We start from the raw sequence: 113559 nt of genomic DNA, 5'->3' as shown, positions 1-113559 counted from the left end.
TCAACTGACGGGCTCAGCGAGTCGCGATATAGACGCCGTAAAGGCTGGTGATGGTCAGGATCGTGCCGACCATCACCAGCAAAGCCCGCGCCGGCACGCGCTTTGCCAGCATCGCGCCGAACGGGGCGGCGCACACGCCGCCGATCAGCAGGCCGACGGTGGCGAGCGTGAAGGCCGCGAGGCCAAGCTGGCTGATGAACGTCGCCGATATGGTGAGCGTCAGGAAGAACTCGGCGGTGTTGACGGTGCCGATCGTCTCGCGCGGCGAGGCGCCCTGGACGAGCAGGTTGGAGGTCACGACCGGCCCCCATCCGCCGCCGCCCGCGGCATCCAGAAACCCGCCGACAAAGCCCAGCGGCTCGACGATCTTCGGCTCGCGCGGGTGCGGCGGGTAGCGGATCGCGCGCCACAGCAGGTATAGCCCGATGAGGGCGAGGTAGCCGAGGATGAACGGCTTCGCGATGCCGGCATCGATGTTCGACAGGACATAGGCGCCAAGCGCGCCGCCGATGACGCCCGGAATCATCAGGCGAAAGAACATCTTCCACCGGACATTGCGGTGAAGCGCGTGACTGATCCCAGATACCGCGGTCGTGAAGGTTTCGACCGTGTGGACCCCTGCGGACGCTGCGGCGGGTGGCACCCCCAGGCTCAGCAGCAGCGTGTTCGATATGACGCCGAACGCCATGCCCAGCGCGCCGTCCACGACCTGCGCTGCGAAGCCGACCGCGATGAACGGCAGGATCATCTCCAGATCGACCAGGCTCCAATCGAGCATCAAACCTCCTGCAAACCGGTGTGGGATGCCGCAGCAAGACAATGCCTACAAGATAGATAGACTTTATTGCCGATGGCAAATATGCGCGCCGGCTCTGGCAAAGCCGGGTTCGCCGACCTATTTTCACCGCGTTGGAAAAGGGGCGTGGCCGATGCCGCGATTATTTGCCTATCTCGATTCGATTCGTGCCCGCGATCCGGCGCCGCATAGCCGTGCCGAAATCCTGACCTATCCCGGTGTGTGGGCACTCGGCTGGCACCGCGTCGCGCACGCGCTCTACAAGCGGCGGCTGTATTTCCTGGCGCGCGCCATCAACCATTTTTCGCGCGCGACGACCGCGATCGATATCCACCCCGGCGCGAAGATCGGACGCAACTTCTTCATCGACCACGGCTTCGTGGTGATCGGCGAAACCGCCGAGATCGGCAACGACGTCACCATCTACCAGTGCGTCACGCTCGGCGGGACGAGCCCCGACAACGGTGTCGCGGGCAAACGGCATCCGACGATTCTGGACGGTGCGATCATCGGGTCCGGCGCGCAGGTGCTGGGGCCGATCACGGTCGGCACGCGGTCGCGGATCGGTGCGAATGCGGTGGTGACGAAGGATGTCGCGGAGGGCGCGGTGATGGTCGGCATCCCGGCGCGCGCGACCATGATCGAGGGCGGGCAGGCGCCCGAGCCGCGCTTCGTTCCTTATGGCACGCCGTGCTGCGAGACGTTCGATCCGGCGACACAGAAGGTCGAGCTTCTGCGCTGCGAGATCGAGGCGCTGCGCAAGCGGCTCGATGCGCTGGTGGCGGAACAGGAAGCGCCTGATCGTGAGGCGACCCGCGCCTGATGGGGGTCGTTACGCCGTTTCCTGCCGCAATCGGCAAGGCCAGCCAGATCGGGTTCGAACGCCTGGAGCTTACCCGCATCCTCGACCTGTACGGCCGGATGGTCGCAGCCGGGCACTGGCGGGACTATGCCATCGAATTCAACCGTGACGCGGCGGTCTTCGCGGCATTCCGGCGCAGCGCCGAGAGGCCCGAGGTGCGGATCGAGAAGCGTCCGGCACTCCGCAACCGGCAGGGCATGTGGGCGCTGGTCGGCGAGCATGGCTCCGTGCTGAAGCGCGGCAGCGAGCTTGGCCCCGTGCTGGCGCCGGTCGAGCGCCGGCTGCTGAAGCTCGTCGAGGAATAGCCCCTCCCGGCGAACCGGGAGGGGTCGGTCGCTCAGGCCATCGCCAGCGTCTGGACCGGGGGCAGTCGCTTGCCCATGTCGCCGAGCGTCCCGACGACCATGCGGCGCATCGGATGCCAGAAGGCGGAGAGCGTCAGCAGCGCGGAGCCGATGATCAGGCCCGTGAACGCTGCGGAGAGCTCCACAGTCCCTGCCGATCGCAGGACCGAGAACATCGCGTAGAGCACATAGGCGAGCCCCGAGACGAGAAGCGCGCGCCGATCGATCGCGAGCGCGACGAAGGCGAAGACGAGGTAGAGCGCGAGCACGATCAGCGCGACGCCAAGACCGATCTCGTTGCCGAATACGCCGAGCATCTGGAAGATCGGGTGCGCGATCATCGGTGCGGCAGCCAGATGGAGCCAGAAGGCGACGTCGGCGCGGCGGGTCGTCCGCTCCCGGTCCGACAGATCCCAGCGCATGGCGAGCGCGAACACCGCGACCCCGCAGACGAGCAGTACCGGCCAGATCGCCTCCTTCACCCCGGGCACTGCCGCGATCGCGAGCGCGACGACGACCGCAACCACCGCCACGGCGAGCGCCGCGATCGTGATCGGCACCATGAAGCGGCGCCAATGGACCCACGCCGCACCGGCCGCAGCCAGTGCCACGCCAGACGCGGCGATCGCGCCGGCGCGATCGGAGATATGCGGCGCGATCATTTCGATCGTCGCGCCGAGTGCGGCAACGACGCCGCCTACGAAGCCCAACAGCAACAGGATGCTCGGCAGCGCCATGCGCCGGCGCGTGGTGAAATATTCGGCCAGTCCCCACGAAGCCGCGGCCACCAGCACGCCGCCGATCGGGTTTGCGATCGTCGTCCCGATCTGCATCAGCGCGACGAGCAGCAGCCCGATCGCGATGGCGACGAAGATATCGTTGAACCCGGTCAGCAGCCGGAAATGCTCCTCATCCACCGCCGGCGTGTTGCGCCCCCCGGCGACGTGATTGCGGAACGCGGTCGCGGTGGCGGCAGGCATCACCCCCGCCGCCACCGCGCCGTCGATATCGCTTTCGCTATACATGCGGTCCTCTCCCTGTTGAGCGTGAAACGTAACACGAGTGTATTAAGTGGGCAATACAGACGAGCCTTGTTCTTCGACCGCGCCAAACCACCGCATCGCGGCATCCTCGGCGGTCTCGTCGTTCGGATCGGTCGGGCTGACCCATGCAACGATGCCATCGGGACGCGCCATCATGGCCCGAACGCCAAGCCGATCCCTGGCGTCGACCGCAACATAGGCCAACTGCCACTGCCGATGGCCGGTTAGGTCTTGCAACGCCGGACACCCTTCGAAATCGAGCAACACACCGCGGCCGGAGCGAAAATGCGCGTTCAGCCTCGTGCCGTCGACCAGATCGAAGTCGGGTGCGCTGCGGCCGATCAGCGGATGGTTGCCTCCGATATCATATCGCAGGCCAATCCCACTGGACCGCTCGGCAAAATAGCGTGCGCCATCCCGCGTATCGATCAGGGCGCGCATGATGCCTTCCAGCGCGCGAGTGCTCCGCGTCGGTCGCATCAGCGCGACCTGAGCGCGGGACCAGTCGAGCACCTGTGCGCCGATCGGACGCCGCTCGCTGGTATAGCTATCCAGCAGATCGGGCGGCGCATCGCCACGAATGGTCGCCGCCAGTTTCCAGCCGAGGTTCATGGCATCGCCGAGCCCGAGGTTCAGACCCTGTCCGCCCAGCGGCGAATGGATGTGCGCAGCATCGCCGGCCAGCAATATGCGACCCCGGCGATATTCGACTGCCTGACAGGCGCGATCGGTCCAGGTGGTCGCCAGTTTCAGGGATCGGACGACAACATCGATGCCGGAGATTTTGCGTAGCACGCCCTCGACATGTTCGCGCGTGATCGGGACGGTCCGATGGCACGCGCCGCCATCGAAATCGACCATCGCGATCGTATCAGGCGCTGCGTAGGTATACATGCCCGTCGCCGTGTAATGTCGGCCGACGTTGAGCGATTCCGGGCCACCGAGTTCAACCTGAACGGAATAGCCGGTGAATTCCGAGTCGGTCCCGACAAATGCGATTCCGCTCGCCTTGCGCACCCTGCTGCGCCCGCCGTCGCAACCGACGAGCCAGCGGCCACGGATCGTGCCGTCAGTTGTCTGAACGGTCACGCCATCGGGCGACTGCGCGCAACCCTCGACGCTGCAACCGCGCCGGATCAACACGCCTAGTGCGTCGGCGCGTGCTGCAAGCACGGTTTCGATGCTCGCCATATCAGCCGCGATGGCGGTGATCGGGCCGGGCAGACGATAGGGCCATGTCGCATTGTCGATCTGATCGTGGAAGAACGGGATGCCCGCGAAATGACCGGCCGGACGGCGCTGGATGTGTGTCCGATCCGGCGTCACGGGCGGCTGACTCCCGGCCGCGCGATCTCCAAGCGCGCCCAGCAGACCGCGACGATCGAAATGCTCCATCGTCGGCACGGTGAGGCCACGCAGCCCGAACGGCAGGTCTTTCAGCGGTGAGCCGGGATGCGGTGCCTTTTCGAGGATGACGACCGAGCAGCCCGCGGACTGCAACTCGCACGCGAGGAACAAGCCCACTGGACCGGCACCGGCGATCACCACGTCATAGGTTTCGAATGCGGAATCGGATCGGGACACAAATACGCTCCTTGTCGATGTTCGACCGGAGCGTTTCCCGAACTGGCGACCCGCACGGACGAACATTGGGACGCCTGCACAGCGCCAATGCTCGTCGTGGGGGTCTCAAGCGCGAGGCCAAAGACCAGAGCTTTCGTTACCGAAAGGCCTCGGGCTTACCAAACCGAGACTGCCTTTTCCGACAGCCCCCGATAGCGGTATTCGCTAAGGTGTGCAACGGATGCAAAACCGACCCGCTGCTTACCCTTGCAGTTTCTTCCCGATCAGCATCGACTGTTCGGCGCCAGAATTGGGGACGATCTCGCCCGCACGGTCGGCGATCTCGGCCCAGTGCGCCGCGACCCCTTCCGGTGAGAGGTCGTCGCCGGTCAGAAGCGCGCCCTGGGTCAAGGTGACGTAGGAGGCCTGGAATACGCCGGCACCTGCGCCGACGATCGCGTTGGAAGGGGCGTCCTCCGACACGAGGTATAGCGCGGCTGGGACGACCTTTTCGGGTGCGAAGGCCTTGAACGCCTCGGCCGGGAACAGGTCTTCGGTCATCCGCGTGCCCGCGACGGGGGCGATCGTGTTGACCTTGATGTTGTTCTTCGCGCCTTCGAGATACAGCGTCTTGGTCAGGCCGGCGAGGCCGAGCTTCGCGGCGCCGTAGTTCGCCTGGCCGAAATTGCCGAACAGCCCGGTCGACGATGCCGTCATCAGGATGCGGCCGTAATTCTGCTCGCGCATGGTTTCCCAGCACGCCTTTGTCGCCATCGCCGAGCCGATGAGGTGGACCTTCACCACGAACTCGAAATCGGCGGACTCCATCTTGGCAAAGGTCTTGTCGCGCAGGACGCCGGCATTGTTGATGAGGATATGGACACCGCCCCACTTTTCCCGGGCCTTCGCGACCATCTCGACCATCTGGTCATATTCGGCGACGCTGCCGCCGTTCGACATCGCCTCGCCGCCGGCTGCCTCGATTTCCTCGACAACCTTCAGCGCCGCGTCGGAATGGCCGGTGCCGTCACGCGCACCGCCGAGATCGTTGACGACGACCTTCGCGCCGCGCCGCGCGAGTTCCAGCGCATAGGCGCGACCGAGACCGCCGCCAGCGCCGGTGACGATCGCGACCTTGTTGTCGAAGCGGATAGGCATGAGAAAGGGCGCTCCTTCGTGAAGAATGAGCGCCCTTCCTTAATCAGCCGTCAGTCGGGCGCAATGCCCGATTGACGTGTGCGTCAAGCCTTAACGGCCACCGCGCTGCATGCAGTGGTCGGTCTGACCCTTCTTGCACATCGGATACTTGTCCATCGGCGCGGGCGGCGGGAAAGCCGTCGCGGGATCGGGCGCCGGCTGGAAGCGCACGGTTGCGCCCGGTGCCGGGGTGCCGGTCGTTGCCGGGCCGGCCGGCTGATATCCGCCGGCAGACTCGCCGCCGGTGCCGCCCGTAGTGGGGGCAGGCATCGTTGCCGGCATGCTGCTGTCCGCCGGGGCGGCAGGGGCCGTCTGGGCCGACGGATCGGCCGGCGGCGTCTGCGCCGGGTCAGCCGCGGGCGGCGTCTGCATGGCCGGGTCCGTGGCCGGAGCGGTCTGCATCGCAGGGTCTGCCGGCGGGGTTGTCTGGGTCTGTGCCATCAATGGCGTGGCGATGACGGCAGCAGCCGCCAGCAAAAGAAACTTCATGCCTGACTCTCCTCGTAAAGAGCACGAATTGCGTCGTATGCGCTGGCTCCCAACGCACTAGTTCGCACTTGGCTCCTTCGTTTCGCTGGCGATTCAAAGATTCAGGAGATTCGCCTTTCCTCAGGCACCCGAATCGAGCGCATAACCCGCCGAACGGACCGTCCGGATGATGTCGGGCCTGCCGTCGCCGTTGATCGCCTTGCGCAGGCGGCGGATGTGGACGTCGACGGTCCGGCTCTCGATATCGCTGTCGTGGCCCCATACGCTGTCGAGCAGGCGCTCGCGCGAGAAGACATGGCCGGGATGCTCGAGGAAATGCTTGAGCAGGCGAAACTCGGTCGGCCCGAGCGGCACGAAGTCGCCGCCGCGGCGGACCTTGTGACCGACGGTGTCCATCTCGAGATCGCCGTAAATCAGCGCCTCGCCAGCAAGCGCGGGGCGAACGCGGCGGAGCACGGCGCCGACGCGGGCGACCAGTTCGCGGGGGCTGAACGGCTTGGTCACGTAATCGTCGGCGCCGGTTTCGAGGCCGCGGACGCGGTCCTCTTCCTCGCCACGCGCGGTCAGCATGATGATCGGCACGTTCTGCGTCTCGGCCGCGCGGCGCAGGCGGCGGCAGACCTCGATGCCGGACAGGCCCTCGACCATCCAGTCGAGCAGGACGATGTCGGGCGTATGCTCCTTGGCGAGCAGCAGCGCCTCCTCGCCGTCGATCGTGTGCGCGACATCGAACTCCTCGCGCTTGAAGTGCCAGATCAGCAGTTCGGCAAGCGCGGCGTCGTCCTCGACGAGCAGCATGCGGGCGCGGGCCATAAGAGTCTCCTCAGGCGGTACGGGTCGAGCGGTCGCGCTCGGCCATTTGGGTGCCGGTGGCGGCGAAATAGACCATTTCGGCGACGTTGGTCGCGTGATCGCCGATGCGTTCCAGGTTCTTGGCGACGAACAGGAGATGCGCGACCTGGCCGATCGTCTTGGGATTCTCGACCATGTGGGTGACGAGGGTGCGGAAGATGCTGTCGTAGAAATCGTCGAGCGCGTTGTCCGCTTCCTGCACACGCACCGCCGCCTCGGCGTCACGCGCGGCGAACGCGTCGAGCGCCTCGCGGACCATCCGCGAGGCCATTTCCGCCATCGCGGGAAGGATCGAGATCGGCTCGATCCGGTGTTCGCTCTCGATCTGCGGCACGCGCTTGGCGATGTTCTTGGCATAGTCGCCGATCCGTTCGACGACCGCGGCGATCTTCAGCGCGGCGACCACCTCGCGCAGGTCGTTCGCCATCGGTGCGCGCAGCGCGATGATCCGCACGCAGGTCCGCTCGACCTCGCTTTCGATCACGTCGATCTGCTTGTCGGCGGCGCGAACGCGCTGGGCAAGCGCCAGATCGTTGCGCTGGAGCGACAGCATCGCGCTCGCGATCGCTTCCTCGGCAAGCCCGCCCATCTGCGAGATCAGCCCGCGAAGCTGGCCGATATCTGTGTCGAAGGCCTTGACCGTATGTTCCTGGCCGGTTGCCATGTGCCTGCTCCTCAGCCGTCGCTACTCAACCATAGCGTCCGGTGATGTAATCCTTTGTGCGCTCCTCGCGCGGATTGGTGAAGATGTCCGACGTGTCGCCATATTCGACGAGGTTGCCGAGGTGGAAAAAGGCGGTGCGCTGCGACACGCGGGCCGCCTGCTGCATGTTGTGGGTGACGATGACGATCGCGTAGCGGCCACGCAGCTCGTGGATCAGTTCCTCGATCTTGGCGGTCGCGATCGGATCGAGCGCGGAACACGGCTCGTCCATCAGGATGACCTCGGGATCGACCGCGATCGCACGCGCGATGCACAGCCGCTGCTGCTGCCCGCCCGACAGCGCGGTGCCGCTGTCGCTGAGGCGGTCCTTCACCTCCTCCCACAGGCCGGCACGCTTCAGCGAGCGTTCGACGACATGGTCGAGATCGGCCTTCGAAGCGGCGAGTCCATGGATGCGCGGGCCGTAGGCGACGTTCTCGAAGATCGACTTGGGGAAGGGATTGGGCTTCTGGAAGACCATGCCGACGCGGGCGCGAAGCTGCACGACGTCCATGTCGGGGGAGTATATGTCCTCCCCATCCAGGCTGATTTCGCCCTCGACCCGCGCGCTCGCGACGGTGTCGTTCATGCGGTTCAGGGTGCGCAGGAAGGTCGACTTGCCGCAGCCCGAGGGACCGATGAACGCGGTCACCTGGTCCTGATAGACGTCGATCGACACGTCCCGGATCGCCTGTTTGGGGCCGTAGAACACGTTGACGCCGTGGGCGGTCATCTTGGGCGGGGCGTTGGTGATCACCAGCGTGTCTCGAACTTGTTGCGGAGGTAGATGGCGATCCCGTTCATCGCGAGCAGGAAGACGAGCAGGACGATGATCGCCGCCGACGTCTTTTCCACAAAGCCGCGATTGACCTCGTCGGACCACAGAAAAATCTGCACCGGCAGCGCGGTCGCGGGATCGCGCAGGCCCTCGGGCGGGGAGGCGATGAAGGCGCGCATGCCGATCATCAGGAGCGGCGCGGTTTCGCCCAGCGCACGCGCCATGCCGATGATCGTCCCGGTCAGGATGCCGGGCAGCGCGAGCGGCAGGACGTGGTGGAACACGACCTGCACCGGCGACGCGCCGACGCCGAGTGCGGCATCGCGGATCGACGGCGGCACGCCCTTGATCGCGTTGCGGCCGGCGATGACGATGACGGGCATCGTCATCAGCGCGAGCGTCAGGCCACCGACGATCGGGGCGGAGCGTGGCAGCCCGAACGTGCCGAGGAACACTGCAAGGCCGAGCAGGCCGAAGATGATCGATGGCACCGCGGCGAGGTTGTTGATCGAGACCTCGATCAGGTCGGTCCAGCAGTTCCGCGGCGCATATTCCTCGAGATAAAGCGCGGAGAGCACGCCCACGGGAAAGGCGATCGCGAGCGTGACGAGCATCGTCAGCAGCGATCCCTTGAACGCGCCCCAGATGCCGACGCGGGTCGGGTCGGTCGAATCGGACGCGCCGAAGAAACCGGTGTTGAGCCCGCGCGACAGGACGCCGCGGGCCTGCAACTGGCGGACCTGCGTCTCCGCTTCGGGCGCGCCGTCGCCCTTGTTGGCGATGTCGATCTCGCTGGCGGCGGGCACGTCGATGATCGCGCGGCGCGTGAGGAGCGAGGGGTCACGCTTCACCGCGTCGCGCACGACCGTCCATGCGCCGTCCGACAGGAGCGCCGCGCCGCCATCGTTCGGATAGGCAGCGCTTGCGGCTGCATCGACCGCGCCTTCCAGCCCCGCGCCGGTCAGCGCCAGATCGGCGCCCGTTCCGCGCAGCCGCGCCGGATCGAGCGATACGCCAGCCGCGGGCAGATCGATCGGCAGCGCGATGCGCGTTTCGGTGAAGCCGGGCAGACCTTGCGCGAACATCGTGACGAGCAGAAAGGCGAGGAAGGCCGCCGAACCGACGACCGCGCCGAGTCCGAGCAGGCGGAAGCGCCGTTCCGCCGCATAGCGCTGGCGGATGCGGCGCTGCATCGCCCTGGTCTTCCAGTCTGTGGGCGCGCGACTTACGCCCGGCTGGGCCATGCGGGCGTCAGTCATAGGCTTCACGATACCGCTTCACCACGACGAGCGCGATGATGTTGAGCAGGAGGGTGATGATAAACAGTGTCAGCCCCAAGGCGAACGCGGCGAGCGTTTTCGCGCTGTCGAACTCGGCCTCGCCGGTCAGCAGGTCGACGATCTGCTTGGTGACGGTGGTGGCGCTGGCGAACGGGTTCGCGGTCAGCGTCGCGACGCCCGATGCCGCCATGACGACGATCATCGTTTCGCCGATCGCGCGGCTGATCGCGAGGAGAACGCCGCCGACGACGCCGGGGAGTGCTGCGGGCACGAGCACGCGGCGGATCGTCTCGGACGGGGTTGCGCCCATCGCCAGGCTGCCGTCGCGCATCGATGCGGGCACCGCGGACAGCGAATCGTCCGCCATCGAGGAGACGAACGGGATGATCATCACCCCCATGACGACGCCCGCGGCAAGCGCGCTTTCCGAACTGGCCCAGGTGATGCCGACCGACACCGCGAAGTCGCGCACCGCGGGCGCCACCGTCAGCGCGGCGAAATAGCCGTAGACGACGGTCGGCACGCCGGCGAGGATCTCGAGCAGCGGCTTCATCCACTTGCGCGTGGTGTTGCGCGCATATTGGGTGAGATAGATCGCGCTCATCAGCCCGAACGGGATCGCGACCGCCATCGCGATGATCGCGCCGATGAAGAACGTGCCCCAGAATAGCGGCACCGCGCCCAGGTTGGCGCCCGGATCGCGCGCATCGATAACCTGCGGGCTCCAGTGCGTGCCGAACAGGAAATCGCCGATCGGCACGATATGGAAGAAGCGGATGCTTTCGTAGAGCAGCGACACGACGATGCCGACCGTCGTCAGGATCGCGATGAGCGAGGCGGAGAGCAGCAGCCCCATGATGACCCGTTCCACCCGCGTCCGCGCGCCGAAGCCGGGGCGGACCATCAGGAAGGCGAGGGCGCCGCCTGCAAAGGCGAAGAGGATCGACAGCGCGGTCGCGATCCAGTCGTAGCGCGCCTGTGCCGCGGCATAGGCCGGCGAGAGCAGCTCGGCGAGCGGGTGGAAGGCGCCGTAGGTCGCGCCATTCGCAAGCGCGCGGGCTTCGGAGAGGATCGCGGCGCGCTCGAACCCCGGCGCCGGCAGCTGCGCGGCGGACGGCGCCTGAAGCACCGCGTTGGTCACCATCGCGGGCGAGGTGAAGGCCCAGATGCCGAGAAAGACGAGCGGCGGCAGCACCGTCCACAGCGCGACGAACCAGCCGTGATGGCCGGGGAGCGAGCTGAACCGTTTCGATCCGCTGACCCGGCGCCCCTGCACCGCGCGCGCGCGCCCGGCGAGCCAGGCGATGAGGCCGAGGCCGAGGATCAGGAACAGGAGGACGGGGCCGCTCACGCGCCGAGGTCCTGCGCGGTCAGCGTTTGCTCGGTCCGGACGATCTCCGCTGAGCGGGCGCGGATCGCGGGCGGGGCGGCGATGAGCCCGCGCTTCACCAGCGGGCCGTCCGGTCCCCATAATGTCGTGTAGGCAACGACGAAGCGGCGCAGGCCCGGGATCGCGCCGAGATGCGCCTTCTTCACATAGATGTAGAGCGGCCGCGATCCGGGATAGGCGCCCGATGCGATGCTGTCATAAGTGGGCTTCACCCCGCTGATCGGCACGCCGTTCACCGCGTTCGCATTCTCTTCGAGGTAGCTGTAGCCGAAGACGCCGATCGCATTGGGGTTCGATTGCAGCTTCTGGACGATCAGGTTGTCGTTCTCGCCGGCATCGACATAAGCGCCGTCCTCACGGACTCGCGTGCAGCGCGCGGCCAAGGCGTCGTCCTTTAGCGACTTGGCGGACGGATCGGTATCCTCGCAACCGCGCTTCAGGATCAGCTCCGCCAGCGCATCGCGCGTGCCGCTGGTCGAGGGCGGGCCGTAAACCTGGATCGGAACGGCCGGGAGCGCTGGGTTCACGTCACGCCACGTCCGCGCGGTGTTTGGGTGCCCGAGCGGGGCGGCGGCGAGCGCCCGGTAGAGATCGGCCGGGGTCAGCTGCATCGCCGGGCCGTTCTTCGCCTCGGCAAAGGCGATGCCGTCGATCCCGACCTGGATTTCCAGCACCTCGCCGGCACCGTTCTTCGCGCAGGTCTGCAGCTCGGCCGGCTTCATCCGGCGCGATGCGTCGGCGATATCCGGATGCGCCGCGCCGATGCCGGCGCAGAACAGCTTCATCCCTGCGCCAGTGCCGGTCGATTCGATCACCGGCGCGCGCGCATCGGGGGCGCTGGCGAGCCACTGTTCTGCGACGATCGTCGTGAAGGGGTAGACGGTGGAGGAGCCTACCGCGCGGATTTGCGCCCGCGACCCGACGCCGCCGCCATTCGCCTGATCGCGCAGCGACCCGCCGACCAACGCCGGCACGAATGCGGCAAGCGCGGCCACACCCAGGCAGGCGGGAAGGGCGAAGGAACGGAGCATAGGCGCGATGGTTCGATCCGTGGACGGCTCCGCTCAATCGAAGCCCATGAGTCGGGGCAGTTACCCGCCGGGTCCGGCTGCTGTGTGACATTCCCGTTACGGATTGATGACAGCGTTTGGGGTCGTGACCCGATGCCCGCCGCCGATCAGGCGGTGACCGGCAGCAGGATCGATACGCGCGTGCCGACGCCGGGCGTGCTCGCGATTTCCAGCCGTCCGCGATGCCGCTCGACGATGTGCTTGACGATCGCAAGGCCGAGTCCGGTCCCGCCAAGCGCGCGGCTGCGCCCTGCATCGACGCGGTAGAAGCGTTCGGTCAGCCGCGGGAGGTGCTCGGCCGCGATGCCTTCGCCTTCGTCGGCGACGGTCAGCCGCACCATCCCGCCCGCGGGGGACGAGAGGGTGATGCGGATCGGTGTGCCGGGGCGGCCATATTTCATCGCATTGCCGATGATGTTGTGGAGGACCTGCGACACTTGCGTCTCGTCGCCGGTGACGCGCGGCGAGGTGGCGGGCGCCTCGAGGACGATATCCTGTCCGCGCGCGCCGTGATCGTTGGCGAGTTCGTCGCGCACCCCCTCGATCAGCTCGGCGAGATCGATCGCGCGCTCCGGAGGGCGGTGCTTTTCCGATTCGATCCGCGAGAGAGAAATGAGGTCATCGACAAGCCGCTGCATCCGCCGCGCCTCGTCGAACATGATTTTCAGGAAACGGTCGCGGACCTCTGCATCCTCGCCCGCCTCGTCGCGCAACGTCTCGACATAACCGAGGATCGAGGCGAGCGGCGTGCGCAGCTCGTGGCTGGCGTTAGCGACGAAATCGACCCGCATCTGCTCGGCGGCGTGGCGCGCGCTCTGGTCGATCAGGTGGACGACACTAAGTCCTTCCGACGTCGAGGTGACGCGCATTTCCCACCGCTGGTCTGGCGCGCCTAGCCCGGCGAGCAGCACTGGCGTGCTGTCGCCGGCGTCGCTTGCCAGCCGCTCCGCTGCGGCGGGGTGGCGGATTGCGGTGCGCACATCCTCGCCCATTACATGCCCGCCCAGCAGTGCGATCGCGGCGCGATTGGCGGCAGCGACGCGGCGTTCGCTGACGATCAGGACCGGTTCCGCAATGGCATCGAGCACTTCGTCGAGCGGACCGGCGTGGAGGGCCTGATCGACATCGCTGACGGCGGCGCCGGCGTCCTCCTCGTCCCCCATCAGCCCGACGACCAGGATCGCGGCGATCCCGGCGATCAGCGATACGAGCGCGGATTGCAGGCCGTCGGGCAGGAACAGGTTGGCGGCGGCGCCCACGGCGACCAGCGCGATCGCGACGATGAAGCGGCCCGGCACCTGAAGCATGACAGCGCGATTAGCCCGCGCCGGCGCTGCTGGCTACTCCCGGTGAACGTGGCCCGATGCTGTCCCGTGCTGGAACGCGATTGTCGCTGCGCTTGCCCGGCGTGCACGATTGTGAAAGGGCTTGGGCCGCATAAAGGACCGGCATGAGCGACGAACCCGACAGCACCCCACCGGCAGGCCATGCGCACCCGACGCGGCGCCGTGCCCTGATGCTGGGTGCGGTGGGTGCGGCAACAGTCGTGTCGATCCGGCCAGCGCTTGCGCAAACCAACGCATCGATCCTGCAATGCGAGATCCCGGTGCCAGATGCTGGCCGTGCGGGGAGCTACATCGCGGCGGACGGAACGGTGGTTCCCGCGAACACCGCTGGCGCCTTTCCAGCGCCCCCGCGTCCGATCAAGGGCGAGGCGGTGCGCCAGGCGATGGCGACGGGCGGTTCGCTGCCCGGTTACGACAGCCAGCGCAGCCGCGCCTATATGAACTATATTCGCCGCCTCCAGCGCGGGACGAGCGGCTTTACCTGTTTCGCATCGCTGCAGATGCCGCGCGGCTGACACGCATGGGCGCGGTCGTATACCGGGCCGCGCCGCCGGATGCGTTGGTCAGCATCACGCTCGACATTCTCACCGCGATCTTCCACCGCCCGTCGGGCACCACGCACCTCGTCATCGCGCCCGCGCCGGAAATCCTGGCCGCGCTTGCCGAGGCGCCGCTATCGGCTGATGCACTGCTCGCGCGGCTGGCGGCCGATTACGACCTTGGCGAAATCGACGCGCTGTCCGAGCGGCTGGCTGAGCTGATCGACGCCGGTCTGGTGGAAGCGGTGACCCGGTGATGCGGCACGCCTTTTCGGTGCGGATCGGGCCGGTGGGCTTTCGCGTCGGGTCCGACTGGCGCGCGCCGATCGCTGCGATCGAGGCGCTTTATACGGGCTATCCGAAGCCCGACATCGCCGATTTCACCGTTCGGCTGGAAGCGCCGCGGCCGTGGCGGCGCTGGCTTCGGCCCAAGGTCGCGATTTCGGGCGACTTCACGCTCCCCGATGCCGCGCCGTTGCCGCTCGCGCATGGCTTGCTGGCGGCGGAAATGGCGATGAACCTGCAGATGGCGATCGGCCAGCGCCAGTATCTGCTGCTCCACGCCGCCACGGTCGAGCGCGATGGCCGCGCGATCGTGCTGACGGGCGAATCCGGTGCGGGCAAATCGACGCTCGCCGCGCTGCTGATGACGCGCGGCTGGCGGCTGATGGGGGACGAGTTCGCGCTGCTTTCGCCCGAGACCGGGATGATCCACGCCTTTCCGCGCGCGATCAGCCTGAAGAATGCGGCGATCGCCGTCGTGGCGGCTGCCGCGCCGGGGGGGCGATGGGGGCCGATGATGGCCGCGACGCCGAAAGGTGATATCCGGCATCTGCGCCCCGACGACCGCGCGCTTGCGGCAATGGAGGTGCCGGCGCTGCCAGCGCATCTGGTCTTTCCGCGCTTCGGGTTCGAAAGCGCCATGCGCGACGTTGCGCCCAGCGAGGCGTTCGTGCGGCTGACCCAGGCGTCGACCAACTACGTCGCGCTCGGCGAGCGGGGATTTGCAGCGCTGACGCGCTTCGTCACCGATGTGCCGGCAACGGCGATCGATTATCCCGACACGGCGAGCGGGATCGCCGCGGTCGAGGCGCTGGCGTGAGCGACGCGCGCCTCCTCGCTCGTGCGCTGACCCGTCCGGAAACCGTGGCGGGGCTGGATGCCGGGGGCTGGACGGGGCTGCTGACGATGGCGCGCGCCGAACTGCTGCTCGGCACGCTGGCGTTGCGCATCGACGGCCTGCCTGTCCCGGACGCTGTTCGGAAAATTCTCTCGGACGCTAGAGCGGAGGCGGAGCATCAGCGGCGGCAGGCGCTTTGGGAAGCGGAGATGGCGCGGCGCGCGCTCGCGCAGATCGATGCGCCGGTCGTGCTGCTGAAGGGCACTGCCTATGCCGCGGCGGGACTCGGGGCGGGGGCAGGGCGCCATATCGGCGATCTCGACATTCTCGTGCCTCGCACGTCCCTCGATGTTGTGGAGGCGGCGCTGATCGCGGCGGGCTGGGAATGGGTGAAGCCCGATCCCTATGACGACGCCTATTACCGCCGCTGGATGCACGAACTCCCCCCGCTCATCCACCGCGAGCGCGACCGGATGATCGATGTGCACCACACGATCCTGCCGCTGACGGCGCGGCCGACGCCCGATGCCGACGCGCTGATCTCGGATAGCGTGCCGCTGGAAAACGGTCTGCGCATACTGTCGCCGGCAGATATGATCGTCCATGCCGCCGCACATCTCTTCGCAGATGGCGATCTAGCCGGGGGCATGCGCAACCTATGGGATATCGACCGGTTACTGCGCGAGTTCGGCGAGGAAAGCGATTTCTGGTTCAAGCTCCAGGCGCGTGCCTGGCACCATCAGCTTGGCGGCCCCGTCGCGCGGGGGGTTCGACAATGCGCCGCGCTTTACGAAACGCCGATCCCCGACACTTGGCGTCGATGGGACAGCGCCGATCCGCTGTTCGCCCGTCGTATCGTCGCCCGCGATGGCTGGGGCCGGGCGACGCGCCCGGCTACGCGGCTCGGCTTCTATCTACGCTCCCATGCGCTTCGGATGCCGCCGGCGATGCTGGCGCGGCATTTGTGGACGAAGTGGCGCCGCGGCGGCGGCGATAGAGCGCGGTAATCGACAGGACGACCGCGACCGCAAGCGTGTCGGCGATCCAGTCGCGAATGTCGCAATCGCGGTGGATGGCAGGCATCGCCTGAAGCACTTCGATCAGCGCGCCGAGGAACGAAAGTCGTTCGCCGATGCGAAAAAGCGGCGCTTTGGGGTAGCTCCACGCCGCCAGCACCGCCATCGTCGTGAACGCGCCCATATGCTGGAACTTGTCGTGATGCTCGAACGGCGTGTGCGGCGGGTGGGGCAGGAGCGCCATCGTGACCGCGAAAAGGATGGCGGCACAAAGGGCGACGCGGGCAATTACGCGTTTTGGCGGCATCCAAGGCGCTCCAGCGTTGGGATCAGGTCGTCGAAATGATCGATGATCGCGTCCGCGCCAAGCTCCTCGACCGGCTGCATGAGGAATCCGAAGCGGCAGGCGATCGAGGGTACGCCGGCGCCGGCCGCCGCCTTCACATCGAAGATCGAATCGCCGACGAACGCCGCGCTGCCGCCACCGCAATCCGCGATCATTCGCGCGATCGGCGCGGGTGACGGCTTCGATTTGCCACGACCGAGCGTGTCGCCGCCGATGATCGTGGCGAAGCGCGCGGTCAGGCCGAGATCGTCGAGGAGCGCGCGGGCGAACCGCTCGATCTTGTTGGTGACGACTGCGAGCTTCACCCCCTGAGCCGCCAGCGCATCAAGCGACGCTAGGGCGCCCGGATACGGTGCCGAATCAACCGCGATGTTCGCTTCGTAGTAAGCCAGGAGCCTCGGGTGGAGCAGGTCCAGCATCGCCTCATCGCAACCGCCGCTCGACGCCAGCCCTTGCGCCAGCATGTGCCGCGCGCCGCCGCCGATCATCGGCTTCACCTGCGCGACCGAGAGCGGCGGGCGGTCGACGCTCGCCAGCGCATGGTTCACCGCCGCGGTCAGATCGCCGCTGGTATCGACGAGGGTGCCGTCGAGGTCGAATCCGACGATGTCGAATGATGAACTTGGCGGTGAAATTGTCGTCATAACGGCCCTGCCAGACAGCAGTGCTATGGAAATGGCAAGCATGTGGTGCAAAAGCGGGCGCATGACGACGCCGACCCGCCCCGACGCCACGCCGATCGCCGCGATAATCCTTGCCGCGGGCAAGGGAACGCGGATGAAGTCGGACCTGCACAAGGTCCTGCACCCGATTGCCGGGCGCGCGATGCTGCTCCATCTCGTCGATTCCGTGGCGGCGCTGGGTGCGGAACGGACCGTCGTGGTCACCGGTGCGGGCCGCGAGCAGGTCGAGGCGGCGGTCGCGCCGCTCGGCATCGCGACGGCGCTGCAGGCCGACCAGCTCGGCACGGGTCACGCGGTGCAGCAGGCGCAGGCGGCGCTCGACGGGTTCGATGGCGATGTCCTGATCCTCTACGGTGACGTTCCGCTCGTTTCCGCCGCCACCATGAGGCGGATGATCGAGCGGTTGAACGCGAGCGACACCCCCGCGGCGGTCGTGCTCGGCTTCCGGCCCGATGACGCAGGCGCCTATGGACGGGTGATCGCGGATGGCGATGGACGGATCGACCGGATGGTCGAATTCAAGGATGCATCGCCTGAAGAACACGCTGTAACCCTTTGTAATTCCGGGTTGATGGCGGTTCGATCGCGTGACCTTTTCGCGCTGCTCGCGCGCGTGAGTAATGACAATGCCGCGGGGGAATATTACCTCCCCGATATCGTGATGCTGGCGCGCGCGGATGGCCGTCATGCCGCGGTGATTGAAACCGACGCGGCGGAAGTGGCCGGGGTCAACAGCCGCGGTGAACTGGCGGGCGTCGAGGCGGGGTGGCAGCAACGCCGGCGCACCGAGGCGATGGCGGCTGGCGTGACGCTCATCGCACCGGAAACCGTATGTTTCGCGCACGATACCGTGCTTGGCCAAGACGTGACGATCGAGCCCAATGTCGTCTTCGGACCCGGCGTGTCGGTGGCTCACGGGGTGACGATCCACGCATTCAGCCATATCGAAGGCGCGACGATTGGCCGCGATGCCGAGGTCGGCCCCTATGCCCGCCTGCGACCCGGCGCAGTCCTGGGCGAAGGATCGAAGGTCGGCAATTTCGTCGAGATGAAGAAGGCGACGCTCGGCAAGGGGGCGAAAGCCAACCACCTGACTTATCTGGGTGACGCAGAGGTGGGCGCGGGTGCCAACATCGGCGCGGGCACGATTACATGCAATTACGACGGGTTCTTCAAATACCGTACGACCATCGGCGCGGGCGCGTTCATCGGATCGAACTCGGCGCTTGTCGCGCCGGTATCGATCGGTGAGGGCGCGATCGTCGCGGCGGGGTCGGTCGTGACCAGCGACGTGTCGACGGATGCACTGGTGCTCGTGCGACCCCAGCAAACCGAGAAGCCCGGTTGGGCGACGCGCTTCAGACAGGTGATGCGCGCCAAAAAGGACGCCAAATAAATGTGTGGAATCGTTGGAATCGTCGGCACCGAAAGCGTCGCTGGCCGGCTGCTCGACGGGCTGAAGCGGCTGGAATATCGCGGCTATGATTCGGCCGGCATCGCAACAGTGCATGACGGCACGATCGATCGGCGGCGCGCGTCGGGCAAGCTCGTCAACCTCGCGCGCGAACTGGCCGCAAGCCCGCTTGCCGGCACGATCGGCATCGCGCACACCCGATGGGCGACGCATGGCGGCCCGACAACCGACAATGCGCACCCGCACGCGACCGATCACGTCGCCGTCGTCCACAACGGCATCATCGAGAATTTCAAGCCGCTGCGCGACGAGCTCATCGGGCGCGGCCGCGTCTTCACCAGCGAAACCGACACCGAAGTCGTCGCACATCTGGTCAGTGAGAAGGTCGAAGCCGGCGCATCCCCCGAAGATGCGGTGCGCGAGGTTCTGCCGCGCCTCCACGGCGCCTTCGCGCTCGCCATCCTGTTCCGCGACGCCCCCGATCTGCTGATCGGCGCACGGCTCGGCTCGCCGCTCGTCGTCGGCTATGGCGAGGGCGAAACCTATCTCGGATCGGATGCCCTCGCGCTCGCGCCGCTGACCCAGCGCATCGCCTATCTCGACGAGGGAGACTGGGTCGTGTGTCGCGGCGACGGCGCGCAGGTCTATGACGCGGACAACAGTCCCGTCACCCGCGAGATTACGATTTCCGGCGTCACGGGCGCGCTGATCGACAAGGGCAATCACCGGCATTTCATGCAGAAGGAGATTTTCGAGCAGCCGATCGTCGTCGCCCAGACGCTTCGGTCCTATCTCCACCGCATGGACGGTCGCATCGCGCTGCCCATCCCCGATTTCGATCTGTCGGGCATCAGGCGGGTGACGATCGTCGCGTGCGGGACGAGCTTCTACGCGGGCATGGTCGCGAAATACTGGTTCGAGCAGTTCGCGCGCGTGCCCGTCGATCTCGATGTGGCGAGCGAGTTTCGCTACCGCGCCCCGGTGATGGAGCCGGGCGGGTTGATGATCGTCATCAGCCAGTCGGGGGAAACGGCCGATACGCTGGCAGCGCTGCGCCATGCCAAGACCGAAGGCCAGACGATCGCGGCCGTCGTGAACGTGCCGACGAGCAGCATGGCGCGCGAGGCCGACCTTCTGCTGCCGACGCATGCCGGGCCGGAAATCGGCGTTGCATCGACCAAGGCGTTCACCTGCCAGCTTGCGGTGCTTGCGGCGCTCGCGGCGAACCTCGCCAAGGCCAAGGGACGGATGACCGACGAGGAGGAGCGGATGATCGTCCGCCACCTCGCCGAGGCACCGGCGGCGATTAACGGCGCGCTTGCCTATGACGAGGCGATCGAAGCGATGGCAGGCGTGGTCGCGGGCGCGCGGGACGTATTGTATCTCGGCCGCGGTACGGACTATCCGCTGGCGCTTGAGGGCGCGCTGAAACTGAAGGAAATCAGTTACATCCACGCCGAAGGTTATGCGGCGGGCGAGATGAAGCACGGCCCGATCGCGCTGATCGATGAAAACGTGCCCGTGATCGTCATCGCGCCGACGGGGCCGCTGTTCGACAAGACCGTCAGCAACATGCAAGAGGTTCAGGCGCGCGGCGGCAAGGTCGTGCTGATCAGCGACTATGACGGCATCCAGGCGGCGGGCGACGGGTGCGTCGCGACGATCACCATGCCCAAATGCCATCCGCTGATCGCACCGATCGTCTATGCGGTGCCGGTGCAATTGCTTGCCTATCACGTCGCCGTGATGAAAGGCACCGACGTCGATCAGCCGCGCAACCTCGCAAAATCGGTGACGGTGGAGTGAACCTCAGTCGATGAGGCGCCACGCCAGCGTCTCGCCGGCGTGGAAGGGAACGAGGGTGGTGGCACCCGTTGCGAGGTTTGCGGGAACCTGCTGGCTCGTACGCTCCAGCGTGATCGTCGCGTCGTTGACCGGCAGACCGTAGAAGCGTGGGCCGTTGAGGCTTGCGAACGCCTCGAACCGGTCGAGCGCGCCGTCCGCGTCGAAGGCGGCGATGTAGCTTTCCAGCGCATGGGGCGCGTTGAAGATGCCGGCGCATCCGCATGCGGCTTCCTTGCGGTCGATGGCGTGGGGTGCGCTGTCAGTGCCAAGAAAGAATTTGGGTGAACCCGAGGTTGCGGCCTTGCGGACGGCGAGCCTGTGCCGCTCGCGCTTCGCGACGGGCAGGCAATAGGCGTGCGGGCGGATGCCGCCATCGAAGATCGCGTTGCGGTTGATGTGGATATGCTGCGGCGTGATCGTGGCGGCAACCGTTGCGGGCCCAGTTGCCACGAAGTCGGCCGCTTCCGCGGTAGTGATATGTTCCAGCACGATTTTCAGCGCCGGAAAGTCGCGGACGAGCTTGGAGAGCGTTCGGTCGATGAACACCGCCTCGCGGTCGAAGATATCGACCTCCCGATCGGTGACCTCGCCGTGGATCAGCAGCGGCATGCCCGCGCGCTGCATCGCCTCCAGCACCCCGCAAATGTTCGCAATGTCGGTGACGCCGTGCGCGGAGTTCGTCGTCGCATTGGCGGGATAGAGCTTGCAGGCGGTGAAGACCCCTGCTTCGAACCCGCGCACGATCTCCGCCGCATCGGCGTCGTCGGTCAGGTAGCATGTCATCAGCGGGGTGAAGTCGGTGCCTTGCGGCAGCGCCGCGAGGATACGCGCCCGATAGGCCTGCGCGGCGGCGATCGTCGTCACCGGCGGGGAGAGGTTGGGCATCACGATCGCGCGGGCGAACTGGCGTGCGGTGTAATGCGCAACCGCGTCCAGCATCGCCCCGTCGCGCAGGTGGACATGCCAGTCGTCGGGGCGGCGGATCGTCAGGCGCTGTGTCATGCGCGGTTCCTTAGCGGTGCAGGCGCAGGGGTGCCAGCGGGGTTGGGGATCGCCGCCGTCACGCCTATCTAGCCGGCATGGGCACATGGCTTTCCGATCGCGCGGTGGTTCGTCTCTCGGGCGAGGATGTGCGCGCCTTCCTGCAGGGGCTGGTCACGAACGACGCCGAAGGCATGCTACCGGTCTGGACGGCGTTATTGACCCCACAGGGCAAGGCGCTCTTTGACTTCATCCTCTGGGCGGACGGCGACGATGTGCTCCTCGATTGCGAGGCTGAGCAGGCGGACGCGCTCGTGCGGCGGCTGTCGATGTATCGCCTGCGTCGCGCGATCACGATCGCACGTGACGAGCGGATCGGCGTCCACTGGGCGCGCGAGGGCGGTGAGGGGGTGCCCGACCCGCGGCTACTCGCGCTCGGCTACCGCTGGATCGGCGAACCCGGAGAGCCGGTGGACGGCTGGCGCGAGCATCGGCTGTCGCTCGGCGTGCCCGAGGGGATGGCCGAACTCGGCTCGGGCGAAACGCTCTGGCTCGAATGCAACGCGCGCGAGCTGAACGGGGTCAGCTTCGCCAAGGGCTGCTATGTCGGACAGGAGAATACCGCACGCATGCATCACCGCGCAAAGGTCAACCGGCGACTCGTCGTCGCGCCGATCGACGAAGCGGACGAAAAGCGCCGCGCGGTCTATCCCGATCTTGGCGTCATGGTGACGCTGCGCCGGGTCGAGGCGCTGGGAGACGCACTGGTCCCCGACTGGATGACGCAGGCGCTGGAATCCGCCTGAACCCGGCGTCGCTGTCGCGCGTTCGCACGGGCATGAAGCTTTTCCATGTCAGCGATGTGCATTTCGGCGCCGAAGATCCCGTGGCGCTCGACTGGTTTCGCGAGCGCGTCGCCGAGGAGCGTCCCGACGCGGTCGTAATGACCGGCGACTTGACGATGCGCGCGCGGACGCACGAATTCGAGGCGGGCGGCGCGTGGCTGCGCAGTCTCGGCGTGCCGGTGACGGTCGAGGTGGGTAACCACGACATCCCCTATTATTCCGATCCGATCCGCCGGCTGTTCCGGCCGTACCGCCGCTATGCCGCGCTCGAGTCGATGATCGAACGGCCGCTCGACCTGGAGGGTGTCTCGATCGTGCCGCTGAAGACGACCGCGCGCGCGCAATTGCGCTGGAACTGGTCGAAGGGGCGGGTGAGCGACGGGTCACTCTCACGCGCACTCGACGATATCGCGCGGGCGCCGGCGGGCAATGTCATCTTCGTCGCGGCGCACCATCCGCTGGTCGAGACGGGCACGAAGGGAACGGCACGCACGCGCCGCGGCGCCGATGCGCTGGAGGCACTGGCGGCAGCCGGCGCGCATGTCGTGCTTTCGGGGCATGTCCACGATCCGTTCGACGTGCCGGTCGTGCGCGACGGACGGACGATCCGGCTGATCGGGGCGGGCACGCTGTCGAAGCGGGTGCGCAACAGCCCGCCCGCGTTCAACGAAATCCGGATCGACGGTGCGGGGTTCGAAACGCTCGCCCGCTCGCTGTCGGACGCGCCGAAGATTGTTCTCGGTCAGTCGTAACAGCGCACGATCGCGCGGGCGAGGCGCCGGTCCTCCAGCGAATAGTAAAGGTGGATGCGGCCGTCCTGCGCGACGATGGCAGAGGCGGCGAACGCGATGTCGGTCGCAGCGCGGTCGCGCGGGGGCGGGGGCATGATGAGCGGTTCGATCCCGCGCGCCGTCACGCGCTCGAAATCCCGGTCGAAGGCAACCCAGCCGATCCGCCAGCGCGCATCCGCCGTCGCGCCGTTGTAGAACATCACCGGGTCGCGGCCGGGGAGTTGCACGATCGGACCGGTCGACAGATGCCAATTGTCCCAGGAGTCGTCACGCACATCGAAGGGATCATTGACCGAGGTCCACGGTCCGCAATCGGCATGGCTCCCCGCGACGCCGATCCGCGACGCGTTTTCGCGCGCATATTCGTAGAACAGTCGCCATGTGCCGTCCCTGGCCTGCGCCAGCGTTGCTTCCTTGATATTGCCCTCGCCCGGCGGCGCCTGGAGGACGACCGCGCGCTTGGTGAGTGTCGTGAGCGTCGGGCCCTCGGCGACGAGCATGGATCCTTGCGCGCGCGCGGCATCGACTCCGGTGAAATAGACCGCATAGCTGCCGTCGGCGCGCTGAACGACGGTCGGGTCTTCGCATCCTCCTGCGTCGGCTGCATCCGGGCCGGGGGTCAGCGCTGGCCGCGAATCGAGATCGAAGTGGAGGCCATCGCGGCTGGCGCCGGCGTAGACCAGCCCGGTCGGATCGTGCGGGCCGAGCGGGTTGGGGACGACGCGCAGCAGGATGCGAAGCGTGCCCCCGTCCGCCCAGACGAACGGGCTCATCAGGTCCATGCCATCGACCACAGGGACCCCGCCGACGCTCACATCGTCGAGCGCCTCGACCACATAGGCGACCACGCTAGGCCCCTTGCGCCACGGTGAGAGACAGCGCGCCATCGATCGTGACGGTAGTGCCCGTGATATAATCGGCGGCGGGCGACAGCAGATAGACGACGAGATCGGCGACCTCGTCCGGCCGTCCGGCGCGGCCCCACGGGATGTTCGCCTCCAGCTTCGCGCGGTAGGCGGCGTCATCGACGGCGCGTTCGTTCATCGGCGTCAGGATCATGCCCGGCGCGACGCCGTTCACCGCGATGCCCTGTGGCGCGAGTTCGAGCGCGAGGGTTGCGGTCAGCTGCGACAAGCCGCCTTTGGCCGAGTCGTAATCGACGCCGCCCGGGCGCGGTGCGCGCTCGTGGATCGACGAGATGTTGACGATCCGCCCCTTGCCGCCACGCTTCGTCAGGCCTTGCGCAAAGCGCCGGCAGGTGAGGAACGGGCCGTAGAGATCGGAGCGCACGACGCGGTCGAACTGCGCGAGCGGCATGTCGACGATCTTCACCCCGCTCATGTTGAGTCCGGCCGAGTTGACGAGCAGATCAACCGGGCCGAACGCGGATTCGGCAGTCGCGAACAGCGCCTCGATCGCGGCTTCGTCAGTGACGTCGGCCTGTATGGCCAGCGCGCGACCCGCGCCGCCCGCCTCTTCGGCCACCTTGTCGGCGGCGTCCTTGTCGCGGAAATAGGTGAAAGCTACCCGCGCGCCGGCGTTGGCGAGCGCCGCGACGCAGGCCGCGCCGATCCCCGATTCCCCGCCGGTCACGATGGCCACGCGGCCCTTCAACATGTCCGATGTCATGGCCTGGAAAGCGCTGTCCGAGGCGCGGCGTTCCATGACAAATGCGTCACACCGGGGGGCAGGCGCGACGATCGAACATAAAGGCTTTTGCTGGGGAGGAGACACGAGCGGGAAGCGCTTGACCGGTCCTGCTCCAGCCAGCGGCCCGCAAAGAAAAACCGCCGCCCGGCAGGAACCGGACGGCGGTGTTTTCTTGGCTATCTCAAGCGGAGAGGATCACTCCTCGTTGAGATACTCGCCGGCATCGGCGTCGGTGCCGTGGCCCGAGGCAACGACCTCGGCGAGCGGATCGCTGCCGGTGCCGCCGGCGTCGCGCGGGCTGCGCGCCAGTTCGGCTTCATGCTCTTCCGCAGCCGACGCCGGAGCGATCAGCGCTTCGGCAAGCTTGCGCTGCTGGGCACGCAGCGCCGCATCGCGGCTGGTGGCGGCGACCCGCAGACGGTTCATGCCGGCACCCGTGCCCGCCGGGATCAGGCGCCCGACGATCACGTTTTCCTTCAGACCCATCAGCGTGTCCTGCTTGCCCTGGACCGCGGCTTCCGTGAGGACGCGCGTGGTTTCCTGGAACGACGCAGCCGAGATGAACGACCGGGTCTGCAGGCTCGCCTTGGTGATGCCGAGCAGGATGGGCTTGCCCTGTGCACGCGCCTGGTTCTTGTCCAGCTTCGCGTTGGCTTCGTCCATCTCATCGCGATCGACCTGCTCGCCCGCCAGCAGCGTGGTGTCGCCGCCCTCGGTGATCTCGACCTTCTGCAGCATCTGGCGAACGATCACCTCGATGTGCTTGTCGTTGATCTTCACACCCTGGAGGCGGTACACCTCCTGGATCTCGGAGACGAGATATTCCGCCAGCGGCTCGATGCCGAGCACCTCCAGAATGTCGTGCGGATCGGGCGAGCCGCCGATCAGGTTGTCGCCACGCTTGACGTAGTCGCCTTCCTGAACGTCGATCACCTTCGACTTCGGCACCAGATACTCGACGACCTCGCCGCCATCCTCGGGCTGGATGCCGATCTTGCGCTTGGCCTTGTAGTCCTTGCCGAACACGACACGGCCTGAGACCTTCGCGATGATCGCGTTCTCCTTCGGCTTGCGCGCCTCGAAGAGCTCGGCGACGCGCGGTAGACCGCCGGTGATGTCGCGGGTCTTGGCAGACTCGCGCGCGACACGGGCGAGAACGTCTCCCGCCTGCACGACCGCATTGTCCTCGACCGAGAGCACCGCGCCCGATGCCAGCATGTAGCGCGCGGTTTCGCCCGACGCGTCGTCGAGCAGGGTCAGGCGCGGACGCAGATCCTCCTTCGACTTGGTCGTCGCGCGATATTCGATCACCACGCGCTGGGCGATGCCCGTGGCTTCGTCGGTGACTTCGGTGAGCGTCTTGCCCTCGTTGAGGTCCTGATACTTCACCGTGCCGCCGGTTTCGGTGATCACCGGCATGGTGAACGGATCCCATTCGGCCATCCGGTCGCCCTTCGAGACGATATGGCCGTCGTCGAACATGACATATGCGCCGTAGGGGATGCGATCGACCGAGAGCTCGCGACCGTCCATGTCCTTGATGACCATCTCGCCCGAGCGGCTTAGCACGACGCGACGACCGCGCTGGTCCTCGATCACGCGCAGATCGCGGAACTCGACCGTGCCGTCGGCATGCGCCTCAAGGTTGGACTGTTCGTTGAGCTGTGCTGCACCGCCGATGTGGAAGGTCCGCATCGTCAGCTGCGTGCCCGGCTCGCCGATCGACTGGGCGGCGATGACGCCGACCGCCTCGCCGATGTTGACCGGCGTGCCGCGGGCGAGATCGCGCCCGTAGCACTTGCCGCAGACGCCGATCTTCGATTCGCAGACCAGCGGCGAGCGGATCTTCATGCCCTGGACACCCAGCGCTTCGATCTGCGCGACCATCGGCTCGTCGAGCAGCGTGCCCGTCGGGATGATGACCTTGCCCGACTTGCCGTCGACGACGTCCTCGGCCGTGGTGCGACCAAGGATACGCTCGCCAAGCGATGCGATGGTGCTGCCGCCCTGGACGATTGCCTTCATCTCGAGCGCACGGTCGGTGCCGCAATCCTCCTCGATGATGACGCAGTCCTGGCTGACATCGACCAGACGGCGGGTCAGATAGCCCGAGTTCGCCGTCTTGAGCGCGGTGTCGGCCAGACCCTTGCGGGCGCCGTGGGTCGAGTTGAAATATTCAAGGACGGTCAGGCCTTCCTTGAAGTTCGAGATGATCGGCGTCTCGATGATTTCGCCCGACGGCTTGGCCATCAGCCCGCGCATGCCGGCGAGCTGCTTGATCTGCGCCTGCGAACCGCGGGCACCCGAGTGCGCCATCATGTAGATCGAGTTGATTGGCTTCTCGCGGCCCTTCATCGGGCCGTCTTCGAAGTGCCGGACCGCCTTGATCTCGTTCATCATCGAATTCGCGACCTGGTCGCCGCAGCGGCTCCAGGCGTCGATCACCTTGTTGTACTTCTCCTGCTGCGTGATCAGGCCGTCCTGATACTGCTGCTCATAGTCCTTCACCTGATCGCGCGTTTCGTCGACAAGCTTTTCCTTGTCCGGCGCGATGATCATGTCGTCCTTGCCGAACGAGATGCCCGCCTTGAACGCGTTGCGGAAACCCAGCGCCATGATCGCGTCGGCGAACAGCACGGTCTCCTTCTGGCCGGTGTGGCGATAGACCTCGTCGATCACGTCGCCCACGTCCTTCTTGGTCAGCAGGCGGTTGACGATGTCGAACGGCACCTTGTGGCTTTTCGGCAGCGTCTCGCCGAGCAGCATGCGGCCCGGCGTCGTCTCGAACCGCTTGAGGTAGGTGTTGCCGTCCTCGTCAGTCTGCGGAACGCGGCTGGTGATCTTCGTGTGAAGCGTCACTGCGCCTGCGTCGAGCGCCTGGTGGACTTCCTGCATGTCCGACAGCGTCATGCCCTCGCCGGGTTCCCCCTCCTTCATCATCGAGATGTAGTAGAGGCCCAGCACCATGTCCTGCGACGGCACGATGATCGGCTTGCCGTTGGCGGGCGACAGGATGTTGTTGGTCGACATCATCAGCACGCGCGCTTCCAGCTGCGCCTCGAGGCTCAGCGGAACGTGCACGGCCATCTGGTCGCCGTCGAAATCGGCGTTGAAGGCCGAGCAGACGAGCGGATGGAGCTGGATCGCCTTGCCCTCGATCAACACCGGCTCAAACGCCTGGATGCCGAGGCGGTGGAGCGTCGGCGCGCGGTTGAGCATTACCGGATGCTCGCGGATCACCTCGTCCAGGATGTCCCAGACTTCCTTGCGCTCCTTCTCGACCCACTTCTTCGCCTGCTTCAGCGTCATGCTGAGGCCCTTGGCGTCGAGGCGCGCGTAGATGAACGGCTTGAACAGCTCGAGCGCCATCTTCTTCGGCAGACCGCACTGGTGCAGCTTCAGCTCCGGACCCGTCACGATGACCGAACGGCCCGAATAGTCGACGCGCTTGCCGAGCAGGTTCTGGCGGAACCGGCCCTGCTTGCCCTTGAGCATGTCGGACAGCGACTTGAGCGGGCGCTTGTTCGCGCCGGTGATCGTGCGGCCGCGGCGACCGTTGTCGAACAGCGCGTCGACGGCCTCCTGCAGCATGCGCTTCTCGTTGCGAACGATGATGTCCGGCGCGCGCAATTCCATGAGGCGCTTCAACCGGTTGTTGCGGTTGATGACGCGGCGATACAGGTCGTTGAGGTCCGACGTGGCGAATCGGCCACCGTCGAGCGGCACCAGCGGGCGCAGTTCGGGCGGGATGACCGGAATGACTTCGAGGATCATCCATTCGGGGCGGTTGCCCGATTCGAGGAAGCTCTCGACGACCTTCAAACGCTTGATGATCTTCTTGGGCTTCAGCTCCGACTTCGTCGTCGCCAGCTCTTCCAGAAGGTCGCGCTTCTCACCCTCGAGGTCGAGGCTTTCGAGCATGATGCGCACGGCCTCGGCGCCGATCCCGGCCGAGAACGCGTCCTCGCCATACTGGTCCTGCGCTTCGAGCAGCTCGTCCTCGGTCAGCAGCTGGAACTTCTCCAGCGGGGTCAGGCCCGGTTCGACGACGATATAGGCTTCGAAATACAGCACGCGCTCGAGCTGCTTCAGCTGCATGTCGAGAAGCAGGCCGATGCGGCTCGGCAGCGACTTCAGGAACCAGATGTGCGCGACCGGCGCGGCCAGCTCGATATGGCCCATCCGCTCGCGGCGGACCTTCGAGACGGTGACCTCGACACCGCACTTCTCGCAGACGATACCCTTGTACTTCATGCGCTTGTACTTGCCGCACAGGCATTCGTAATCCTTGATCGGACCGAAGATGCGCGCGCAGAACAGGCCGTCACGCTCGGGCTTGAACGTGCGATAGTTGATCGTCTCGGGCTTCTTGATCTCGCCGAACGACCACGAGCGGATGCGGTCGGGCGAGGCGATGCCGATCTGGATCTGGTCGAACGTCTCCGGCTTGGCGGCGACGGGGTTCGCGAAATTGGTCAGTTCGTTCATCTGTTAATTCCCTATCCAACTCCCCTCCCTGAAAAGGGAGGGGCTGGGGGTGGGTGGGGTGCGGTCGCGCGCTACGGCGAGGCACCCACCCCTCGATCCCCTCCCTGCGCGCAGGGAGGGGAGGATTGCATGTTACTCCGCCGCGATCGCGACGCTGTCGTCTTCGGGTTCGTCGCTCTTGAGTTCGACGTTCAGACCCAGCGAGCGCATTTCCTTGACGAGCACGTTGAAGCTCTCGGGGATGCCGGCCTCGAACGTGTCGTCGCCCTTGACGATCGCCTCGTAGACCTTGGTGCGGCCGACCACGTCGTCGGACTTCACCGTCAGCATTTCCTGCAAGGTATAGGCAGCACCATACGCCTGGAGCGCCCAGACCTCCATTTCGCCGAAGCGCTGGCCGCCGAACTGCGCCTTGCCGCCCAGCGGCTGCTGGGTAACGAGGCTGTAGGGCCCGATCGAACGCGCATGGATCTTGTCGTCCACGAGATGGTGGAGCTTCAGCATGTAGATGATGCCGACGGTCACCTTGCGGTCGAATTTCTCGCCGGTGCGCCCGTCGAACAGGTCCGACTGGCCCGACGTGTCGAGACCCGCCAGCTCAAGCATCGCCGACACATCGCTCTCGCGCGCGCCGTCGAACACCGGAGTGCCCATGGGGATACCCGTGCGGGTGTTCTCGACCAGCTCCATGATCTGCTCGGCGTCACGGCTTTCGATCTCTGCGGCGTAATGATCGCCGTAGATTTCGACGAGGCGCGACTTCACCGCGTCGGGCATCGCGCCCGCCTTGGCGTCCGGATTGGCCTCGCGCCAATCCTCGAGCGCGCTCGCGACTTGCATGCCGAGGTTACGGGCAGCCCAGCCGAGATGCGTCTCGAAAATCTGCCCGACGTTCATGCGGCTCGGCACACCCAGCGGGTTGAGCACGAGATCGACCGGCGTCCCGTCGGCGAGGAACGGCATGTCCTCCGCTGGCAGGATGCGGCTGATGACGCCCTTGTTGCCGTGACGGCCGGCCATCTTGTCGCCCGGCTGCAGCTTGCGCTTCACCGCGACGAACACCTTGACCATCTTGAGCACGCCGGGGGGCAGCTCGTCGCCACGCTCCAGCTTCTCGCGCCGATCGTGGAACTTGTCCGTGATCAGCTTGGCCGCGTCGTCATATTGCTGCTTGACCGCCTCCAGGTCCGACTGGACCTTGTCGTCGGCAACCGCGAACTTCCACCATTCGTGGCGGTCGACGCTGTCGAGCATGTCGGCGTCGATGACGGCACCCTTCTTGGGCCCGCCCTTCGGCACTGCAGTTGCGGTCTGGTCGAGCAGCATCTCGCGCAGGCGGCTCCAGGTCGCGCGGTTGAGGATCGACCGCTCGTCGTCCGAATCCTTCTTCAGCCGCTCGATCTCCTCGCGCTCGATCGCCATCGCGCGCTCGTCCTTGTCGATGCCGTGGCGATTGAAGACGCGGACGTCGACGATCGTCCCCGACACGCCCGGCGGCAGGCGCAGCGACGTGTCGCGCACGTCCGATGCCTTTTCGCCGAAGATCGCGCGGAGCAGCTTCTCCTCCGGCGTCATCGGCGATTCGCCCTTCGGCGTGATCTTGCCGACCAGGATATCGCCCGGCTCCACCTCGGCGCCGATATAGACGATTCCCGCCTCGTCGAGGTTGCGCAGCGCCTCCTCGCCGACGTTCGGGATGTCGCGGGTGATGTCCTCCGGCCCGAGCTTGGTGTCGCGAGCCATCACCTCGAACTCGTCGATATGGATCGACGTGAACACGTCGTCCTTCACGATCCGCTCGGAGATGAGGATCGAGTCCTCATAGTTGTAGCCGTTCCAGGGCATGAACGCGACGAGGGCGTTGCGGCCGAGCGCCAGCTCGCCGAACTCGGTCGAGGGACCGTCGGCGATCACGTCGCCCACGTTGACCACGTCACCGACCTTCACCAGCGGGCGCTGGTTGATGCAGGTCGACTGGTTCGAACGCTGGAACTTCATCAGCGTGTAGATGTCGACACCCGACTTGCCGGCATCGACCTCACCCGTGGCGCGCACGACGATACGCGCCGCGTCCACTTGGTCGACGATACCGGCGCGTCGCGCCGAGATCGCGGCGCCCGAATCGCGCGCCACCGTCTCTTCCATGCCGGTGCCGACGAACGGCGCCTCGGCCTGGACGAGCGGCACCGCCTGACGCTGCATGTTCGATCCCATGAGAGCGCGGTTGGCGTCGTCATTCTCCAGGAACGGGATGAGCGAAGCGGCGACCGACACGAGCTGCTTTGGGCTGACGTCCATGAGCGTGATCTGATCGGGCAGCGCCATCAGGAATTCGCCCGCCTGACGCGACGACACCAGTTCTTCGGTGAAGCGGTGATCGCCGTCGAGATCGGCGGACGCCTGCGCGATCGTATGCTTGGCCTCCTCCATCGCCGACAGATAGACGACCTCGTTGGTCACCGCGCCGTCGACGATCTTGCGGTACGGCGTCTCGATGAAGCCATATTTGTTCACGCGGCTGAACGACGCGAGGCTGTTGATGAGGCCGATGTTCGGGCCTTCCGGCGTCTCGATCGGGCAGATGCGGCCATAATGCGTTGGATGAACGTCGCGGACCTCGAAACCCGCGCGCTCGCGAGTGAGGCCGCCCGGCCCGAGCGCCGAAACGCGACGCTTGTGCGTCACTTCGGACAGCGGGTTCGTCTGGTCCATGAACTGCGACAGCTGCGACGATCCAAAGAACTCGCGCACCGCGGCGACCGCGGGCTTCGCGTTGATCAGGTCGTTCGGCATGACAGTCGAGACGTCGACCGAAGACATGCGCTCCTTGACCGCACGCTCCATGCGCAGCAGCCCGACGCGGTACTGGTTCTCCAGCAGCTCGCCGACCGAACGCACGCGGCGGTTGCCGAGATTGTCGATGTCGTCGATCTCGCCCTTGCCGTCCTTCAGCCCGACAAGCGTCTTGACGACGGCGAGAATGTCCTCGGTGCGCAACGTCGTCACCGTGTCCTCGGCGTCGAGGTCGAGGCGCATGTTGAGCTTCACGCGGCCGACCGCCGACAGGTCGTAACGATCGGGATCGAAGAACAGGCCGGCGAACAGCGCTTCCGCGGTTTCCAGCGTCGGCGGCTCGCCGGGACGCATCACGCGGTAGATATCGCTCAGCGCCTGTTCGCGCTCCTCGGCCTTGTCGGCCTTCAGCGTGTTGCGGATCCAGGGCCCCGTAGAGACATGGTCGATATCGAGCAGGTCGACACGGTCGATCCCCGCCTTGTCGAGCAGCTCGAGATTCTCGGCGGAGATTTCGTCACCGGCCTCGACATAGATCTCGCCCGTCGCCTCGTTGATGAGGTCGTAGGCCGAATAGCGGCCGAAGATTTCCTCGGTCGGGATCAGCAGGTCGGTCAGGCCGTCCTTCGCCGCCTTGTTCGCCGCGCGTGGCGAGATCTTCTGGCCGGCCGGGAAGATCACCTCGCCCGACTTCGCATCGACGATGTCGAACAGCGGCTTCTGCGCGCGCCAGTTCTCGGCCGCGAACGGGATTTGCCAGCCGCCCTCACCGCGAACGTAGGTCACGCGGTTGTAGAACTGGTTGAGGATTTCCTCGCCCGTCAGGCCGAGCGCGAACAGCAGCGCCGTCACAGGCAGCTTGCGCTTGCGGTCGATACGGACGTTGACGATGTCCTTCGCATCGAACTCGAAATCGAGCCAAGAGCCGCGATACGGGATCACGCGCGCCGCGAACAGGAACTTGCCCGACGCGTGCGTCTTGCCGCGGTCGTGATCGAACAGCACGCCCGGCGAACGGTGCATCTGGCTGACGATCACGCGCTCGGTGCCGTTGATGAAGAAGGTGCCGTTCTCGGTCATGAGCGGCATGTCGCCCATGTAGACGTCCTGCTCCTTGATATCGAGGACCGAGCGGGTTTCCGTCTCCGGGTCCACTTCGAACACGATGAGGCGCAGCGTGACGCGCATCGGCGCCGCATAGGTGATGCCGCGCTGGCGGCATTCCTCGACGTCGAACTTCGGCGGTTCGAGCTCGTAATTCACGAAATCGAGCTCGGCAGTGCCGGCGAAGTCGCGGATCGGGAAGACACTGCGCAGCGTCTTCTCCAACCCCGACACATAGCCGATCGACGGGTCCGAGCGCAGGAACTGTTCGTAGGATTCGCGCTGAACCTCGATCAGGTTCGGCATCTGCACCACTTCGTGGATGTCGCCGAACACCTTGCGGATGCGCCGCTTCGCGGTGCCCTCGATCGCCTTGGTCGCCATGGGAATTTTGCCTCGTCAGCAATGAAAATTGTCGTGGGCGCATGAAAGGACGACGAAAGGCCGCGCGTCATTCCCATAGCCGGGAGACGGCAGCCTGTCAGCGTCCTGAAGCCACGAACCCCCATGCGTACGACGTGCTGCGCGAAGGCACGTCATGTCCCGAAGCTGTGGTAATGACGGCGATATAGGGGTGGGGGTGGGCACCGTCAACCGACAAGACGCTACCGTTCCGGAACCGAATCGGCCGGTTCGTTGTTGAGGCGATATGAAACAGGAGAGCCCCCGTCGCCCGCATGCCGCGCTGTTTTTCACGGCCGCAATGCTTCTTGCAACCCCCGTCCTGGCGCAGGAAGCGCAGACCGCGCCGCCGGCGGCCGAGCAGGTGACCCCGCCCGCCGCGGTGCCGACGGTCAAGCCCTCCGCGGAACCGGCTCAGGATACGGCGAGTGCGACCCCGGTCGATCCGGCGGCGCAGGCGCAGGCGGACGAGGAGGAGGCCGCGCGCAAGGCCGAAGCGCGCGCAGCTACGCGCGCCAAGCCCGCAAGGCCTGCCGTCCGCTCCGTAGCGCGCTCGACGACGACTACGCGCACGACGGAGCCCGCGCCCGTCGCGCAGCCATCGCCCGCGCCGCAGCCCAGTGCGGCTGCCGCCACGCCGACACCGACGCCAACAGAGTCGCCGGCCGCTGTCGCCCCTGTGGAGGAGGCCACCCCGCCCATCGACAACACGCAGAGCACGCAGACCAGCGAAACCACGTCTGGCGCACCGACCTGGCCCTTGATCGCGATCGGTGTGCTGATCCTGGCGGGGATCGTCGGTCTGTTGCTGATGCGCCGTCGCCGCGCCGCCGCCGAGCACGAACAATGGGATGAGCCGGCCCCCGTCGAGCCAACCTATATCGAGCCGGCCCCTGTAGAGCCAGCCTATGTCGAGCCGGTCGCCCCGGTGGCTGAACCGGTTGCGGTTGCACCGGTTATCGCGCCCGAACCGCGTCCCGTTCCTGCCGCCGAAGTCGCCCTGGCGCCTGCCGTGCCGGAAGATGCGACCGTCGCCGAGCCGGAAGCGGCGGACGTCGCGGCGCTGACCGCAGCGGCGCCCGTCGCCGACCGTCCGTGGCTGGAGTTCGCGATGCGCCCGGTGCGCGCTGGTGCCAACGCGACCGAAGCGCTCGTCGAAATCGAGCTGACCGTCGGCAACGCGGGGACGATCGATGCGGAGGACGTGCGCATCTCGACGTTCATGTTTCCCGTCGGCAGCGTCAGCGACATGGAGCGGATGCTCGTCCAGCACCAGGGCGATACCGCCGTCGCGCCGCTGTCGATCGCGGCGGGCGAGGGCACCCGGGTCGATGCGACGCTTGCGCTCCCGCGCGCCGACTTGCCCGACGATGGCGTCGGGTTCCAGCCGGTGGTGGTCGCCGATGCGCGCTACCGCCTGCCCGACGGCAGCGAGGGGCGGACGTCCGCTTCGTTCGTCGTCGGCATCGCGTCGGACGGCGAGCTTGGCCTGATCGACATCGCGCATCCGCAGATTCGCGAGGACATCGAGGCGCGCCTCTACCGCGATCCCGTCCGCGTCTAAACGGCATCGCCTTCACTTAGCATGGCCCGTCCTTCCGTTATCGGAAGGGCGGGTTTTGCTTTGCGCGCATTGATTAACGGCGGGCAAGCGGCGTAAGTCGCGCTCCAACCAGGAAACGGGCCGACCAAGACGAGGGGATGCCGCAATGAAATTCAAACTCCTGCTGGCCTGCGCCGGCATCGCCGCGATCACGCCGCTCGCCGCGCAGCAGACCGCTACCAAGGAGGCGGCAAGCCCCTCGGCCCCGGGCGGCGATATCCCCGCCAAATTCACCCCGCCGACCGACGCCTATGACTATGTGAAGCGCGAGGTGATGATCCCGATGCGCGACGGGACGAAGCTGCACACCGTCATCGTCATCCCGAAGGGCGCCACGAACGCCCCGATCCTGCTCACGCGCACGCCCTACAACGCCAGCGGGCGGGTGAACCGGATGGACAGCCCGCACATGATCTCCGCCCTGCCGCAGGGCGACGAGATGTTCGTGAAACACGGCTATATCCGCGTCTTCCAGGACATTCGCGGGAAATACGGCTCCGAAGGCGACTACATCGTCACCCGCCCGGTCATCGGCCCGCTCAACCAGACCAAGGTCGATCATACGACCGACGCCTACGACACGATCGACTGGCTGGTGAACAAGGCGAACCTGCCGGAAAGCAACGGCCGCGTCGGGATGCTGGGATCGTCCTACGAAGGCTTCACCGTCGTCATGGCGCTGCTCCACCCGCACCCGGCCTTGAAGGTCGCGGCGCCCGAAAGCCCGATGATCGACGGCTGGATGGGAGACGACTGGTTCCACTACGGCGCGTTCCGCCTCGCCAATATCGGCTGGCTCGGCAGCCAGACCGGCTACAAGGGCGCTGGCAGCGAGACACCATCGGGGATCTACGATGATTACACCCAGTTTCTGCGCGTCGGGTCGGCGGGCGATTGGGCAAAGAATTCGGGTTACGACCAGCTGCCTTACTGGCAGAAGATGGTCTCGCACCCGGCCTATGACGGCTTCTGGCAGGGACAGGCGCTCGACAAGCTGCTCGCCGCCAATCCGTCCAACGTCCCGACCATGTGGGAGCAGGGGCTGTGGGATCAGGAGGATATGTATGGGGCCATCCACAGCTGGGAAACGCTGAAGGCCAGCGGCAAGGCGGGCAACAACTTCCTCGTCATGGGGCCGTGGCGCCACAGCCAGGCCAATTATGACGGCTCGCAGCTCGGCGATCTGAAGTTCAACGGCGATACCGCGACCGAATGGCGCGAGAAGTATCTCTTCCCCTTCTTCGACCAGTATCTGCGGGACGGCCAGCCGGCGTTCACCCCGCCCCAAGCGCTGATCTACAACACCGGCGAGAACCACTGGGACAAGCTGTCGAGCTGGCCGCTGGCGTGCGAGACGGGCTGTGCCGCGCCGCTGAAGCCGATCTACCTGAAACAGGATGGCGGCCTGGGTTTCGACAAGGGCGCGACCGGCAGCGACAGCTATGTTTCCGATCCGGCCAAGCCCGTGCCGCATCTGCCGCGTCCGGTGAACTTCAACGACGGTCGCTGGGGGGCGTGGCTGGTGCAGGACCAGCGCTCCTATGACGGGCGGCCCGATGTGATGACCTATCAGACGGAGGCGCTGACCCAGCCCGTCCGCCTGTCGGGCGCGCCGTTTGCGGATATCTACGCCAAGACCACCGGCACTGACGGCGACTTCGTGGTCAAGCTCATCGACGTCTATCCGGACGAAGTCGCAAGCGATCCGAAAAAGGGCGGCTACGAGCTCGCGGTGAGCCTTGACATCTTCCGCGGCCGCTACCGCGACAGCTTCGAGAAACCGTCCGCCATCCCGGCGAACAAGACGCAGCGCTATCGCTTCCGTCTGCCGACGGTGAACCATGTGTTCCAGCCGGGGCACCGTATCATGGTGCAGGTGCAGTCGACGCTGTTCCCGCTCTACGATCGCAACCCGCAGAAATATGTTCCGAACATCTTCCTGGCGAAGAAGGGCGATTACCAGAAGGCGACGGTGACGATCGAGCGCGGCGGGTCTGCCGCGAGCGCGGTCTGGCTGCCGGTCGTGGCAGTGGACCAGTCCGCGGTGGCGGCGCGCTGACGGTTCGGCGATGTTGAGGCACGCCGTGCCGCGTTCGGCTTGCATTGTCGGACGCGGCACGGCGGCGCAGGACGAAAGCGGCGCCGCGCGTATCCGCGCCCTTCGAGGATAAAGAGTGAAGAGTTTGACGTCCGTCCTGGCGCTTGCCTGGGCCTTGATCCTGATACCCGCTCCGGCACCCGCGCAGGATTCGCCGCAAACGATTCCGGGCGTCGGCAATTTCAGCCTGCCGTCCAGCACACCCACGCCGCGGCCGACGCCGACACCGCGTCCGCCCTCGATCCCCAACGCGGTGCCGATCCCGACGCTGACCCCGGTTCTGCCGGAGCGATCGACACAAGCGCCCGTCGCGACGCCGACCCCGTCGCGGCCCACGCAGTTACGCTTGCCGCCGGTCGCCACTCCGACGCCGCGGGCAATTCCATCGCCATCGGCCGCTCAGCGCACGCCGGTTCCCGCCGCCTCGCCGGCACCAAGCGCGCCGTCCGCGCCGCCGGCGCCCGCGGCAACACCGTCGGCCGAAGCGACTGCGACGCCAACCGCGATTACGCCAACCCCTACCCCGACACCGGCCATTACCGCCCCGCCGGTGGAAACCACCAGCGGTGGCACGATCGGATGGATCGCCGCGCTCGTGGCCGTCGTGGCGCTTGCCGCCGGGCTGTTTCTGTGGCGCCGCAAGCGCGCCGAGCCGATCGACTGGCAGGAGCCGGTTCCGCAGGCGCCCGTGCCAGACAGGCCGACGCCGCGCCCCGAGCGGACACCGGTCGCGAAGCCCGCACCCGTGCCACCGGCGGCATCGCGGGCGCCGGCCACGCCACGCTTCCTCGATCGCACACCGGCCGCAACGCCGGTGGCTGCCGAGCCGGTTTTGCGGCCCTGGCTGGAGCTGTCGATCACGCCGCGCCGCGCCGGCCTGAACCTGGTCACCGCGACCGCGGACGTCGGCGTGACGCTGCGCAACAGCGGCCCCGTTCTCGCGCGCAACATCCGCATCGACGTGCGCCTGCTCAGTGCAAGAGCGGCGCAGGAAGGCGAACTCGGCGCGCTGTTCGGGGCGGTCCCGGCGCGCACGGTGACCCCCGCCTTCGATCTCGAACCCGGTGCGGAGCGGACGGTGCGCGCGCTCTCGACGCTGCTGCGCGACGACATCAACGTGCTGAACGCCGCCGGGCGGCCGATGTTCGTGCCGATCGTGGCGGTGAACGTCCTCTACGATCGCGGCGATGGCGGTATCGGCCAGACCGCGGCTGCCTTCGCGATCGGGATCGACCGCGCGGGGTCGGCGAAGCTCGGCCCATTCTGGCTCGACCAGCCGAATGCGATGCACGAGACGCTGGGGCAGCGCCCGCATGCGCTGTCCCTCAGGAGCTGACCAGCCGGTCGAACAGCGCCAGATAGCGCAGCGCCGAGTCCGCACCCGGTGGCGTCACGGGCGTGGGGCGCAGGGCCGAGGGCGCGAGCCATGTTTCCAGCGCGCTCACGAGGGCGTTGTCGTCGCCAGGTGCCACGACAGTGCCCAGCGCGGGGGAGGTGACGATCTCCGGAATCGCCTCGGTGCAATCGGTCGTCACGACGGGCGTTCCGACGCCGAGCGCTTCGCGCAACACCCCCGGCACCCCCTCGTAATCGGAGGTTAACGCCAAGACCCGCGCGCTCGCGATCGCGGGCAGCGGATCGAGCACATGGCCGGCAAAGTAGACACGGTCAGCCATGCCCAGCGAAGCGGCCTGTGCCTTCAAATCGTCGCGAAGCGGCCCGTCGCCGATGAGGAGCAGCGACGCGTTGCCGCCAGCGAGCCGGGGCAAAGCGGCGATCAGCCGGTCCCAGCGCTTCTGCGGCACCAGCCGTCCGACGCCGACGATGAACGGCCCCGGCGGCAAAGGGATTGTCGGGGCGCCTGCGATCGGTTCGGCCGGGGGATTGGGGATGACGCTCACCCGCGCCGGATCGATCCGCATAGCCTTGCGCGCGGCGTCCGCGGTCGCCGGGGTCATCGCGACGACATGATCCAGGAAGCGCCCGTGCAGCCCGAGCCACGCCGCGTGCCCCGCATGGACGACCGCGTCGTGATCGCCGCGCGCGACCGCGTTCGACGCCTTGGCGACGATCAGCGGGCAGCGCCGGCCTAGCCGCATCCGCGTCCACAGCGCGACGCTGGTGTAGTGATTGCCCGGGCAGAACAGGATGTCGGGCGCCTCTCGTCGCACAATGGCGGGAAGGCCGAAAAGGGCATGATATGCCCCCGATCGCAACGGCACGATCGCCAATCCAGCGGGGATTTCGCGGTGCAGCGGGCCGATGTCGCAGCCGAGCGCGAGGGTGACCCGGCGCCCCTCCGCCAGCCAGCCTCGCGCCAGCCTTAGGAAGGCACGCTCCACCCCGCCGCCGTCGAGTGTCTGCGCGTAACTGAGGATGTGGGCGGCGATCGGCATCTTGCGGCTTGCCATGCTACAGCCCAAATTCGCGGTCAAAGAAACCACATTCCGCTGCGAACGGCCGGTTTGGCCCTTCACGGGCATGACGAAGGATCGAATGCGCCTTGCAAGCGGAACTCCCCCCTGGTGGGCCTATTGGAGCATCGATGAGCGTTCAGGCGATCGAAACGGGCGCCGTTCCCGATCTTGCGGGGCTGGAGCCGATCGAGACGATCAAGCGGCGTTGGCCGATGATCCTTGGCGGGGTGTTGACCGTCGCCATGATCGCGGGGCTGGCGCGCGAGCTGTTCGGACAGGGGCTGGCCGGGCTGAACCGCGCGACGCCTGAAAACCCGCTTTTCTATCTCTGTTTTGTCCTGCTCTACATGTCGCCGCCGACCGGCGATTATGTCATTTTCCGCAAACTGTGGCGAATTCCGCTCGGCGGCCTCGTTGCGCTCATCAAGAAGCGCATCGCGAACGAAGTGCTGCTGGGCTACACCGGTGACGCCTATTTCTACGCCTGGGCGCGCGCGAAGGCGACGATGGTCGCAGCACCTTTCGGCGCGGTGAAGGACGTGTCGATCCTCTCCGCGCTCGCCGGGAACGGCATTACCCTGCTGATGATGGCTTTTGCGCTGCCGCTCGGTTTCCATCTCATTCCGCCCGACAAGATGAACCTCGTGCTGGGCTCGGCCGGGGTCACCGTCGCGATGTCGCTGCCGTTCCTCATCTTTTCGCGGCGCGTATTCTCGCTGCCGCGGGGCAAGCTGTGGTGGATCTTCCTCATCCATTGTCTCCGCCTCGTTGCCGGATCGGTTCTCATCGCGCTGGCGTGGCATTTCGCGCTGCCGTCGGTGTCGGTCGGCATGTGGCTGTTCCTGGCGGCGGCGCGGCTGCTGGTGTCGCGCCTGCCGCTGGTGCCGAACAAAGACCTTCTTTTCGCCAACTTCGCGATCCTGTTGATCGGGCAGGACCAGGCCCTGTCCGAACTGATTGCGTTCACCGCAGCGCTAACCTTGCTGGTGCATGTCGCGCTGATCGCGCTGTTCGGGATCGCTGGATTGATGACGAGGACCAAGACATGGCAAACCGCACAGGGCTGAAAATGGCAGGCATCGCCGCTGCGCTGCTGTTGCCGGGCACGGCCGGCGCGGCGATCATCGGCAGCGATGCGTCCGCCTGCACCAGCCGCGGCGAGCCGTCATTGCTGGTGAACGTTGTCGGGCTGAAGGATCGCAAGGGCGAGATGAAGCTCGAACTCTATCCGGCGAACGAGGACGATTTCCTGAAGGACGACCGCGATCTCATCAAGGAAGGCAAGTTCTTCCGGCGCGTCCGCACCCCGACGCCGCAGTCGGGAGGGGTGGAAATGTGCATCCGCGCGCCGTCCGCCGGGCGCTATGCGCTGCTCGTCACCCATAATCGCGACGGGAAGAACAAATTCTCCTTCTGGTCGGACGGCGCAGGCTTTGCGAGCGGCGAGAAGCTGGGACGCTCGCGGCCCAAGGTCGAGCAGGCGATCGTGGATGTGGGGCAGGGCGCGACGCCCGTCACCGTGCGCATGCAGTATCTACGCGGGCTTGGCGGGTTCAGCCCGCTCGGCAGCTGACCGGAGCGCGCGCCATGCGGATCGTCGACGTCAACGAATTCTACTCGCCGACCGGCGGTGGCGTGCGGTCGTATCTCGACCGCAAGATGGCGATCATGGCCGATCTGGGCCACGAATTGATCGTCATCGCACCGGGAAAGGAAAACCGCGTCGAGGAACGCGCGGGCGGCGGCAAGATCATCTATGTCGAGGCGCCGCGGCTGCCCTTCGATCACAATTACGGCATATTCTGGGATGCCGAGCCAATCGTGTCGCTGCTCGACGAGTTCGATCCCGATGTCGTGGAATGCAGCTCGCCGTGGCGGCCCGCGTGGATCGTTGCGGGGTGGAAGGGGCGCGCGGTAAAGGCGTTCTTCATGCACAACGACAACGTCGAATCCTATCCGAAGCGGTGGTTCGGCACCGTCGCCTCGCCCGAGCGGATCGAACGCGCCTTTGCCTGGTATTCAAGATATATGGGGCGCTTCCTGGAGCAGTTCGACACCGTCGTCAGCAATGGTCCGGCGCTGGTGAAGCGAATGGCGGAGCGCGGTGTGCGCGTCGATGCGGCGGTGGATCTGGGGATCGAGCGCCAGCATTTCTCCCCGTCGCTACGCAGCGAAACGCTGCGCCGCGCGCTCCTTGCACAATGTGATTTGCCGGAGGACGGGCATCTGTTGCTCGGGGTCGGCCGGCATCACCGCGAAAAGCGGTGGGACATGGTGATCGACGCGGTCGAGCGTGCCGGCGCCCACATGCCGGTCGGGCTGGTGCTGATCGGGCACGGGGTGCAGACGAAAGCGCTGGAACGACAGGTCGCGGGCAGCCCGCACATCCGCCTTTTCAAGCCGGTGTATGACCGCGCACGGATGGCGCAGATCATGGCAAGCTGCGACGCATATATCCACGGTTGCGATACCGAGACGTTCGGGCTCGTCGTGTCGGAGGCGCTAGCCTCCGGGGCGCCACTGATCGTCCCCGAGGAAGGCGGCGCGTTCGAGGTTTCGCGACCGCATTTCGCCGAAACCTTTGCGGCGAACGATGCGCGGTCCTGCGCCGACGCGATCGAGCGGCTGTTCAGCCGCGATCAGGCGATGCTGCGCCGCGCAGCGGCCGTGGCGGCCCGGACGGTGGTCAGCGACCGCGATCACGCCATCGCGCTCGTCGAACACTATGCAAAGGAAATCGCTGCGCGCTCCGCGCTCGCCGCTTAGGTCAGGCCAGCAACTGCGCGTAGCGCATCGGCACGCGCCGCCTGAACGCGACGAAGGTCGTGTCGATGCTGTCAAGAAGCCTCGGGACGGTGGTGTCGCCGGGATGCACCGCGACGCGAACGATGCGCGCTGGAGCCAGCGCTCGCCGCAGCAAGGCGGCGGCGGCGAGCGAACTCAGCTGACGCGGTCGGCTGCGGCTGGCCCAGGTAATGACCGGCCCGCGAGTCAGTACGGCGTTGTCGCGTGCGGGTGACCAGACACGGGCGTGATCCTCGGCGAGCGCGAACCCTGCCTCGCCAAGCGCCGCCTTCGCACCGCTGGAATACAGCCAAGCCGGCGCGATGAAGCCAGCCGGCGCGTGGCCGGTGATATCTTCGACCAGCGCCTTGCCGCGGCGCATCCTGTCGAGGGCGGTCGCGTGATCCAGGCCAAGAAACTCGCCCTCGCTCGCGGTCATGTGCTTCGCCTTGAACGCAGCGACGCCGCTGTGCGTCGCGGTGTCGCGGTGAAACCAGCCGTGGACGAACATCTCGATCCCGGAATCGGCCCAGCCGCGAAGCTTCGTGGCGAAGGGGGTTCCGGCGCGCAGAGGTGCCTCGCCCCAATGATCGGGAACGACGAGCATCGCGAACCGGGGGCCGCCGAGATGTCCGGTCAGCCGATCGTGCAGCAGATCGACCTCGTGCTCGAAGCGGGGGCCGACATCGTGGATCGAGGCAAGCAGATGCTTCATCGCGGGCGGATATAGAGACGGAAGCGCGTGCCGGCCACATCGACGCGGGCATAGCCGGCGCGCGTCGCCCAATCGGCGAGGCGCGCGTCGAGTGCGTCGTCACCGCTGGTCCATGCGCCCTCGCCGCCGGTGAGGATGGCGGCCGGCCGGATCGCAAGCCCCTGATCGAGCCGCGCTTGAGAGACGAGCCCCAGCCGCGCTTCCTCAGCGGGGGAGAACAGCGCGGTGCTGCGGAAATAGAAGGGACCGGTCGCAAAGCGCGGGTCTGGCAGGCGGCGCGCGGCGGGAAGGAATTGCGGGCTGAGCGTGGCCACCGGTTCCAGAACGTGCGCGCGGGTCAGGGCATCGCCGATCGCTTGTCCGTCGCGCATCGCTTGCGGCATCGGCCACGCGCCGAGCGACAGCAGCGTCGGGACGAGACCGGCAAAGGCGAAGACGCCCCCTGCGATCAGCGTCGGACGTGTCGGGGAGCGGTCGTTCAGCACCAGCGCGAGCCGGACGAAGAGCGGCGGCAGCATCGGCAGAAGATATTGCCGCCACGTCGGAAACGGCAAAAGCGCCGCGATGAGGCCTGCGAGCGCGAGCCAGTCGATCGCCTCGAGCTGCCGCGCCGAGCGCCGATCGCGAATGCACAGCAGAACCGCGAGAAGCGCCGGGCCGAGCGCCAGGAACTTGAGCGTATCGATTGCCTTCGCCGCGTAAGACAGCTTCCACAGGCGCCCGCCAGCCGCATAATATTCTGCCGGCGCTAGCGATGGAAAGCGGAGTACGTCCGCCACGAAGGCTTCGGGGCTCGACCACCAGCTTGCCGCCACCAGCGACGCCGCGGGGAGCGCGCCGATCAGCACGAAGAACGGCAGGTGGCGGCGGTTGACGAGGGCGTAAACCCCGTAAGCTGCCGCGGGGAGAGCGTAGGATATCTTTGCCGCTGCCGCGCCTGCCAGCAGCAGACCCACGAGCATCGCCGGGAGCTTCGAGACAACACCTCGCTCGGCGGCAACGACGAAGGGCAGGGCGGCGGCGAGAAGCGCGGCGGGCAGCGCATCGTTGCGCGCGGTGCCGATGCTGAAAAGCAGGATGTCGCAACAGGCGAACAGGCCCGCCGCGATCAGCGCGGGGCGCTGGCCCGCGTTTCCGATCCGGCCGGCGCGGTAGACGAAGGCGATCGCCGCTGCGCCCAGCACCGCGTTCGCCAGTCGCAGCAGCGGCCATGTCCAGATGCCGCCGATCCCGGCGAGCGGGCCGAAGAGCAGCGGCTGGAGCGGCGTCTGCAGATAGGCGAAGTCACGGTACGGAATCAGCCCGTGCGCCGCGAGCACGGCGGCGGCGACATACTGGCTTTCGTCGTGATCGATCGGCCGCGCCATCGCTACCGCCGCCAGCACCAGCGCTAGCAGCAGCCACAAGCGAAGCGGGGTGAGCAGCCGGGTCATCCCGATCCGCCCTAGAAATGATCGCGGGCTCTGTCACGATACCATCACAGACTGCGCGCAAGCCGCGGCGACTCGCAAGGGGATGACCATGACGCTGATGCTCGACCGCCGTTCGCTGCTGCTGACCGGAACGCTGGGGCTGGGGGCGATGGCGATCCCCGGCTTTGCCGGCGCGCAGATGCTCGGCGCGGCGCGGGGCTTCACCCATTCTGTGGCGAGCGGGGAGCCGGGGCAGGACCAGATGCTGTTCTGGACCCGCTACGTGCCCGCGGACGGCGGCGCGGCGGATGTGCGGGTCGAGGTGGCGGAGACGCGGGACTTTGCGAAGGTCGTGACCGGCGGCGTGATGCGCACCGGGCCGTGGCGTGACCATACGGTGAAGGTGACGGTCGACGGCCTCCAGCCGGGGCGCGACTATCACTACCGCTTCATCGCGCCGGATGGCTCCATGTCGCCGGTGGGGCGGACGAAGACGCTGCCGGCGGACGGGGCGAAAGCGTGGCGGGCGGCGATCTTCTCGTGCTCGAACCTCGGTTTCGGCTGGTTCAACGCCTATGCCCATGCCGCGGCGCGCAACGACATCGACTGCGCGATCCATCTGGGCGATTATTTTTACGAGTACTCGCCGGGGAAATATCCGGTCGCCAAGGATGTGATCCCGGGGCGGGTGCCGGTGCCCGAGCCTCACCACGAGATCATCGTGCTCGCCGATTACCGGCTTCGCTATGCCAGCTATCGCAGCGACCCGGATTTGCGCGCGATCCATGCGCGGCTGCCGATGATCGTGCAGTGGGACGACCATGAGTCGGCGAACGACAGCTGGGAGGGCGGCGCCGAGAACCACGATCCCAAGACCGAAGGCGACTGGAATCCGCGCCGCGCCGCCGCGATCCAGGCGTATCGCGAGTGGATGCCGGTGAGCGACGAGCCGTGGAAGGCCTATGACATCGGACAGCTCGCGACTCTGTTCCGCACCGAGACGCGCATCCTGGCCCGCACCGAGCAGCCCGATATCGCGCCGCTGTTCAAAAACGCCGACCCGGTCGCCGCGCTGAAGGCGTTCCGCGACGGACCGTGGGCGGACCCGGCGGCGACGATGATGGGGAGCGCGCAGGAGGTCTGGCTGTCCCACGCGATGCGCGCTTCGGTGAAAAGCGGGCGGCCGTGGCAGGTCGTCGGCTTCGGCACGATCATGGGGCAGACGGTGATGCCGAAGGACGCCGCCTCGTGGCTGGACGCGAGCGCCAGCCCGCGGTCGCGCGGCTATATCGAGAGCGGGATCGCCGCGGCGCAGGTGGGGCTGCCGTTCAACTTCGACAATTGGGGCGGCTATCCGGCAGCGCGGGCGCGGTTCCTGAAATCGGCGCAGGCGCTTGGCAGCAGCACCGTCGTCATCTCCGGCGACAGCCACAATGCCTGGGCCTATGACCTGGCGCAGGACGGCAAGCCCGCCGCGGTCGAGTTTGCGGGGCAGAGCGTGACGTCGCAGGGCTATGAGGGCGGGATCAAGACCGACCCGAAGGTCGTCGCCGCGACGCTGGTGCGCGGCAACCCCGAGCTGAAATGGTGCGACACCTCGCGCCGCGGCTATATGGCGATGACGATCGCGGCGGACCGGGTGACCAACGACTGGGTGATGGCCGACACGGTGAAGACGCGCACGCCGCGGGCGAAGGTGGGGCACAGCGCGACGGTGTTGCGCGGGCGCAATATGATGGCGTGATTCGGCGGGTCCGCGCGTTTCGCTAACGCCCTGTATGGCGGTGCGAAAACCAGCGCAGGTTGACACGGTTGACACCTAGGCGCGGGTGCACGCGCCCGCGCGCGTTGCATGAAGCCGGGGCTGTAGGACAGCGGGTATCGACGGTTTGAAAGAGCGGTGCCGGTTATGGCGCAAGGGGTGGGTTGTAGGACAGGGGGACTTGCCTCTTCAACTTTAGGCGTATTACCGCTTTGCGCCCCAATTCCCGTCATTGGATGGGCGCTTCACTAGTCCTAAATGCTGCTCTTCATATCAAACGGTCGGCGGCACTCCGCTCACTTGAACAGCTGATAACCAATCAACGTTGCTTGGTCGTTGCGCTCTCCAGCGGAAGGGACAACCTTCCCATCACGCCTATAGCGGACCAGTTTCTCGCTATAAATGTAATGCGGAAATACGGAAGACACGCGTCGGCGATATCATATGTCCTTAGGACATATGATATCGCCGACGTTAGAAACTGTCAATGTGGATTGAGAAACTGGGAGCAGTCCTTACTGCGCTGCTCTTGACAACGCCATAGTGCCCTATATGCTATGTCCTTAGGACATAGCATATAGGGCACTGAGAAAAATGCGAGAAGCACTGCGCCCATTTCAGCAACGTAAGCGAATGACCCAGGTGGCTGAGACGCTTTCACGAGCGCTCACCAGCCAGCCTAGGCCAGTGCTTTCCAATTACGACATGTTCCGCGAGCTGTGGATCATATATCAGTCCAAAACCGCAAAATATCTGCGCGGCGAGACACCAAGCCGCGAGGTTTTCAGGCGCACGCGCAGCCTGTTGCGCAGTGAAGGGATTATTCGCCAAGACCATGATTACAGCTCGCACTGGCGGCTGGTCGACAAACCGGACGCTCCGGCAGAGGATGTGATCTGCTCAGTCGATCCCTTCTGCCATATCGCCCATCTATCCGCGCTTCAGCGTTACGGTCTCACCAACCGACGCCCCGAGCATCTGCTACTTGTAGAACCGACGCCCGTGATGCGGCGGCAGCTGGTCCGCGAGCTAATGGAGCGCGACTATGGCGAACTCCTCGATGATACCGATAAAGATATCGAGCCTGCGAAGGCAGTGGCGCATCCAGACACGGTGCGCGGCCGGCCGATCTCGATCGACACGACCAAATTTCCCGCCGATCAGATCCCGATAAAAGGGAGCCTGTCGCGGATCGCCACGATCGGCCAGACGTTCCTCGACACGCTGGATAGTCCCGAACTGAGCGGCGGAATGTCGCATGTTCTCGACATATGGTCCGAACATGCCCCTACGTATGTCGAAGAAATCATAGATCGCGTGGCGCGCGCGGAAAAAGGCATCTGGAAGGTCCGCGCAGGATATATCTTGGAGGAGCATATCGGCATCCGCGACCCGCGCATCTCGGTCTGGGCAAGCTTCGCGCAACGCGGGTCCAGCCGCGTGCTAGACCCTGGCAAGCCGTTCGCCCCCTTATTCTCTGAAAAGTGGATGCTATCGCTCAATGTCTGAAGCAGTCGAAATAGGGGAGCGGATCGCGGTCGACATCAGCGAGTGGATCGAGAAAGCCAACGCCGATCCTCAGGCGCATCTCGAGCGCCAAATAACCGAGATATTTCTTGCCGCACTTGCGATGACAAAACCGTTTGCCAATGAGATATTCCTCAAGGGGGGAATCCTGATGGGAGTGGTTTATAAGAGCCCGCGCCAGACCGGCGACATCGACTTCACCGCGATCAGCGAGCCCAGCAAGGAGATGGCGGAAGCGCTCAAGGCCGAGCTAAACAGCGCATTCCCCCGGGCGGCGGCGAAGCTCGGATATCCGGACCTCATGTGCAACGTTCAGTCGTCGCGCTACGAGCCGAGCGCAAGAATGTTCGCCAAGGCAAACGGCCCGCTCCTTGCTCTGCGCGTAGGCTATGCGAGGCGCGGTTCGCCTCAGGAGCGAACTTTCCTCACCGGCACTGCAACAAATGTGCTCGACGTTGATATCGCCTTTCGCGAGCCGGTGAACGCCATTCAGATCGTCCGGCTTGGTCACGAGGGTGTGACGGTTCGAGCGTATTCGCTGCTCGACCTGATCGCGGAAAAACTACGCGCGCTGCTTCAACAGCCGAAGCGCAGGCGCAACCGACGCCAAGACGTCTACGACATCGCCTGCCTGCTGAAGCAATTCGCGCTTGACGCGGACGAGCGCGTCCGCCTCCTTGCTTTGCTCCGGGAGAAGTGCCGCGCTCGCGACATCGAGCCTGACCGCGAGGCGCTAGGCCAAGCCGAAGTCCGGGATCGCGCAGCGAAAAATTGGGATACGCTCGGCCTTGAGCTTGAGGACCTGCCGGATTTCGATGGCTGTTTCGAAGTTGTGGACAAATTTTACCGCTCGTTGCCTTGGACACGTCGCTGAACCATCCTTAAGATCGGTGATGGCGCATATTTGCCGAAAGCTGACGCCTGATTGCACTTGAAAAGGCGATATTTTCAAAACGGTCTGACTCTTATTTCAATGGCCGATTCGGACGCTAAGCCATCGTCAGGCTCGTCGTGAACGTAGGTCAGGTGTAGGGAAGGGGGAGGGACCGTTTGGAAAGTGGGTCGCGTCAGACTGACATTACATCGATGATGGTCATGACGAACGACGGCGGAAGGTGGGAAGCGGATAGGGTGCTATGAGTGTCGCCTTATGGGTCTTCGCGACAGCCGAGGTCAGCTGAACCAACGTCTGCTTCTCGCGTTCGGTAAGAATGCTGCCAGTCTGCAAGCTGCCCAATTCCCGCCAACCTCAACCGCGCCGCGCGGTCAGGAAATAATCCAGCCCCACATCCTCCGACAGGTGAAACCCCCGCCCCGGCGAGAAAGCCAGCCCGCGACGATCCGTTGCGGACAGCCCCGTATCCTCCACCATCGCGGTCAGTTCTTCGGGCGTGACGAACTTGTGCCAGTCGTGGGTGCCGCGGGGGATGTGGCCGGTGCCTTCTGCCAGGGTGATGAGCGCTAGGCGGGATTTGGGCGTGCGGTTGGGGGTGGAGAGGATGAGGAGGCCGTCCTCCGCGAGCGTCTTGGCCAGCGCGCGGACGAAGGCGGGGGCGTCGACGACGTGCTCGATCACCTCGAGGCAGGTGACGAGATCGAAGCGGTCGGGGACGGTTTCCACGCTGCCGGCGCGGTAGTCTATGATCAGGCCGCTGGTGCTCGCGTGCGCCTTGGCCGCGGCGATGTTTTCGGGGGCGGCGTCGATGCCGGTGACGGTGGCGCCGAGCCGGGCTAGCGGCTCGCACAGGAGGCCGGCGCCGCAGCCGACGTCGAGGGCGCGCTTGCCGGCGAGAGGCGTGAAGCTGCTGCTTTCGATGTGCCAGTGCGCGTCGATCTGCTCGCGGATATAGGCGAGGCGCGGGGGGTTCAGGCGGTGGAGCATCGCCGACGATCCCTTCGGGTCCCACCAGTCGGCCGCCATCGCGCCGAAATGCGCGGCTTCCTTCGCATCGATCGAGGACGCGCCGGTCGGGGACGGGGTCGTTACGCGTTCGCTTGCACTTGCCATGCGCGCTACCTATCAGGACGGCCGTTTTCCCCCAAGAGGAATGGCAACCGGACATGGCGCGGATCGTGATGAAGTTCGGCGGCACGTCGATGGCCGGTATCGAGCGCATCCGCAGCGTCGCCGCACGGGTGAAGCGCGAGGTGGAGGCGGGCAACGAGGTCGCGGTGGTCGTCTCGGCAATGGCGGGGGAGACCGACCGGCTGGTAGGGTTCTGCCGCGAGGCCTCCTCGCTATACGATGCGCGCGAATATGACGTGGTGGTCTCGGCCGGCGAGCAGGTGACGAGCGGGCTGTTGGCCATCGCGCTGCAGGCGGCGGGCGTGCCGGCGCGGTCGTGGCTGGGATGGCAGTTGCCGATCCGCACGTCCGACGGCCATGCCTCGGCACGGATCGCGGATATCGATACGGCTTCGCTGCGGGCGAGCATGGCGCGCGGGGAAGTCGCGGTGATCCCGGGGTTTCAGGGGGTTGCGGCGGGGGAGCGCGTGACGACGCTGGGGCGGGGCGGTTCGGATACCTCGGCGGTGGCGATGGCGGCGGCGATGCAGGCGGACCGGTGCGACATCTATACCGATGTGGACGGCGTCTATACGACCGACCCGCGCATCGTGCCGCGCGCGCGCAAGCTGCGGCAGGTGACGTATGAGGAGATGCTGGAACTGGCGAGCGTTGGGGCGAAGGTGCTCCAGACGCGCTCGGTCGGGCTGGCGATGAAGGAAAAGGTCCGCGTGCAGGTGCTCTCGTCCTTCACCGGCGACGATGCGCCGATGGCGGACACATTGCCCGGCACGATGATCGTTGGGGAAGAGGAAATCGACGATATGGAACGCCAGCTCATCACCGGCATCGCGCACGACAAGAACGAGGCGAAGATCACGCTGACGAGCGTGCCCGACCAGCCGGGCGCGGTCGCCGCGATCTTCGAGCCGCTGGCCGCGGCGAACATCAACGTCGACATGATCATCCAGAACATCGCGCACCAGAGCGCGGGGCGGCCCGGCTCGACCGACGTGACGTTCACGGTGCCCGCGGCGGACCTCGCGCGGTCGATCGAGGCGCTCAACCAGGCGCGGGCGGCGATCGGCTTTGCGGAGCTGGTGCACGATACGCGGGTGGCGAAGATCTCGGTCGTCGGCGTGGGAATGCGCAGCCATGCGGGCGTGGCGTCGACGATGTTCACGACGCTTGGCGCGCGCGGGATCAATATCCTCGCCATCTCGACCAGCGAGATCAAGGTGAGCGTGCTGATCCACGAGGACGAGACGGAGCTGGCGGTGCGGGTGCTGCATACGGCTTACGGGCTGGATGCGGAGGAGGCGGCGTGAGCGCCTTCGCCAGGTCGTTTCTAGCGCAGTCGAGAAACGTGGCCGGAGCGCCTAGCGGCGTTTCTCGACTATGCTCGAAACGAACGGAGGGATTTAGATGAGCGTTGGCACGGAGCGGCTCCAGCGCCGGATGGCGCGCGGGGCGGCGTTTCTGGGGTCCGAGGTCGCGATCATGGCGGGGGCGATGTCTTGGGTTTCCGAGCGGAACCTCGTGTCTGCGATGTCGAACGCTGGCGGGTTCGGGGTGATCGCGTGCGGGGCGATGTCGCCGGAGCTGCTCGATGCGGAGATCGCGGGGACGAAGGCGCTGACAGAGCGGCCGTTCGGCGTGAACCTGATCACGATGCATCCGCAGTTGTTCGAGCTGATCGCGGTGTGCGCGAAGCATCGGGTCGGGCATGTCGTGCTGGCGGGCGGGTTGCCGCCCAAGGGGTCGCTGGAGGCGATCAAGGAGTCGGGGGCGAAGGTCGTGTGCTTCGCGCCGACGCTCGCGCTGGCGAAGAAGCTGATCCGGTCAGGCGTCGATGCGCTGGTGATCGAGGGGATGGAGGCGGGCGGGCATATCGGCCCGGTTTCGACGAGCGTGCTGGCGCAGGAGATGCTGCCGGACCTCGCCGAACAGGTGCCGGTGTTCGTGGCCGGCGGGATCGGGCGGGGCGAGGCGATCGCGGGGTATCTCGACATGGGCGCGGCAGGGGTGCAGCTCGGCACGCGCTTCGTCTGTGCGACCGAGTGCATCGCGCATCCGAACTTCAAGAAGGCGTTCATCCGGGCCTCGGCGCGTGATGCGACCGCGTCGGTGCAGATCGACCCGCGGTTGCCGGTCATTCCGGTGCGCGCGCTGAAGAACGCGGCGGGCGAGCTATTCACCGCCAAACAGCGCGAGGTCGCGCAGTTGCTCGACGAGGGGGCGCTCGCGATGGGCGAGGCGCAGTTGCAGATCGAGCATTATTGGGCGGGGGCGCTGCGCCGTGCGGTGATCGATGGCGATGTCGAGCATGGATCGGTGATGGCTGGGCAGTCGGTCGGCATGGTGACGAAGGAAGAGCCGCTCGCCGATATCATCGCGGCTCTGATGGCGGAGGCGGCCGACGCGCTGAAGGCGCGCGCGGCGTGAGCGAGACGCGCGCCGGGTTGCCGATCGTCGGCTTTCCCGATGCGGACGCTTGGGAGGCATGGCTTGCGGGGCAGGGCGAGGGGGCGGCGGGCCTGTGGCTCAAGCTGGCGAAGAAAGGCAACGTGGCGTCGGCACTGACGAGGGCGCAGGCGATCGACGGGGCGCTGATCCACGGCTGGATCGACGGGCAGCTCGATGCCTATGACGATGCGTGGTGGCTGATCCGCTTCACCCCGCGCAAAGCCCGCAGCCGGTGGTCCGAGAAGAACCGCACGCGGGCGATCGCGCTGATCGCCGAGGGGCGGGTCGCCGATCGCGGCGCGCGGGAAATCGCGGCGGCGCAAGCGGACGGCCGGTGGGACGCGGCCTATGCGCCGCAATCCACCGCGGCGGTGCCGGACGACCTGGCCGAAGCGCTGGACGCCTCGCCGGGTGCGCGGGCGTTCTTCGATGCGCTGGACGGCGCCAATCGCTACGCGATTCTGCACCGGGTTGCGGAGGCGAAACGCGCCGAGACCCGGGCCGCGCGCGTGGTAAAGTTCGTCGCGATGTGCGCGGCCGGCGAGACGATCTATCCGCCGCGCGGCCGCAGAGGCACGGCCGAGCGAGAATCGTAAACGCTTCGTTAACCATTTGAGTCCAGCTTTCCCTTCATAAAGCGGGTCGCGATGATGCGATCCGAGGGAGCTGGTCATGGTCCGCATTCGTCCTCTCATTGCCGCCGCCGCGACGATCGCGCTGGCGGGGTGCGCCTCGCAGCCGAAGATCGCGGTGACGCCGCCGCCGGTGATGATGGCGCCGCCGGTGCGCGCGGCGATGCCGGAGGGCGGCTATCCGGGGATGGCGATCCCCGCGATGCTGGCGGACGGCAGCTATCAGACGCCGAACCGAGCGCTCAGCGCGGCGGCGGCGACCTGGCATCTGCGCGCGGCGCTGAACGTCGCGGCGCTGGCGTGCCGGCGGCCGGAGGATGCGGGGCTGGTCGATCGCTACAACGCGATGCTGACCGCGCAGAAGACGGCGCTCGCGAGCGCGCAGACGGCACTGGCGGCGGAATACCGCGCTGGTGGGGGCGACTGGCAGGATCGCTATGACGACGCGATGACGCGACTCTACAATTATTTCTCGCAGAGTTTCGTGCGGGACCGCTTCTGTGCGGCGGCGGCACAAACGCTCGGTGAGGTCGCGACGGTCGAGCCGGCCGCGTTTGCGACGTTCGCCAGCCAGCACCTCGCGTCGCTCGACCGGCCATTCACCGATTTCTACCGCGCGTATGACGCCTGGCGGACGGCGCAGATGCCGGTGCAGCAGATGGCGATGGCGCCGCGGATGCAGCCGGTGATCGCGACTGTTGCGACGCCTGCGACGGTGGTGGCGGAGCCGAAGGCGGCCCCGCGGCTGGAGATCGACCTGTCCAATCTGGGCGATTGATCCATTGCTTTGAGCCATGTTTGAGGGTGGGGGAAAGCCGAAGGGCGGCTATCGGGACGCCATTGATGCCAAGCCGCCCTTATTCCTCTGACGGCAGGGGCACCCGATCCAAGTAAACAGCCGAAGGACTATCCTCGTCGAAATCGATAACGAGGGCCTCGGTTGTGGGCTGATCGAGCAGTACGAAGCCATCAGGATAGAGCGAGCTGAGATCGGTTACAAACCGGCTGACGGCTTCGGCGGGCAGGAGGACGGCAGGCTCTTCATCGACATCCCAGCCGATGACAATCAGCAGATCGTTTGGTTCGGCGAAATCATCAATGTCGTCGGAGAGCGGCCTGCCGGAGGCTTCGGACAATACGCCGGATCGCCGAAGGCTGGACGCGCGCAAACGAGCTATGAGCGCCGCTTGACGGTCAGCCGAAAGCGGAGACGCTGCCACACCTAGCGCTGCCCATGCTTTAACAGCCCTTGGCACGAGGCCCGCGCGACGTCGCCGCCGCAACAGCTCATCAAGACGTCGCCGGTTTTCGCCCATGCCCGACCATACTGCCAGCGTGAACGTCCGCAATCAGGGAGCGAACAAAATTACGGGGCCGGCCAAGATTGGGGGCGGAAGCCGCCTGCGTGTCATGCCGCGGTCTGCTTCCGACACACATAGCGGCAGGGCGGGTTCCCTCTGCGGGGTGGTTGGGTTAACAGCCGCGTCGATGACCGATGTTGCGCAAGACCAGCCTTGTTCGGGCCGCTTCGAAGGCACCGAGCACCGCTTCGCGCTCCGCGTGTATTTCGAGGATACCGATCTCTCGGGCGTCGTTTATCACGCAAACTATCTGCGCTTCATGGAGCGCGCGCGGTCGGACATGCTGCGGGTCGCGGGCATCGATCAGCGCGCCGCGCATGAGGCTGGCGAGGGGGCTTATGCGGTCGCGGACCTCGCGATCCGATACCATGCGCCCGCCCGACTGGATGACGCGTTGATCGTCGTATCGCGATTGACGCAGGTCAGGGCGGCGAGCGTCGTCATTCAGCAGAGAGTCATGCGGGGCGCGCAGAAGCTTGCCTCCGCGGAGGTGACCGCCGCCTTCGTCACGCCCGGCGGGCGCCCGCGGCGTCAGCCGGCGGCGTGGCTCGCCATCTACAACCGTCTCGTATCCTTGGGGGATCAGCCAGACCCATGAACCCGTTCTTCAATACCGACGCGGCGACGCTGTCGCCGATCGCGCTGTTCATCCAGGCCGACTGGGTCGTGAAGGGGGTGATGATCGGGCTGCTGCTCGCCAGTATCTGGACCTGGGCGATCATCGTCAGCTTCTGGGCAAAGACCGGGCGGACGCGCAAGGCGATGGAGCGGTTCGAGACCGATTTCTGGAAGGCCGACGACGTCGATGCCTTCTACCGCGTACATCAGGACAGCAAGCTGCCGAGCGCGAAGGTGTTCGCGGCGGGCGTCAACGAATGGCGGCGATCGACCGCGGGCAAGTCGATCGATCGCGGCGGCACGCGCGAGCGGCTGGCGACGAGCATGGGCGCGGCGGTCGCGAGCGAGATCGACCGGATTTCGGATCGGCTGAATATCCTGGCGACGGTCGGTTCGGTCGCGCCGTTCGTCGGGCTGTTCGGCACGGTGTGGGGCATCATGCGCAGCTTCACGAGCATCGCTAGCCAGCAAAACACCTCGCTCGCGGTGGTGGCGCCTGGGATCGCCGAGGCGCTGTTCGCGACGGCGATCGGGCTGTTCGCGGCGATTCCGGCGGTGATCGCATACAACCGGTTTTCGCACGGGATCAATCGGATCGAGGCAAGGCTGAACCGGTTTGCGGATGGGTTTCATGCGACGCTCAGTCGGGAACTGGACGCGTGAGAGGCGCGCTACAAGCCCTTCCCATCGAAGATGGGGAGGGGGACCAGCCGCAGGCTGGTGGAGGGGCGGCGCGCAGCGCCGGCTTCGCCGTCGGCCCCTCCACCACCGGCTTTGCCGGCGGTCCCCTTCCCCAAGCGAGCTTGGGGAGGATTTGAGATGGCCATGAACCTCCCCTCGCAGCGGGGTCGAGGCCGCCGCGCGCCGATGGCGGATATCAACGTCACGCCGCTCGTCGACGTGATGCTGGTGCTGCTCATCATCTTCATGGTCACCGCGCCGCTGCTGACCGCGGGGGTGCCGATCCAGCTGCCCGACAGCCGCGCCAAGCCGCTCGATCAGGACAAGAAGCCGACGCAGATCTCGCTCGATGCGCAGGGCAAGATCTTCCTCGACAAGGAAGAGATCGCCGAGAGCGATCTGCCGTCGCGTCTTGAGGGTATCGCCGCACAGGGCACGCCGGATCAGCCGCCACAGGTGTTCCTGCGCGCCGACCGCGCGCTCGATTACGGGCGCGTCATGCGAGTGATGGGCGAGCTCAATCGCGCCGGGCTCAACCGTGTGTCGCTGGTGACGGTGGGCGACGAAGGCACCAAGTGATGGAGCGTAGCGAGAAGATCGGGCTGGGCGTGGCGCTCGCAGGGCATGTCGTCCTGTTCGGGCTGCTGTCGGTCGGCTTCCTCGCGACGCCCAACCCGTTGAAGCTGAAGGCGACGCCGATCGAGGTCACGCTGTCCGACGACGTGGCGATGGAGGCGGAGGCGCCGCAATCGACCGAGGCGCCGGCGCAGTCCGTGGCGCCGGAGCAGGGCAAGCCCGAGGAGGCCGCGCCGCCGGCTCCGGTCGAGGCGCCGCCCGAGCCGACCCCGCCGCTGCCCAAGCCGGCTGAACCGCAACCCCAACCCAAACCGAAGCCGGCGGAGGTCGCGAAGCCCGCGCCGCCGAAACCCAAGCCGCAACCGGCGCCGCCCAAGCCTGCGCCGACGAAACAGGCCGCGAAGCCCGCGCCAGCGGCGAAATCGCAGCCCACGCCTGCCAAGGCAACGGGGAAGTCGCCGACCGCGACCGCTGCCAAGCCCCGCGGATCGCGGCTGGGGGCGGATTTCCTGAAAGGAATTTCGGACCAGCCGTCGAAGAGCCGGACGCAGACGCCGCGCGCGGCCAAGGTCGGCGCGCGCGACATCGCGAGCATTGCGGGGCTGATCCGGCGGCAGGTCCAGCCGTGCTACGATCTCGGATCGCTCGGTGGCACGTCGGCTATGGATATCACGACGGTGCTGCGGCTCCAGTTCAAGCGCGACGGATCGATTGCGGCGGCGACGGTGTCCGAACAGGAAGGCGTCAACGACGACAATCGCGGCTATGCCAAGCAGATGGGTGAGCTCAGCCGCCGCGCGGTGCTGCGCTGTTCGCCGCTCAAGGGTCTGCCGCCCGAACTGTATGACGGCGGCTGGGCCGATTTCGACATGGGATTCATCCCGAGGCAGCTCGGGTAAAAGTACGGGAGAGAGAGATGCGCCGGACGATGATCGCTTCGCTGCTCGCGCTGACCGCGATGAGCGCCGTGCCAGCCTTCGGGCAGGACGCACCCACGCAGCAACCGGCACCGCCGGCGGACGCGGGCGGGCAGCGGCTGCGGGTCGATATCACCGGCGGCATCGCCGCGCCGACGCCGATCGCGATTCCGCCGATGCCGACCCAGGCGGTGGTGAACACCCCCGCCGGATCGACCGACGTGCTCGGCCGGCAGCTGGCCGAGATCATCACCAACGACCTGCGCAATTCGGGGCTGTTCAAGCCGCTGAACCCCGGCCAGCTTCGCCCTGTGTCGATGCCCGAGGTGACGGCGCCGGCCTATGACTTCTGGGGATCGTCGGGCGCGCAGGCGCTGGTGCAGGGGTTCATCCGCGCCAACGGCGACGGCAATCTGACGGTCGGCTGCTATCTGTACGACGTCTATGCAAAGACCGAATTGACCCGGCAGGGCTTCGTCGTGCCACCGTCCGACTGGCGCCGCGCGGCGCACAAATGCGCGGACATGGTCTATACAAGGCTGACCGGCGAGGGGCCGTATTTCGACAGCCGCGTCGCCTACGTCTCCGAGACCGGGCCGAAGAACCGGCGCATCAAGCGGCTGGCGATCATGGATCAGGACGGCGCCAATCACCGCTTCCTGACCAACGGCCAGTCGATCGTGCTGACGCCGCGGTTCGCGCCCAATCAGCAGTCGATCGTCTATATGAGCTATGTGAACAAGCGGCCGTCCATCTATGTCTATGACATCGGATCGGGGCGGCAGCGGCTGGTGGTGTCGAACGCGAACCTGACCTTTGCGCCGCGCTTCTCGCCGGATGGACGTTATATTCTGTTCTCGATGGCGGTGGGCGGAAATACAGACATTTACCGGGTATCGTCGTCGGGCGGATCGCCGCAGCGGCTGACGACCTCGCCGGGAATCGATACTGGCGGCAGCTACTCGCCCGACGGCAGCCGTATCGTGTTCGAGAGCGACCGTTCGGGCGGGCAGCAGATCTATGTGATGAATGCCGATGGGTCGAACCAGCAGCGGATCAGCTTCGGCGGCGGACGCTATGCGACGCCGGTATGGAGCCCGAAGGGTGACCTCATCGCGTTCACCCGCATCTCGGGTGCGTTCCGTATCGGGGTGATGTCGCCGTCCGGCGGGGGCGAGAAGCTGCTGACCAACGCCTGGCAGGATGAAGGGCCGAGCTGGTCCCCCAACGGCCGGGTCATCATGTTCTTCCGCCAGGGGCAGGGCAATGCGGGGCGTGCGGACCTGTGGTCGGTCGATCTGACGGGCGTCAACGAGCGCAAGATTCCGACGCCGCTCGACGGTTCCGATCCGGGCTGGGGACCGCTTCGCCCGTAAATGCGTTGAGGGGGTGTGTAACGGGGGCGGAACGATTTCCACCGACCATATCATGGCCAATACTGGGAGACTGAAAATGGCAAGACTGGCAACCACGCTGCTAATGGCGACCGCGATCGTCGCGACCGCTGCGTGCTCGAAGAAGCGCCCCGAAGTGCTGCCCCCCGCACCCGGCGCGGCGCCCACCGACACGACGGGCCAGGGCCAGACGGGCAATGTCGGCGATGCGGTGATCCCGGGCTCGGCCGCCGACTTCAAGCGATCGGTCACCAGCGACACCGTCTATTTCGGCACCGACGTGTCCGACGTGGACGATACGGCGCGCGCGACGCTGGACACGCAGTCGGCGTGGCTGGCGAAATTCCCCAACGTCCGAGTGACGGTGGAGGGCCATGCCGATGAGCGCGGGACGCGCGAATACAATCTTGCACTGGGGGATCGCCGTGCGAACTCGGCGAAGAACTACCTCGTCGCCAAGGGTGTGTCGCCGGAGCGGATCACGACGATCAGCTATGGCAAGGAACGCCCGGTGGCGCTGGGTTCGGATGAAAGCGCCTGGGCGCAGAACCGCCGCGCGGTGACGGTGGTGCTGAACTGACCGACCTCCTTGCGAACGCGTGGAGCGCCCCGGACGGGATGCCGTCCGGGGCGCTTTTCGATTCCGCTTGCGGCGACTCAGCCTTCGATATAAAAGTGATATCACTTTAATGGAGGACGAGATGGCGAACGGGGGTTTGTTGCAACATTCGAGCGAGCGGCAGGCGGCGACCGCGAGCGGGTATCCGATGCTGGTCATCGGGCTGGCCCTGACCGCAGCCGGCGTGTTCGCGGTCAGCCAGCTGGCGAGCGAGATGTGGTCGCCGGTCTGGTCGGTGCTGCCGATCCTGTGCGCGATCGGCGTCGCGTTCATCGCGGCGGGGTTCTACATGCTCCAGCCCAACCAGGCAGCGGCGATCACGCTGTTCGGCAGCTACAAGGGCACCGACCGCGCTACGGGCCTGCGCTGGGTGCTGCCGTGGATGATCCGCAAGAAGCTGTCGGTGCGCGCGAACAACGTGATTTCGGACAAGATCAAGGTCAACGACCTGCGCGGCAACCCGATCGAGATGGCGGCGCAGGTGGTGTGGCGGGTGACCGACACCGCGCAGGCGCTGTTCGATGTCGACGACTACAAGGCTTTCGTGAACGTGCAGATCGAGGCGGCGGTACGCACCATCGGCTCGCGCTATCCGTATGACGATTACGAGCATCAGGAAGTGACGCTGCGCGGCAATCACGAGCAGGTCGGCGTCGAGCTGCGCGCCGAGCTGATCGCGCGGCTGACGGTGGCGGGGATCACCGTCGACGAATGCGGGTTCACGCATCTGGCCTATGCGCAGGAGATTGCGGGCGCGATGCTCAGGCGCCAGCAGGCGCAGGCGGTGGTCGCGGCGCGGCAGACTTTGGTCGAGGGTGCGGTCGGCATGGTCGAGATGGCGCTCGACCAGTTGAGCGCGAAGAATGTCGTCGAGCTCGACGACGAGCGGCGAGCGGCGATGGTCAGCAACCTGATGGTCGTGCTGTGCGGCGAGCGCGATACGCAGCCGGTGGTGAACGCCGGGTCGCTTTACCAGTAGGCTAGGCGCGTGGCGGCTCCGACCAAGAAGGCGTTCCCGCTGCGCCTCGATCCCGCGCTCTACGCGGCGATCGAGCGCGCCGCGGCGGGCGACTTCCGGAGCGTGAATGCCGAGATGGAGTGCCTGTTGCGCGAGGCTCTCGCGAAACGAGGCGTGAAGGTGGCGATCAGCGAGCGGCCGAAACGCGGGCGGCCGCCGAAGGAGGATGGCGATGCGTGAGGATGATGAGAACGCGTGGTTCGCGGCGAAGCGGTATGGCTTCGGCACCGGGGTGCCCATCCGGTGGCCCGGCTGGGTGATGCTTGGAGCGGTGATTGCGTTGGTCGTGGCGATCCAGAAGTCGGTGCCGAAGGACCGGATCGGGACGAAGGGCTGGCTGCTGCTGATCCTGCTGGTGGGCGCGACGTGGATCGCGGCTCGGCACACCCGCGGCGGCTGGCGGTGGCGGTGGGGCGAGCGCGACTGATCGGTCACAGCCGGATCTTGAAGCCGGCATGGCTCTGCGTGAAGCCGAGCCGTTCGTAGAAGCGGTGGGCGCCGGTGCGATCCTTTTGCGAGGTGAGCTGGACCATGAAGCAGCCACGCTGGCGGGCGCGATCGAGCGCCCAGCCGATGAGTTCCTCGCCGAGGCGCTGGTTGCGGAGATGGCTCGCGATGCGGACGGATTCGATCATACAGCGCCAGGCGCCGCGGAAGGCGAGGCCGGGGAGGTAGCTGAGCTGCATCGTGCCGGCGGGTTCGCCGTCGAGGGTTGCAAGGATGAGTTGCTGGTTGGGGTCTTCGGCGATGGCGTCGAAGGCGGCGAGGTAGCGGGGATCGAGCGGTTCGCTCGGGTCTTCGCGGAGGCGGCCGTTCTCGTCGTCGTGGAGGAGGCGGACGATCGCGGCGACTTCGGTGCGGTGGGCGTCGCGGATGGTGAGGCGGGTCATGGCTGGTCCTTCTGTCATCGCGCTGATGTGCTCCCGCGAAGGCGGGAGCCCAGACTGGATCCCCGCCTTCGCGGGGATACAATGAGCGTCGCTCATTCCGCCGCCTTCTCGATCCGCACGAGCAGCGCGCCTTCGGTGACCTGCCCGCCTTCAGTGGCGTTGAGTTCGGCCACCGTGCCGTCAAAGGGCGCGGTGAGGCTGTGCTCCATCTTCATCGCCTCCAGTGTGACGAGATTTTGGCCCTTGGCGACGGCATCGCCGCCCGCGACCGCGACCGCGATGATGCGGCCGGGCATGGGGGAGAGGATCGCGCCGTCGGCGGCGGTGCCGGTGGCAATCCCCGACGTCCTCGAAACGGCGGCGAGGAATGACAGTCCGTCGTCGTTTACGGCGACACCCGCTGCGACCGGTTCCCCTACGACCTGCTTGTATCGCCAGTCGCGCGGGAGTGTCGTGACGTGGGGTTTGCCCTCCAAGTTCAACGCAACGACGAGATTGTCGGGCGCATTCAGTCTGAAACCCAGCGCCCCCCGCCACGGATCATTTTGGCGCGACGCCAGCAGGTCCTTATCCCAGAAAGACAGGATCGTGGCTTCGCCATAATATTCCTGAACGAGGACGGCGGCGGCCGCCTGTTTGATCATGTCTTCCGTGGGTTCAGCTGGCGGCAGCAGCGCGTCGCCTTTAGTCGCGATAAAACCTGTATCGATCTTGCCGGCGCGGAAGTCGGGATCGTCCAGCGCGCGCCAAAGGAAGGGGGCGTTGGTTTTGACCGGATAGATATCTGTGGACGCGCAAGCCCGAGCCAGCGCTTCGCAGGCCCCTTCCCGCGTTTGTTCGTGGACGACGATCTTAGCGATCATGGGATCGTAGAAGCCGGTGATCTCGGCGCCCTCATACACCCCGGTTTCGAGCCGCACGTCCAGATGCTCTCGAAAAATCTCGAGCGTCCCGGTTGATGGCAGAAACCCCTTCGCCGGGTCCTCCGCATATAGTCGCGCTTCCATCGCCCAGCCATCGATCGCCAGCTCATCCTGCCGCTTCGGCAGAGGCTCGCCGCTCGCTACGCGCAGCTGCCACTCCACCAAGTCCTGCCCGGTGATCTCCTCGGTCACAGGGTGCTCGACCTGCAACCGCGTGTTCATTTCCATGAACCAGATGCGGTCGGCGCGGAGGCCTTCGCTCGCGTCGGCGATGAATTCGATCGTGCCGGCGCCGACATAGTCGACCGCTTTCGCGGCGCGGACGGCGGCGGCGCAGATGCTCTCGCGGGTCGCTTCGTCCATGCCGGGGGCGGGGGCTTCCTCGATGACCTTCTGGTGGCGGCGCTGGAGGCTGCAATCGCGCTCGAAGAGGTGGACGACGTTGCCTTGGATATCGCCGAAGACCTGCACCTCGATATGGCGGGGCGAGAGGATGTATTTCTCGATGAGCACCCGGTCGTCGCCGAAGGAGGAGGCGGCCTCGCGCTGGCAAGAGAGGAGCGCATCGGCGAAGTCGGCCGCGCTATCGACGCGGCGCATGCCCTTGCCGCCGCCGCCCGCGACCGCCTTGATCAGGACGGGGTAGCCGATTGCGTCGACCTCGGCGCGCAGGCGATCGGGGGACTGGTCCTCGCCGAGATAGCCGGGGGTGACGGAGACACCAGCGGCGATCATGCGGGCCTTGGCGGCGTCCTTCAGCCCCATCGCGCGGATGCTGTCGGGGTGGGGGCCGACCCAGATGAGGCCGGCGTCGATCACGGCCTGCGCGAAGTCGGCATTCTCGCTGAGGAAGCCGTAGCCGGGGTGGATCGCCTCGGCGCCGGTCGCTCGCGCGGCGGCGATGATCTTGTCGCCGACGAGGTAGCTTTCGCGCGCCGGGGACGCGCCGATGTGAACCGCCTCGTCGGCCTGGCGGACATGGAGCGCCTTGGCGTCGGCGTCCGAATAGACCGCGACGGTGCGGATGCCCATCGAGCGCGCGGTGCGGATGATGCGGCAGGCGATCTCGCCGCGATTGGCGATGAGGAGGGATCGAATCATGTCAGCCTTCGCAAGTGGTCCGCTGCGACCAGGTGATGTTGAGGATTTTCCAGCGCCCGCTCTCCCGGACCAGACCGAAGTGGTCGGTGCCGCAGTGGTGGACCTTGCCGTTGATCGTGAAGACGTAGGGCGCCCAGACCATCGCGATGTCGCCGTCGATCTCGATTGCCGGGGTCGACAGGCGTTCCTCATAGCGTTCGGGGCCGGGTTTGATGCCGGCGGTGAATTCGCTCCACGTCAGGTGTTTGACGGAGCGGGTGCCGTCGGGTTTCTCGGCGGCGACGGTGGCGCTGCCTTCGGGGCGGAGTTGCGCGGTGATCGCCGCGGCGTCGCGCGCGGCGAGGCCGGCGAACATCGCTGTGATGGGCGCCATGACCGCGGCTTCCTCCGACGAGGGCGGGGGGAGCGCGGTGCCCTTCACGATGGGGGCTACGGGTGTGATCTGGAGAAGGAGAGGGAGGATCATGGGCGTGTCCTTCAATCCTCCCCGGAACGGGGAGGGGGACCGGCCGTAGGCCGGTGGAGGGGGCCTCGCTCTTCACAGAGCGCGACGATGGCGGGGATGACCGCATCGAGATCGGAAAGAACTGCGCGTGCCGGGATTCGTAATGTCAGATAGCCGTCAGCCGAAAGCCGCCTATCACGCTGGAGATCGTATTGGGGCTGATCGCCGCGGTTATGAGCCTCGCCATCGACTTCGATCGCGAGCCTTGCCTCCATGCAGGCGAAGTCGAGTGCCGCGCCGCTTTGCGGATGCTGGCGGCGGAACTTGAAACCGCCGGGGCGTTTGCGGAGTTCTCGCCATAGTAGGACTTCGGGAAGAGACATTTCGCGGCGGAGCTTGCGGGCACGTTTTACGAGTTTGATGGGCGCGGTGAATGGTGGGCGTGGGCCCCCTCCACCATTCGGCTTTGCCGAATGGTCCCCCTCCCCGTGCCGGGGAGGAATTGGTGCGGCCTGCACCCTCACATCCGGAACACGCCGAACGCGGGGCGCTCGGGGATTGGGGCGTTGAGACAGGTGGCAAGCGCGAGGCCCAGGACGTCGCGGGTCTGGGCCGGATCGATGATGCCGTCGTCCCACAGGCGGGCGGTGGCGTGCCAGGGGTTGCCTTCGTCTTCGTATTTCTGGCGGATTGGTGCCTTGAAGGCTTCGGCCTCTTCGGGCGTCCAGTTCGCGGCGTCGCGGTGGACGGTCGCCAGCACCGAAGCCGCCTGTTCGCCGCCCATCACGCTGATGCGGCTGTTGGGCCAGCTGAACAGGAAGCGGGGGGAATAGGCGCGGCCGCACATCCCGTAATTGCCGGCGCCGAAGCTGCCGCCGATCAAAATCGTGATCTTGGGGACGGTCGCGGTGGCGACGGCGGTGACGAGCTTTGCGCCATGTTTGGCAATGCCTTCCGCCTCGTATTTTCCGCCGACCATGAAGCCGGAAATGTTCTGGAGGAACAGCAAGGGCACGCGGCGCTGGCAGGCGAGTTCGATGAAGTGGGCGCCCTTGACCGCGCTCTCGCTGAACAGGACGCCGTTGTTGGCGAGGATGGCGACCGGCTGACCCCAGATGTGCGCGAAACCGCAGACGAGGCTGCTGCCGTAGAGCGCCTTGAACTCGTGGAACTCGCTGCCATCGACGAGGCGGGCGATGACTTCGTGGACGTCGTAGGGGGCGCGGACGTCCTGGGGGACGATGCCGTATAAGTCTTCGGCGTCGTATTTTGGGGGGCGGGGTGTCCTCGTGCCGTTAGCCCTGAGCGAAGTCGAAGGGTGGGCTTCGACTTCGCTCAGCCCGAACGGGGGGTTGCCGAGGTGGCTGACGATATCGCGGACGATCGTCAGCGCGTGCTCGTCATTTTCGGCGACGTGATCGACGACGCCCGACTTGCGGCCGTGGAGGTCGCCGCCGCCGAGGTCTTCGGCGGAGATGACCTCGCCGGTCGCGGCCTGCACCAAGGGGGGGCCGGCGAGGAAGATCGTGCCTTGGCCGCGGACGATCACGCTCTCGTCGGACATGGCGGGGACATAGGCGCCGCCGGCGGTGCAACTGCCCATGACGCACGCGATCTGGGGGATGCCTTTCGCCGACATGTTCGCCTGGTTGAAGAAGATGCGGCCGAAATGATCGCGGTCGGGGAACACCTCCGCCTGGTGGGGCAGGTTCGCGCCGCCTGAGTCGACGAGGTAGATGCAGGGGAGGCGGTTCGCTTCGGCGATCTCCTGCGCGCGGAGATGCTTTTTGACGGTGAGCGGGTAGTAGGTGCCGCCCTTCAAGGTCGCGTCGTTGCAGACGATCATGCACTGCCGTCCGGAGACGCGGCCGATGCCCGCGATCAGGCCGGCGCCGGGGACTTCCCCTTCATACATGTCGCAGGCGGCGAGCTGGCCAATCTCGAGGAACGGGCTGCCCGGATCAAGCAGCCTCTCCACGCGGTCGCGGGGGAGGAGCTTTCCGCGCGCGGTGTGGCGGTCGCGCGCCTTGTCGCTGCCACCAAGCGCGGCCTGCGCGACATCGGCGCGCAGGCGTTCGGCCAGCGCGCGGTTGTGCGCCGCGTTGGCCTGGAATTCGGGGCTTTCGGGCGAGACTTTGGTATCGAGCACCGGGGCGCTCATGCTGGCATCCTCATCGTTTCAAGCGTGACTAGACGCGGATGCGCCCTATTGGAAGCCGGCGCGCGCGGGTGTATCGCCGCGGCCATACACGTCAGGAGAGTTGTCCCATGAAGCGTTCCGTTCTCGCCCTGCTGCTCGCCAGCGCTGCCTGCTCGCCGAGCACCACGACGACCACCAATTCCACCACGACCGTGGAAAAGAAGGCGGAGACGGGGACGCTTTCGGGTGTCAATCAGGCCTATATCGACAAGGGCGTGAAGCCGGGCGACGACTTCAACGCCTATGCGAACGGCGCGTGGGCGGCGAAGGCGGAGATTCCGGCGGACCGGTCGTCGATCGGCGTCGGCTATGACGTGTTCAAGGTCGCGGAAGGGCGCAATGCGGCGCTGTTCGCGGAGATTGCGAAGAGCAATCCGGCCGCGGGTTCCGACAACGCGCGGATCGCGGATTACTACAAGGCGTATCTCGACACGACGGGAATCGAGCGGCGCGGACTGGCGCCGCTCAAGGGGCAGCTCGATGCGATCGCGCAGTTGAAGGACAAGCGCGCGCTGTCGACGATGCTGGGCGCGAACATGCGCGCCGATACCGATCCGCTCAACGCGACGAGTCTCTCGACCGAGAATCTGTTCGGACTCTTCGTGACGCAGGACCTCAACCGACCCGACACGACGGTGCCGTATCTGATGCAGGGCGGGCTGGGGATGCCGGACCGCGACTATTACCTTTCGACCAAGCCCGACATGGTCGCGCAGCGCGCGGCGTACAAGGGCTATGTCGCGAAGCTGCTGGGCCTCGCGGGGATGAGCGATGCGGGCGCGCGGGCGGACCGGATCGTCGCGCTGGAGACGAAGCTGGCGCAGGCACATGCCGACATCGTCACCAGCCAGAGCGCGAAGAAGGGCAACAACCCGTGGAAGCGCGCGGACTTCGCGAAGAAGGCGCCGGGGATCGACTGGGACGCCTATTGGGCGGCGGCGTCCTTGCCGAACCAGCAGGACTTCATCGTGTGGCAGCCGGCGACGGTCGTGAAGGAAGCGGCGCTGGTCAATTCGGAGCCCTTGCAGACCTGGCAGGACTGGCTGGCGTTCCACACGATCAATCAGGTGACGAGCGTGTTGCCGAGCGCGTTCGACGCGGCATCGTTCGACTTCTACGGCAAGACGCTGAACGGCACACCGCAGCAGCAGGCGCGCGACAAGCGGGCGATCGCGGCGACCAATGCGGCGCTTGGCGACGCGGTGGGCAAGATCTACGCCGAGAAATACTTTCCCGCCTCGTCCAAGGCCGAGATTCAGGGGATGGTGAAGAACATCGTCGCGGCGTTCGACGCGCGGATCGCGGCGCTCGACTGGATGGCGCCGGCGACGAAGGTGGAGGCGCGCAAGAAGCTGCAGGTGTTGCGGGTGGGCGTCGGCTATCCCGACAAGTGGCTCGATTATTCTGGGTTTGCGGTGAGCGCGGACAATCCGGTCGCGAATTTGCAGGGCGCGGAGCTGACGCATTACCGCCAGCAGATCGGCAAGATCGGCCAGCCGGTCGATCGCGGCGAGTGGTGGATGACGCCGCAGACGGTGAATGCGGTCAATCTGCCGCTCCAAAACGCGCTCAACTTCCCGGCGGCGATCCTGGAGACGCCGTATTTCGACGCGAAGTTCGATGCGGCGGCGAATTACGGCGCGATCGGATCGGTCATCGGGCACGAGATCAGCCACAGCTTCGACAATCTGGGTGCGGATTTCGATTCGACCGGCAAGCTCAGAAGCTGGTGGACGCCGCAGGATTTCGCGCGGTTCGAGGCGTCGGGGAAGGCGCTGGTCGCGCAATACAATGCCTATGAGGCGCTGCCGGGGCTGCATCTGAACGGGCAGCAGGAGCTGGGCGAGAACATCGCGGATGTGGCCGGGCTGACCGCGGCGTATGAGGCATATCGGAAGTCGCTGAACGGTATGCAAGCGCCGGTGATCGACGGGCTGACGGGCGACCAGCGCTTCTTCCTGGCGTTTGCGCAGGGCTGGCGGACGAAGACGCGCGAGAAGGCGCTGCGTGCGCGGGTGGCGACCGACGTTCACGCGCCGGCGGAATGGCGGGTGTTGACCGTGCGGAACCTCGATGCGTGGTATCCGGCGTTCCAGGTGAAGCAGGGGGAGAAGCTGTATCTGGCGCCGGACAAGCGGGTGCATGTCTGGTGATCTAGGTCCTCCCCGAGCTTTGCTCGGGGAGGGGGACCGCCGCTGAAGGCGGTGGTGGAGGGGCCGGCGCAGCCGGTGCTTCGCACCGCCCCTCCACCAGCTTCGCTGGTCCCCCTCCCCGTGCCGGGGAGGACTTTTCAGGCGCCGATCAATTCCCGGCCGATCAGGAAACGGCGGATTTCGTTGGTGCCGGCACCGATGTCGTAGAGTTTTGCGTCGCGCAGGAAGCGTTCGACCGGCCACTCCTTGGTGTAGCCCGCGCCGCCGAGCGCCTGGATCGCCTCCAGGCTGACCTTCACCGCATTCTCGCTGGCGAGCAGGATCGCGCCGGCGGCGTCGAAGCGGGTCGTCTTGCCGGCGTCGCAGGCACGCGCGACGGCATAGACATAGGCGCGCGCGGAGTTGAGCGCGACATACATGTCGGCGACCTTGGCCTGCATCAGCTGGAAGCTGCCGATCGCCTGGCCGAACTGCTTGCGCTCGCGGACGTAAGGCAGGACCACGTCGAGGCAGGCCTGCATGATGCCGAGCGGTCCGGCCGAGAGCACCGCGCGCTCGTAATCGAGACCGCTCATCAGCACGCCGACGCCGCCGTTCATCGGCCCCATGACGTTTTCGGCCGGGACTTCGCAATCCTCGAACACCAACTCCGCGGTATCGGAGCCGCGCATGCCCATCTTGTCGAGCTTCCTGGAGACGCTGAACCCGGCCATGCCCTTTTCGATCAGGAACGCGGTGATGCCGCGTGCGCCTTCGCCCGTCTTGGCGTAGACGACGAGGGTGTCGGCTTCGGTCGAATTCGTGATCCAGAATTTGGTGCCATTGAGGACGTAGCGGTCGTTGCCCTTCGCTTCGGCCTTCAGCTTCATCGAGACGACGTCGGAGCCTGCGCCGGCCTCCGACATGGCGAGGCTGCCGACATGTTCGCCCGAGATCAGTTTGGGCAGGTATTTCGCCTTCTGCTCGGGCGAGCCCCAGCGGCGGATCTGGTTGACGCACAGGTTCGAATGCGCGCCATAGCTGAGGCCGATCGAGGCGGAGGCGCGGCTGACTTCCTCCATCGCGACGACGTGCTCGAGATAGCCTAGGCCCAGCCCGCCCCATTCCTCCTCGACGGTGATGCCGTGCAGGCCGAGCGCGCCCATTTCGGGCCAGAGCGAGCGGTCGAACCTGTTCTCCTCGTCGATCGCGGCGGCTTTCGGTGCAATGCGGTCGGCGGCGAAGCGCTGGGTCGTCTCGCGGATCATGTCGGCGTTCTCGCCGAGCGCGAAGTCGAGGGCGGTGTCCACTTGTCTCTCCCAAGGACTGGTTTCGTCTGTTACCGGTGCCGTAGAACATGATCGCGTCAGATTGAAGCGGTCGAATTCCGCCCCGGCACGGGGAGGGGGACCGCGGCGCGCAGCGGCGTGGTGGAGGGGCCCGCCGCCGGTGAGTCGTGCGTGGCGGGTCCCTCCACCAGCCTGCGGCTGGTCCCCCTCCCCGTGCCGGGGAGGATCAAGGGGAACGCAATGTCCAGTCTCATGCGTCGCAAGACGATTCACCCGCAGCCGCCAGAGCGGCAGCTGGCGCGCACGCTGTCGTGGCCGCATCTGGTGGCGCTGGGGGTCGGGGCGATCGTGGGGACGGGCATCCTCACGCTGATCGGCGTCGGGGCCGACCGGGCGGGGCCGGCGGTGTTGCTGAGTTTCGTCGTGGCGGGCGCGATCTGTGCCTGCGCGGCGCTTTGTTATGCGGAAATGGCGACCGCGATTCCGGCGTCGGGGAGTGCTTATACCTATAGCTATGCGGAGCTGGGTGAGGTGATCGCGTGGGTCGTCGGCTGGTCGTTGATCCTGGAATATTCGCTCGTCGTCGCGACGGTTGCGGTGGGCTGGTCGGGCTATGCGGTCGGGTTTCTGACGGGGCTGGGAGTCATCCTGCCCGATGCGCTGACCCACGGTCCGGCCGTGGCTGGAAGCGTGTTCCACGGAACGTTTGCGGTCACGCAGGTCGGAGTGAACGTGCCCGCGATCGTCATCATCGCGGTGGTCGCGGGGCTGCTGTCGCTCGGCACGCAGGAGAGCGCGCGGATCAACACCGCGCTCGTCGTCCTCAAGATCGTGACGCTTGCGCTCTTCGTCGCGGTCGCGCTGCCGCATTTCAACACCGCGAACCTGCATCCGTTCGCGCCTTACGGACTGGGCAGCACCGCGGGTGAGGGCGGCGTGAAATACGGGGTGATGGGCGCGGCGGCGATCATCTTCTTCGCATTCTACGGCTTCGACGCGATCTCGACCGCGGCGGAGGAAGCGAAGCGGCCCGAGCGCGATCTGGCGATCGGGATCGTCGGGTCGATGGTGGCGTGCACGATCATCTATATCGTCGTGGCGGCGGCAGCGGTGGGGGCGCTGGGCTTTGCCAGGTTCGCCAACTCGCCCGAGCCGCTGGCGCTGATCCTGCGCGGGATCGGGCAGGACCGGGTGGCGACCATCGTCGCGGCGGCGGCGGCGATCGCGTTGCCGACGGTGATCCTGGGGTTCCTCTACGGGCAGAGCCGCATCTTCCTGGTGATGGCGCGCGACGGGTTCCTGCCGGCAGGACTCGCCAGGGTGTCTAAGCGCGGGACTCCGGCGCGGATCACGATGGTGACGGCGGTGTTCGTGTCGATCATCGCGGCACTGACCCCGTTGGATGTGATCGCGAGCCTGGCCAATGCGGGGACGCTGTGTGCGTTCGTGGCGGTGGCGGCTTGCGTGCTGGTGCGGCGGCGGCGGGGATCAGTAAACGCGGGGTTCCGGACGCCGCTTGCCTGGGTGGTTGCGCCGGCGGCGATCCTGGGGTGCTTGTATCTGTTCACCAGTCTGCAGACGGTGACGCAGGTGTCGTTCGTGGTTTGGAACGCGATCGGGTTGTCGGTGTATCTGGTGTGGGGCAGAAGGCGGGCTGTTTTGGAATAGCTGCGATGTGCTCCCGCGAAGGCGGGAGTCCAGACTGGATCCCCGCCTTCGCGGGGATACAAATTAGGGAACGATCCCCTCCCATTCTGCCCGGTGGTCGCAGTCATGGCCTTCCATGCCCGGCTTCGTCAGATAGCCGCGCGCGTCCGGCACATGGCTGTAGATCATCCTGAGCGGCTTTTCGTGCCACTGGAGGTTGAACGCCCAGAGATTGGGAAAGAACTCCATCGTCGCATAGGGCAGGTGGTCGTGCACCCACCAGGCGAGGCGCTTCCAATCGCCCTCTGCCGTGAACTTGTTCGCGAAGGCGGGCACGACGATGCAGGCGGTCGCGCCCATCTGGCCGGCGGCGTCGCGCTGATCCCAGATGTGGCCGGCGCGGCTGCGCTCGTTCGAGGCGCAGTTATGCCCCTTGGCATGGCCGAGCGCGTTGACCTCCGCCGAGCGATAGGCGCTGCGGATCGAAAGCCGGCCAAAGGCGTCCTGCAGCGGTTCCAGCAAGTCCTCGCACAGCCGCGTGCCGGCAGCGATGGCGAGATCGGGATCGTCGGGGATGTTCGACAGGCCGTGGATCGCGGCGATGTCCGAATAGAGGAAATCGCGCAGGAAGAACGTCTTCGACAGCTGCACGCGGCCGAGCTCGGTGAGCTTCGCGACGGTCTGTGGCTTCTTCATCGGCGTGGCTTCCCGGCGCCGCGGATCAGGCGGCGAAAGCGTCTTCCTATCGCAGCGGGCCCGCGAAGGGGAGAGGCCGGGCGCAGGCGCTGTGCCGTTTCGGCACCGGTTCGGTCACGGTCCGTCGACGGGCCATGCGCGGCCGTCGCAGGTCCGTACCGGCAGCGCGTCGACGAGATCGGGGTCGAAGAGGTTCATGTTGACCCCCATCCGGTCATGGTCGCCGATCGCGCTCCAGTGGGTGACGCTGCCGCAGCGCGCGCAGCGGTGCGTGGTGAGGCTGGGCTTCACCGCATCCGCGCGGACATAGCCGTCGATCGGCCCGCCCTCGATCGCCACGCTGCCCGGGCGGAAATACGCCCAGCGGGTGCCGAGCTTCGTGCACAGCGTGCAGTTGCAGCGGGTCACCTCGTTCGGGACATGCGGCAGGTGCAGCCGGATCGCGCCGCAATGGCAGGACCCGGCCGGTCCGGTCATGCCGCCAGATTCCGCAGCACATATTGGAGGATGCCGCCGTTGAGGAAATATTCGAGCTCGTTGACGGTATCGATCCGGCAGCGCGTCAGGAAGGTTTCGACCGTGCCGTCGGCGCGGGTCATCGTCACCTCGACCGCCTGGCGCGGGCGCAGGTCGGCGACGCCGGTGATGGTGAAGCTCTCGTCGCCGGTCATCTTCAGCGTCTCGCGGTTCCAGTCGTCGAGGAACTGGAGCGGCAGGACGCCCATGCCGACGAGGTTCGAGCGGTGGATACGCTCGAAGCTTTCGACGATCACCGCGCGGACGCCGAGCAGGTTGGTGCCCTTCGCCGCCCAGTCGCGGCTGGAGCCGGTGCCATATTCCTTGCCGGCGACGACGACGAGCGGCGTGCCGTCCGCCTTGTGGCGCATCGCCGCGTCGTAGATCGGCATGACCTCGCCCTTGTAGCGGCTCATGCCGCCTTCGACGCCGGGGACCATCTCGTTCCGGATGCGGATGTTGGCGAAGGTGCCGCGCATCATCACGTCATGGTTGCCGCGACGCGCGCCGTAGCTGTTGAAGTCGGCCTTCGCGACCTGATGCTCCTGCAGATACGTGCCGGCGGGGCTGTCCGCCTTGATCGAGCCCGCGGGACTGATGTGGTCGGTGGTGATCGAATCGCCCAGGATCGCGAGCGGCTTGGCGTCGATGATGTCGGTGACGGGCGCTGGCGTCATCGTCATGCCTTCGAAGTAAGGCGGGTTGGCGACATAGGTGGAGCCGGCGCGCCAGGCATAGGTATCGGAGCCCTCGACGAGGATCTCGCGCCACTTGGCATCGCCGGCATAGACGTTGCCGTAGCGGGCGCGGAACATCGCGTCGTCGATGTTCGCGTCCATGACGCTGCGGACTTCCTCGTTCGAGGGCCAGATGTCCTTGAGGTAGACATCGGCGCCGTCGCTGCCCTGGCCGATCGGCGTCTCGACCATGTCGGTCGTGACCGTGCCCTTCAGTGCATAGGCGACGACGAGTGGGGGCGAGGCGAGGAAGTTCGCGCGCACGTCGGGCGAGACGCGGCCTTCAAAGTTGCGGTTGCCCGACAGGACCGAGGCGGCGACGAGGTTGTTGTCGTTGATCGCGCTCGAAATCGGCGCGGCGAGCGGGCCGGAATTGCCGATGCACGTCGTGCAGCCATAGCCGACGAGGTTGAAGCCGATCGCGTTCAGATCCTCGGTCAGGCCGGCGCGGTCGAGATAGTCGGTGACGACCTGCGATCCGGGGGCGAGCGAGGTCTTGACCCAGGGCTTCGGCGTCAGGCCCTTCTCGCGCGCCTTGCGGGCGACAAGGCCGGCGGCGACGAGGACCGACGGGTTGGAGGTGTTGGTGCAGCTGGTGATCGCGGCGATGACGACGTCTCCGTCGCCGATGTCGTGGGTTTTGCCCTCGACCGCGACCCGCTCCGGGCGCTGCTTGTCGTAGAGCTTCGAGAGGTCGCCGTTGAAGACCTCGTCGACCTTGCCGAGGCTGACCCGGTCCTGCGGGCGCTTCGGGCCGGCGAGCGACGCGACGACGGTGCCCATGTCGAGTTCCAGCGTATCGGTGAAGACGGGATCGACCGCATCTGCGTGGCGCCACATGCCCTGCGCCTTGGCATAGGCCTCGACCAGCGCGATCGTCTCGTCCGGACGGCCGGTGAGGCGCATGTAGTCGATCGTCTTCTCGTCGACCGGGAAGAAGCCGCAGGTCGCGCCGTATTCGGGCGCCATGTTGGCGATCGTCGCGCGGTCGGCGAGGGTCATCGCGGAGAGGCCGGGGCCGTAGAATTCGACGAAACGGCCGACGACGCCCTTCGCGCGCAGCATCTGCGTCACGGTGAGGACGAGGTCGGTCGCGGTGATGCCCTCGGCGAGCGCGCCGGTGAGCTTGAAGCCGACGACTTCGGGGATCAGCATCGAGACGGGCTGGCCGAGCATCGCCGCCTCCGCCTCGATCCCGCCGACGCCCCAGCCGAGCACGCCCAGGCCATTGACCATCGTGGTGTGGCTGTCGGTGCCGACCAGCGTGTCGGGATAGGCGATCGTCTTGCCTTCATTCTCGGAGGACCAGACCGCCTGCGAGACATATTCCAGATTGACCTGGTGGCAGATGCCGGTGCCGGGCGGGACGACCGAGAAATTGTCGAGCGCCTTGGAGCCCCATTTCAGGAACTCGTAGCGCTCGGCATTACGGGCATATTCGAGATCGACATTGTCCGCGAACGCCCTGGGCGTGCCGAATTCGTCGACCATCACCGAATGGTCGATGACGAGATGGACGGGGACCTGCGGGTTGATTTTCGCCGGGTCGCCGCCGAGCTTCGTGATCGCGTCGCGCATCGCGGCGAGATCGACGACGCAGGGCACGCCGGTGAAATCCTGCATCAGCACGCGTGCGGGTCGATACTGGATTTCACGGTCGCTGCGGCGCTCATTCTGCCAGTCGACGATCGCCTGCACGTCGTCGGCGGTGACGGTCTTGCCGTCCTCGAAGCGGAGCATGTTCTCGAGAAGGACCTTCATCGAGAAGGGCAGGCGGCTGATGTCACCGAACTTCGCCTCGGCGGTCGAGAGCGCGTAATAGTCGTAGGTCTTGCCGCCAGCCTCGAGTGTCTTGCGGGCGTTGAGCGTGTCCTGGCCGATGGCGGTCATTGGGGTCCTTCCCTCTGCGCGACGGCGAGCGGGGAGGCGGCGGAAGCCGCGCGCGACGCCGGGCGGATGTGTGAAATCGGGTTTCGAGGGGGGCCTTAGCAAGGGGGACGCGGTGGGGGAAGACGGCACGAGACGGCTTTGGGGGCTCTTATCCGGCCTGTTTGCCTTCTTTTCCGTTTGCTTCGAGCGAAGATCGAGATCGTAGTCGAGAAGGGTTCTCGACGGACGCTTCTCGACTTCGCTCGAAGCTGCTCGAACCAAACGGATTTTTAGGCGCGGATCAAATCCTAGCGCGGCGCAGGCGCTGCCGTCGGCTCCGGGCTCAGCGGCACCGGCCCGGTCGGCAGCGCGTCGAGCGTCGCGTCGCCGCCGAGCGTCTTGTAGAGATCGACGAGGTTCGTCGCCTTCACGAGCTGGGTCGCGACGAGGGTGCGCTGCGCAGTGTAGAGCGAACGCTGGGAATCGAGGCTGGTGAGGAAGGTATCGATTCCGCCGCGGTAGCGCGCGTCGGTGAGGCGATAGGTGTCGAGCGCAGCACTGGCGAAGCGCTGGTTCGCGGCCAGCTGATCGGTGATCGTGCCGCGGCGCGCCAGCGCGTCGGAGACTTCCTGGAACGCGGTCTGGATCGCCTTTTCGTAGGTCGCGAGCGCGGCGTCGCGCTGTGCCTTCGTCTGGGCAACGCCCGCGCGGCCGGCGCCGGCGCGGAAAATGGGGTAGCTGGCGCTGGGGCTGACCGAATAGTTGAACGCGCCGCCCGCGAAGAGCGTGCGCAGCGCGGTGCTGGCGAAACCCAGGAGTGCGGTGAGCGCGACGCGGGGGAAGAGTTCCGCGCGGGCGGCGCCGATTTCCGCATTGGTTGCGCGCAGCTCATATTCGGCCTGCACCACGTCGGGGCGGCGCAGCAGGATGCCGGAATCAAGACCGGCTGGCAGTTCGCGGACGGTGCCGCCGACCTGCTCGATCGAGGCGGGCAGCAGCGCCGCATCGACCGGCGCGCCGACGAGCAGCTGGAGGGCGTTCACGTCCTGCGCCAGCGCGGTCTTCTGCTCGGCAAGGTCGGCGTTGGCGGTTTCCAGCACCTGCTGCGCCTGGCGCAGATCGGTGCGCGGGGCGATCCCGCCAGACAGCCGCGCCTGGGTGAGCTTCACGCTGCGCCCGGCGCTGGTCGCGGTATCCTGCGCGATCTTGAGCAGGCTTTGGTCGGAAGCATAGGTGAACCATGCGGTCGCGATATCGCCGACAAGGGTGAGGCGGGTCGCGCGGGCGGCGGCTTCCTGCTCGAAATAGCGGGCCTGTGCGGCGGTCGTCAGCGAGCGGATGCGGCCGAAGAGGTCGATCTCGAACGCGGTTACGCCGCCGCTCAAGGAGAAATTGCTGTGGCTGGCACCGCCGGTCGTGACCGAACCCGTCCCGGTTCCGGTGCCGCCCGTGCCTGTGCCGCCCGTGCCTGTGCCGCCCGTGCCTGTGCCGCCCGTCCCGTTCCCCGCGCCGTTGTTGCCGGCGATCGATCCATTGCCGCCGCCGCGATAGCTGTAGTTCGCATTGGCATCCACTTGCGGAAAGAGATCGGCGCGCTGGATGCGGTATTGCGCGCGCGCCGCCTCGATATTGGCGGCGGCGATGCGGAGGTCGCGGTTGTTGGCGAGCGCCTGTTCGATGATCCGCTGGAGCCGCTGATCGAGGAAAATGTCGCGGTAGGAGACGCTGGGCAGCGCCGCCTCGCTCTGCCGCAGATAGGCGTCGCCGACCGGCCAGGACGGCGGCACCGGCAGTCCCGGGCGGACATAGGTCGGCGCGAGGCTGCACGCCGATACGGAGGCGAGTGCTAGGGTGAGGGCTGCGGTGCGGGCGCGGTTGGGCATCAGGCGGGCTCCGGCCTTGACTGGGTGGGCGGTGCAGGCGGGCCGTAGACCTCGCCGTCCTCGGTATGCCCCTGATAGCCGGTGGGCCGCCCGCGCATCTTCGCAAGGCCATCGCGCACGCCGCGACGGACGAGAATGAAGAACAGCGGGATGTAGAAGATGGCAAGGATCGTCGCGGTCAGCATCCCGCCGATCACCGCCGTCCCGATCGCGATTCGGCTGTTCGCGCCTGCACCGGTCGAGATCGCCAGCGGCAGCACGCCGAAGATGAAGGCGAGGCTGGTCATCAGGATCGGACGCAGACGGATTCGCGCGGCGGTGAGCGCCGCATCGATGACACGCGCGCCCTTGCGCTCCTCCTGCTCGGCGAACTCGATCATCAGAATCGCGTTCTTCGACGCAAGCCCCATCGTCGTCAGCAGCCCGATCTGGAGATAGACGTCGTTGGTCAGGCCCCGGAGCGTCACGAAGAGGATCGCACCGACGAGCCCCAGCGGAATGACGAGCATGACCGCGACCGGGATCGACCAGCTTTCGTAGAGCGCGGCGAGGCACAGGAAGACGACGAGGAGCGAGAGGCCGTAAAGGATCGGCGCCTGCCCCGAAGACAGCCGTTCCTGATAGGAAAGGCCGGACCAGGCGAGGCTGGTGCCGGGAATCTGCTCGGCAAGCTTGCTGATCGAATTCATCGCGTCGCCCGAGCTCTTGCCCGAAGCACCGGAGCCGGAGAATTCGTAGGAGGAAATGCCGTTGAAACGCGAAAGCGTCGTGGGTGCCTGCGTCCATTCCACTGTCGCGAAGGACGAGAAGGGCGCCATGTTCCCGTTCGATCCGCGGACGAACCATTGATTCAGGTCGGACGGCTCGGCGCGGTAGGGCGCATCGCCCTGGACATAGACGCGCTTCACGCGACCGCGATCGACGAAATCGTTGACGTAGCGGCCGCCCCAGGCCGTCGACAGCGTGGCGTTCACGTCGGCCTGGGTCAGGCCGAGCGCTGAGAGTTTCTGCTGGTCGATATCGACGTGCAGCGTGCCGATGTCGGGCAGTTCGGTGAGGCGGACCGAGGTGAGATCGGGGTCCTGATTGGCGAGTGCGAGCAGCTTGTCGCGCGCGGCGTTGAACTGCTCCTGCGACAGCCCGCCGGTGTTCTGGAGCTCGACGGTGAAGCCGTCAGACTGGCCAAGGCCGCGGATCGCGGGCGGCACCAGCGCGAAGACCTGCGCGTCGCGGAAATTGCGAAAGGCGGCGGAGGCCCGGCGTGTGATCGCGTCGGCGGCATTTTCCTTCCCCTTGCGATCCGCCCAGTCGTTGAGCGCAAGGAAGGCGCGGCCGGTGTTCTGGCCGCTAGCGCCCCCGCCGCCGCCGCCCGCGACGGAGAACATGGTCTTGATGTTCGGGCCTTCGTTTTTGACGAAGTAGCTCTCGATCTGGCGCTGGACCTCTGCCGTGCGCCCCATTGTCGCCCCGGCCGGCAGCTGAAACTGGACGAGCGCGCCGCCCTGATCCTCGGTCGGGAGAAAGCCGGTCGGCAGACGAAGGAAAAGCACCGCCAGGATCGCGACGACGCCGGCATAGATCAGCAGGAAGATCCATTTGCGATCGACGATGGTCTTCACGGTGGACGTGTATTTTTCCACCCCGCGATCGAAGTTGCGGTTGAACCAGTCCTTAGCCCCTTGGATGCCATGCGCGACGCGAGGCGCTTTGCGGCCAAGCCAGCCGTGATCGAGGTTGCCGTCGTCGTCGCGGTCGTGTTGCTTCAGCAGGTGCGAGGTGAGCGCGGGGGAAAGGATGAGGGCGACGCCCACCGACAACACCATGGCCGACACGATGGTGAGCGAGAACTGGCGGTAGATGACGCCCGTCGATCCGCCGAAAAACGCCATCGGCAAGAAAACCGCTGACAGGACGAGCGCGATCGCGACGAGCGCGACGCTGATCTCCTTCATCGATTCGATCGTCGCGTCGCGCGGGCTCATTTCGGGGTTTTCGTCGAGCAGGCGCTCGACATTCTCGACCACGACGATCGCGTCGTCGACGAGCAGCCCGATCGCGAGGACGAGGCCGAACAGCGTCATCGTATTGATCGAGAACCCCGCGACGTAGAATACTGCGAAGGTGCCGAGAAGCACGACCGGCACCGCGATCGCCGGAACGAGCGTGGCGCGCCAGCTTTGCAGGAAGACGAACATCACGATGACGACGAGGACGATCGCCTCGAACAACGTCTTGATGACCTCGTCGATCGACAGCTTGATGAAATCGGTCGTGTCGCTCGCATAGGCGATCTTGAGGTTTGGCGGGAAGGTCGCGGAGACGCGGGCGATCTCGGCCTTCACCAGCTCCGCGGTCTTGAGCGCATCCGCGCCTGGCGCGAGGAGCACCGCGATGCCTGCGCCGGGATGCTGGTTCACGCGGCTCGACGCGTTGTAGCTTTCCGCGCCGAGCTCGACCCGCGCGACATCGCTGACTCTGACCGTTGCGCCGTTGGTCTGGGTCTTGAGGATGATATCCTTGAACTGCTGCGGCGTCTGCAGGCGCGACTGCGCGGTGACGGTCGCGTTCAGCATCTGCGTGTCGGGCTGGGGCTGTCCGCCGAGCTCGCCCGCCGCGACCTCGGTATTCTGGTTCTGGATCGCGGTGACGACGTCGCCGGGCATCAGCTGGAAGCTGGCGAGCTTCGCCGGATCGAGCCAGATGCGCATCGCATATTGCGCGCCGAAGACGTTGGTATCGCCGACGCCCTGGATGCGTCCGAGCGGATCCTGCAGATTCGAGACGAGATAGTCCGAAACATCCTGATTGGTCAGCGTATCGGTTTGGTCATAGACGCCGACGATCAGCAGGAAGTCCGGGTTGGACTTGCGGACGACAAGACCCTGCTGCTGGACCTGTTGCGGCAAGCGGCTGATAGCCTGCTGGACCTGGTTCTGGACCTGGACCTGCGCGATGTCGGGATCGGTGCCCTTGGCGAAGGTCGCGGTGATGCTCACCGATCCGCGCGAGCTGGACGAGGACGAGAAGTACAGCAGACCGTCGATGCCGGTCAGCTGCTGCTCGATGACCTGGGTGACCGAGTTCTGGATCGTTTCCGCCGAAGCGCCGGGATAGGTCGCGCGCACCGAGACCTGGGGGGGCGCGACATCGGGATATTGCGCGATGGGCAGGCCCATGATCGCGCCGATGCCGGCCATCATGACGATGATCGCGAGTACCCATGCGAAGATGGGGCGATCGATGAATATGCGGGAAAACATCAGCCCGCCTTGCCGCTGGCCTGACCGGACCCCTTGGCGTCACCCTGTTTGGGCGGTTCGATCCGCTGCGGCGAACTCGCGGGTACCGGCTTGATCGGCCCGTTGGGCTTGAGGTTCGCGGTGCCCTGCGTGATGACCTTGTCGCCGGCGTTCAGCCCCTTGGTCACGACCCAGGACGCGCCTTGAGCGCGGTCGGCGGTGACCGTTCGCTGGACGGCCTTGTTGCCGGGGCCGACCAGGTAGAGCGTCGCGTTGCCCTTGGGATCGCGCGAAATCGCCTGTTGCGGCACGAGGAAGGCGTTGGTGTCGATCGCCTGCGAGAAGACCGCGCGGACGAACATGCCGGGCAGCAGCAAGCCTTGCGCGTTCGGGAAGCGCGCGCGCAGCGTGACGGTGCCGGTGGTCTGATCCACCACGACTTCGGAAAATTCGACGCGCCCCGTCTGGCCGTAGTCGCTGCCGTCTTCCAGCTTCAGCCGCACCGTCGCGCTGGCCGGCGCAACGCCGCCCGCCGCCAACGACCGGCGCAGCGCGAGCAGGTCGCTGCTCGACTGCTGCATGTCGACATAGATCGGATCGAGCTGCTGGATCGTCGCGAGCGGATCGGTCTGGCTTGTCGTGACGAGCGCGCCGACGGTGAAGAGCGAGCGCCCGATCCGCCCGGTGATCGGGGCGGGGACGGTGGTGAAGCGCAGATTGACCTGCGCGGTCTGCAGCGAGGCGCGGGTCTGCGCCACCGACGCCGCGGCCTGGCGCGCCTGCGCGACGGCGTTCGTGTAATCCTGCTTGCTGACCGCCTCCATCGCGGCGAGCGGCTTGTAGCGTTCCGCCTGGATGCGCGTCGCCTCGGCATTGGCGCGCGCGCTTTGCAGGTTTGCCCGCGCCTCGTTCGCTGCCGCGCGGTAGAGGCTGGGGTCGATCTGGTAGAGCGGCTGGCCCTTGCGGACGATCGAGCCTTCGGTGAACAGCCGCTTCTGGATGACGCCCGCGACCTGTGGGCGGACTTCGGAACTTTGATACGCGACGGTGCGCGCGGCAAGTTCGGTGGTCAGTGGCACGCTGGTCGGCTGGACGACGACATAGCCGACATTGGCGGGGCCGCTTTGCGCGCCGCGGCCGCCCTTCGCGCTGTCGGCGTCCTTGCTTCCGCACCCGGATATCGTCAGCCCGAGCATCGCAACCGCCGCAAGCAGGCCGGTCCGGCGCCGACGCGCCCTCATCAAATCGTTCAAAGCTGGAGAACCCTACAGAGCGCCGATTGGCGGCAAACACACGAGCATGCGATTGGTTGCGTCGCACAAACCCAATTAGTGAAGCGATGCTGCCCGATGTGGATCAAAACGGTTAGCGGCGCAAGAAGTTACCGGGGCGTCGCTCGGCCACGGCGCGCAGCCCTTCCGCAAAATCGACCGTCTTCATCAGCCGATCCTGCTCGGCGCGCTCATGATCCGTCGCCTTCGCAATCGCTTCGGCCAGGCCGGCACGCAGCGTGGCACGCGTCGCCTCGACCGCGAGCGGCGCGTTGGCTGCGATCTGGTTTGCAAGGCGCATCGCCGCGGCGGGCAATTCTGCGAGCGGGACAAGCTCGTCGACGAGCCCGATCGCAAGGGCTTCCTCGCCCTTGAGGCGACGGCCGGTCATCAGCATCATCGATGCCGCCTGCAGCCCGACGACGCGGGGCAGGGCGTGGGTGATGCCGAACCCGGCATGAAACCCCAGCGCGACGAAATTGGCGCAGAAACGTGCCTCTGGCGCAGCGACACGAAAATCGGCGAGAAGCGCGAGGCCGAGGCCGGCGCCGACGGCTGCGCCCTGCACGGCCGCGACGATCGGCTTACGCGCGGCAAAGCAGCGCACCGCATTGCGGTAAAGCTCGGGCGTTTCGCTTTCGCCCTCAGCGTTTTCCAGCGGCCTGTCGCCCGTCAGGTCCGCGCCGCCGCAAAAGACGCGACCCGCGCTGGTCAACACGACAGCGCGTATCGCATCGTCCGCGTCGACGGCGTGGAGCGCATCGGCGATCTCGCCGACGATCGCGGCGCTGACATGATTGTGCGGCGGCGCGCTCAGCTCGAGCCTGGCGACGGCGCCATCGCGGATAACGGTGATATTGGTCATAACCGGCTTTTCAATTCCCTGCCGACGTGCCAATCGCCGACGATCGGACGCGATCTGAGTGCCTTGATCCGTCCATTGGCCGCAAAGCGATAGCGATCTGATTAAAGGGATGAAACCCTTTGCCGTGCGACGCGTTCGAGGATTTACGGGGGCGTAGCTATATTATGGCGAGCGCGCGAAAAAAGGGGTTTGGGTTGCGCTGTTCGCGGCTTCTGTATCGTACGGGTCTGATCGGGGCGGTGGCGGCGGTTCTGCTGCCCGTGTCTTCGTTCGCGCAATTGCAAAAGCCCGGCACCGCGCCCGCCAAGGGACCGGATACGCCCAGGGAGCAGGTGTCGCCGCCATCGGCCAGCCCGGCGGAACCCACCGAACCGCAAGGGCCGATCGTCAGCGACAAGGACTTCGAGGCGGCGCTGCCCAAGCTGTCCGACGACATCAACGCGCCGCTGGAGCCGATGTCCACCGACCAGATGATGGCGCCTGCGCCGGGAACCCCGGCTGCGCCCGCGGTGAACGGAGCCACAACGACCGTCCCGCCAGCACCGGTCGCGCAGGAGACCGAGCTTGCCCAGCCGCTGCCCGCGCTCAGCGGGTTCAACACCCAGCCGCTCGAAACCGCCGCAGACGTCAAGGACCGCGACGCACCGGAGATTCGCTACGTCACGGAGGTGAAGGGCCTTGAGGCGCTGAAGCTGGACGATGAATTCAAGGGACTCTCCGCCTTGAAGGACGGCGGCGGCAAGGCGGCGAACGCGACGCAGGTGTCGGCACGCGCCAAGGAGGACGAGGCGCTGGCGGTGCGGCTGATGAAGTCGCTCGGCTATTACGACGCGACCGCGATCTCGACGATCGAGACGATTCCCAATTCCACCGAACTCCGCGCGATCGTCAGTGCGACACCCGGGCGCCTCTACAAGCTCGGCGAGATCGTGGTGCAGGCCGACCCGACGACCCCGCCCGATCTCATCCGCAAGAATCTGGCGCTGAGGACCGGCGACCCGATCGAGGCCGCGCGGATCCAGGGCGCGGAGGCCAACATCAGCCTCGTCCTGCCGCAACAGGGCTATCCCTTCGCCAAGGTCGGCGAGCGCGATATCCTGCTCGACGAGGAGAAGCTGACCGGCGACTACACGCTGCCCGTGGAAACGGGGCCGCGGTCAAGCTTCGGCAAGCTGGTGGCGCAAGGCGATCCCGTGTTCGGGCTGGAGCATCTGAATGTGTTCCCGCGCTTCAAGGCGGGGGACCTCTACGATTCGCGGATGACCGACGATCTGCGCGATGCGCTGGTCGCGACCGGTGTGTTCAGCGGGGTCGGCGTGCAGCCGCAGCGAACGGGGCGGATCGCGCCCGACGGGACCGAAGAGGTCGATCTCCTCGTCAACCAGACCAAGGGGAAATATCGCTCGCTCGGCGGCTTGCTCGGCTACGGCACCGGCGAGGGATTCCGCGCGGAGGTGAACTTCACCCACCGCAATCTCTTCCCGCCCGAGGGGGCGCTGATCCTGAGCGCGATCGGGGGCACGCAGGAACAGGGGCTGTCCGCGACGTTCCGGCGCCAGAATGCAGGCAAGCGTGACCGCACCGTGCAATTCACCGCGTCGGCCAATCATTCGAACTACGATGCGTTCGATGCCTTTACCGGCACGCTTTCGGGCCGGATCAGCTATGATTCGACACCGATCTGGCAGAAGAAATTCACCTACGCCTACGGCTTCGAACTCGTCGGCACGAACGAGAGCGTCTATGACTTCACCGCGGGAGAGCGTCGGCGCAGGACGTACGGCATCCTCGCGCTGCCGGGGCAGGTGCTGTTCGACCGGTCGAACGATCTGCTGAACCCCACCAAGGGCTATCGCCTGAAGCTGAACGTCAGCCCGGAAACGTCGGTGCAGGGCGGCGTCAGCCCCTATGCGCGCACGATGGTGGAGGCGACGGGCTATTATCCTGTCGGGCAGAGCATCGTGCTGGCCGGACGCGTGCGTGCGGGTTCGATCGCGGGCATCGCGCGCGACGATCTCGCGCCGTCGCGGCGCTATTATGGCGGCGGCGGCGGATCGGTGCGCGGCTATGGCTATCAGCGGCTGGGGCCGTTCGATCCCAATGGCGATCCGGTTGGCGGGCGTTCGCTGAACGAATTCTCGATCGAGGCGCGCTACCGCTTCGGCAATTTCGGGATCGTGCCGTTCTTCGATGGCGGCAACGCCTATGAAAGCTCGCTGCCCAAGGGGTCTGACCTGCGCTACGGCGCGGGCATCGGCGGGCGCTTCTACACCAATTTCGGGCCGCTGCGCGTCGACGTCGCGACGCCGCTGAACCCGCGGCCGGGTGACGGCAAGGTCGCGCTCTACATCTCGATCGGGCAGGCATTCTGATGGCCGAGGACGCCCCCGCGATCGCCAGCGAAACCGAAGTCGTCGCGGTGCGCCGTCCGCTGTGGCAGCGCGTGCTGAAATGGATCGCCATCGCGGTTCTGGCGCTGCTGCTGCTGGTCGTCGCGATCGTGTTCGGGCTGAACACCGATCCGGGCCGGCGCTTCATCGCGAACCAGCTCGGCGGCTATTCGACCGCATCGGGGCTGAACATCAAGGTCGGGCGGATCGACGGGTCGATCTACGGCAAGATGGTGCTGTCGAACGTTCAGGTCAGCGATCCCAAGGGCGTGTTCCTGACCGCGCCGCGGCTGGATATCGACTGGCGGCCCTTCGCCTATACGCGCAATCATATCGACGTGCGGTCGCTGAGCGCGGGGCTGGTGACGCTGCGCCGCAACCCGGCGTTGAAGGCGGTGCCGAGCGATCCCAACGCGCCGATCCTTCCCGATATTGATATCGATGTGAACCGCTTGCGGGTCGATCGCTTCGTGATGATGCCGCCGGTCGCGGGCCGCACCTATGTCGGACGGATCGAAGGCAGCGCGCACATCGCCGACAGACGGGCGCAGATCGCGGCGGACGCCGCCACGCTGCGGGCGCCGGGGATCGCCGGCGGCGACGTGCTGAAGGTGAAGATCGACGCGGTGCCTGACGCGGACCGGCTGGCGATCAACGCGCGGCTGAGTGCGCCGGTCGGTGGGCTTGTCTCCAATCTGGGCGGGCTGAAGGCGCCGCTGGCGGTCGCGATCGGCGGCAATGGCGCGTGGAGCAACTGGCGCGGCAAGGCGCTGGCGACGCTGGGCGGATCGAGCCTCGCCGACCTCAACCTGTCGGCCCGGAGCGGTACCTTCCAGGTGCGCGGCGTGACTCATCCCGGCCTCTATCTGCAAGGCCCGGTCGAGCGGCTCACTGCGCCGGGGTTGCAGGTGGCGATCGACACGACGCTCAACGAGCGCCGCGCCGATACGAAGGTGCAGCTGAAATCAGACGCGCTGGCGGTGGCGGCGCAGGGGCTGGTCGATCTCGGTCGCTCACGTTTCTCGAACTTCAAGGTCGATGCGCAGCTGCTGACGCCGGGTGCGATCGCGCCCAATCTGAAAGGGCGAAGCGTCCGCGCGGTGCTCGCGCTGGACGGTGCGTTCGCGCAGCCGGTGGTCGACTACAAGGTCAGCGCTGCCGCGCTCGGCTTCAACGACATGGTCGTCGAGCAACTCTATGCCGAGGGTCTGGCGCGGGTGGACAGCGCGCGCATCCTCGTGCCGATCAAGGCGCGCGCGAGGCGGGTGACTGGGCTGAATGCCGCCGCCGGAGGCTTGCTGACCAACGTCGCGATCAACGGCGATCTCGCGATCGATGGCGCGACGATCCTGAGCGACAATCTGAAAATCCGTTCCGACAAGATCGACGCGACCGCGATCATCGCCGCGAACGTCTCGACCGGGCGCTATGCCGGCGCGCTGAAGGGCCGCATCAACGACTATACGATCGACGGGATCGGCATCGTCAACCTGGTGACCGATGCAAAGCTGGTGACGACGCCGAACGGCTTCGGGATTCAGGGCCGAGTCGTCGCGAAGACCGCGAAGATCTTCAACGAGGGCGCGCGCACGTTCCTGGGTGGCAACGCCGTCATCCGCGCCGATGTGGGCTATGATCCCGCCGGCATCGTGACGTTCCGCAACGTGCGGATGAACGCACCACAGTTCCGGGTGACGAACGGGTCGGGGCGCTACACGCTCGCGGGCGGGCTGCTGGTCAATGCACAGGCCTATTCGACGCAATATGGCCCGATTTCCGCGCGGGTGACGGGCAGCGTGACGAATCCCGTGGTCGACCTGCGGCTGGCGCGGCCGGGGGTCGGCGTAGGGCTCGTCAACCTTCGCGCGCGAATCGTTGGGCGGGGCGGGGCCTATGCCGTTACCGCGAGTGGCGGCACGAACTATGGGCCGTTCACCGCCGATGTGCTGGTAACGCCGGGGCGGCAGCTGGCGATCGATCTGCGCAAGGTCGTGTTTGCGGGGCTGAACATCACGGGGCGCGTCGTGCAGACGACTGCCGGGCCGTTCGCCGGGCAAGTGCGCTTCGCCGGGTCGGGCATTAACGGGTCGGCCGTGCTCGCCAATCAGGGCGGCTACCAGCGCGCCGACTTCAATGCGCGCGCTTATAACGCGAAGATTCCGGGCTCCGTCGATTTCACGATCGGCCGCGCGATCGTCAGCGGCAGCGCAGTCCTCTATCCGAACGCACCGCAGGTCATCGCCGACGCGCAGGTCGCCGACATGCGCTATGGTCCCACCGTCATTTCCGCGGCGCGCGCGAAGGTGGACTATCGCGGTGGACGGGGGACGGCACAGGCGGTGCTGACCGGATCGAACGGTGTGCCGTTCCGTCTCGCACTCAACGCGCAACTGTCGCCGAGCCAGTATCTGGTGGCGGCACAGGGTCAGGCAAACGGGATCAACTTCAAGACCGGCAACCCGGCGCGGATCACCGCAGCGCGGGACGTCTATACGCTCGCGCCGACACGGATCGTATTCGACAAGGGCGCGGCACGGATCGCGGGCAGCTATGGCCGCGGGCTGAATGCGCAGCTGCGGCTGGACAGCCTCGACCTGTCGATCGTGAACGCGATCATCCCCAATCTGGGGATCGGCGGGCAGGCGACGGGCAGCGTCGATATCGTGCAGGGTGCCGGCGCGGCGGTGCCGACCGCGGACGCCAGGCTGTCGATCCGGAACTTCACCCGGTCGAGCATCGCCGCCGTGTCGGAGCCGGTCGATATCGCCTTCGTCGGCAAGCTGGCGACCGACGGGGCGGATGCGCGCGCGCTCATCAAGCGCGGGCCGACGACGGTCGGGCGGATGGTCGCGACCCTGCGCCCGCTCGGCGGCGGCGCATCGATCAGCGAACGGCTGATGGCGGCGCCGCTTTCCGGCGGAATCCGCTACAACGGCCCCTCCGCCGTCCTGTTCAGCTTGGCCGCCCTGCAGGGACAGCAGCTTTCCGGGCCGATCGCGGTCGCGGCCGATTTCTCGGGACGGCTCGGCGCGCCGCGGCTCAACGGACTGATCCGCGCCGACAACCTGACCTATGACAACGAAACCTATGGCACGCGCCTGACCAACATGCAGATCGCGGCGCGTTTCAACAACGATCGGCTCGAGCTCACCCGGCTCCAGGCACGGGCGGGCGACGGCACCGTCGCGGCGCAGGGGACGATCGGCCTCGCCGCGGCCAGCGGTTTCCCGATGAGCATCCAGGCGCAGCTGCGCAATGCGCGGCTCGCCAAATCGGATGCGCTGGGCGCGACGGCGAGCGGCGATGTCGCGCTGACTTATGGCCCGGACGGCGGGCTCATCAAGGGGAACCTCTCGATCCCCAATGCCCGCTACGAGATCATCCGGCAGGGGCAGGCCGAAGTGCCCGAACTGACCGGCGTCCGGCGCAAGAGCGACATTCGCGTAGCAAGGCCGACCGACCGGCCGAAGCCCACGACAGCGGGCCTCTTCAAGCTCGACCTTCGCGTGCGCGCGCCGAACCAGCTCTTCGTATCCGGCATGGGGCTGGAGTCCGAATGGTCGATGGACCTGCGCATCGGCGGCACGTCAGCAGCGCCCGTTATCTCGGGCGGTCTCGATCTGGTGCGCGGCACCTATTCGTTCGCGGGCAAGCGGTTCGAGGTCAATCGCGGGCAGATCCGCTTCAACGGCGGCGCGCTGACCGATCCCGATCTCAACATCCAGGCGACGACGACGACCGATGGTATCACCGCGGTCATCAACATCACCGGCACGGGCATGCGCCCGCAGATCGCGTTCACCTCCACACCGACGCTGCCCCAGGACGAGGTACTCAGCCGCCTGCTGTTCGGGACGAACCCGGAGAATCTCTCGGCGACCGAGGCGATCCAGCTGGCGGCGGCGCTCAATTCGCTGCGCGGATCGGGCGGGGGCCTCAATCCGCTCGGCAAGCTGCGCTCGGCCACGGGTTTCGACCGGCTGCGCATTCTGGGCGCCGATGAGGCGAGCGGACGCGGCACCAGCCTTGCGGCGGGCAAATACATCACCGATGACATCTATATAGAGATCATCACCGACGCGCGGGGCTACACCGCGACCCAGCTGACGATCGCGCTGACGAAGGCAATCAGCGTCCTGTCGCAGGCTGGATCGTTTGGCGGGTCGAATGTGTCGGTCAAATATTCGAGGGACTTCTGACGCCCACACAGATGGGTTCTTTTCCGAAACGGAAAAATCGAATATCGGGTATCGCGAGAGGATCGCCGCCATGCCCGAGCAGACCCATGCCCATTTCGACGTCGTCATCGTCGGCGCCGGCTTGTCCGGGATCGGCGCCGCCTATTATCTGAAGACGCGCTGCCCCGACCGAAGCTTCGCGATTCTGGAGAGCAGGGACGCGATCGGCGGCACCTGGGACCTGTTTCGCTACCCCGGCATCCGATCCGACTCGGACATGCATACGCTTGGCTATGCGTTCAAGCCGTGGACCGCGGCGAAGGCGATCGCCGATGGCCCTTCGATCCGCGAGTATGTTCGCGAGACGGCGTGCGAGAATGATCTCGAGCGGCATATCCAGTTCGGCATCCGCGTCCTGCGCGCCGAATGGTCGAGCGAGGACGCCGCGTGGACGCTGCATGCGACGAAGGACGGCGTGCCGGTCACCTTTACCTGCAATTTCCTGTCATTGTGCAGCGGCTATTATAACTACGCGCAGGGCTATTCGCCCGAATTTGCCGGCGCGGCGGACTTCGCGGGCGCGATCGTCCACCCGCAGCACTGGCCCGAAGCACTCGATTACTCTGGCAAGCGCGTCGTCGTGATCGGCAGCGGCGCGACGGCGGTGACGCTCGTACCGGAAATGGCGAAGGCCGCGGCGCATGTGACGATGCTGCAGCGCTCGCCGACCTATGTCGTGTCACGCCCGGCGCAGGACCCGATCGCGAACTGGCTGCGTGCGAAGCTGCCCGCGAAGACCGCATACCGGCTGACGCGGTGGAAGAATGTCGGTTTCGGGATGTTCTTCTATCGTCTCGCGCGCAGGAAGCCTGCCCGCGTGAAGGACCGGATCATCGGCATGGTGCGCGAGCATCTGGGGCCGGATTACGACGTCGCGACCCATTTCACCCCGCGCTACAACCCGTGGGATCAGCGACTGTGCCTGGTGCCGGACGCGGACCTGTTCGACGCGATCCGGGCGGGCGGCGCCTCGGTCGTCACCGACACGATCGACCGGTTCGTGCCGGAGGGGATCAGGCTGGCTTCGGGCGAAACCCTGCCCGCGGACATCATCGTGACGGCGACGGGACTCGACATGCAGCTGGCGGGCGGCATGACGTTCGCGGTGGACGGCGTGGCAATCGATCTCGCGCAGACGCTGCAATATAAGGGCATGATGCTGTCGAACGTGCCCAATCTGGCGCTGACGTTCGGTTACACCAACGCGTCCTGGACGCTGAAGGCGGACCTGACCGCGCAATATGTCTGCCGGTTGCTCAACGTGATGAAGAAGCGCGGGCTGCGCCAGGCAACGCCGCGCCTGCGGCCGGGCGAGGTCGAGGCCGAACCGTTTCTCAGCTTCTCCTCGGGCTACGTCCAGCGCGCACTTGCGCATCTGCCGAAGCAGGGGGTTCGCAAGCCGTGGCGGCTCAACCAGAATTACGCGCTCGACGTCATGGCGCTGCGGCTGGGGTCGATCGACGACAGCATGGAATTCTCGAACCCCGATCCCGAGCGGCGACGCAAGGCGGCATAATCCGCGCGGTCGTGCTGGTCGCGCAGCCGATCAATCTTTGGAAAAGCTGCGTCGGCGAACCTCAGGCTGCGATTCCAGTCGCGCGTGCGCTGCATCGATCTGTGCCGATTCGGGACCGAAGCCGGAAGCGACATCAACCCATATGAAAAGCGGCCGATGTCCGGTGAGACATCGGCCGCAATTACTTCATTGCAGTGACACTGCGATCATCAAGCCCTTGAATCAGGCCGACTCCCGCCACTCGTCACGCAAATTCGCTTACCAAGGCTTGATTTCGTTGCCATAGACAAGCGCGATGATGAACGCGAGCATTTGCCTTCTCCCTTATGCGGCAGCCCCGAGGGGTTGCGATCGATTGTTAAGGGATTCTTAACCTTTTCTCAATTGTGTTAACCATCACCTGGCGACGGAGCAGGGTGAGCTCCGCGCCATTCGTAAAGGGATCGTCAAGCATTCGGCCGTAGTGCGGTGGCATGAGCTTGCGCGCGCAGGATCCTTCGAGCGAAACGCCAGCCGGTCTGTCGGCGGATGCGGTAGAAGCGCGCGCCGCCGAATTGCGCGATGCGGGGTGGCGTTTTCATCTGCTCGGCGAGATTGCGAACTTCGATGCCTTGCGGCGCGATCTGGGCGTCGCTGCCGCCGGGTCGATCGCCGCCGAGATGGCAAAGTGCATTTCGCGGGTCGATGAGCGATTGCGGGTCACCGTTGCCGGCCGAAGACTGGTCGAGGTCGATTTCGAGGCCGCGATGGCGCGCGACGTTGATGCGATGCTGGCGGAGATTTATCAGGTCTGCGACGAGACGATCCTGGTCGGCGATCGTCCGGCGCAGGTCGATATGGTCTTCGGCACGGCGAGCGCGCCCGCTGTGACCGCCGATGACACGCGGCTGGCGGAAGAGGCCGAGATCGCGCTGTTCGACCTGCATGTCGCGGAGCGGGCGGGGCCGCCCGAACTGCGCAGCCAGAGCGCCCGCGAAACGCGCCGCCTTGCTGCCGAGCTGTCCACCGCGCTCAGCGAAGATCAGCTCGTGCTGCACTATCAGCCCAAGGTGCATGTGCGGCGACAGGAAATCACCAGTATCGAGGCGCTGGTCAGGTGGCGGCACCCGGAACGCGGGCTCGTCTATCCGGGCGACTTCATCGGGGTGGCGGAAAAAGCGAACCTCATCGGCGCGCTGACGCTGTGGACGCTGCGCCAGGCGATAACCGACCAGCGCCGCCTCGTCGCGATCGGGCATCCGCTCCGGGTCTTCGTCAACATCTCCGGTCAACTGGTGAGCGACCCGGTATTCGTGCAGGAAGTCTGTGCGCTTGTCGAAGGATCGGGCGCGCTTCTGGGGTTCGAGATCACCGAGACGTCGGTCATCCGCGATCCCTCCAGCGCGATCACCCATTTGCAGGCGTTTGCCGATATCGGTGTGACGATCGCGATCGACGACTATGGCGCCGGATTGTCGTCGCTTGCCTATATGAAGCAATTGCCGGCGCGCGAGCTCAAGATCGACAAGCTGTTCGTGACTCAGCTGACCAGCTCCAATCGCGATCCGCTGATCGTGCGTTCGACGATCGACCTTGCCCATGCGCTCGAGATGGAGGTCGTGGCCGAAGGTGTGGAAACGCACGCGGCGCTGGCGCTGCTGACGGTCATGGGCTGCGACATGGTGCAGGGATTTCTCATCTCCCGCCCGATCGGCTTTGACGCGCTCGTGACGTTTCTGGATGAGGAGAAGTATCGCGATACGTCGCGGGAAACGCGCGACACCTATCGGCGTCTGGCAACCTCTTGGAAGCGGGCCTGAGAGTGCGAGCGGTCGTTGGGCTGGCAGCGGGATTCCTGCTGATGCTGTGTTCCAGCAGGGGCATGGCGGAGGACGCATCGACACGCTTTGAAAGGGCGATCGCTGACGCCCGGGCTACGATGCAGGTCGATCCCGCTCGCGCGGTTGGCAAAGCGCAAATCGCTGGCCGCATCGCGGATACGCTGCCGCCAGATGATGACCGCTACATCAAACACGCCACGGCAGAATGGCTTGAGGGCGAAGCGCAACTTCGACTTAATGCAGTCGATCTAGCGCGTCCCCACATCGAAGCGGCTTGGCGCATCGCCAAACAGAGGGCCCCACAGACGCAGCTGGCCGGCGACGTGCTGCTATCGCTAGGCTGGATAAATACCGCAAACGGGTCCGTTGCTACCGCCCTCGCAAACTACCAGTCCGCGCATGCGATTTATCTGAAACTTGGCGATCTGCGTAGTCGGGCCAAGGCGCTCATCCAGATCGCTTCACTATATGCCGGTGCCAACGATCATGCGAATGCGCTTAAATATTTCGGGCAGGCGATCGACGTGTACAAGGCCGATCCCGGCCTGTCGGTCGCGATCTATAACGGCCGGGGCAATGCGCTGAAGGAGCTCGGTCGTTATACGGCCGCCGCGCAGGACTTCCGGTCTGCGACCGAACTCGCCGAGGCGATGCATAGTCCCTTGTTGGCTGCGACGGTTCTGAACAATGCCGCGCGGGTGTCGCTGCTTGCCGGAGATGTTGGCGGTGCAGACCGCGCAATCGCAAAGGCATTTGCGATCACATCGCAACCAGCCGCTTCGGCATTCCGGAGCCAGCTTTTTCCTGTCGCCGCGCAGGCGGCGCTCCAGCACCGCGATTACGCACGCGCTGCGGGCCTGCTTCAGCGGGTCTTCGCGGGGGTTGATCTCAAAACGACGACGCTCGCCGACCGCGAGGCGCACCGCACCGCCTACGAAACCTACCGCGCGCTGGGGAATGATTCGCTTGCGCTCGCGCATCTCGCGGCGTGGAAGCGGCTCGACGACGACGCGACCGAGATCGCGCGCTCGAACAGTGCGGCACTGATGGGGGCGCGCTTCGATTTCGCGAACCAGGAAGTCAAGATCGCGAAGCTCGCCGCCGAGGACGCACGGCGTACGGCACAGTTCGAGCGAGCGCGTGCCCGCACGCAGCGCATCGTCTTCGGCGGCGCCGCGGTCGCGGTCGCGATCGTCATCGCGCTGCTCGCCTTCGCGCTCGCCGCGATCCGCCGCAGCCGCAACGAGGTCCGCGCCGCCAATATCGATCTCGAATTCAGCAACGTCGCGCTTGGCAAGGCCCTGTCCGCCAAGACGGAGTTCCTCGCGACGACGAGCCACGAAATCCGCACCCCGCTGAACGGCATTCTCGGCATGACGCAGGTGATGCTGCGCGACGAGCGTGTCGGCGGCGACGTGCGCGACCGGGTGAAGATCGTCCACGCCGCCGGCGTGACCATGAAGGCGCTTGTCGACGACATCCTGGACGTCGCCAAGATGGAGACGGGCAATCTGACGGTCGAGGCGATCCCCGTCGATCTGTGCCACACGCTGACCGAAACATCGCGCATCTGGGAAGAACAGGCGCGCGCGCGCGGTCTGTCCTTCGCGCTGGAACTGTCCGACTGCCCGGCGATGATTCTGGGCGATCCGGGGCGTTTGCGGCAGATCGTGTTCAACCTGTTGTCCAATGCGGTGAAATTCACGCCGGCCGGGCGCGTGACGCTTGGCGCGCGAAAGGTCGGCGAGGGTCGCTATCAGGTCGTCGTGTCCGATACCGGGATCGGCATCGCCGCGGACCAGCACGAAGCGATCTTCGAGGCGTTCCGTCAAGCCGATGCCGGCACGACCCGGCAGTTCGGCGGGACCGGGCTGGGGCTTGCGATCTGCCGCAAGATCGCGACCGCGATGGGCGGAACGGTGAGCGTCGCGAGCGTGCCGGGCGAAGGCGCGACGTTCACGGTCGATCTGCCGCTGCTTTTGGCGGACGACGCCCGGGCGGAGGATCGTTCGTCCAAGGCAGCCTTCCTCGTCGTCGATCGCAACCCGATCACTGGCGCCATGTTGCGGACGCTCCTCACGGCGCGCGCGGCGGACGTGACCATCGTGCGATCGCTGACCGAGGCGGCGCGCCATCTTGCCGATCACGCGGGATTGGGTGTATTGGTCGATGAAGCCACCTTGCGGGCCGAAGCACAGCCTGACGCTGCGCTGGCCCACCTGGTCGCCGCTGCGAAAGCGCGCGGTGTCGCCGTGTCGCTGCTCTGGCCCGCCGAGGATCCGATGGTCGATATGCTGCGTGCGACAGGGGTAGACCGGATCATCGGAAAGCCGGTTGCGCGCGACGCACTCCTTTCGTCGCTATTTCCCGCCGATGGTGTTGCAGACTCCGCGATTGTATCGCAGGCGGCATGACATGATGATTTCCTACAAGGGACCGGGTTTGCGCCCGGGACCCGGAAAGCGGCCAGGTTGAACATTCTCTTCATTGAGGACGACCGCATGAACCGCCGCGTGGTGCGCGACATGCTGGACGTGGCCGGGGCGACGATGACCGAGGCGGAGAGCGCCGAGGAAGGCCTGCAACTCATCGATACGCAGGATTTCGACATGATCCTGGTCGACCTGCGCATGCCCGGCATGGATGGTATCACCGCGATCGGCCACATCCGCGCGCGCGAGGACGAGAAGGCGAAGCTGCCGATCATCGTGGTGACGGCCGACGCCGCAGTCGACCTGCGTGACCGCTGTATCGAAGCGGGCGCGGACGACGTGATCTTCAAGCCTGTCGCGATGGACGCGCTGTTCGACGCGATGGGGCGCCTGCTCGCCCGCGATTCGGACGGGATGCTTTACTGATCGCCTGACCGCACGCCGCCGGGACCGAGCGCGTGGACGAGCGAGGTGACGCCGCTGCCGCGTTTCGCGGGCTTGGGTTGATCGGGAGAGGGCGACCAGCCGGTCAGGAACAGCAGCGTGAACCGCTCTGCCACGCGCCCGTCGGGATCGGCGGCGGACTGAAAGGCTTCGGCAAGCCGTCCCGCGCGCTCGCGCGTGAACGGCCGGCGACCGGGCAGCAAATTGCCCCCCGCCATGCCGCGCAGGTCTTTGACGAGACGACCGACGTGCGGATAGCGAACGTCGAGCGTCTCGCTGTCCGCCACGGGAAGCGCAAAGCCCGCGCGGCTGAGCAGATCGCCGGCGGCGCGCACATCGACCTGGGGATGGAGGTGAGGCGCGGGCTCGTCCGCATCCGCCGACCTGAGCGCGGCGCGCAGCGTCGGCAGGGACGGCGCACCGAGGAAGGCGGCGAGGAACAATCCGTCCGGCCGCAGCATCCGCCGCGCGAGGAGCAGTGCGCCGGGCAGGTCGTTGACGGTATCGAGCACGCCGGCCGATACGATCAGGTCGAAACTGGCATCGGCGAACGGAGGCCTGTCCTCGTCCGCCTGCACCGCGCCGGCACTGCGCGCAAAGGCAAAGCCGGGGTCGAGCCGCGCCACGCGCGCGCCGTCGGGGGCAGGGACGCTGCCGTCGAAGCAGCCGAGATCGAGCATATCGACGAATGCGCGCTTCACCGAGGCGAGGCGATCGACGAGCCCTTCGATCATCGCGGCGCGCAGGAAATCGTGGTCGGCAAACGAGGGGGCCGCCCGGTCGCGGGAACGCCTGCGGGCGTTCCGGTCGAAGATCTCGGCGTCGGTCATTCGGGGGCTTGTGGGGATGCCCGCGGCGGACGACAAGCCTGCATGGGCGGGGCGGGTCACATATTGCGGGGCGTGGCGCGGGTCGCGGCGATGGCGCTCCCGCCGCGGTGTCCGGGTTGCGGGCTGGTCGTCGATGCCGATCACCGCTTTTGCGCGCGGTGCTGGGGCGGCCTGCGTTTCCTGGGCGATCCCGCCTGCGCGGCGTGCCGGTTGCCGTTCGATCATCACTGTGGCGCGCGCGCGCAGTGCGCGGCCTGCATCGCCAGCCCCCCGCGCCATTCCGGCATCTTCGCGGCGGTCGCCTATGGCCCGACCGCGCGCGATATCGTGCTGCGCCTGAAATATGGCGGACGGGGTGCGCTTGCGGAGACAATCGGGCGACTCGTCGCGCGGCAGGTGCCCGGGCATGTCGAGCTTCTGGTGCCGGTGCCGCTCCATCGTCGCCGGCTGTGGAGCCGGGGGTTCAACCAGGCGAGCCTGATTGCGCACGCCGTATCGCGGTGCAGCGTCGTGCCGCACGATCCGTTCGCGCTGCGGCGGACGCGGGCGACGCCGCCGCTGCGCGGCCTCGGTCGCCGCGAGCGCGCGAAGATGGTCGGCAGCGCGTTCGACGTCCCCGCGCCTGCACGGAAGCGTATCGCGGGAAGGAGCATCGCGCTCGTTGACGACGTCTATACCAGCGGGGCGACCACGGATGCCTGCACCCGCGCCCTGCTGCGCGCAGGCGCCGCGCGCGTCACGATCCTGTGCTGGGCGCGGGTGATCGAGAGCGATGACGACATGGCGGGCGATGACCCGCTTTCGGCGCATTCATTGACAAGTCAGGTCGCGCACCACAGGTGAACCCCATGGCGAACGTCGAAATCTACACCAAGGCCTTTTGCCCCTATTGCGCGCGCGCGATGCGCCTGCTCGACGCCAAGGGCGTGACGCCGACCGAATATGACATCACGCTTGGCGGGCCAAAGCGCGGGGAGATGGTCCAGCGCGCAAACGGCCGCACCACGGTGCCGCAGGTCTTTATCGACGGGCGCCATATCGGCGGCTCCGACGATCTCGCAGCGCTCGATCGCGAGGGCGGTCTCGACCCGCTTCTGCAATGATCGTGTTCGACCTGCGCTGCACCCGCGGCGACGTGTTCGAGGCCTGGTTTGCCTCGAGCGCGGCGTATGAGGAGCAGCGCGGTCGTGGCCTGCTGCGATGCCCGATCTGCGACGACGATCAGATCGAAAAGGCGGTGATGGCGCCGCAGGTTGCTGCAAAGGGCAACCGCGCCCCAGCGCCGCCGCCGCCCGATGCCGCGAAGGCGATGCTGAAAGCGCTGGCAGCTGCACAGACCGAAGCGCTGCGCAACTCCCGCTGGGTCGGCGCGACCTTCGCCGACGAGGCGCGCGCCATGCATGGCGGGGAGAAGCCGAAGGAGGTGATCCACGGCCAGGCGACCGTTGCTGAGGCGAAGGCGCTGCTGGACGAAGGCGTGAGCGTCGCGCCGCTTCCGCTGCCGGTCGTGCCGCCCGAGGCGACGAACTGACGCTTTTTCATTCGCCCGCTTTTTTCGCCGTCGATAGGATGGCGCTGCGAAAAGGGAGGATCGAATGCGTCTTTCAGCGACCAATGCGATCGGTGCCTATGCCGCGGTGATGACGCTCGCGGTGCTCTGGCTTCTGCTCGGTGCAACGGCTCCGTCCGATGCGCGCCGTTTTCGTGAGATCGACGTCGAGCGCATCAACATCCGCGAACCGGACGGGACGCTGCGTCTCGCCATTTCGAACCACGCACGCATCCCGGGCATCATCGTTGCGGGCCGGGAATATCCGCATCCCGGGCGATCCGAGGCCGGGATGATCTTCTACAATGACGAGGGCACCGAGAATGGCGGCCTGGTCTTCGACGGCGGACTGAAGAATGGCCGGCCGACCAACGGTGGCAGCCTGACCTTCGATCGCTGGCGGCAGGACCAGACCATCCAGATGTCGAGCGACGAGAATGGCGCCGATCGTCAGGCGTCGCTGCGGATCAACGACCGGCCCGATCTGCCACTCGACCTCGCGCACGCGCAAGCCCTGCGCGCGATGCCGGACGGGCCGGCCAAGACCGCGGCTTACAAGGCAGCGGGGTTCGAGGTTGCGCAGCGTGTGTATCTGGGTCGATCACCCGACCGGTCGTCGCAGCTGGTGCTGCGCGATGCGCAGGGGCGCGGGCGGCTGGTCCTGCGGGTCGAGCCGGACGGCGCGGCGAAGATCGAGTTTCGCGATGCGGCCGGCAAGCCGACGCGCACGTTCGCCGCGAATTGAGCGATGCGGGGCAAACGGCGACCGATTGACCGGTCCGGGCCGCGCCATTACCGGTTTCCCGCGTGCCCCCGTAGCTCAGTCGGATAGAGCGACGGTTTCCTAAACCGCAGGCCGGAGGTTCGAATCCTCTCGGGGGCACCAACGACCATCCGGCCGCGGCGCCCCCGAGAAGCGGCAGGTCACGCCTTGACGTGCGCCGAGATGTGCTTGTTCATTTCGAACATCGAGCAGCGATCCTTGCCGAAGACCTTCTTCAGCTTCTCGTCTGCCACGATCTCGCGCTTGTTCTCCGGGTTCTGGAGATTGTGGGCCTTGATATAGTCCCACACCTTGCTGATCACCTGGCTGCGCGGCAGCTTGTCATTGCCGACGATCGCGCCGAGCTCGGGGCTCGGCTGGACGGGGGCGTGAATGCCGCCGGTCTTGGTGGTCGTAGCCATCGCATTCCTTCCTGTTGTTCGACCGGGCCTTGATCTGCCGGCCGTTTGGAATCACGCCTTCTTGAGCGCAGCACGCTTGTGCGCTGCCTTTCCGCCGTTGTCACTCCTTACGATATATTGCGGATCGTCCTTCGTCGCAGAAACCTTGTGGCTTTTGATGCGGGTAGGCGACGTCTGCTTCTTCTCGACGGTGCCATGGGCGGTCCCGCCGTGCGATTTCCACGTGACCTTGTCGCCCTTCTTCAGATCGGCCATCGCGTGTCTCCTGTCCGGTTGACGACATCAATCGATGGACGCGGAGATTGGTTGCACGATGGAAAAGTTAAGCGAAAGCAAGGCATTCGGCGGCATTCAGGGCGTCTATCGGCATGATTCCGAGGAGACGGGGACGCCGATGAGGTTCTCCGTCTTCGTCCCGGAGCACGCGGTGGGCGAGCGGTTGCCGGTGCTGTGGTATCTGTCGGGGCTGACCTGCACCCACGCCAACGTCACCGACAAGGGCGAATATCGCCGCGCGTGCGCCGAACGGCGCGTGATTTTCGTCGCGCCGGACACGAGCCCGCGCGGGGAGGGCGTGCCGGACGACGAATCATGGGATTTCGGGCAGGGCGCGGGCTTCTATGTCGATGCGACGCAGGCACCGTGGGCGGAAAACTTCCGGATGCGCAGTTACATCGAGCGCGAGCTGCCGGCGCTGGTTGCCGAGCATTTTCCCGTCGATACGGCGCGGCAGGGTATCACCGGGCATTCGATGGGCGGTCACGGCGCACTGACGATCGCGCTGCGCGATCCGGCGCGGTTTCGCAGCGTCTCCGCGTTCGCGCCGATCGTGTCGCCGCAGACCTGCCCGTGGGGAGAGAAGGCGCTCGGCGGCTATCTGGGGCCGGACCGTGCGGCGTGGCGCGCCTACGACGCGTGCGCGCTGATCGAGGATGGCGCGCGCGTCGACGCGCTGCGCGTCGATCAGGGGGACGCCGATGGCTTTCTGACCGAGCAGTTGAAGCCCGAGTTGCTGTGCGAGGCGTGCGCGCAGGCGGGCATCGACCTGACGCTCAGGATGCAACCGGGTTACGATCACAGCTATGCCTTCATCTCGACGTTCATGGCGGATCACATCGCCTGGCACGCCGCGCGCCTGCACGGCTGACAAGCGAAAGGGCCACCGGCTGCTGCCGGAGGCCCCTCGTCGCTCCCCCTCGCGATGATCGGGTCTAGAATTTGAACCCTGCCGCGACGCCGTAGCGGCGCGGTTCGATGGTGAAGATGTTGGTGAACAGCCCCGACGACTGGTCGGTCACATACTGGCCGGTGATGGCGTCGTTCTGGGTGAGGTTCGACACGAAGCCGCGCAGGTAGAACCGGTCATCCGGCGCGTTGAGCTGAATCTGCGCGTTGACGACTTCGTAGCCGGGAATGCGATCGATGGCGGTGCCGAAGATCGAGCCATAGCTGTTGCCGGTATAGTTGAGGTCTGCGCGCGGGACGAGCGTCCATCCGCTGCCGCCGACGTCGATCGTATACTGCGCGCCGACGGCAAACTTGTAGGTGGGCGCCTGGGGCAGCTTGTTACCCTGGACATCAACGGCAACGCCGTCCGTCAGCACGGTGATGGCGTTGGGCGCAAGGACCGGCGCAAGGCCCTGCAGGGCCGAGCAGACGCTAAAGGCGCCGGTTGTGCCGTTCATGCCGGGAATGGCGACGGGGCCGCGCAGACCGGCGCCAGCCTGCAGGCCGTTTGCAGCCAGCGCGCCGGCGTTGATCGCGTTGTTGGCACCGGTGACGAACGCGTTCGCGACGGCCGAACTGCCGGCATTGCTGACCACCGCGCAATTGGACCCGTTGGTGATGTCCTTGATGATGACCGCATCGCTGCGACCGCCCGAGGGATCACGCGGGTTCACGAGCAGCTTGCTGTTCGAAACCTTGCTGTGGAGGTAGCTGAAGTTCGCGTTGACGACGAACGCCGGCACCGGGGAGATGATCGCTTCCGCCTCGACGCCGTAGATGTCGGCATCGACGTTGTCGTTCACGCTGGTGCGCGCGACGATGCGGCTCAGTTGCAGCGATTTGTATTTGTAATAGAAGCCGGTGAGGTTGAGGCGAAGCGTCCCGTTGCCGAAGGTGTTCTTCGATCCGATTTCGAAGGCATCGACCTTTTCCGGGCCGAACGTCTGCGGGACGTTGAACGCCGGCGGCAATGGCGGGTTGATGCCACCCGACTTGTAGCCGCGCGAATAGGACGCGTAGAGGAGATTGTCGGGGGTGATCTTGTAGTCGATGACCGCACGACCGGTCAGGCGATCAAACTTCACAGACCGATCTGCGTAATCCTGGACGCCGGGCGTCGTCGGATCGAAATCGACCGCGTTGTAATTGAGTCCGTCAGTGAGCGAGTCGGAACCGATCGGGGTCAGGACGTTGAGCGTCAGGTTCCGTGCGCGCACGAACTTGCGATCGTTGTTGTAGCGCAGGCCCAAAGTCAGCTTCAGTTTGTCCGACATCTCGAAATAGGTTTCGCCGAAAATGCCGTAGCTTTTCAGGCGGAAGGTGTCGCTGTCGTTGCGATAGAAGGGCGTGCCGAGAAAGGCGTTGCCGTTCACGCCGGGGATCGCCGCGGACGATGCCGAGCCGAGGATACCCGACGCGTAATCGAGCCCGAACGCGTTCACGAAGTAATCGTTGTTCCGCGATTTCGAGTCGAAATAGATGCCGCCGAGCAGAAAATTGAACATCCCGTCGAACGAGCTGTCGATATGCGCTTCGGCCGAATAGTTGCGGGTCACGATCCGGGAGCGGTCGAAATCGAGGCTTTGCCCGAAGCAGCCAACCGAATTGCCGCCATAGACACCGACATTGTTGGGATCGGCCGCCGACTGGCAGACGCTACCGGTTCCGTTGGGGATCAGCGTCTGGCGGATCGGCTGGAGGAAGGCGTAGGGCGATCCTGTGCGCGCGACGGCGTTTAGGAAGTTGAGGCCCGGATTGGCGGCGAGAGACTGTTCGACCGCGAGATTGTAGTCGCTAACACTATCCACGGCCGACCGCATATAGCCGCCGGTGAAGTTGAACGACACCGGTCCGAAGTCGTGGAAGATCTTGGCCGTATATTGCTCTTCCTCGGCGAAATAGGTCGGCGGGACGTCGATATTGACGGTGCGCACGTCACGAGGGTTGACCACACCGGCATAGGTATCGGTGCCGTAGAGGCTCTGCAGCGCGAATGGCCGCAATACGCCGCCCGCACCCTGCGTGGAAAAGAATTCCGACGAGGTGAGAACGGCTGCGAGCGTCGAGTTGCCGTTCGGCGTCTCATAGGCCAGCCGGTCGGGCAGACAGCCGAGTACGCCGGTCGGATCGCGGTGGCACAGCTGCTTCTGGATGCGGCTGCGATTGTCGTTTTCGTGGAAATAATAGCCGATCAGGTCGATGCGTGTGTCGGCATTTGGCTCCCACGACAAAGTCCCGCGCACCGAATACAGATCGCGATCATCATAGCGATTGCCGTCGTAGAGATTGTACATGTAGCCATCGCGTTTCAAATAGGTTCCGGCAACGCGGATGCCGAGTGTGTCGGTGAAGGGTAGGTTGAACATCCCTTTCACGCGCTTCGAATCGTAGTTGCCGTATTCGAACTCGCCCGCGGCGTGGACGCCCGAGAGATCCGGCTTGGCCGTGATGAAATTGACCACGCCCGACGTCGCGTTGCGCCCGAAGAGCGTGCCTTGCGGTCCGCGCAGCACTTCAACGCGCTCAAGATCGAAAAACTCGCTTTCGAATAGGCGGGTGCCGAGCAGCGGCATGTCGTTGACGTGAATCGCGGTCGCGCTGTCGCACGTCACGCCGACGCACAGGTCGCCGATGCCGCGGATGGTGAAGCTGGAGGAGGTGAAGTTCGTCTTGGTGAACGTCACGTTCGGCAGCGTCTGCTGCAGCGCCGTCGGGTTGACGATCTGCTGCTTTTCGAGATTTTCGGCGGTGAAGGCGCTGACCGCGATCGGCACGTCCTGCAGGCGCTGCGACTGGCGCTGTGCGGTGATGACGATGTCGCCGATCCCGCCCTCCTGCGCCTGCGCGTCCTGGGTGCTCTGTTCCTGCCCGGGGCCGTTGGTGGGGGCGGTGTTCTGCGCGGTTGTCGTGGCCGCGGTCTGCGCGTAGGCCGGAACCGAAACGATCAAGGCGACGGCAGACGCGGCAAGCAGCTCGAACTTCTTCATCGGTATCCCCTCCGGAACCGTCCCCGCTCTTGTGGCGGATCACGGCGTTTGATTGTTCGGTATGGTGATGCTGCGACCGGAAGTTTCAAGCGTCAAATGAAATTGTATAGGAAAACTGCGGGTTTCGGCACATGTGGCCGAAATGAAACAGTTGCAAAGTCGAACTTACGTTGTGCTCGCGCGCGCATGCCGTAACGTCAAATGCCGCAAGCGGCAGGAAGGATTCGTGAAATGACGGCTGGCGATTCCCCGGACGACGGCGATCTGGTCGGCACCGATCACAAGATCACGGTGCCCGACGACGTCGCGGAGGCGGTGCGGACGCTGATTCGCTGGGCCGGCGACGATCCCACGCGCGAGGGACTGATCGATACGCCGAAGCGGGTCGCGCGGGCGTGGAAGGAATATTGCGCGGGCTACACCGACGATCCGCGCCAGCATCTCTCGCGCGTGTTCGAGGAGGTTGGCGGCTATGACGAGATCGTGCTGCTGCGGGATATCCCGTTCCAGTCGCACTGCGAGCATCACATGGCGCCGATCATCGGCAAGGCGCACATTGCCTATCTGCCGTCCGACTGGGTCGTCGGCATCTCGAAGCTGGCGCGCGTGCTCCACGCCTATGCGCGGCGGCTGCAGGTGCAGGAGCGGCTGACCGCCGAAGTCGCGAACTGCATCTGGGAGGGGCTGAAGCCGCACGGCGTCGCGGTCGTGATCGAGGCGAGCCATGCGTGCATGACCGCGCGCGGGGTGCGCACGCCGGGCGTGGCGATGGTGACGAGCCGGATGATGGGCGTGTTCCGCGACGACGAGCGCAGCCGCAAGGAAGTGCTGGCGCTCATGGGCTGCTGATGCACCTTCGAACCGTTCTGGTTACGGGCGGTGCCAAGCGGCTGGGCGCCGAGATCGCGCGCGCGCTCGCGGCGGCGGGGCACGGCGTCGTCATCCATTACGGGCGCTCGTCCGAGGCGGCGGAGGCGCTGGCGAGGGAAATCGGGGCGCTTGGTGCGGTGCGCGCGGATCTGGCGAACGGGGGCGAGGTCGACGCGTTGATCGCGCGGGCCGGGCAGGTTGCGGGGCGACCGATCGACGGGCTGGTCAACAGCGCGTCGGAATTCACCTTCGATGCGCCGCCCGATCCCGATCCGGTGCTGCTGGAGCGGCTGTATGCGGTCAATTGCGTGGCGCCGGTGCGGCTCGCGTGCGCGCTCGCGCGTCAGGACGGGATCGGCAGCGGCAGTGTCGTCAACCTGCTCGATCAGAAACTCGCCAATCCCAATCCCGACTTCTTTTCCTATAGCCTCGCCAAGTTCGCGCTCGCTGGCGCGACGACGATGCTGGCTCAGGCGCTCGGTCCCCGCGTCGCGGTGAATGCGGTCGCGCCGGGGATTACGCTGCCGAGCGGGGGGCAAAGCGAGAGTGAGTTCCACGCGGTTGCGGCGGGTAACCTGCTGCGACGGCCCGTCGATCCGCAGGATGTGGCACGAGCGGTGGCTTATCTGATCGGGGCGTGGGGCGTTCGCGGCCAGACGCTGTATGTCGATTGCGGCCAGCGTTTCGTTCCCTCGGCGCGCGACGTGATGTTCGAGGATGCCGATGGCTGAGTTCACGACGCTGATCGAGGATATGGAGTTGCGGCTCCATCTCGGCATCCACCCGCACGAAGCTGCGCCACAACGCGTGCTTGTGTCGGTGTGGATGACGGCGGCGCTCGTCGATCCGATCGCCGACGAGATCGAGGCTGCGGTCGATTATGACCGGGTGGTCGATGCGATCCGCGCACTGGCCCGCGGCGAGGGGTTCGCGCTGCAGGAATCGCTGTGCGAGGCGATTGCCGCAATCGCGTTCGCCGACGTGCGTGTCACCCGCGTCCGGGTGCGCACGACGAAGCCGGACATCTTCGCCGATGCGCGGGTCGGCTGCGAGATCGAGCGCTCGCGCTAACCGGTGCGGTTCGCAGCGCTCAGCACCGCGCGCACGCTCGCCGTCGCGATATCGGTGTCGAGCCCGACGCCGAAGACGGTGCGGCCGTCAGCCGTGCGGCATTCGACATAGGCCGCGGCCTGCGCATCGGCGCCGTGGCCGATCGCGTGCTCGCTGTAATCGACCACGTCGAGCGATGGGCCGGTTTCGCCGAGTGCGTCGATGACGCCCGAGATCAGGCCGTTGCCGCGGCCTGCGATCGACCGCTCGACCCCATCGACCGAAACGTGCCCGACGAACAGGCGCTGCCCCGCGGTACCGCTTTCCTCATAATCGCGCAGGACGAAGCGAGCGTCGGCGCGCGGCAGGTAGGTTGCCTCGAAGCGGCCCCAGATATCGTCGGCGTTGAGTTCGCGGCTGGTTTCGTCCGCAAGCGCCTGGACGTGGCGGCTGAAATCCGCCTGCAGACGCTTGGGCAGTTTCAGGCCCCTGTCCTGCTCGATCACCCAGGCGACGCCGCCCTTGCCCGACTGCGAGTTGACCCGGATGACCGCCTCGTAGCTGCGGCCGAGATCGGCGGGGTCGATCGGGAGATAGGGGACTTCCCAGAAATCGTCGTTGCGCGCCTCCTGCGCCGCGAACCCCTTCTTGATCGCGTCCTGGTGGCTGCCGGAAAAGGCGGTGAAGACGAGATCGCCCGCATAGGGCGTGCGCGGATGGACGGCGATCTGGTTGCAGTAGGTGACGGTCTGCACGATTTCGTCGATGTCCGAGAAGTCGAGGCCCGGCGCGACGCCCTGCGTGTAGAGATTGAGCGCGACCGTCACGAGATCGCAATTGCCCGTCCGCTCGCCATTGCCGAGCAGGCAGCCCTCGACCCGGTCGGCGCCGGCCATCAGCCCGAGTTCGGCCGCCGCGACCCCGGTGCCGCGGTCGTTATGCGGGTGGAGCGAGATGACCGCCGTGTCGCGGTTCGGCAGGTGGCGGATGAACCATTCGATCTGGTCGGCATAGATGTTGGGGGTCGCCGCCTCGACGGTGGCGGGCAGGTTGAGGATGATCGGGCGATCGGCGGTCGGGCGCAGCACGTCCATGACCGCGGCGCAGACCTCGACCGAAAAATCGAGCTCGGCGGTGGAGAAGGTTTCGGGCGAATATTCGAAATGCCATTCGGTGCCGGGCTGCTTCGCCGCTTCGTCGCGCAGGACCTTGGCGCCCTCGACCGCGATCCGCTTCACCTCGGCGCGGTCCATGTTGAAGACGATCCGTCGCCACGCCGGGCTGACCGCATTGTAGAGGTGGACGATCGCGCGTTTCGCACCGACAAGGCTTTGGAAGCTCGTCTCGATGAGATCGCGTCGCGCCTGAGTGAGGACCTGGACGATCACGTCATCCGGGATGCGGCCCGAACGGACGAGGCCGGCAATGAAGTCGAACTCGGTCGCGCCTGCGCTGGGGAAGCCTACCTCGATCTCCTTCAGCCCCACCTTGACGAGCAGATCGAAGAACCGCGTCTTCTTCTCGGCATCCATCGGATCGATGAGCGCCTGGTTGCCGTCGCGAAGATCGGTCGACAGCCAGCGCGGCGCCCTGGTGATCGTGCGGCCCGGCCACGCGCGATCGGGCAGGTCGACTTGCGGGAAAGGGCGGTATTTGGTCGAAGGGTCGCGCAGCATGGTCAAGCGTATCCGCGAATTGGGGACGATGACGTCCGGGATCGGGTGGCGTCGAGAACAGCCCTCAGGGGCGCGTGCCGGTTCGATGCACCCCTAAGGGCGAATAAGTCGAAGGGCGAGCCGCTGCTGCATGGCGCCTTGTGTGCCGACAAATGGTGTCCGCGTCCAGCCTCCTGTAAAATTGACCCTTTCGTAAGCCCTTGCGCGGCAAAAGCGGTGTTGGGGGGCAACGGGAGATCGAATCCAGATGCGACAGTTGCTTTATATCAGCTCTAGCCATCCGCGCGGAGCCGCAGCTGACATCGCCGCAATTCTCGGCCAGTCGCAGCGCAACAATTGCGCCGCCGGCGTGACCGGCCTTCTCTGGACCGACGGCGTGCGCTTCCTCCAGGTGCTGGAAGGCGAGGCCGACGCGGTCGCGGCGACATATGCGCGCATCGCCGCCGATCCGCGCCATACAGCGATCGTCGTGTTGGCCGACCGCACCGTGGCCGCACGCGAATTCGGCGACTGGTCGATGGCGCGGCGCGGACCCGGCGATACGGCCGACGGCTTCGACGCGAGGATGCAGGCGGCACTGGGAGCTGCATCGCCGGCTGTGCGTGGCACCTTCATGGGGCTGATCGCCGCGCGCCGGGCAGCCTGAACGACTGCCCGGCGCTGCCGCTCATTTCTGGAACGCGGCGGCGATATCGAGCTGGACCGCGTCGGAAACCACCGGGACGGCGAAGCCCAGCCCGAAATCGGACCGGTTGATCGTGCCCTTGGCCGAGAAGCCGACATTCTCCTTGCCGCCCATCATCGCGGGCGCCTTGCCGGCGCCGTAGAATTTGGCGTCGAGCGTGACGGGCCTGGTCACGCCGTTCAGCGTGAGGTTGCCGGTGATCTTCGCGGTCTGGCCACTGACGACCACCTTCGTCGACACGAAGGTCGCGTCGGCGGGGTTGGCGCCGAAGAAATCGGGTTTGCCGCCATCTTTGCCGGGGCGGAGCAGATGCTGGCTGAGTGCGCCGGCGGTCGTCACCTTGGACACCGGGATCGTCATGCTGACCTTGGCGGCGCTCAGGTTTTTCGGATCGAGTGTCAGCGTCCCGTTCACATCGCCGAAGATGCCGGTGTAGGGCGAAAAGCCCATGTGATTGAGGGTCCAGATGACCTGGGTATGGTTGGGATCGGCGGTGTAGGTGCCGCCGGTGACCGCGGCGGGGTTGTTCGATCCGGGCGGCGCGGACGGCATCTGCGCGACGGTGCCAGCGGAGGCGAGCGCGAGGGCGGCGGCGAGAATTAGGCGCATGGATGATCTCCCTGTTCGTTCGGGGCAATCAACCACGCGCCCGCATCATCGGCAAGCGGGGAACCGGGAAACGAAGAGGTTCCCGATCGGACGCGCTCAGTTCTTGTCCTTGTCCACCAGCTTGTTCGCGCTGATCCACGGCATCATCGCGCGCAGCTCGCTGCCGATCTTCTCGATCGGATGCGCGGCGGCAGCCTTGCGCGCGGCCTTGAGTTCAGGCTGGCCGGCGCGGTTGTCGAGGACGAAGTTCTTCACGAACCGGCCGGACTGGATGTCGGCGAGGACGCGCTTCATCTCGCGCTTAGTCTCATCGGTGATGATCCGCGGGCCCGTTGTGATGTCGCCATATTCCGCGGTGTTCGAGATCGAATAGCGCATGTTCGCGATGCCGCCTTCATAGAGCAGGTCGACGATGAGCTTGGTTTCGTGGAGGCATTCGAAATAGGCCATCTCCGGCGCATAGCCTGCCTCGACCAGCGTTTCGAACCCGGCCTGGATCAGGTGGGTGATGCCCCCGCAGAGCACCGCCTGTTCGCCGAACAGATCGGTCTCGCACTCTTCCTTGAAGTTCGTCTCGATGATCCCCGAGCGGCCGCCGCCGACGCCGCTGGCATAGGCGAGCGCGATGTCGTGCGCGTTGCCGCTCGCGTCCTGCTGGATCGCGATGAGGCAGGGGACGCCGCCGCCACGGACATATTCGCTGCGCACGGTGTGGCCGGGGCCTTTCGGCGCGATCATGATGACGTCGATATCGGCGGGCGCCTCGATCAGCCCGAAATGGACGTTGAGGCCGTGCGCGAAGGCGATCGCGCTGCCGGGCTTCATGCGGCCCTTCAGATCGTTCTCCCAGATCGCGGCCTGATGCTCGTCGGGGGCGAGGATCATGATGAGATCGGCCCACTCGGCGGCTTCGCGGTTCGAGAGCACCTTGAAGCCCGCGTCGGTCGCCTTCTTGGCGGTGGCGGAGCCTTCACGCAGCGCGACTGCGACGTCCTTCACGCCCGAATCGCGCAGGTTCTGGGCATGGGCGTGGCCCTGCGACCCGTAGCCGATGATGGCGATCTTCTTGCCAGTGATGAGGTTCAGATCGGCGTCGCGATCGTAGTAGACACGCATGGTATTCCCCTAAATGTACCCCCGCGAAGGCGGGGGTCCAGACTAGGCTCCCGCCTGCGCGGGAGCACAAAGCGATTACGCCGCCTCTTTGCCTCTGGCGATGGCGACGATGCCGGTGCGGGCGACCTCGATCAGGCCGACTTCGCCCATCAGTTCGACGAACTTGTCGATCTTCTCGATGCCACCGGTCACCTCGAACACGAAGCTGCTCGTCGTCGCATCGACGACGCGAGCGCGATAGACATCGGCCAGGCGGAGCGCCTCGATCCGGTGATCGCCGGTGCCCTTCACCTTCACCAGCGCGAGCTCGCGTTCGACATGCGCCCCCTCTGCGGTGAGGTCGGTGACCTTGTGGACGGGCACCAGCCGGTCGAGCTGTGCCACGATCTGTTCGAGGACGTGCGGGCTTGCGGAGGTCACGATCGTGATCCGGCTGACCGATTTGTCCGCGGTGATCTCGCTCACCGTCAGGCTTTCGATATTGTATCCGCGTGCGGTGAACAGCCCCGCGATCCGCGCGAGGATGCCGGGTTCGTTATCGACGATGACAGCAAGCGTGTGCCGCTCGGCGGACTCTTCTCGTATGTGCATCTCTACGTTCCTCCCCTCCCTGGAAGGGAGGGGCTGGGGGTGGGTGGGTATCATGGGCACCGGCAGCGCTTGCCACGGGCCTACCCACCCCCGACCCAGCGACAAACCATCGAACATCGACGCTTGCAGCACCGCAAGCGCGCCGCCTAACATCAACCCCCAGACGAGGCCCGCACTCCACTAATTTACGCCGCGAGATGCGCCAAATGATCTGACGACGGACAGTCGCAAGATACCTTGTTGCCAATGTCGGACAAGAGGCACTACCACTAAAAAGCTGAACGTAAGAGAAAATTGGGGAGCGAAAAATGTTTAAACTCACTACGGTTGGCTTCGTCTTTTTGCTAATAAGCGGGGGGTCGCAACCTGCCCACGCCCAAACAGGTTCCGCAATGGTTGACGTCGAATCCACCGCTCGACGGTTGCGGATTGCCCCTAGTGAAGCTCTAGGTCGAGCAAAGACCTACAAGTTTGCCGCCTCGATCCGAAAGCAATTCAAACGAGACGTCAATTTTGGCGGAATTTATATAACGGAAAGCCAATCGGGAACTACCATAAACTTAAATTATAGAGGTAAAGACGCAGTATCTCTTAGTAAAAGACTGGGAAAACCGACCGGTGAACTCACAGTGCATCAAGTCGCCTTTTCACTTGCCGACTTACATTATGCCAAGAAGACTATACTGCAAGTCTTTAAATCCCGGCATATTGCCGGAGCCGCATACATTGATCTAAGGCAAAATCTGGTAGTTGCTCAAACGCGGAATGTTGCGCCGATTCAACAACTTGTAGACTCTGGGGGAATGAGCAAGTTGGTTAAGCTCGAGGGCGTCGCGAGCTTTCCTCGTCCCGTTATAGAGTTACATGGGGGCGGGGCATGGTCATCTTCGTTGGGATCGTGCACCACGGCTTTCGGTGTCCAAGGCCAAGGTACTACTGGGATTAGCTCCGCGGGTCATTGCGCAGCGGATTACGGCGTGACCGTCCAAGTGGACGGTAGCGATCAATATGTGCAGACTCGTGCCTTTGAGGCTGAATTTGATGCCTCCTGGGCCAGTGGCCCGTCGACAACGGCGACAAATCAGTTTTTATATAATGGTTCAAACCTAAGAACTGTCACGTCGGTTGCTAGCAGTGAGGACCAGGTGGTAGGCTCTCCCGTATGCAAGTTCGGAAGAGCCACGGGGTATTTTTGTTCAACCATATCGAGCAACGACTACGAGGCTGTTGATGCTGCCGGAAATCAAGTGGGACCGCTTGTAAAGGTCGAGGAAGCAAACGTTAAATTGGCACAATGTGGAGATAGCGGAGGACCGGTGTTCTATTCCAATAAAGCCTTCGGAATTATATCGCGTGGGGACTCGGATGGAGTTGCGTGTGGCGGCGGAAGCATCATGTTATACATGCCAATCGACAAGATTGGAATTATTGGAGTCTCTGTACTAACCGAATGAGTCCCCTGCGACATGGTAGCTGGCTCTACTGCTTAATTATCCCACCTTTATCAGCGATCCAGACCTTCCCGCGGCAAGGCACGGGAATGTCTTTGCCGGCGATATTTGATAGCGTTCGGTTATCGAATCCAGTCCCACGCAGCTCTAGCTGCGTCCCAGGCAATATTTGTTTTCCGCTGGGCAGGAGGGCAAAGAACTTACCTTGTCTATTGCTTACCGTTACATCAGCTGGCCAGACTATAAGCCAGTTTCCCAATGCGGACTTGAGGGAAACGCAGCCTTCTTTTGAGACTTTTAGAACGCCTCGAACATGCATCATGGCAGATAGCGCTTTTGTCTTGTCGATACTTTGATAAATTATAGGTGGTGATTGGCCTGTGTGGTCCATTGCTTTAGCCGATGTCGCACCGGATGATGAGCACGCCGAAGTTATGGACACGAATGCGAGGCCAACGATCAACGTAGGAATCGAGTAGTTTCTCATACATAATCCCTATGAACTGCTAGGCGACTTCCAGCGCGTCATAGTGCGGAAGATTGGTTGATGATATCTATGCGAAAGGCGCAATTAAGCCATTAACGTAAATCGCAGCCTCGTATGCGCGGTAGCGCACCTTTTGCCCAATGGCACGTTGGCGGGTAAATCGGCTTGGCGCTGGCTGCTGGTCATTCTTTGTCGAGTATGGCCGCCATAAGGTATGACCTTCGTTCTATCTAATAAGCGCAGCGAATTGGGGCGACGCGACGGCCTTTCCAATTACGTCCTGCACCGCCGGCACAAAGGCCTGTGCGACGTTATCGCACGCCGCCGTCGCTGCCATTCCCGCACGGAATTTATAGGTGTTCGATACGGTCATCGATGCCCCGTTTGTGGATCGCAGCGCCAACGTCATCGACCAATGCCCATCACCCAGACCCGAACTGGAATCGATGTCGATTAGCTGACCCGTTATCGTCACCCTAGCTGGTGATGGGGCATAGGAACCCGCAACCTTCAATTCGTCAGTCAGTGCCTTCCGAATGAACTGCGCATGCGTAAGGTCGTCCTGTAGCCGCATGCGACCGATGCCACGGCACTTTACGTCGTCCTTTGCGGGTTCCCCAAATTCACCGACGTAGATACCAGTGGCGTTTAGGTTGCGAAGCGCAAGGACGTTATCGGTTCCTACGCTGTAGCGCGGCGTTACCGGTGTTGCGCAAGCCGATAAGGCAAGCGCACTCGTGACGACAATCATCGTCCGCATATCAATTCCCCTTCTTGATTTGTGATTTATTCCGCCGCCGCCATGACGGTCCCTAGGTGTCCATCACGCTCTTCGATGATACCCATGATCAGCGCTTGGTAATGAGCAGCCTTCGCAACTGCTTCATCACTATTGAAGCCGTTGACGCTATCGAGCAGCGCGACCTCGACCAGGGGTGTTTTCCGATCGGCAATTCGTATAATCAGCCTGACCGACGTAATCTTCCGCTCTTCCACCGATTTCGATTTTAGGTCACTCCCGCCCGATAGCCCCCCAACGAGCAAGCCCGCGGGGCCAAGGGCAAGGCCACCAATTGCAGCCCCAGCTAGCTGCGACCCGCGCTGCGTTTTGATGGTGCCTTTGGTGATGGTAGTATTTTGCCCATCGACCTCGACATTCACGTCGCGGATTTTGGCGAACGGTATTTGCTGCGCAGTGGCAAAATCATCGCCGACTATCAGCGCATCCTTATCCCAGCTTAAGCCAAGGATTTTCGGACCCGGAAGATAGAGGTGGTAGTCGCCGTCACCATATAATGACGGCAATCGTTCGTGCGCCGCCGCTAGGGTCTTTTGATTTTCGGAGACCGTGCTTCCGACAAGGCAGAATGCGATGATCGCTAAAGCGACCGCCACCATCAACATCGTCACGAAAAATCCGAACATATCCGCCCCCTTTCGAATGAGGCGGTCCCGGCGCAAAGCCGGCCGTTGGTAACCCTGCACTCGGTCAAGGCGCTGCCGCCTTTGGGCAGAGCCTTGGACATAGCGACAGCCGACCGGCCGAGAGGCTCGACCGGACCGAATGACAAGGGGTTACCACGCCCCACCACCGCGCTGTAAACGGTGGTTCGGGAACCCTGACGGATAGCTGCCCGACAATCAAGTCAGGTTGGTGCAGGTGTGAGGGTAGGGTGTTTCGGGGCCTAGGCTGGACGCAGACCCGTGTTGACGATGACCTAAAGTTCTAAGACCTCTGACCCCACCCGGACCGAAAAGCAGTAGCAGTCCCTAGGTGGCGCAGTATCGTTTCACAGTTGCTACCGACAATCCGAACTGCGCGGCCGTTACCGCGATGCTGGCACCGTTCTGCTTACGCCATTCTATGACCTCGCGACGGTCGCCAGCCATAGGTCTGCCCAAACTGACCTTCCCGCGATGAGTCCTACCCGTTGCGGACAATGACGCCCTGGCAGCGGCCCTACCAGCGTCGCACCGCTCTTTAATCCTTTGGCGTTCCATATCCGCAATTTGTGCAAGCACCGCCACTATGAGCTCCCCAACCCCCTTACCGATGGGACCTAGGCCGCGCACATCAACCGTCACTCCCTTGTGCAGCAAGGCGCGGATTACACTCTGCACATCGAGGGCATCGCGACCCAAACGGTCGATCGAATAAATGTGAACGGAGTCGCCTTCGCGCACGTAACTCATCAGCGCACTGAAACCAGGACGATCGTGGGCAAGAGTCGCGCCGCTAACGCCCTCGTCGGAAAATTCCCGATCGAACTCACCCTCAAGCGCATTGCGCTGTGCTTCGATCGATTGGTCGCTGGTGGACACGCGGTAATAAGCAATGCGGCTCATGGGGTTCGACTCGCTCAAAAGG

General features: G+C 65.8%; 99 protein-coding genes and 1 tRNA gene (1 of these 100 cut by a window edge). 52 read left to right on the top strand and 48 right to left on the bottom strand.

Features of this window, described 5'->3' with window-relative positions; all coding sequences use genetic code 11:
* Positions 1-8: the end of a carboxymuconolactone decarboxylase family protein gene (locus tag BOS5A_RS12160; protein ID WP_151955357.1), read on the top strand. The gene continues 514 nt to the left of window position 1, outside the view; the window shows 8 of its 522 coding nt (coding positions 515-522); its start codon lies off the left edge, out of view; the stop codon is at positions 6-8.
* A gap of 5 nt (positions 9-13) precedes the next feature.
* Here BOS5A_RS12160 and BOS5A_RS12155 read toward each other — a convergent pair whose 3' ends face one another.
* Positions 14-778 (bottom strand): sulfite exporter TauE/SafE family protein, encoded by a 765-nt coding sequence (locus tag BOS5A_RS12155; protein WP_151955356.1) that lies wholly within the window; start codon positions 776-778, stop codon positions 14-16.
* A 151-nt stretch (positions 779-929) separates the two neighbouring features.
* Between BOS5A_RS12155 and epsC the strand changes: the two genes are divergently transcribed.
* Both epsC and BOS5A_RS12145 read left to right on the top strand, forming a co-directional pair.
* Entirely contained in the window at positions 930-1619 is a 690-nt protein-coding gene (epsC, locus tag BOS5A_RS12150; RefSeq protein WP_151955355.1) for a serine O-acetyltransferase EpsC, read from the top strand.
* Complete coding sequence (locus BOS5A_RS12145) at positions 1619-1963, top strand: DUF2794 domain-containing protein (protein WP_151955354.1); 345 nt, start codon at positions 1619-1621, stop codon at positions 1961-1963. Before epsC ends, BOS5A_RS12145 begins: the two co-directional genes overlap by 1 nt.
* Before the next feature lie 32 nt (positions 1964-1995).
* Here BOS5A_RS12145 and BOS5A_RS12140 read toward each other — a convergent pair whose 3' ends face one another.
* The 11 genes from BOS5A_RS12140 to BOS5A_RS12090 all read right to left on the bottom strand — a co-directional run bounded on the left by BOS5A_RS12140 (position 1996) and on the right by BOS5A_RS12090 (position 13674).
* A complete protein-coding gene (locus BOS5A_RS12140) occupies positions 1996-3027 on the bottom strand; it encodes a hypothetical protein (protein WP_151955353.1) in 1032 nt (343 codons plus the stop codon).
* Between the two features lie 42 nt (positions 3028-3069).
* Complete coding sequence (locus tag BOS5A_RS12135; RefSeq protein WP_199857356.1) at positions 3070-4629, bottom strand: FAD-dependent monooxygenase; 1560 nt, start codon at positions 4627-4629, stop codon at positions 3070-3072.
* A 240-nt stretch (positions 4630-4869) separates the two neighbouring features.
* Positions 4870-5766 carry an SDR family NAD(P)-dependent oxidoreductase gene (locus tag BOS5A_RS12130; protein ID WP_151955351.1) on the bottom strand — a complete coding sequence of 299 codons (897 nt, stop codon included), beginning with the start codon at positions 5764-5766 and terminating at the stop codon, positions 4870-4872.
* A 90-nt stretch (positions 5767-5856) separates the two neighbouring features.
* Complete coding sequence (locus BOS5A_RS12125; RefSeq protein ID WP_151955350.1) at positions 5857-6294, bottom strand: hypothetical protein; 438 nt, start codon at positions 6292-6294, stop codon at positions 5857-5859.
* A 120-nt stretch (positions 6295-6414) separates the two neighbouring features.
* The gene (phoB, locus tag BOS5A_RS12120; RefSeq protein WP_151955349.1) at positions 6415-7107 is read right to left on the bottom strand and encodes a phosphate regulon transcriptional regulator PhoB; all 693 of its coding nucleotides are present in this window, start codon (positions 7105-7107) and stop codon (positions 6415-6417) included.
* A 10-nt stretch (positions 7108-7117) separates the two neighbouring features.
* Positions 7118-7810 carry a phosphate signaling complex protein PhoU gene (gene phoU / locus BOS5A_RS12115; RefSeq protein WP_151955348.1) on the bottom strand — a complete coding sequence of 231 codons (693 nt, stop codon included), beginning with the start codon at positions 7808-7810 and terminating at the stop codon, positions 7118-7120.
* A gap of 25 nt (positions 7811-7835) precedes the next feature.
* Positions 7836-8582, bottom strand: a complete 747-nt coding sequence (gene pstB, locus BOS5A_RS12110; RefSeq protein ID WP_234419422.1) for a phosphate ABC transporter ATP-binding protein PstB — start codon at positions 8580-8582, stop codon at positions 7836-7838.
* Between the two features lie 20 nt (positions 8583-8602).
* A complete protein-coding gene (gene pstA / locus BOS5A_RS12105; protein WP_442800527.1) occupies positions 8603-9820 on the bottom strand; it encodes a phosphate ABC transporter permease PstA in 1218 nt (405 codons plus the stop codon).
* A 58-nt stretch (positions 9821-9878) separates the two neighbouring features.
* Complete coding sequence (gene pstC, locus BOS5A_RS12100) at positions 9879-11258, bottom strand: phosphate ABC transporter permease subunit PstC (protein WP_151955346.1); 1380 nt, start codon at positions 11256-11258, stop codon at positions 9879-9881.
* Positions 11255-12328 carry a substrate-binding domain-containing protein gene (locus tag BOS5A_RS12095; RefSeq protein WP_151955345.1) on the bottom strand — a complete coding sequence of 358 codons (1074 nt, stop codon included), beginning with the start codon at positions 12326-12328 and terminating at the stop codon, positions 11255-11257. The genes pstC and BOS5A_RS12095 overlap by 4 nt, the downstream gene beginning before the upstream one ends.
* Before the next feature lie 146 nt (positions 12329-12474).
* Positions 12475-13674 (bottom strand): sensor histidine kinase, encoded by a 1200-nt coding sequence (locus tag BOS5A_RS12090; RefSeq protein WP_151955344.1) that lies wholly within the window; start codon positions 13672-13674, stop codon positions 12475-12477.
* A gap of 143 nt (positions 13675-13817) precedes the next feature.
* Between BOS5A_RS12090 and BOS5A_RS12085 the strand changes: the two genes are divergently transcribed.
* Genes BOS5A_RS12085 through BOS5A_RS12070 form a run of 4 tightly spaced genes read left to right on the top strand, consistent with a single transcriptional unit; the run spans position 13818 to position 16379 of the window.
* On the top strand, positions 13818-14228 hold the full coding sequence (locus BOS5A_RS12085; protein WP_151955343.1) for a hypothetical protein: 411 nt from the start codon (positions 13818-13820) through the stop codon (positions 14226-14228).
* 5 nt (positions 14229-14233) lie between these two features.
* Positions 14234-14509, top strand: a complete 276-nt coding sequence (locus BOS5A_RS12080; protein WP_151955342.1) for an HPr-rel-A system PqqD family peptide chaperone — start codon at positions 14234-14236, stop codon at positions 14507-14509.
* Positions 14509-15354, top strand: a complete 846-nt coding sequence (locus BOS5A_RS12075) for an HprK-related kinase A (RefSeq protein WP_151955341.1) — start codon at positions 14509-14511, stop codon at positions 15352-15354. The genes BOS5A_RS12080 and BOS5A_RS12075 overlap by 1 nt, the downstream gene beginning before the upstream one ends.
* On the top strand, positions 15351-16379 hold the full coding sequence (locus tag BOS5A_RS12070) for a nucleotidyltransferase domain-containing protein (protein ID WP_151955340.1): 1029 nt from the start codon (positions 15351-15353) through the stop codon (positions 16377-16379). The genes BOS5A_RS12075 and BOS5A_RS12070 overlap by 4 nt, the downstream gene beginning before the upstream one ends.
* Here the strand turns inward: BOS5A_RS12070 and BOS5A_RS12065 are convergent.
* Both BOS5A_RS12065 and BOS5A_RS12060 read right to left on the bottom strand, forming a co-directional pair.
* Positions 16267-16632 carry a hypothetical protein gene (locus BOS5A_RS12065; RefSeq protein ID WP_199857355.1) on the bottom strand — a complete coding sequence of 122 codons (366 nt, stop codon included), beginning with the start codon at positions 16630-16632 and terminating at the stop codon, positions 16267-16269. The two genes, BOS5A_RS12070 and BOS5A_RS12065, sit on opposite strands and share 113 nt — an antisense overlap.
* Positions 16633-16676: 44 nt before the next feature.
* Entirely contained in the window at positions 16677-17378 is a 702-nt protein-coding gene (locus BOS5A_RS12060; protein ID WP_151955339.1) for an HAD-IA family hydrolase, read from the bottom strand.
* 61 nt (positions 17379-17439) lie between these two features.
* Between BOS5A_RS12060 and glmU the strand changes: the two genes are divergently transcribed.
* Positions 17440-18813, top strand: coding sequence for a bifunctional UDP-N-acetylglucosamine diphosphorylase/glucosamine-1-phosphate N-acetyltransferase GlmU (gene glmU / locus BOS5A_RS12055; RefSeq protein ID WP_151955338.1), 1374 nt, complete (start codon positions 17440-17442; stop codon positions 18811-18813).
* A complete protein-coding gene (gene glmS / locus BOS5A_RS12050; RefSeq protein ID WP_151955337.1) occupies positions 18814-20637 on the top strand; it encodes a glutamine--fructose-6-phosphate transaminase (isomerizing) in 1824 nt (607 codons plus the stop codon). It begins immediately after the preceding gene.
* Between the two features lie 3 nt (positions 20638-20640).
* On the opposite strand, the gene pyrC is transcribed toward glmS, so the two are convergent.
* The gene (gene pyrC, locus BOS5A_RS12045; protein WP_151955336.1) at positions 20641-21678 is read right to left on the bottom strand and encodes a dihydroorotase; all 1038 of its coding nucleotides are present in this window, start codon (positions 21676-21678) and stop codon (positions 20641-20643) included.
* Positions 21679-21755: 77 nt separating this feature from the next.
* Between pyrC and ygfZ the strand changes: the two genes are divergently transcribed.
* Both ygfZ and BOS5A_RS12035 read left to right on the top strand, forming a co-directional pair.
* On the top strand, positions 21756-22463 hold the full coding sequence (ygfZ, locus tag BOS5A_RS12040; protein ID WP_151955335.1) for a CAF17-like 4Fe-4S cluster assembly/insertion protein YgfZ: 708 nt from the start codon (positions 21756-21758) through the stop codon (positions 22461-22463).
* Between the two features lie 32 nt (positions 22464-22495).
* Positions 22496-23254, top strand: a complete 759-nt coding sequence (locus BOS5A_RS12035) for a metallophosphoesterase family protein (protein WP_151955334.1) — start codon at positions 22496-22498, stop codon at positions 23252-23254.
* Here the strand turns inward: BOS5A_RS12035 and BOS5A_RS12030 are convergent.
* From BOS5A_RS12030 to rpoB, 4 genes are all read right to left on the bottom strand, one after another.
* Entirely contained in the window at positions 23245-24180 is a 936-nt protein-coding gene (locus BOS5A_RS12030) for a glycosidase (RefSeq protein ID WP_234419321.1), read from the bottom strand. The two genes, BOS5A_RS12035 and BOS5A_RS12030, sit on opposite strands and share 10 nt — an antisense overlap.
* Entirely contained in the window at positions 24143-24910 is a 768-nt protein-coding gene (locus tag BOS5A_RS12025) for an SDR family NAD(P)-dependent oxidoreductase (protein ID WP_151955333.1), read from the bottom strand. Before BOS5A_RS12025 ends, BOS5A_RS12030 begins: the two co-directional genes overlap by 38 nt.
* Positions 24911-25138: 228 nt before the next feature.
* Positions 25139-29431, bottom strand: coding sequence for a DNA-directed RNA polymerase subunit beta' (rpoC, locus tag BOS5A_RS12020; protein WP_151955332.1), 4293 nt, complete (start codon positions 29429-29431; stop codon positions 25139-25141).
* 132 nt (positions 29432-29563) lie between these two features.
* Positions 29564-33712 carry a DNA-directed RNA polymerase subunit beta gene (rpoB, locus tag BOS5A_RS12015; RefSeq protein ID WP_151955331.1) on the bottom strand — a complete coding sequence of 1383 codons (4149 nt, stop codon included), beginning with the start codon at positions 33710-33712 and terminating at the stop codon, positions 29564-29566.
* A 319-nt stretch (positions 33713-34031) separates the two neighbouring features.
* Here rpoB and BOS5A_RS12010 point away from each other — a divergent pair, with 319 nt between their 5' ends.
* The 3 genes from BOS5A_RS12010 (at position 34032) to BOS5A_RS12000 (ending at position 38767) form a co-directional block, all read left to right on the top strand.
* Entirely contained in the window at positions 34032-35294 is a 1263-nt protein-coding gene (locus BOS5A_RS12010) for a hypothetical protein (protein ID WP_151955330.1), read from the top strand.
* A gap of 145 nt (positions 35295-35439) precedes the next feature.
* The gene (locus BOS5A_RS12005) at positions 35440-37392 is read left to right on the top strand and encodes a CocE/NonD family hydrolase (RefSeq protein WP_151955329.1); all 1953 of its coding nucleotides are present in this window, start codon (positions 35440-35442) and stop codon (positions 37390-37392) included.
* A 115-nt stretch (positions 37393-37507) separates the two neighbouring features.
* Complete coding sequence (locus BOS5A_RS12000) at positions 37508-38767, top strand: hypothetical protein (protein WP_151955328.1); 1260 nt, start codon at positions 37508-37510, stop codon at positions 38765-38767.
* Here the strand turns inward: BOS5A_RS12000 and BOS5A_RS11995 are convergent.
* Entirely contained in the window at positions 38757-39842 is a 1086-nt protein-coding gene (locus tag BOS5A_RS11995) for a glycosyltransferase (protein ID WP_151955327.1), read from the bottom strand. The two genes, BOS5A_RS12000 and BOS5A_RS11995, sit on opposite strands and share 11 nt — an antisense overlap.
* A gap of 134 nt (positions 39843-39976) precedes the next feature.
* On the opposite strand from BOS5A_RS11995, the gene BOS5A_RS11990 reads away from it, so the two are divergent.
* The 3 genes from BOS5A_RS11990 to BOS5A_RS11980 are packed head-to-tail and all read left to right on the top strand — an operon-like array spanning position 39977 to position 42614.
* Positions 39977-40915: a hypothetical protein gene (locus BOS5A_RS11990; RefSeq protein WP_151955326.1), complete on the top strand. Its 939-nt coding sequence runs from the start codon at positions 39977-39979 to the stop codon at positions 40913-40915.
* A complete protein-coding gene (locus tag BOS5A_RS11985) occupies positions 40894-41421 on the top strand; it encodes a DUF2141 domain-containing protein (RefSeq protein ID WP_151955325.1) in 528 nt (175 codons plus the stop codon). The genes BOS5A_RS11990 and BOS5A_RS11985 overlap by 22 nt, the downstream gene beginning before the upstream one ends.
* Before the next feature lie 14 nt (positions 41422-41435).
* Positions 41436-42614, top strand: a complete 1179-nt coding sequence (locus BOS5A_RS11980; protein WP_151955324.1) for a glycosyltransferase — start codon at positions 41436-41438, stop codon at positions 42612-42614.
* 1 nt (position 42615) lies between these two features.
* Here BOS5A_RS11980 and BOS5A_RS11975 read toward each other — a convergent pair whose 3' ends face one another.
* Complete coding sequence (locus BOS5A_RS11975) at positions 42616-43347, bottom strand: DUF2334 domain-containing protein (RefSeq protein WP_151955323.1); 732 nt, start codon at positions 43345-43347, stop codon at positions 42616-42618.
* Positions 43344-44780, bottom strand: coding sequence for a DUF2029 domain-containing protein (locus tag BOS5A_RS11970; protein ID WP_151955322.1), 1437 nt, complete (start codon positions 44778-44780; stop codon positions 43344-43346). The genes BOS5A_RS11975 and BOS5A_RS11970 overlap by 4 nt, the downstream gene beginning before the upstream one ends.
* A gap of 88 nt (positions 44781-44868) precedes the next feature.
* Here BOS5A_RS11970 and BOS5A_RS11965 point away from each other — a divergent pair, with 88 nt between their 5' ends.
* From BOS5A_RS11965 to BOS5A_RS11955, 3 genes are all read left to right on the top strand, one after another.
* Positions 44869-46503, top strand: a complete 1635-nt coding sequence (locus BOS5A_RS11965; RefSeq protein ID WP_151955321.1) for an alkaline phosphatase D family protein — start codon at positions 44869-44871, stop codon at positions 46501-46503.
* A gap of 651 nt (positions 46504-47154) precedes the next feature.
* Entirely contained in the window at positions 47155-48030 is an 876-nt protein-coding gene (locus BOS5A_RS11960) for a hypothetical protein (RefSeq protein ID WP_151955320.1), read from the top strand.
* Entirely contained in the window at positions 48023-48922 is a 900-nt protein-coding gene (locus BOS5A_RS11955) for a nucleotidyl transferase AbiEii/AbiGii toxin family protein (RefSeq protein WP_151955319.1), read from the top strand. Before BOS5A_RS11960 ends, BOS5A_RS11955 begins: the two co-directional genes overlap by 8 nt.
* Positions 48923-49297: 375 nt before the next feature.
* Here the strand turns inward: BOS5A_RS11955 and ubiG are convergent, their stop codons facing one another.
* Positions 49298-50056: a bifunctional 2-polyprenyl-6-hydroxyphenol methylase/3-demethylubiquinol 3-O-methyltransferase UbiG gene (gene ubiG / locus BOS5A_RS11950; protein WP_151955318.1), complete on the bottom strand. Its 759-nt coding sequence runs from the start codon at positions 50054-50056 to the stop codon at positions 49298-49300.
* Between the two features lie 53 nt (positions 50057-50109).
* On the opposite strand from ubiG, the gene BOS5A_RS11945 reads away from it, so the two are divergent.
* The 4 genes from BOS5A_RS11945 (at position 50110) to BOS5A_RS11930 (ending at position 53929) form a co-directional block, all read left to right on the top strand.
* A complete protein-coding gene (locus tag BOS5A_RS11945; protein ID WP_151955317.1) occupies positions 50110-51381 on the top strand; it encodes an aspartate kinase in 1272 nt (423 codons plus the stop codon).
* 97 nt (positions 51382-51478) lie between these two features.
* Positions 51479-52498 carry an NAD(P)H-dependent flavin oxidoreductase gene (locus tag BOS5A_RS11940; RefSeq protein WP_151955316.1) on the top strand — a complete coding sequence of 340 codons (1020 nt, stop codon included), beginning with the start codon at positions 51479-51481 and terminating at the stop codon, positions 52496-52498.
* Positions 52495-53115, top strand: coding sequence for a YdeI/OmpD-associated family protein (locus BOS5A_RS11935; RefSeq protein ID WP_151955315.1), 621 nt, complete (start codon positions 52495-52497; stop codon positions 53113-53115). The genes BOS5A_RS11940 and BOS5A_RS11935 overlap by 4 nt, the downstream gene beginning before the upstream one ends.
* Positions 53116-53191: 76 nt before the next feature.
* Entirely contained in the window at positions 53192-53929 is a 738-nt protein-coding gene (locus BOS5A_RS11930) for a hypothetical protein (protein ID WP_151955314.1), read from the top strand.
* A 79-nt stretch (positions 53930-54008) separates the two neighbouring features.
* Here BOS5A_RS11930 and BOS5A_RS11925 read toward each other — a convergent pair whose 3' ends face one another.
* Entirely contained in the window at positions 54009-54287 is a 279-nt protein-coding gene (locus BOS5A_RS11925; protein WP_151955313.1) for a hypothetical protein, read from the bottom strand.
* A 352-nt stretch (positions 54288-54639) separates the two neighbouring features.
* Here BOS5A_RS11925 and ybgC point away from each other — a divergent pair, with 352 nt between their 5' ends.
* From ybgC to BOS5A_RS11880, 9 genes are all read left to right on the top strand, one after another.
* Entirely contained in the window at positions 54640-55110 is a 471-nt protein-coding gene (ybgC, locus tag BOS5A_RS11920; RefSeq protein WP_151955312.1) for a tol-pal system-associated acyl-CoA thioesterase, read from the top strand.
* Complete coding sequence (gene tolQ, locus BOS5A_RS11915) at positions 55107-55793, top strand: protein TolQ (protein ID WP_151955311.1); 687 nt, start codon at positions 55107-55109, stop codon at positions 55791-55793. The genes ybgC and tolQ overlap by 4 nt, the downstream gene beginning before the upstream one ends.
* A 156-nt stretch (positions 55794-55949) precedes the next feature.
* The gene (tolR, locus tag BOS5A_RS11910) at positions 55950-56390 is read left to right on the top strand and encodes a protein TolR (RefSeq protein ID WP_151955310.1); all 441 of its coding nucleotides are present in this window, start codon (positions 55950-55952) and stop codon (positions 56388-56390) included.
* The gene (locus BOS5A_RS11905; protein ID WP_151955309.1) at positions 56390-57286 is read left to right on the top strand and encodes a hypothetical protein; all 897 of its coding nucleotides are present in this window, start codon (positions 56390-56392) and stop codon (positions 57284-57286) included. The genes tolR and BOS5A_RS11905 overlap by 1 nt, the downstream gene beginning before the upstream one ends.
* 17 nt (positions 57287-57303) lie before the next feature.
* Positions 57304-58680, top strand: a complete 1377-nt coding sequence (gene tolB / locus BOS5A_RS11900; protein WP_151955308.1) for a Tol-Pal system beta propeller repeat protein TolB — start codon at positions 57304-57306, stop codon at positions 58678-58680.
* Between the two features lie 76 nt (positions 58681-58756).
* Entirely contained in the window at positions 58757-59278 is a 522-nt protein-coding gene (pal, locus tag BOS5A_RS11895; protein ID WP_151955307.1) for a peptidoglycan-associated lipoprotein Pal, read from the top strand.
* A gap of 121 nt (positions 59279-59399) precedes the next feature.
* Positions 59400-60296 carry an SPFH domain-containing protein gene (locus BOS5A_RS11890; protein ID WP_199857354.1) on the top strand — a complete coding sequence of 299 codons (897 nt, stop codon included), beginning with the start codon at positions 59400-59402 and terminating at the stop codon, positions 60294-60296.
* A gap of 9 nt (positions 60297-60305) precedes the next feature.
* Positions 60306-60515: a toxin-antitoxin system HicB family antitoxin gene (locus BOS5A_RS11885; protein WP_151955305.1), complete on the top strand. Its 210-nt coding sequence runs from the start codon at positions 60306-60308 to the stop codon at positions 60513-60515.
* A complete protein-coding gene (locus BOS5A_RS11880; RefSeq protein WP_234419320.1) occupies positions 60508-60762 on the top strand; it encodes a hypothetical protein in 255 nt (84 codons plus the stop codon). Before BOS5A_RS11885 ends, BOS5A_RS11880 begins: the two co-directional genes overlap by 8 nt.
* A gap of 4 nt (positions 60763-60766) precedes the next feature.
* Here BOS5A_RS11880 and BOS5A_RS11875 read toward each other — a convergent pair whose 3' ends face one another.
* The 5 genes from BOS5A_RS11875 to BOS5A_RS11855 form a co-directional block, all read right to left on the bottom strand.
* Positions 60767-61225, bottom strand: coding sequence for a GNAT family N-acetyltransferase (locus BOS5A_RS11875; protein WP_151955303.1), 459 nt, complete (start codon positions 61223-61225; stop codon positions 60767-60769).
* Between the two features lie 92 nt (positions 61226-61317).
* Positions 61318-63249: an acetyl/propionyl/methylcrotonyl-CoA carboxylase subunit alpha gene (locus BOS5A_RS11870; RefSeq protein WP_151955302.1), complete on the bottom strand. Its 1932-nt coding sequence runs from the start codon at positions 63247-63249 to the stop codon at positions 61318-61320.
* Between the two features lies 1 nt (position 63250).
* Complete coding sequence (locus BOS5A_RS11865) at positions 63251-63715, bottom strand: nuclear transport factor 2 family protein (protein ID WP_151955301.1); 465 nt, start codon at positions 63713-63715, stop codon at positions 63251-63253.
* Positions 63716-63726: 11 nt separating this feature from the next.
* Positions 63727-64077: an endonuclease domain-containing protein gene (locus BOS5A_RS11860; RefSeq protein WP_234419319.1), complete on the bottom strand. Its 351-nt coding sequence runs from the start codon at positions 64075-64077 to the stop codon at positions 63727-63729.
* Positions 64078-64214: 137 nt separating this feature from the next.
* Entirely contained in the window at positions 64215-65855 is a 1641-nt protein-coding gene (locus BOS5A_RS11855) for a carboxyl transferase domain-containing protein (RefSeq protein WP_151955299.1), read from the bottom strand.
* A gap of 107 nt (positions 65856-65962) precedes the next feature.
* Between BOS5A_RS11855 and BOS5A_RS11850 the strand changes: the two genes are divergently transcribed.
* On the top strand, positions 65963-68047 hold the full coding sequence (locus tag BOS5A_RS11850; RefSeq protein ID WP_151955298.1) for a M13 family metallopeptidase: 2085 nt from the start codon (positions 65963-65965) through the stop codon (positions 68045-68047).
* Between the two features lie 137 nt (positions 68048-68184).
* Here BOS5A_RS11850 and BOS5A_RS11845 read toward each other — a convergent pair whose 3' ends face one another.
* On the bottom strand, positions 68185-69294 hold the full coding sequence (locus BOS5A_RS11845; RefSeq protein ID WP_151955981.1) for an isovaleryl-CoA dehydrogenase: 1110 nt from the start codon (positions 69292-69294) through the stop codon (positions 68185-68187).
* A gap of 261 nt (positions 69295-69555) precedes the next feature.
* On the opposite strand from BOS5A_RS11845, the gene BOS5A_RS11840 reads away from it, so the two are divergent.
* On the top strand, positions 69556-70983 hold the full coding sequence (locus BOS5A_RS11840; protein WP_151955297.1) for an amino acid permease: 1428 nt from the start codon (positions 69556-69558) through the stop codon (positions 70981-70983).
* 63 nt (positions 70984-71046) lie between these two features.
* On the opposite strand, the gene BOS5A_RS11835 is transcribed toward BOS5A_RS11840, so the two are convergent.
* From BOS5A_RS11835 to BOS5A_RS11805, 7 genes are all read right to left on the bottom strand, one after another.
* Entirely contained in the window at positions 71047-71658 is a 612-nt protein-coding gene (locus BOS5A_RS11835) for a hypothetical protein (protein ID WP_151955296.1), read from the bottom strand.
* 114 nt (positions 71659-71772) lie between these two features.
* Positions 71773-72135 (bottom strand): GFA family protein, encoded by a 363-nt coding sequence (locus BOS5A_RS11830; RefSeq protein ID WP_151955295.1) that lies wholly within the window; start codon positions 72133-72135, stop codon positions 71773-71775.
* A complete protein-coding gene (gene acnA, locus BOS5A_RS11825) occupies positions 72132-74801 on the bottom strand; it encodes an aconitate hydratase AcnA (RefSeq protein WP_151955294.1) in 2670 nt (889 codons plus the stop codon). The genes BOS5A_RS11830 and acnA overlap by 4 nt, the downstream gene beginning before the upstream one ends.
* A 287-nt stretch (positions 74802-75088) precedes the next feature.
* A complete protein-coding gene (locus BOS5A_RS11820) occupies positions 75089-76663 on the bottom strand; it encodes an efflux transporter outer membrane subunit (protein ID WP_151955293.1) in 1575 nt (524 codons plus the stop codon).
* Positions 76663-79923 carry an efflux RND transporter permease subunit gene (locus BOS5A_RS11815; protein ID WP_151955292.1) on the bottom strand — a complete coding sequence of 1087 codons (3261 nt, stop codon included), beginning with the start codon at positions 79921-79923 and terminating at the stop codon, positions 76663-76665. Before BOS5A_RS11815 ends, BOS5A_RS11820 begins: the two co-directional genes overlap by 1 nt.
* Positions 79923-81143 (bottom strand): efflux RND transporter periplasmic adaptor subunit, encoded by a 1221-nt coding sequence (locus BOS5A_RS11810; RefSeq protein WP_234419318.1) that lies wholly within the window; start codon positions 81141-81143, stop codon positions 79923-79925. The genes BOS5A_RS11815 and BOS5A_RS11810 overlap by 1 nt, the downstream gene beginning before the upstream one ends.
* A gap of 124 nt (positions 81144-81267) precedes the next feature.
* The gene (locus BOS5A_RS11805; protein ID WP_151955291.1) at positions 81268-82038 is read right to left on the bottom strand and encodes an enoyl-CoA hydratase/isomerase family protein; all 771 of its coding nucleotides are present in this window, start codon (positions 82036-82038) and stop codon (positions 81268-81270) included.
* 164 nt (positions 82039-82202) lie between these two features.
* Between BOS5A_RS11805 and BOS5A_RS11800 the strand changes: the two genes are divergently transcribed.
* The 6 genes from BOS5A_RS11800 to BOS5A_RS11775 all read left to right on the top strand — a co-directional run bounded on the left by BOS5A_RS11800 (position 82203) and on the right by BOS5A_RS11775 (position 94860).
* A complete protein-coding gene (locus BOS5A_RS11800; RefSeq protein ID WP_151955290.1) occupies positions 82203-84410 on the top strand; it encodes an autotransporter assembly complex protein TamA in 2208 nt (735 codons plus the stop codon).
* Entirely contained in the window at positions 84410-88627 is a 4218-nt protein-coding gene (locus tag BOS5A_RS11795; protein ID WP_151955289.1) for a translocation/assembly module TamB domain-containing protein, read from the top strand. The genes BOS5A_RS11800 and BOS5A_RS11795 overlap by 1 nt, the downstream gene beginning before the upstream one ends.
* Before the next feature lie 70 nt (positions 88628-88697).
* Complete coding sequence (locus BOS5A_RS11790) at positions 88698-90182, top strand: flavin-containing monooxygenase (RefSeq protein WP_151955288.1); 1485 nt, start codon at positions 88698-88700, stop codon at positions 90180-90182.
* 473 nt (positions 90183-90655) lie between these two features.
* Entirely contained in the window at positions 90656-91981 is a 1326-nt protein-coding gene (locus BOS5A_RS11785) for an EAL domain-containing protein (protein WP_151955287.1), read from the top strand.
* A gap of 344 nt (positions 91982-92325) precedes the next feature.
* Positions 92326-94416 (top strand): ATP-binding protein, encoded by a 2091-nt coding sequence (locus BOS5A_RS11780; protein ID WP_234419317.1) that lies wholly within the window; start codon positions 92326-92328, stop codon positions 94414-94416.
* Between the two features lie 57 nt (positions 94417-94473).
* Entirely contained in the window at positions 94474-94860 is a 387-nt protein-coding gene (locus tag BOS5A_RS11775) for a response regulator (RefSeq protein WP_151955286.1), read from the top strand.
* On the opposite strand, the gene BOS5A_RS11770 is transcribed toward BOS5A_RS11775, so the two are convergent.
* On the bottom strand, positions 94854-95708 hold the full coding sequence (locus tag BOS5A_RS11770) for a methyltransferase domain-containing protein (RefSeq protein ID WP_151955285.1): 855 nt from the start codon (positions 95706-95708) through the stop codon (positions 94854-94856). The two genes, BOS5A_RS11775 and BOS5A_RS11770, sit on opposite strands and share 7 nt — an antisense overlap.
* A gap of 42 nt (positions 95709-95750) precedes the next feature.
* Here BOS5A_RS11770 and BOS5A_RS11765 point away from each other — a divergent pair, with 42 nt between their 5' ends.
* The 5 genes from BOS5A_RS11765 (at position 95751) to BOS5A_RS11745 (ending at position 98143) form a co-directional block, all read left to right on the top strand.
* Positions 95751-96551 carry a ComF family protein gene (locus BOS5A_RS11765; protein WP_151955284.1) on the top strand — a complete coding sequence of 267 codons (801 nt, stop codon included), beginning with the start codon at positions 95751-95753 and terminating at the stop codon, positions 96549-96551.
* Positions 96552-96556: 5 nt separating this feature from the next.
* Positions 96557-96811 (top strand): glutaredoxin 3, encoded by a 255-nt coding sequence (gene grxC / locus BOS5A_RS11760; protein ID WP_151955283.1) that lies wholly within the window; start codon positions 96557-96559, stop codon positions 96809-96811.
* The gene (locus BOS5A_RS11755; protein ID WP_151955282.1) at positions 96808-97239 is read left to right on the top strand and encodes a DUF1178 family protein; all 432 of its coding nucleotides are present in this window, start codon (positions 96808-96810) and stop codon (positions 97237-97239) included. The genes grxC and BOS5A_RS11755 overlap by 4 nt, the downstream gene beginning before the upstream one ends.
* Positions 97240-97303: 64 nt before the next feature.
* Positions 97304-98002, top strand: coding sequence for a hypothetical protein (locus BOS5A_RS11750; protein WP_151955281.1), 699 nt, complete (start codon positions 97304-97306; stop codon positions 98000-98002).
* A 64-nt stretch (positions 98003-98066) separates the two neighbouring features.
* Positions 98067-98143, top strand: a tRNA-Arg gene (locus BOS5A_RS11745).
* A 38-nt stretch (positions 98144-98181) separates the two neighbouring features.
* Here the strand turns inward: BOS5A_RS11745 and BOS5A_RS11740 are convergent.
* Together BOS5A_RS11740 and BOS5A_RS11735 are read right to left on the bottom strand one after the other, a co-directional pair.
* Positions 98182-98442, bottom strand: a complete 261-nt coding sequence (locus BOS5A_RS11740) for an SWIB/MDM2 domain-containing protein (protein ID WP_151955280.1) — start codon at positions 98440-98442, stop codon at positions 98182-98184.
* A gap of 51 nt (positions 98443-98493) precedes the next feature.
* Positions 98494-98697, bottom strand: a complete 204-nt coding sequence (locus BOS5A_RS11735; protein ID WP_151955279.1) for a DUF2945 domain-containing protein — start codon at positions 98695-98697, stop codon at positions 98494-98496.
* Positions 98698-98755: 58 nt separating this feature from the next.
* On the opposite strand from BOS5A_RS11735, the gene fghA reads away from it, so the two are divergent.
* Positions 98756-99589, top strand: a complete 834-nt coding sequence (gene fghA / locus BOS5A_RS11730) for an S-formylglutathione hydrolase (RefSeq protein WP_151955278.1) — start codon at positions 98756-98758, stop codon at positions 99587-99589.
* A 64-nt stretch (positions 99590-99653) separates the two neighbouring features.
* On the opposite strand, the gene BOS5A_RS11725 is transcribed toward fghA, so the two are convergent.
* The gene (locus tag BOS5A_RS11725; protein ID WP_151955277.1) at positions 99654-102656 is read right to left on the bottom strand and encodes a TonB-dependent receptor; all 3003 of its coding nucleotides are present in this window, start codon (positions 102654-102656) and stop codon (positions 99654-99656) included.
* A 231-nt stretch (positions 102657-102887) separates the two neighbouring features.
* On the opposite strand from BOS5A_RS11725, the gene folE reads away from it, so the two are divergent.
* Genes folE through BOS5A_RS11710 form a run of 3 tightly spaced genes read left to right on the top strand, consistent with a single transcriptional unit; the run spans position 102888 to position 104597 of the window.
* Positions 102888-103505, top strand: a complete 618-nt coding sequence (gene folE / locus BOS5A_RS11720; RefSeq protein ID WP_199857353.1) for a GTP cyclohydrolase I FolE — start codon at positions 102888-102890, stop codon at positions 103503-103505.
* A complete protein-coding gene (locus BOS5A_RS11715) occupies positions 103505-104257 on the top strand; it encodes an SDR family oxidoreductase (RefSeq protein ID WP_151955276.1) in 753 nt (250 codons plus the stop codon). Before folE ends, BOS5A_RS11715 begins: the two co-directional genes overlap by 1 nt.
* The gene (locus BOS5A_RS11710) at positions 104250-104597 is read left to right on the top strand and encodes a dihydroneopterin aldolase (protein WP_151955275.1); all 348 of its coding nucleotides are present in this window, start codon (positions 104250-104252) and stop codon (positions 104595-104597) included. The genes BOS5A_RS11715 and BOS5A_RS11710 overlap by 8 nt, the downstream gene beginning before the upstream one ends.
* Here the strand turns inward: BOS5A_RS11710 and leuA are convergent.
* On the bottom strand, positions 104594-106252 hold the full coding sequence (leuA, locus tag BOS5A_RS11705) for a 2-isopropylmalate synthase (protein WP_151955274.1): 1659 nt from the start codon (positions 106250-106252) through the stop codon (positions 104594-104596). The two genes, BOS5A_RS11710 and leuA, sit on opposite strands and share 4 nt — an antisense overlap.
* A 247-nt stretch (positions 106253-106499) precedes the next feature.
* Between leuA and BOS5A_RS11700 the strand changes: the two genes are divergently transcribed.
* The gene (locus BOS5A_RS11700; protein WP_151955273.1) at positions 106500-106898 is read left to right on the top strand and encodes a BLUF domain-containing protein; all 399 of its coding nucleotides are present in this window, start codon (positions 106500-106502) and stop codon (positions 106896-106898) included.
* A 21-nt stretch (positions 106899-106919) separates the two neighbouring features.
* On the opposite strand, the gene BOS5A_RS11695 is transcribed toward BOS5A_RS11700, so the two are convergent.
* The 3 genes from BOS5A_RS11695 to ilvN all read right to left on the bottom strand — a co-directional run bounded on the left by BOS5A_RS11695 (position 106920) and on the right by ilvN (position 109253).
* A complete protein-coding gene (locus BOS5A_RS11695; protein WP_151955272.1) occupies positions 106920-107546 on the bottom strand; it encodes a YceI family protein in 627 nt (208 codons plus the stop codon).
* 96 nt (positions 107547-107642) lie between these two features.
* Complete coding sequence (ilvC, locus tag BOS5A_RS11690; RefSeq protein ID WP_151955271.1) at positions 107643-108662, bottom strand: ketol-acid reductoisomerase; 1020 nt, start codon at positions 108660-108662, stop codon at positions 107643-107645.
* Between the two features lie 75 nt (positions 108663-108737).
* The gene (gene ilvN, locus BOS5A_RS11685) at positions 108738-109253 is read right to left on the bottom strand and encodes an acetolactate synthase small subunit (protein ID WP_151955270.1); all 516 of its coding nucleotides are present in this window, start codon (positions 109251-109253) and stop codon (positions 108738-108740) included.
* A gap of 308 nt (positions 109254-109561) precedes the next feature.
* Between ilvN and BOS5A_RS11680 the strand changes: the two genes are divergently transcribed.
* Positions 109562-110707, top strand: coding sequence for a S1 family peptidase (locus BOS5A_RS11680; protein ID WP_151955269.1), 1146 nt, complete (start codon positions 109562-109564; stop codon positions 110705-110707).
* A 710-nt stretch (positions 110708-111417) separates the two neighbouring features.
* Here BOS5A_RS11680 and BOS5A_RS11675 read toward each other — a convergent pair.
* From BOS5A_RS11675 to BOS5A_RS11665, 3 genes are all read right to left on the bottom strand, one after another.
* Entirely contained in the window at positions 111418-111951 is a 534-nt protein-coding gene (locus BOS5A_RS11675) for a hypothetical protein (RefSeq protein WP_151955268.1), read from the bottom strand.
* Between the two features lie 26 nt (positions 111952-111977).
* Positions 111978-112616 carry a hypothetical protein gene (locus tag BOS5A_RS11670; RefSeq protein ID WP_151955267.1) on the bottom strand — a complete coding sequence of 213 codons (639 nt, stop codon included), beginning with the start codon at positions 112614-112616 and terminating at the stop codon, positions 111978-111980.
* Between the two features lie 345 nt (positions 112617-112961).
* Positions 112962-113537 (bottom strand): recombinase family protein, encoded by a 576-nt coding sequence (locus BOS5A_RS11665; protein ID WP_151955266.1) that lies wholly within the window; start codon positions 113535-113537, stop codon positions 112962-112964.
* Positions 113538-113559 lie beyond the last annotated feature (22 nt).

This window comes from Sphingomonas sp. EC-HK361, assembly GCF_902498785.1.
In the GTDB taxonomy this organism is placed as follows: Bacteria; Pseudomonadota; Alphaproteobacteria; order Sphingomonadales; family Sphingomonadaceae; genus Sphingomonas.
The sequence above is the reverse complement of the archived record's forward strand: the minus strand, read 5'-3'. Positions and strand labels throughout refer to the sequence as shown.

What these genes read in the sequence shown, in the direction of transcription:
- rpoB (WP_151955331.1), bottom strand. Translation starts at nt 33,712, where the DNA reads ATGGCGACCAAGGCGATCGAGGGCACCGCGAAGCGGCGCATCCGCAAG.
- BOS5A_RS12025 (WP_151955333.1), bottom strand. Translation starts at nt 24,910, where the DNA reads ATGTTGAAGGGCCGCGTGGCCATCGTGACCGGCGGGGAATCGGGGATC.
- glmS (WP_151955337.1), top strand. Translation starts at nt 18,814, where the DNA reads ATGTGTGGAATCGTTGGAATCGTCGGCACCGAAAGCGTCGCTGGCCGG.
- BOS5A_RS11835 (WP_151955296.1), bottom strand. Translation starts at nt 71,658, where the DNA reads ATGAAGAAGCCACAGACCGTCGCGAAGCTCACCGAGCTCGGCCGCGTG.
- BOS5A_RS11870 (WP_151955302.1), bottom strand. Translation starts at nt 63,249, where the DNA reads ATGATTCGATCCCTCCTCATCGCCAATCGCGGCGAGATCGCCTGCCGC.
- BOS5A_RS11845 (WP_151955981.1), bottom strand. Translation starts at nt 69,294, where the DNA reads ATGATCCGCGAGACGACCCAGCGCTTCGCCGCCGACCGCATTGCACCG.
- BOS5A_RS11905 (WP_151955309.1), top strand. Translation starts at nt 56,390, where the DNA reads ATGGAGCGTAGCGAGAAGATCGGGCTGGGCGTGGCGCTCGCAGGGCAT.
- BOS5A_RS11860 (WP_234419319.1), bottom strand. Translation starts at nt 64,077, where the DNA reads ATGTCTCTTCCCGAAGTCCTACTATGGCGAGAACTCCGCAAACGCCCC.
- ilvC (WP_151955271.1), bottom strand. Translation starts at nt 108,662, where the DNA reads ATGCGTGTCTACTACGATCGCGACGCCGATCTGAACCTCATCACTGGC.
- BOS5A_RS11960 (WP_151955320.1), top strand. Translation starts at nt 47,155, where the DNA reads ATGACCCAGGTGGCTGAGACGCTTTCACGAGCGCTCACCAGCCAGCCT.
- BOS5A_RS12035 (WP_151955334.1), top strand. Translation starts at nt 22,496, where the DNA reads ATGAAGCTTTTCCATGTCAGCGATGTGCATTTCGGCGCCGAAGATCCC.
- BOS5A_RS11890 (WP_199857354.1), top strand. Translation starts at nt 59,400, where the DNA reads ATGGCGAACGGGGGTTTGTTGCAACATTCGAGCGAGCGGCAGGCGGCG.
- BOS5A_RS11765 (WP_151955284.1), top strand. Translation starts at nt 95,751, where the DNA reads ATGGGCGGGGCGGGTCACATATTGCGGGGCGTGGCGCGGGTCGCGGCG.
- ygfZ (WP_151955335.1), top strand. Translation starts at nt 21,756, where the DNA reads ATGGGCACATGGCTTTCCGATCGCGCGGTGGTTCGTCTCTCGGGCGAG.
- fghA (WP_151955278.1), top strand. Translation starts at nt 98,756, where the DNA reads ATGGAAAAGTTAAGCGAAAGCAAGGCATTCGGCGGCATTCAGGGCGTC.
- BOS5A_RS11785 (WP_151955287.1), top strand. Translation starts at nt 90,656, where the DNA reads ATGAGCTTGCGCGCGCAGGATCCTTCGAGCGAAACGCCAGCCGGTCTG.
- BOS5A_RS11750 (WP_151955281.1), top strand. Translation starts at nt 97,304, where the DNA reads ATGCGTCTTTCAGCGACCAATGCGATCGGTGCCTATGCCGCGGTGATG.
- BOS5A_RS11995 (WP_151955327.1), bottom strand. Translation starts at nt 39,842, where the DNA reads ATGGCAAGCCGCAAGATGCCGATCGCCGCCCACATCCTCAGTTACGCG.
- BOS5A_RS11880 (WP_234419320.1), top strand. Translation starts at nt 60,508, where the DNA reads ATGCGTGAGGATGATGAGAACGCGTGGTTCGCGGCGAAGCGGTATGGC.
- BOS5A_RS11815 (WP_151955292.1), bottom strand. Translation starts at nt 79,923, where the DNA reads ATGTTTTCCCGCATATTCATCGATCGCCCCATCTTCGCATGGGTACTC.
- BOS5A_RS11770 (WP_151955285.1), bottom strand. Translation starts at nt 95,708, where the DNA reads ATGACCGACGCCGAGATCTTCGACCGGAACGCCCGCAGGCGTTCCCGC.
- phoU (WP_151955348.1), bottom strand. Translation starts at nt 7,810, where the DNA reads ATGGCAACCGGCCAGGAACATACGGTCAAGGCCTTCGACACAGATATC.
- tolR (WP_151955310.1), top strand. Translation starts at nt 55,950, where the DNA reads ATGGCCATGAACCTCCCCTCGCAGCGGGGTCGAGGCCGCCGCGCGCCG.
- BOS5A_RS12060 (WP_151955339.1), bottom strand. Translation starts at nt 17,378, where the DNA reads ATGACGACAATTTCACCGCCAAGTTCATCATTCGACATCGTCGGATTC.
- BOS5A_RS11735 (WP_151955279.1), bottom strand. Translation starts at nt 98,697, where the DNA reads ATGGCCGATCTGAAGAAGGGCGACAAGGTCACGTGGAAATCGCACGGC.
- BOS5A_RS11800 (WP_151955290.1), top strand. Translation starts at nt 82,203, where the DNA reads ATGGCGAGCGCGCGAAAAAAGGGGTTTGGGTTGCGCTGTTCGCGGCTT.
- tolB (WP_151955308.1), top strand. Translation starts at nt 57,304, where the DNA reads ATGCGCCGGACGATGATCGCTTCGCTGCTCGCGCTGACCGCGATGAGC.
- BOS5A_RS11840 (WP_151955297.1), top strand. Translation starts at nt 69,556, where the DNA reads ATGTCCAGTCTCATGCGTCGCAAGACGATTCACCCGCAGCCGCCAGAG.
- BOS5A_RS12005 (WP_151955329.1), top strand. Translation starts at nt 35,440, where the DNA reads ATGAAATTCAAACTCCTGCTGGCCTGCGCCGGCATCGCCGCGATCACG.
- BOS5A_RS12075 (WP_151955341.1), top strand. Translation starts at nt 14,509, where the DNA reads ATGCGGCACGCCTTTTCGGTGCGGATCGGGCCGGTGGGCTTTCGCGTC.
- BOS5A_RS12130 (WP_151955351.1), bottom strand. Translation starts at nt 5,766, where the DNA reads ATGCCTATCCGCTTCGACAACAAGGTCGCGATCGTCACCGGCGCTGGC.
- BOS5A_RS11665 (WP_151955266.1), bottom strand. Translation starts at nt 113,537, where the DNA reads ATGAGCCGCATTGCTTATTACCGCGTGTCCACCAGCGACCAATCGATC.
- BOS5A_RS12145 (WP_151955354.1), top strand. Translation starts at nt 1,619, where the DNA reads ATGGGGGTCGTTACGCCGTTTCCTGCCGCAATCGGCAAGGCCAGCCAG.
- BOS5A_RS11875 (WP_151955303.1), bottom strand. Translation starts at nt 61,225, where the DNA reads ATGACCCGCCTCACCATCCGCGACGCCCACCGCACCGAAGTCGCCGCG.
- BOS5A_RS11810 (WP_234419318.1), bottom strand. Translation starts at nt 81,143, where the DNA reads ATGAGGGCGCGTCGGCGCCGGACCGGCCTGCTTGCGGCGGTTGCGATG.
- BOS5A_RS11795 (WP_151955289.1), top strand. Translation starts at nt 84,410, where the DNA reads ATGGCCGAGGACGCCCCCGCGATCGCCAGCGAAACCGAAGTCGTCGCG.
- BOS5A_RS11970 (WP_151955322.1), bottom strand. Translation starts at nt 44,780, where the DNA reads ATGACCCGGCTGCTCACCCCGCTTCGCTTGTGGCTGCTGCTAGCGCTG.
- BOS5A_RS11740 (WP_151955280.1), bottom strand. Translation starts at nt 98,442, where the DNA reads ATGGCTACGACCACCAAGACCGGCGGCATTCACGCCCCCGTCCAGCCG.
- BOS5A_RS11965 (WP_151955321.1), top strand. Translation starts at nt 44,869, where the DNA reads ATGACGCTGATGCTCGACCGCCGTTCGCTGCTGCTGACCGGAACGCTG.
- pyrC (WP_151955336.1), bottom strand. Translation starts at nt 21,678, where the DNA reads ATGACACAGCGCCTGACGATCCGCCGCCCCGACGACTGGCATGTCCAC.
- BOS5A_RS11695 (WP_151955272.1), bottom strand. Translation starts at nt 107,546, where the DNA reads ATGCGCCTAATTCTCGCCGCCGCCCTCGCGCTCGCCTCCGCTGGCACC.
- BOS5A_RS11725 (WP_151955277.1), bottom strand. Translation starts at nt 102,656, where the DNA reads ATGAAGAAGTTCGAGCTGCTTGCCGCGTCTGCCGTCGCCTTGATCGTT.
- BOS5A_RS12085 (WP_151955343.1), top strand. Translation starts at nt 13,818, where the DNA reads ATGAGCGACGAACCCGACAGCACCCCACCGGCAGGCCATGCGCACCCG.
- ubiG (WP_151955318.1), bottom strand. Translation starts at nt 50,056, where the DNA reads ATGGCAAGTGCAAGCGAACGCGTAACGACCCCGTCCCCGACCGGCGCG.
- BOS5A_RS11675 (WP_151955268.1), bottom strand. Translation starts at nt 111,951, where the DNA reads ATGCGGACGATGATTGTCGTCACGAGTGCGCTTGCCTTATCGGCTTGC.
- rpoC (WP_151955332.1), bottom strand. Translation starts at nt 29,431, where the DNA reads ATGAACGAACTGACCAATTTCGCGAACCCCGTCGCCGCCAAGCCGGAG.
- BOS5A_RS11755 (WP_151955282.1), top strand. Translation starts at nt 96,808, where the DNA reads ATGATCGTGTTCGACCTGCGCTGCACCCGCGGCGACGTGTTCGAGGCC.
- leuA (WP_151955274.1), bottom strand. Translation starts at nt 106,252, where the DNA reads ATGCTGCGCGACCCTTCGACCAAATACCGCCCTTTCCCGCAAGTCGAC.
- BOS5A_RS11980 (WP_151955324.1), top strand. Translation starts at nt 41,436, where the DNA reads ATGCGGATCGTCGACGTCAACGAATTCTACTCGCCGACCGGCGGTGGC.
- BOS5A_RS11975 (WP_151955323.1), bottom strand. Translation starts at nt 43,347, where the DNA reads ATGAAGCATCTGCTTGCCTCGATCCACGATGTCGGCCCCCGCTTCGAG.
- BOS5A_RS11940 (WP_151955316.1), top strand. Translation starts at nt 51,479, where the DNA reads ATGAGCGTTGGCACGGAGCGGCTCCAGCGCCGGATGGCGCGCGGGGCG.
- BOS5A_RS11850 (WP_151955298.1), top strand. Translation starts at nt 65,963, where the DNA reads ATGAAGCGTTCCGTTCTCGCCCTGCTGCTCGCCAGCGCTGCCTGCTCG.
- BOS5A_RS11715 (WP_151955276.1), top strand. Translation starts at nt 103,505, where the DNA reads ATGCACCTTCGAACCGTTCTGGTTACGGGCGGTGCCAAGCGGCTGGGC.
- BOS5A_RS12010 (WP_151955330.1), top strand. Translation starts at nt 34,032, where the DNA reads ATGCTTCTTGCAACCCCCGTCCTGGCGCAGGAAGCGCAGACCGCGCCG.
- BOS5A_RS11930 (WP_151955314.1), top strand. Translation starts at nt 53,192, where the DNA reads ATGGTCCGCATTCGTCCTCTCATTGCCGCCGCCGCGACGATCGCGCTG.
- pstB (WP_234419422.1), bottom strand. Translation starts at nt 8,582, where the DNA reads ATGACCGCCCACGGCGTCAACGTGTTCTACGGCCCCAAACAGGCGATC.
- BOS5A_RS12140 (WP_151955353.1), bottom strand. Translation starts at nt 3,027, where the DNA reads ATGTATAGCGAAAGCGATATCGACGGCGCGGTGGCGGCGGGGGTGATG.
- BOS5A_RS11805 (WP_151955291.1), bottom strand. Translation starts at nt 82,038, where the DNA reads ATGACCAATATCACCGTTATCCGCGATGGCGCCGTCGCCAGGCTCGAG.
- BOS5A_RS11700 (WP_151955273.1), top strand. Translation starts at nt 106,500, where the DNA reads ATGCGACAGTTGCTTTATATCAGCTCTAGCCATCCGCGCGGAGCCGCA.
- BOS5A_RS11790 (WP_151955288.1), top strand. Translation starts at nt 88,698, where the DNA reads ATGCCCGAGCAGACCCATGCCCATTTCGACGTCGTCATCGTCGGCGCC.
- BOS5A_RS11710 (WP_151955275.1), top strand. Translation starts at nt 104,250, where the DNA reads ATGGCTGAGTTCACGACGCTGATCGAGGATATGGAGTTGCGGCTCCAT.
- BOS5A_RS11830 (WP_151955295.1), bottom strand. Translation starts at nt 72,135, where the DNA reads ATGACCGGACCGGCCGGGTCCTGCCATTGCGGCGCGATCCGGCTGCAC.
- BOS5A_RS11945 (WP_151955317.1), top strand. Translation starts at nt 50,110, where the DNA reads ATGGCGCGGATCGTGATGAAGTTCGGCGGCACGTCGATGGCCGGTATC.
- BOS5A_RS11855 (WP_151955299.1), bottom strand. Translation starts at nt 65,855, where the DNA reads ATGAGCGCCCCGGTGCTCGATACCAAAGTCTCGCCCGAAAGCCCCGAA.
- BOS5A_RS11670 (WP_151955267.1), bottom strand. Translation starts at nt 112,616, where the DNA reads ATGTTCGGATTTTTCGTGACGATGTTGATGGTGGCGGTCGCTTTAGCG.
- BOS5A_RS12065 (WP_199857355.1), bottom strand. Translation starts at nt 16,632, where the DNA reads ATGGCGCTCCTGCCCCACCCGCCGCACACGCCGTTCGAGCATCACGAC.
- ilvN (WP_151955270.1), bottom strand. Translation starts at nt 109,253, where the DNA reads ATGCACATACGAGAAGAGTCCGCCGAGCGGCACACGCTTGCTGTCATC.
- BOS5A_RS12030 (WP_234419321.1), bottom strand. Translation starts at nt 24,180, where the DNA reads ATGGCGCGCTGTCTCTCACCGTGGCGCAAGGGGCCTAGCGTGGTCGCC.
- BOS5A_RS12090 (WP_151955344.1), bottom strand. Translation starts at nt 13,674, where the DNA reads ATGCTTCAGGTGCCGGGCCGCTTCATCGTCGCGATCGCGCTGGTCGCC.
- pal (WP_151955307.1), top strand. Translation starts at nt 58,757, where the DNA reads ATGGCAAGACTGGCAACCACGCTGCTAATGGCGACCGCGATCGTCGCG.
- phoB (WP_151955349.1), bottom strand. Translation starts at nt 7,107, where the DNA reads ATGGCCCGCGCCCGCATGCTGCTCGTCGAGGACGACGCCGCGCTTGCC.
- acnA (WP_151955294.1), bottom strand. Translation starts at nt 74,801, where the DNA reads ATGACCGCCATCGGCCAGGACACGCTCAACGCCCGCAAGACACTCGAG.
- ybgC (WP_151955312.1), top strand. Translation starts at nt 54,640, where the DNA reads ATGACCGATGTTGCGCAAGACCAGCCTTGTTCGGGCCGCTTCGAAGGC.
- epsC (WP_151955355.1), top strand. Translation starts at nt 930, where the DNA reads ATGCCGCGATTATTTGCCTATCTCGATTCGATTCGTGCCCGCGATCCG.
- grxC (WP_151955283.1), top strand. Translation starts at nt 96,557, where the DNA reads ATGGCGAACGTCGAAATCTACACCAAGGCCTTTTGCCCCTATTGCGCG.
- BOS5A_RS11990 (WP_151955326.1), top strand. Translation starts at nt 39,977, where the DNA reads ATGAGCGTTCAGGCGATCGAAACGGGCGCCGTTCCCGATCTTGCGGGG.
- BOS5A_RS11865 (WP_151955301.1), bottom strand. Translation starts at nt 63,715, where the DNA reads ATGATCCTCCCTCTCCTTCTCCAGATCACACCCGTAGCCCCCATCGTG.
- BOS5A_RS12155 (WP_151955356.1), bottom strand. Translation starts at nt 778, where the DNA reads ATGCTCGATTGGAGCCTGGTCGATCTGGAGATGATCCTGCCGTTCATC.
- BOS5A_RS11680 (WP_151955269.1), top strand. Translation starts at nt 109,562, where the DNA reads ATGTTTAAACTCACTACGGTTGGCTTCGTCTTTTTGCTAATAAGCGGG.
- folE (WP_199857353.1), top strand. Translation starts at nt 102,888, where the DNA reads ATGACGGCTGGCGATTCCCCGGACGACGGCGATCTGGTCGGCACCGAT.
- pstA (WP_442800527.1), bottom strand. Translation starts at nt 9,820, where the DNA reads ATGCAGCGCCGCATCCGCCAGCGCTATGCGGCGGAACGGCGCTTCCGC.
- BOS5A_RS12095 (WP_151955345.1), bottom strand. Translation starts at nt 12,328, where the DNA reads ATGCTCCGTTCCTTCGCCCTTCCCGCCTGCCTGGGTGTGGCCGCGCTT.
- BOS5A_RS11955 (WP_151955319.1), top strand. Translation starts at nt 48,023, where the DNA reads ATGTCTGAAGCAGTCGAAATAGGGGAGCGGATCGCGGTCGACATCAGC.
- BOS5A_RS11820 (WP_151955293.1), bottom strand. Translation starts at nt 76,663, where the DNA reads ATGCCCAACCGCGCCCGCACCGCAGCCCTCACCCTAGCACTCGCCTCC.
- BOS5A_RS12125 (WP_151955350.1), bottom strand. Translation starts at nt 6,294, where the DNA reads ATGAAGTTTCTTTTGCTGGCGGCTGCTGCCGTCATCGCCACGCCATTG.
- tolQ (WP_151955311.1), top strand. Translation starts at nt 55,107, where the DNA reads ATGAACCCGTTCTTCAATACCGACGCGGCGACGCTGTCGCCGATCGCG.
- BOS5A_RS11985 (WP_151955325.1), top strand. Translation starts at nt 40,894, where the DNA reads ATGGCAAACCGCACAGGGCTGAAAATGGCAGGCATCGCCGCTGCGCTG.
- BOS5A_RS12080 (WP_151955342.1), top strand. Translation starts at nt 14,234, where the DNA reads ATGGGCGCGGTCGTATACCGGGCCGCGCCGCCGGATGCGTTGGTCAGC.
- glmU (WP_151955338.1), top strand. Translation starts at nt 17,440, where the DNA reads ATGACGACGCCGACCCGCCCCGACGCCACGCCGATCGCCGCGATAATC.